The sequence below is a fragment of the Pseudidiomarina salinarum genome, from assembly GCF_000753715.1.
Taxonomy (GTDB): domain Bacteria; phylum Pseudomonadota; class Gammaproteobacteria; order Enterobacterales; family Alteromonadaceae; genus Pseudidiomarina; species Pseudidiomarina salinarum.
The window spans coordinates 229,713-338,858 of sequence record NZ_JPER01000004.1 but is presented as its reverse complement, the minus strand read 5'-3'; the positions used below and the strand labels follow the sequence as shown (position 1 = coordinate 338,858).

The 109,146-nt window shown below is 55.1% G+C and carries 105 protein-coding genes and 1 riboswitch (1 of these 106 cut by a window edge); of the genes, 51 read left to right on the top strand and 54 right to left on the bottom strand.

Going from position 1 to position 109,146, the window contains the following annotated elements; genetic code table 11:
• Positions 1 to 195: 195 nt before the first annotated feature.
• Both IDSA_RS09195 and IDSA_RS11905 read left to right on the top strand, forming a co-directional pair.
• Entirely contained in the window at positions 196 to 2,913 is a 2,718-nt protein-coding gene (locus IDSA_RS09195; RefSeq protein ID WP_232221290.1) for an Ig-like domain-containing protein, read from the top strand.
• 35 nt (positions 2,914 to 2,948) lie between these two features.
• Positions 2,949 to 4,406 carry an OmpA family protein gene (locus IDSA_RS11905; protein WP_051986207.1) on the top strand — a complete coding sequence of 486 codons (1,458 nt, stop codon included), beginning with the start codon at positions 2,949 to 2,951 and terminating at the stop codon, positions 4,404 to 4,406.
• Positions 4,407 to 4,469: 63 nt separating this feature from the next.
• Here the strand turns inward: IDSA_RS11905 and IDSA_RS09185 are convergent, their stop codons facing one another.
• Positions 4,470 to 5,237, bottom strand: a complete 768-nt coding sequence (locus tag IDSA_RS09185) for a Crp/Fnr family transcriptional regulator (protein WP_415752596.1) — start codon at positions 5,235 to 5,237, stop codon at positions 4,470 to 4,472.
• A gap of 203 nt (positions 5,238 to 5,440) precedes the next feature.
• Here IDSA_RS09185 and IDSA_RS09180 point away from each other — a divergent pair, with 203 nt between their 5' ends.
• Complete coding sequence (locus IDSA_RS09180; RefSeq protein WP_034776162.1) at positions 5,441 to 5,983, top strand: cytochrome b; 543 nt, start codon at positions 5,441 to 5,443, stop codon at positions 5,981 to 5,983.
• A gap of 21 nt (positions 5,984 to 6,004) precedes the next feature.
• Positions 6,005 to 6,580, top strand: a complete 576-nt coding sequence (locus IDSA_RS09175; protein ID WP_034776161.1) for a YceI family protein — start codon at positions 6,005 to 6,007, stop codon at positions 6,578 to 6,580.
• Between the two features lie 30 nt (positions 6,581 to 6,610).
• Here IDSA_RS09175 and IDSA_RS09170 read toward each other — a convergent pair whose 3' ends face one another.
• Genes IDSA_RS09170 through cyaY form a run of 5 tightly spaced genes read right to left on the bottom strand, consistent with a single transcriptional unit; the run spans position 6,611 to position 10,958 of the window.
• Positions 6,611 to 7,765 carry a heme biosynthesis HemY N-terminal domain-containing protein gene (locus tag IDSA_RS09170; protein ID WP_034776160.1) on the bottom strand — a complete coding sequence of 385 codons (1,155 nt, stop codon included), beginning with the start codon at positions 7,763 to 7,765 and terminating at the stop codon, positions 6,611 to 6,613.
• The gene (locus IDSA_RS09165) at positions 7,762 to 8,913 is read right to left on the bottom strand and encodes a uroporphyrinogen-III C-methyltransferase (protein WP_034776159.1); all 1,152 of its coding nucleotides are present in this window, start codon (positions 8,911 to 8,913) and stop codon (positions 7,762 to 7,764) included. The genes IDSA_RS09170 and IDSA_RS09165 overlap by 4 nt, the downstream gene beginning before the upstream one ends.
• Positions 8,903 to 9,697: a uroporphyrinogen-III synthase gene (locus IDSA_RS11900; RefSeq protein WP_051986206.1), complete on the bottom strand. Its 795-nt coding sequence runs from the start codon at positions 9,695 to 9,697 to the stop codon at positions 8,903 to 8,905. The genes IDSA_RS09165 and IDSA_RS11900 overlap by 11 nt, the downstream gene beginning before the upstream one ends.
• On the bottom strand, positions 9,694 to 10,635 hold the full coding sequence (hemC, locus tag IDSA_RS09155; RefSeq protein WP_034776158.1) for a hydroxymethylbilane synthase: 942 nt from the start codon (positions 10,633 to 10,635) through the stop codon (positions 9,694 to 9,696). The genes IDSA_RS11900 and hemC overlap by 4 nt, the downstream gene beginning before the upstream one ends.
• Positions 10,632 to 10,958 (bottom strand): iron donor protein CyaY, encoded by a 327-nt coding sequence (cyaY, locus tag IDSA_RS09150; protein ID WP_034776157.1) that lies wholly within the window; start codon positions 10,956 to 10,958, stop codon positions 10,632 to 10,634. The genes hemC and cyaY overlap by 4 nt, the downstream gene beginning before the upstream one ends.
• Positions 10,959 to 11,052: 94 nt before the next feature.
• Here cyaY and lptM point away from each other — a divergent pair, with 94 nt between their 5' ends.
• The 7 genes from lptM to uvrD all read left to right on the top strand — a co-directional run bounded on the left by lptM (position 11,053) and on the right by uvrD (position 17,880).
• Entirely contained in the window at positions 11,053 to 11,211 is a 159-nt protein-coding gene (gene lptM / locus IDSA_RS12105; protein ID WP_156959155.1) for an LPS translocon maturation chaperone LptM, read from the top strand.
• The gene (gene lysA, locus IDSA_RS09145) at positions 11,201 to 12,451 is read left to right on the top strand and encodes a diaminopimelate decarboxylase (protein WP_034776156.1); all 1,251 of its coding nucleotides are present in this window, start codon (positions 11,201 to 11,203) and stop codon (positions 12,449 to 12,451) included. Before lptM ends, lysA begins: the two co-directional genes overlap by 11 nt.
• An 11-nt stretch (positions 12,452 to 12,462) precedes the next feature.
• Positions 12,463 to 13,269, top strand: coding sequence for a diaminopimelate epimerase (dapF, locus tag IDSA_RS09140; protein ID WP_332248931.1), 807 nt, complete (start codon positions 12,463 to 12,465; stop codon positions 13,267 to 13,269).
• On the top strand, positions 13,266 to 13,961 hold the full coding sequence (locus tag IDSA_RS09135) for a DUF484 family protein (RefSeq protein WP_034776154.1): 696 nt from the start codon (positions 13,266 to 13,268) through the stop codon (positions 13,959 to 13,961). Before dapF ends, IDSA_RS09135 begins: the two co-directional genes overlap by 4 nt.
• On the top strand, positions 13,948 to 14,847 hold the full coding sequence (locus IDSA_RS09130; RefSeq protein ID WP_034776153.1) for a tyrosine recombinase XerC: 900 nt from the start codon (positions 13,948 to 13,950) through the stop codon (positions 14,845 to 14,847). Before IDSA_RS09135 ends, IDSA_RS09130 begins: the two co-directional genes overlap by 14 nt.
• A gap of 16 nt (positions 14,848 to 14,863) precedes the next feature.
• Positions 14,864 to 15,589, top strand: coding sequence for an HAD-IA family hydrolase (locus tag IDSA_RS09125; protein ID WP_034776152.1), 726 nt, complete (start codon positions 14,864 to 14,866; stop codon positions 15,587 to 15,589).
• Positions 15,590 to 15,669: 80 nt separating this feature from the next.
• Positions 15,670 to 17,880 (top strand): DNA helicase II, encoded by a 2,211-nt coding sequence (gene uvrD, locus IDSA_RS09120; RefSeq protein WP_034776151.1) that lies wholly within the window; start codon positions 15,670 to 15,672, stop codon positions 17,878 to 17,880.
• Here the strand turns inward: uvrD and rarD are convergent.
• The gene (gene rarD, locus IDSA_RS09115; RefSeq protein ID WP_034776149.1) at positions 17,856 to 18,755 is read right to left on the bottom strand and encodes an EamA family transporter RarD; all 900 of its coding nucleotides are present in this window, start codon (positions 18,753 to 18,755) and stop codon (positions 17,856 to 17,858) included. The two genes, uvrD and rarD, sit on opposite strands and share 25 nt — an antisense overlap.
• 147 nt (positions 18,756 to 18,902) lie before the next feature.
• Between rarD and recQ the strand changes: the two genes are divergently transcribed.
• Positions 18,903 to 20,720, top strand: a complete 1,818-nt coding sequence (gene recQ / locus IDSA_RS09110; protein ID WP_034776147.1) for a DNA helicase RecQ — start codon at positions 18,903 to 18,905, stop codon at positions 20,718 to 20,720.
• A gap of 3 nt (positions 20,721 to 20,723) precedes the next feature.
• Here the strand turns inward: recQ and IDSA_RS09105 are convergent, their stop codons facing one another.
• Positions 20,724 to 21,344, bottom strand: coding sequence for a LysE family translocator (locus IDSA_RS09105; protein ID WP_034776146.1), 621 nt, complete (start codon positions 21,342 to 21,344; stop codon positions 20,724 to 20,726).
• A gap of 77 nt (positions 21,345 to 21,421) precedes the next feature.
• On the opposite strand from IDSA_RS09105, the gene IDSA_RS09100 reads away from it, so the two are divergent.
• The gene (locus tag IDSA_RS09100) at positions 21,422 to 22,537 is read left to right on the top strand and encodes a transporter substrate-binding domain-containing protein (RefSeq protein ID WP_051986204.1); all 1,116 of its coding nucleotides are present in this window, start codon (positions 21,422 to 21,424) and stop codon (positions 22,535 to 22,537) included.
• 11 nt (positions 22,538 to 22,548) lie between these two features.
• Entirely contained in the window at positions 22,549 to 23,514 is a 966-nt protein-coding gene (locus IDSA_RS09095; protein ID WP_034776144.1) for a Vgb family protein, read from the top strand.
• Here the strand turns inward: IDSA_RS09095 and IDSA_RS09090 are convergent.
• From IDSA_RS09090 to IDSA_RS09075, 4 genes are read right to left on the bottom strand one after another with little or no spacing between them, the layout of a single operon-like run.
• Entirely contained in the window at positions 23,511 to 23,894 is a 384-nt protein-coding gene (locus IDSA_RS09090; protein WP_034776142.1) for a diacylglycerol kinase, read from the bottom strand. The genes IDSA_RS09095 and IDSA_RS09090 overlap by 4 nt on opposite strands.
• A complete protein-coding gene (locus IDSA_RS09085) occupies positions 23,891 to 24,949 on the bottom strand; it encodes a malonyl CoA-ACP transacylase (RefSeq protein WP_034776140.1) in 1,059 nt (352 codons plus the stop codon). Before IDSA_RS09085 ends, IDSA_RS09090 begins: the two co-directional genes overlap by 4 nt.
• Positions 24,946 to 27,144 carry a dehydrogenase E1 component subunit alpha/beta gene (locus IDSA_RS09080; protein ID WP_034776138.1) on the bottom strand — a complete coding sequence of 733 codons (2,199 nt, stop codon included), beginning with the start codon at positions 27,142 to 27,144 and terminating at the stop codon, positions 24,946 to 24,948. The genes IDSA_RS09085 and IDSA_RS09080 overlap by 4 nt, the downstream gene beginning before the upstream one ends.
• A gap of 18 nt (positions 27,145 to 27,162) precedes the next feature.
• Positions 27,163 to 28,341: an acyl-CoA dehydrogenase gene (locus IDSA_RS09075; protein ID WP_034776136.1), complete on the bottom strand. Its 1,179-nt coding sequence runs from the start codon at positions 28,339 to 28,341 to the stop codon at positions 27,163 to 27,165.
• A gap of 109 nt (positions 28,342 to 28,450) precedes the next feature.
• On the opposite strand from IDSA_RS09075, the gene IDSA_RS09070 reads away from it, so the two are divergent.
• Positions 28,451 to 29,293 (top strand): LysR family transcriptional regulator, encoded by an 843-nt coding sequence (locus IDSA_RS09070; protein WP_034776135.1) that lies wholly within the window; start codon positions 28,451 to 28,453, stop codon positions 29,291 to 29,293.
• Positions 29,294 to 29,298: 5 nt separating this feature from the next.
• Here the strand turns inward: IDSA_RS09070 and IDSA_RS09065 are convergent, their stop codons facing one another.
• Both IDSA_RS09065 and trhP read right to left on the bottom strand, forming a co-directional pair.
• Entirely contained in the window at positions 29,299 to 29,499 is a 201-nt protein-coding gene (locus tag IDSA_RS09065) for a YfhL family 4Fe-4S dicluster ferredoxin (protein WP_034776133.1), read from the bottom strand.
• Positions 29,499 to 30,812, bottom strand: coding sequence for a prephenate-dependent tRNA uridine(34) hydroxylase TrhP (trhP, locus tag IDSA_RS09060; protein WP_034776132.1), 1,314 nt, complete (start codon positions 30,810 to 30,812; stop codon positions 29,499 to 29,501). The genes IDSA_RS09065 and trhP overlap by 1 nt, the downstream gene beginning before the upstream one ends.
• Positions 30,813 to 30,980: 168 nt before the next feature.
• A riboswitch (molybdenum cofactor riboswitch) is annotated at positions 30,981 to 31,124 on the top strand.
• On the opposite strand from trhP, the gene moaA reads away from it, so the two are divergent.
• The 9 genes from moaA to modC all read left to right on the top strand — a co-directional run bounded on the left by moaA (position 31,114) and on the right by modC (position 36,976).
• Complete coding sequence (moaA, locus tag IDSA_RS09055; protein WP_034776131.1) at positions 31,114 to 32,085, top strand: GTP 3',8-cyclase MoaA; 972 nt, start codon at positions 31,114 to 31,116, stop codon at positions 32,083 to 32,085. It overlaps the preceding riboswitch by 11 nt.
• A 2-nt stretch (positions 32,086 to 32,087) precedes the next feature.
• Complete coding sequence (gene mobA / locus IDSA_RS09050; protein WP_034776130.1) at positions 32,088 to 32,666, top strand: molybdenum cofactor guanylyltransferase; 579 nt, start codon at positions 32,088 to 32,090, stop codon at positions 32,664 to 32,666.
• Positions 32,663 to 33,217, top strand: a complete 555-nt coding sequence (locus IDSA_RS09045) for a molybdenum cofactor synthesis domain-containing protein (protein ID WP_034776129.1) — start codon at positions 32,663 to 32,665, stop codon at positions 33,215 to 33,217. Before mobA ends, IDSA_RS09045 begins: the two co-directional genes overlap by 4 nt.
• Positions 33,214 to 33,717: a cyclic pyranopterin monophosphate synthase MoaC gene (gene moaC / locus IDSA_RS09040; RefSeq protein WP_034776128.1), complete on the top strand. Its 504-nt coding sequence runs from the start codon at positions 33,214 to 33,216 to the stop codon at positions 33,715 to 33,717. The genes IDSA_RS09045 and moaC overlap by 4 nt, the downstream gene beginning before the upstream one ends.
• On the top strand, positions 33,704 to 33,952 hold the full coding sequence (gene moaD, locus IDSA_RS09035) for a molybdopterin converting factor subunit 1 (protein WP_034776127.1): 249 nt from the start codon (positions 33,704 to 33,706) through the stop codon (positions 33,950 to 33,952). Before moaC ends, moaD begins: the two co-directional genes overlap by 14 nt.
• Positions 33,953 to 33,954: 2 nt before the next feature.
• Entirely contained in the window at positions 33,955 to 34,422 is a 468-nt protein-coding gene (gene moaE, locus IDSA_RS09030; RefSeq protein WP_034776126.1) for a molybdopterin synthase catalytic subunit MoaE, read from the top strand.
• Between the two features lie 4 nt (positions 34,423 to 34,426).
• Positions 34,427 to 35,221, top strand: coding sequence for a molybdate ABC transporter substrate-binding protein (modA, locus tag IDSA_RS09025; RefSeq protein WP_051986203.1), 795 nt, complete (start codon positions 34,427 to 34,429; stop codon positions 35,219 to 35,221).
• Positions 35,208 to 35,906 (top strand): molybdate ABC transporter permease subunit, encoded by a 699-nt coding sequence (gene modB, locus IDSA_RS09020; protein WP_034776124.1) that lies wholly within the window; start codon positions 35,208 to 35,210, stop codon positions 35,904 to 35,906. Before modA ends, modB begins: the two co-directional genes overlap by 14 nt.
• A 2-nt stretch (positions 35,907 to 35,908) precedes the next feature.
• On the top strand, positions 35,909 to 36,976 hold the full coding sequence (gene modC / locus IDSA_RS09015) for a molybdenum ABC transporter ATP-binding protein (protein ID WP_051986202.1): 1,068 nt from the start codon (positions 35,909 to 35,911) through the stop codon (positions 36,974 to 36,976).
• Here the strand turns inward: modC and IDSA_RS09010 are convergent.
• The 3 genes from IDSA_RS09010 to narL all read right to left on the bottom strand — a co-directional run bounded on the left by IDSA_RS09010 (position 36,968) and on the right by narL (position 40,561).
• Positions 36,968 to 38,572, bottom strand: a complete 1,605-nt coding sequence (locus IDSA_RS09010) for a thiamine pyrophosphate-binding protein (RefSeq protein ID WP_034776122.1) — start codon at positions 38,570 to 38,572, stop codon at positions 36,968 to 36,970. The genes modC and IDSA_RS09010 overlap by 9 nt on opposite strands.
• A 116-nt stretch (positions 38,573 to 38,688) precedes the next feature.
• On the bottom strand, positions 38,689 to 39,912 hold the full coding sequence (gene moeA / locus IDSA_RS09005; protein WP_034776120.1) for a molybdopterin molybdotransferase MoeA: 1,224 nt from the start codon (positions 39,910 to 39,912) through the stop codon (positions 38,689 to 38,691).
• On the bottom strand, positions 39,905 to 40,561 hold the full coding sequence (narL, locus tag IDSA_RS09000) for a two-component system response regulator NarL (protein WP_034776118.1): 657 nt from the start codon (positions 40,559 to 40,561) through the stop codon (positions 39,905 to 39,907). Before narL ends, moeA begins: the two co-directional genes overlap by 8 nt.
• 263 nt (positions 40,562 to 40,824) lie before the next feature.
• On the opposite strand from narL, the gene IDSA_RS08995 reads away from it, so the two are divergent.
• The gene (locus tag IDSA_RS08995; RefSeq protein ID WP_126760578.1) at positions 40,825 to 42,189 is read left to right on the top strand and encodes an MFS transporter; all 1,365 of its coding nucleotides are present in this window, start codon (positions 40,825 to 40,827) and stop codon (positions 42,187 to 42,189) included.
• Positions 42,190 to 42,198: 9 nt separating this feature from the next.
• On the opposite strand, the gene IDSA_RS08990 is transcribed toward IDSA_RS08995, so the two are convergent.
• Positions 42,199 to 44,010 (bottom strand): ATP-binding protein, encoded by a 1,812-nt coding sequence (locus IDSA_RS08990; RefSeq protein ID WP_034776114.1) that lies wholly within the window; start codon positions 44,008 to 44,010, stop codon positions 42,199 to 42,201.
• Between the two features lie 301 nt (positions 44,011 to 44,311).
• On the opposite strand from IDSA_RS08990, the gene IDSA_RS08985 reads away from it, so the two are divergent.
• Genes IDSA_RS08985 through IDSA_RS08965 form a run of 5 tightly spaced genes read left to right on the top strand, consistent with a single transcriptional unit; the run spans position 44,312 to position 51,806 of the window.
• Complete coding sequence (locus tag IDSA_RS08985) at positions 44,312 to 48,031, top strand: nitrate reductase subunit alpha (RefSeq protein WP_034776112.1); 3,720 nt, start codon at positions 44,312 to 44,314, stop codon at positions 48,029 to 48,031.
• Between the two features lie 21 nt (positions 48,032 to 48,052).
• The gene (gene narH / locus IDSA_RS08980) at positions 48,053 to 49,588 is read left to right on the top strand and encodes a nitrate reductase subunit beta (RefSeq protein WP_034776110.1); all 1,536 of its coding nucleotides are present in this window, start codon (positions 48,053 to 48,055) and stop codon (positions 49,586 to 49,588) included.
• Between the two features lie 4 nt (positions 49,589 to 49,592).
• Positions 49,593 to 50,321: a nitrate reductase molybdenum cofactor assembly chaperone gene (gene narJ, locus IDSA_RS08975; protein ID WP_034776108.1), complete on the top strand. Its 729-nt coding sequence runs from the start codon at positions 49,593 to 49,595 to the stop codon at positions 50,319 to 50,321.
• Positions 50,322 to 50,332: 11 nt separating this feature from the next.
• Complete coding sequence (gene narI, locus IDSA_RS08970) at positions 50,333 to 51,022, top strand: respiratory nitrate reductase subunit gamma (protein WP_034776107.1); 690 nt, start codon at positions 50,333 to 50,335, stop codon at positions 51,020 to 51,022.
• A 16-nt stretch (positions 51,023 to 51,038) separates the two neighbouring features.
• Positions 51,039 to 51,806 (top strand): peptidylprolyl isomerase, encoded by a 768-nt coding sequence (locus IDSA_RS08965; RefSeq protein WP_034776106.1) that lies wholly within the window; start codon positions 51,039 to 51,041, stop codon positions 51,804 to 51,806.
• 33 nt (positions 51,807 to 51,839) lie between these two features.
• Here IDSA_RS08965 and IDSA_RS08960 read toward each other — a convergent pair whose 3' ends face one another.
• On the bottom strand, positions 51,840 to 52,169 hold the full coding sequence (locus tag IDSA_RS08960; protein ID WP_051986201.1) for a hypothetical protein: 330 nt from the start codon (positions 52,167 to 52,169) through the stop codon (positions 51,840 to 51,842).
• 165 nt (positions 52,170 to 52,334) lie between these two features.
• Between IDSA_RS08960 and IDSA_RS08955 the strand changes: the two genes are divergently transcribed.
• From IDSA_RS08955 to IDSA_RS08940, 4 genes are all read left to right on the top strand, one after another.
• Entirely contained in the window at positions 52,335 to 53,531 is a 1,197-nt protein-coding gene (locus IDSA_RS08955; RefSeq protein ID WP_051986200.1) for an alginate export family protein, read from the top strand.
• Positions 53,532 to 53,630: 99 nt separating this feature from the next.
• The gene (nrdG, locus tag IDSA_RS08950; RefSeq protein ID WP_034776105.1) at positions 53,631 to 54,113 is read left to right on the top strand and encodes an anaerobic ribonucleoside-triphosphate reductase activating protein; all 483 of its coding nucleotides are present in this window, start codon (positions 53,631 to 53,633) and stop codon (positions 54,111 to 54,113) included.
• Positions 54,114 to 54,137: 24 nt separating this feature from the next.
• Positions 54,138 to 55,976 carry an anaerobic ribonucleoside-triphosphate reductase gene (nrdD, locus tag IDSA_RS08945; RefSeq protein ID WP_034776103.1) on the top strand — a complete coding sequence of 613 codons (1,839 nt, stop codon included), beginning with the start codon at positions 54,138 to 54,140 and terminating at the stop codon, positions 55,974 to 55,976.
• A gap of 128 nt (positions 55,977 to 56,104) precedes the next feature.
• On the top strand, positions 56,105 to 56,512 hold the full coding sequence (locus IDSA_RS08940; protein ID WP_034776102.1) for a hypothetical protein: 408 nt from the start codon (positions 56,105 to 56,107) through the stop codon (positions 56,510 to 56,512).
• Between the two features lies 1 nt (position 56,513).
• On the opposite strand, the gene hemN is transcribed toward IDSA_RS08940, so the two are convergent.
• Positions 56,514 to 57,881: an oxygen-independent coproporphyrinogen III oxidase gene (gene hemN / locus IDSA_RS08935; RefSeq protein WP_034776101.1), complete on the bottom strand. Its 1,368-nt coding sequence runs from the start codon at positions 57,879 to 57,881 to the stop codon at positions 56,514 to 56,516.
• 82 nt (positions 57,882 to 57,963) lie between these two features.
• Complete coding sequence (ubiT, locus tag IDSA_RS08930) at positions 57,964 to 58,470, bottom strand: ubiquinone anaerobic biosynthesis accessory factor UbiT (protein ID WP_051986199.1); 507 nt, start codon at positions 58,468 to 58,470, stop codon at positions 57,964 to 57,966.
• Between the two features lie 111 nt (positions 58,471 to 58,581).
• Between ubiT and ubiU the strand changes: the two genes are divergently transcribed.
• The 3 genes from ubiU to mog are packed head-to-tail and all read left to right on the top strand — an operon-like array spanning position 58,582 to position 61,010.
• The gene (gene ubiU / locus IDSA_RS08925) at positions 58,582 to 59,577 is read left to right on the top strand and encodes a ubiquinone anaerobic biosynthesis protein UbiU (protein ID WP_034776099.1); all 996 of its coding nucleotides are present in this window, start codon (positions 58,582 to 58,584) and stop codon (positions 59,575 to 59,577) included.
• A 5-nt stretch (positions 59,578 to 59,582) separates the two neighbouring features.
• The gene (locus tag IDSA_RS08920) at positions 59,583 to 60,455 is read left to right on the top strand and encodes a U32 family peptidase (protein ID WP_034776237.1); all 873 of its coding nucleotides are present in this window, start codon (positions 59,583 to 59,585) and stop codon (positions 60,453 to 60,455) included.
• A 15-nt stretch (positions 60,456 to 60,470) separates the two neighbouring features.
• Positions 60,471 to 61,010, top strand: a complete 540-nt coding sequence (gene mog / locus IDSA_RS08915) for a molybdopterin adenylyltransferase (protein WP_034776098.1) — start codon at positions 60,471 to 60,473, stop codon at positions 61,008 to 61,010.
• 9 nt (positions 61,011 to 61,019) lie between these two features.
• On the opposite strand, the gene IDSA_RS08910 is transcribed toward mog, so the two are convergent.
• Positions 61,020 to 62,288: an MFS transporter gene (locus tag IDSA_RS08910; protein ID WP_034776097.1), complete on the bottom strand. Its 1,269-nt coding sequence runs from the start codon at positions 62,286 to 62,288 to the stop codon at positions 61,020 to 61,022.
• Between the two features lie 310 nt (positions 62,289 to 62,598).
• On the opposite strand from IDSA_RS08910, the gene IDSA_RS08905 reads away from it, so the two are divergent.
• Together IDSA_RS08905 and IDSA_RS08900 are read left to right on the top strand one after the other, a co-directional pair.
• On the top strand, positions 62,599 to 64,092 hold the full coding sequence (locus IDSA_RS08905; protein ID WP_051986198.1) for a NarK family nitrate/nitrite MFS transporter: 1,494 nt from the start codon (positions 62,599 to 62,601) through the stop codon (positions 64,090 to 64,092).
• A gap of 35 nt (positions 64,093 to 64,127) precedes the next feature.
• Positions 64,128 to 65,846: a bifunctional protein-serine/threonine kinase/phosphatase gene (locus IDSA_RS08900; protein WP_232221289.1), complete on the top strand. Its 1,719-nt coding sequence runs from the start codon at positions 64,128 to 64,130 to the stop codon at positions 65,844 to 65,846.
• Positions 65,847 to 65,900: 54 nt separating this feature from the next.
• Here IDSA_RS08900 and IDSA_RS08895 read toward each other — a convergent pair whose 3' ends face one another.
• Complete coding sequence (locus IDSA_RS08895; protein ID WP_034776095.1) at positions 65,901 to 67,517, bottom strand: MFS transporter; 1,617 nt, start codon at positions 67,515 to 67,517, stop codon at positions 65,901 to 65,903.
• Between the two features lie 190 nt (positions 67,518 to 67,707).
• Between IDSA_RS08895 and IDSA_RS08890 the strand changes: the two genes are divergently transcribed.
• Positions 67,708 to 68,913 carry an NnrS family protein gene (locus tag IDSA_RS08890; RefSeq protein ID WP_198024057.1) on the top strand — a complete coding sequence of 402 codons (1,206 nt, stop codon included), beginning with the start codon at positions 67,708 to 67,710 and terminating at the stop codon, positions 68,911 to 68,913.
• Here IDSA_RS08890 and IDSA_RS08885 read toward each other — a convergent pair.
• The 3 genes from IDSA_RS08885 to norR are packed head-to-tail and all read right to left on the bottom strand — an operon-like array spanning position 68,910 to position 71,625.
• On the bottom strand, positions 68,910 to 69,662 hold the full coding sequence (locus IDSA_RS08885; protein ID WP_034776094.1) for a HesA/MoeB/ThiF family protein: 753 nt from the start codon (positions 69,660 to 69,662) through the stop codon (positions 68,910 to 68,912). The genes IDSA_RS08890 and IDSA_RS08885 overlap by 4 nt on opposite strands.
• Positions 69,659 to 70,066, bottom strand: coding sequence for a YbaN family protein (locus IDSA_RS08880; RefSeq protein WP_034776093.1), 408 nt, complete (start codon positions 70,064 to 70,066; stop codon positions 69,659 to 69,661). Before IDSA_RS08880 ends, IDSA_RS08885 begins: the two co-directional genes overlap by 4 nt.
• A 17-nt stretch (positions 70,067 to 70,083) precedes the next feature.
• The gene (gene norR / locus IDSA_RS08875; RefSeq protein WP_034776092.1) at positions 70,084 to 71,625 is read right to left on the bottom strand and encodes a nitric oxide reductase transcriptional regulator NorR; all 1,542 of its coding nucleotides are present in this window, start codon (positions 71,623 to 71,625) and stop codon (positions 70,084 to 70,086) included.
• 168 nt (positions 71,626 to 71,793) lie between these two features.
• Between norR and IDSA_RS08870 the strand changes: the two genes are divergently transcribed.
• Positions 71,794 to 72,321: a hemerythrin domain-containing protein gene (locus IDSA_RS08870; RefSeq protein ID WP_034776091.1), complete on the top strand. Its 528-nt coding sequence runs from the start codon at positions 71,794 to 71,796 to the stop codon at positions 72,319 to 72,321.
• Positions 72,322 to 72,384: 63 nt separating this feature from the next.
• Here IDSA_RS08870 and fnr read toward each other — a convergent pair whose 3' ends face one another.
• Positions 72,385 to 73,089, bottom strand: coding sequence for a fumarate/nitrate reduction transcriptional regulator Fnr (gene fnr, locus IDSA_RS08865; protein WP_034776090.1), 705 nt, complete (start codon positions 73,087 to 73,089; stop codon positions 72,385 to 72,387).
• 159 nt (positions 73,090 to 73,248) lie between these two features.
• Between fnr and IDSA_RS08860 the strand changes: the two genes are divergently transcribed.
• Complete coding sequence (locus IDSA_RS08860; protein ID WP_034776089.1) at positions 73,249 to 73,656, top strand: DUF1761 domain-containing protein; 408 nt, start codon at positions 73,249 to 73,251, stop codon at positions 73,654 to 73,656.
• 40 nt (positions 73,657 to 73,696) lie between these two features.
• On the opposite strand, the gene IDSA_RS08855 is transcribed toward IDSA_RS08860, so the two are convergent.
• The 4 genes from IDSA_RS08855 to IDSA_RS08840 all read right to left on the bottom strand — a co-directional run bounded on the left by IDSA_RS08855 (position 73,697) and on the right by IDSA_RS08840 (position 75,605).
• On the bottom strand, positions 73,697 to 74,224 hold the full coding sequence (locus tag IDSA_RS08855; protein ID WP_034776088.1) for a CC0125/CC1285 family lipoprotein: 528 nt from the start codon (positions 74,222 to 74,224) through the stop codon (positions 73,697 to 73,699).
• A gap of 136 nt (positions 74,225 to 74,360) precedes the next feature.
• Complete coding sequence (locus IDSA_RS12040; protein ID WP_034776087.1) at positions 74,361 to 74,537, bottom strand: DUF1328 domain-containing protein; 177 nt, start codon at positions 74,535 to 74,537, stop codon at positions 74,361 to 74,363.
• Between the two features lie 78 nt (positions 74,538 to 74,615).
• A complete protein-coding gene (locus tag IDSA_RS08845; RefSeq protein WP_034776086.1) occupies positions 74,616 to 75,062 on the bottom strand; it encodes a YaiI/YqxD family protein in 447 nt (148 codons plus the stop codon).
• Complete coding sequence (locus tag IDSA_RS08840) at positions 75,063 to 75,605, bottom strand: DUF924 family protein (protein ID WP_034776084.1); 543 nt, start codon at positions 75,603 to 75,605, stop codon at positions 75,063 to 75,065.
• A gap of 82 nt (positions 75,606 to 75,687) precedes the next feature.
• Here IDSA_RS08840 and yjjG point away from each other — a divergent pair, with 82 nt between their 5' ends.
• Both yjjG and IDSA_RS08830 read left to right on the top strand, forming a co-directional pair.
• Positions 75,688 to 76,374 (top strand): pyrimidine 5'-nucleotidase, encoded by a 687-nt coding sequence (gene yjjG, locus IDSA_RS08835; protein ID WP_034776082.1) that lies wholly within the window; start codon positions 75,688 to 75,690, stop codon positions 76,372 to 76,374.
• Positions 76,375 to 77,115, top strand: a complete 741-nt coding sequence (locus IDSA_RS08830) for an SGNH/GDSL hydrolase family protein (RefSeq protein WP_051986196.1) — start codon at positions 76,375 to 76,377, stop codon at positions 77,113 to 77,115.
• On the opposite strand, the gene IDSA_RS08825 is transcribed toward IDSA_RS08830, so the two are convergent.
• The 15 genes from IDSA_RS08825 to pilM all read right to left on the bottom strand — a co-directional run bounded on the left by IDSA_RS08825 (position 77,069) and on the right by pilM (position 90,170).
• On the bottom strand, positions 77,069 to 77,740 hold the full coding sequence (locus tag IDSA_RS08825; protein ID WP_034776080.1) for a gamma-glutamyl-gamma-aminobutyrate hydrolase family protein: 672 nt from the start codon (positions 77,738 to 77,740) through the stop codon (positions 77,069 to 77,071). The genes IDSA_RS08830 and IDSA_RS08825 overlap by 47 nt on opposite strands.
• Positions 77,722 to 78,717, bottom strand: coding sequence for an amidoligase family protein (locus IDSA_RS08820; protein WP_034776078.1), 996 nt, complete (start codon positions 78,715 to 78,717; stop codon positions 77,722 to 77,724). The genes IDSA_RS08825 and IDSA_RS08820 overlap by 19 nt, the downstream gene beginning before the upstream one ends.
• A gap of 120 nt (positions 78,718 to 78,837) precedes the next feature.
• Positions 78,838 to 79,665: a MipA/OmpV family protein gene (locus IDSA_RS08815; RefSeq protein WP_034776076.1), complete on the bottom strand. Its 828-nt coding sequence runs from the start codon at positions 79,663 to 79,665 to the stop codon at positions 78,838 to 78,840.
• A gap of 126 nt (positions 79,666 to 79,791) precedes the next feature.
• Positions 79,792 to 80,973, bottom strand: a complete 1,182-nt coding sequence (locus IDSA_RS08810; protein ID WP_034776075.1) for a BaiN/RdsA family NAD(P)/FAD-dependent oxidoreductase — start codon at positions 80,971 to 80,973, stop codon at positions 79,792 to 79,794.
• Positions 80,970 to 81,455, bottom strand: coding sequence for a peroxiredoxin (locus IDSA_RS08805; protein ID WP_034776073.1), 486 nt, complete (start codon positions 81,453 to 81,455; stop codon positions 80,970 to 80,972). Before IDSA_RS08805 ends, IDSA_RS08810 begins: the two co-directional genes overlap by 4 nt.
• On the bottom strand, positions 81,452 to 82,234 hold the full coding sequence (locus IDSA_RS08800) for a class I SAM-dependent methyltransferase (protein WP_232221288.1): 783 nt from the start codon (positions 82,232 to 82,234) through the stop codon (positions 81,452 to 81,454). The genes IDSA_RS08805 and IDSA_RS08800 overlap by 4 nt, the downstream gene beginning before the upstream one ends.
• On the bottom strand, positions 82,234 to 82,680 hold the full coding sequence (locus IDSA_RS08795) for a GNAT family N-acetyltransferase (protein WP_034776072.1): 447 nt from the start codon (positions 82,678 to 82,680) through the stop codon (positions 82,234 to 82,236). Before IDSA_RS08795 ends, IDSA_RS08800 begins: the two co-directional genes overlap by 1 nt.
• The gene (locus tag IDSA_RS08790) at positions 82,677 to 83,549 is read right to left on the bottom strand and encodes a Dam family site-specific DNA-(adenine-N6)-methyltransferase (protein WP_034776071.1); all 873 of its coding nucleotides are present in this window, start codon (positions 83,547 to 83,549) and stop codon (positions 82,677 to 82,679) included. Before IDSA_RS08790 ends, IDSA_RS08795 begins: the two co-directional genes overlap by 4 nt.
• 15 nt (positions 83,550 to 83,564) lie before the next feature.
• Positions 83,565 to 84,665, bottom strand: coding sequence for a 3-dehydroquinate synthase (gene aroB / locus IDSA_RS08785; protein WP_415752595.1), 1,101 nt, complete (start codon positions 84,663 to 84,665; stop codon positions 83,565 to 83,567).
• Between the two features lie 15 nt (positions 84,666 to 84,680).
• Positions 84,681 to 85,199, bottom strand: a complete 519-nt coding sequence (gene aroK / locus IDSA_RS08780; protein WP_034776069.1) for a shikimate kinase AroK — start codon at positions 85,197 to 85,199, stop codon at positions 84,681 to 84,683.
• Positions 85,200 to 85,323: 124 nt separating this feature from the next.
• Complete coding sequence (locus IDSA_RS08775) at positions 85,324 to 87,381, bottom strand: type IV pilus secretin PilQ (RefSeq protein ID WP_051986195.1); 2,058 nt, start codon at positions 87,379 to 87,381, stop codon at positions 85,324 to 85,326.
• Positions 87,378 to 87,923, bottom strand: coding sequence for a pilus assembly protein PilP (locus IDSA_RS08770; protein ID WP_034776067.1), 546 nt, complete (start codon positions 87,921 to 87,923; stop codon positions 87,378 to 87,380). Before IDSA_RS08770 ends, IDSA_RS08775 begins: the two co-directional genes overlap by 4 nt.
• Positions 87,920 to 88,516: a type IV pilus inner membrane component PilO gene (locus IDSA_RS08765; RefSeq protein WP_034776066.1), complete on the bottom strand. Its 597-nt coding sequence runs from the start codon at positions 88,514 to 88,516 to the stop codon at positions 87,920 to 87,922. Before IDSA_RS08765 ends, IDSA_RS08770 begins: the two co-directional genes overlap by 4 nt.
• Entirely contained in the window at positions 88,513 to 89,088 is a 576-nt protein-coding gene (locus IDSA_RS08760; RefSeq protein WP_034776065.1) for a PilN domain-containing protein, read from the bottom strand. The genes IDSA_RS08765 and IDSA_RS08760 overlap by 4 nt, the downstream gene beginning before the upstream one ends.
• Entirely contained in the window at positions 89,076 to 90,170 is a 1,095-nt protein-coding gene (gene pilM, locus IDSA_RS08755) for a type IV pilus biogenesis protein PilM (RefSeq protein WP_084694093.1), read from the bottom strand. The genes IDSA_RS08760 and pilM overlap by 13 nt, the downstream gene beginning before the upstream one ends.
• Before the next feature lie 166 nt (positions 90,171 to 90,336).
• Here pilM and IDSA_RS08750 point away from each other — a divergent pair, with 166 nt between their 5' ends.
• Positions 90,337 to 92,796 carry a penicillin-binding protein 1A gene (locus tag IDSA_RS08750; protein ID WP_034776063.1) on the top strand — a complete coding sequence of 820 codons (2,460 nt, stop codon included), beginning with the start codon at positions 90,337 to 90,339 and terminating at the stop codon, positions 92,794 to 92,796.
• Between the two features lie 9 nt (positions 92,797 to 92,805).
• On the opposite strand, the gene metL is transcribed toward IDSA_RS08750, so the two are convergent.
• Positions 92,806 to 95,259 (bottom strand): bifunctional aspartate kinase/homoserine dehydrogenase II, encoded by a 2,454-nt coding sequence (metL, locus tag IDSA_RS08745; RefSeq protein WP_034776062.1) that lies wholly within the window; start codon positions 95,257 to 95,259, stop codon positions 92,806 to 92,808.
• Between the two features lie 208 nt (positions 95,260 to 95,467).
• Between metL and metJ the strand changes: the two genes are divergently transcribed.
• Positions 95,468 to 95,794 carry a met regulon transcriptional regulator MetJ gene (metJ, locus tag IDSA_RS08740; protein ID WP_034776060.1) on the top strand — a complete coding sequence of 109 codons (327 nt, stop codon included), beginning with the start codon at positions 95,468 to 95,470 and terminating at the stop codon, positions 95,792 to 95,794.
• A 12-nt stretch (positions 95,795 to 95,806) separates the two neighbouring features.
• On the opposite strand, the gene argH is transcribed toward metJ, so the two are convergent.
• The 7 genes from argH to rpmE all read right to left on the bottom strand — a co-directional run bounded on the left by argH (position 95,807) and on the right by rpmE (position 103,535).
• The gene (gene argH, locus IDSA_RS08735) at positions 95,807 to 97,648 is read right to left on the bottom strand and encodes an argininosuccinate lyase (RefSeq protein WP_034776059.1); all 1,842 of its coding nucleotides are present in this window, start codon (positions 97,646 to 97,648) and stop codon (positions 95,807 to 95,809) included.
• A complete protein-coding gene (locus tag IDSA_RS08730) occupies positions 97,645 to 98,871 on the bottom strand; it encodes an argininosuccinate synthase (protein ID WP_034776057.1) in 1,227 nt (408 codons plus the stop codon). Before IDSA_RS08730 ends, argH begins: the two co-directional genes overlap by 4 nt.
• Complete coding sequence (gene argF / locus IDSA_RS08725; protein ID WP_034776055.1) at positions 98,868 to 99,782, bottom strand: ornithine carbamoyltransferase; 915 nt, start codon at positions 99,780 to 99,782, stop codon at positions 98,868 to 98,870. Before argF ends, IDSA_RS08730 begins: the two co-directional genes overlap by 4 nt.
• 43 nt (positions 99,783 to 99,825) lie before the next feature.
• A complete protein-coding gene (gene argB, locus IDSA_RS08720) occupies positions 99,826 to 100,593 on the bottom strand; it encodes an acetylglutamate kinase (RefSeq protein ID WP_034776052.1) in 768 nt (255 codons plus the stop codon).
• Positions 100,590 to 101,618: an N-acetyl-gamma-glutamyl-phosphate reductase gene (gene argC / locus IDSA_RS08715; protein WP_126760577.1), complete on the bottom strand. Its 1,029-nt coding sequence runs from the start codon at positions 101,616 to 101,618 to the stop codon at positions 100,590 to 100,592. Before argC ends, argB begins: the two co-directional genes overlap by 4 nt.
• 173 nt (positions 101,619 to 101,791) lie before the next feature.
• Complete coding sequence (locus tag IDSA_RS08710; protein WP_034776050.1) at positions 101,792 to 103,036, bottom strand: malic enzyme-like NAD(P)-binding protein; 1,245 nt, start codon at positions 103,034 to 103,036, stop codon at positions 101,792 to 101,794.
• 277 nt (positions 103,037 to 103,313) lie between these two features.
• A complete protein-coding gene (gene rpmE / locus IDSA_RS08705) occupies positions 103,314 to 103,535 on the bottom strand; it encodes a 50S ribosomal protein L31 (RefSeq protein ID WP_034776048.1) in 222 nt (73 codons plus the stop codon).
• A gap of 186 nt (positions 103,536 to 103,721) precedes the next feature.
• Between rpmE and priA the strand changes: the two genes are divergently transcribed.
• The 5 genes from priA to hslU all read left to right on the top strand — a co-directional run.
• Complete coding sequence (gene priA, locus IDSA_RS08700; protein WP_034776046.1) at positions 103,722 to 105,920, top strand: primosomal protein N'; 2,199 nt, start codon at positions 103,722 to 103,724, stop codon at positions 105,918 to 105,920.
• A gap of 103 nt (positions 105,921 to 106,023) precedes the next feature.
• Complete coding sequence (gene argS / locus IDSA_RS08695) at positions 106,024 to 107,766, top strand: arginine--tRNA ligase (RefSeq protein WP_034776044.1); 1,743 nt, start codon at positions 106,024 to 106,026, stop codon at positions 107,764 to 107,766.
• A 3-nt stretch (positions 107,767 to 107,769) separates the two neighbouring features.
• Entirely contained in the window at positions 107,770 to 108,342 is a 573-nt protein-coding gene (locus IDSA_RS08690; RefSeq protein WP_034776043.1) for an SPOR domain-containing protein, read from the top strand.
• A gap of 76 nt (positions 108,343 to 108,418) precedes the next feature.
• Entirely contained in the window at positions 108,419 to 108,955 is a 537-nt protein-coding gene (gene hslV / locus IDSA_RS08685) for an ATP-dependent protease subunit HslV (protein WP_034776041.1), read from the top strand.
• On the top strand, positions 108,948 to 109,146 hold the 5' end (the start) of the coding sequence (gene hslU / locus IDSA_RS08680) for an HslU--HslV peptidase ATPase subunit (protein ID WP_034776039.1). Its footprint extends 1,148 nt past the window's final position; 199 of the gene's 1,347 nt are visible here — the first part of the coding sequence; it begins with the start codon at positions 108,948 to 108,950; its stop codon lies off the right edge, out of view. The genes hslV and hslU overlap by 8 nt, the downstream gene beginning before the upstream one ends.

The window sequence follows — 109,146 nt, the reverse complement described above, 5'->3', positions numbered from 1 at the left end:
TCAGATGACAGGGGCTTTTTTTATGAAAATTTTTTTAGCGTTTTTATCTATTTAAATCCCCTTTCACGCCTATAAGCGCGCTACCGTACAGACACTCCTCCCGAAAAAGCAGACACTCGCAACCTAACCGATCCTACGTACGAATTAACCACGGTCGGAAATGCCTGTAACACTATTACCGAGAGGATTTAACTAATGCGCTCTAAATTAACTAGCTTTTCTGGCGTCCACAAATGGCTGATGCTGGCAGCGTTTACTACTGCCTTAGCCGCTTGTGGCGATGATGGCCGGGATCCCGTCCTCGGTAACGAAGGCAATGTTGCTTTATCTCCTACAGTGACCGCGGTCACTCCGGCGAACGATGCAACTGACGTCACCGTGGTTGATCCTTTGATCACCGCCCAGTTCAGTGAAGCCGTAAGCCCGCTGACCACAAGTAACTTCACCGTTACCTGTGCAAGCCCCTGTACCAGCCCTACCGGCACTGTAACCATGAATGCCGCCAATACCATGGCAACATTTACGGTCACCAGCCCGGCGATGCTGGATCCGTTAACGCTGTATACCGCAACTATTCATAATGCGACCAGCAGCTCTACCGGCCTGTCGCTAGCCCAGCCCTTTGTTTGGGAATTCACGACCGGTCCGACGCCGGATACTACACGGCCCCAGGTAACGGTAACGCAACCTGCGACCAGTGATCCGGGCCCGACTGCTGGAGTAGCGATAAATACCGCTATCTCTGCAGCATTCAGTGAAGCTATGCTGGCGACTACCATTACCAGCAGTAGCTTTACCCTGACTTGCGCATCACCTTGCGTAGCGCCTACCGGCGCAGTGTCTTACGATGCTGCCTCGCGTATTGCAGTATTTGAACCGGCCCAGGATCTCGCCGTGTCGACCACCTACACAGCGACTATCGTAAGCACAGTGACTGATCTTGCCGGCAATGAGCTGGCGGGTAATCAGACCCCACTGAGCGGACCAAGCAACTATGTCTGGGAATTCACCACAGGCGCGGCGGCTGATACAACACGGCCGCAGGTTACAGTGACTGACCCGCTGACAACGTCGCCGGGCCCGACCACGAATGTTCCGGTCAACACCACTGTTTCTGCAGTTTTCAGTGAAGATATGCTAGCCACAACTGTTACTGGTACCACTTTTACGGTTACCTGTGAAACACCTTGTGTATCGCCTGCCGGTGATGTTTCTTATGAACTGGCATCGCGCAGCGCCGTGTTTACCCCGGACCAGAATCTGGATTGGGAAACCACTTATACAGCCACTATTAGCAGCACAGTTACCGACCTTGCTGGTAACGAGTTATCTGGTAACCAGGGTTCAGCTGGCACCGTAAGTGATTACGTATGGGAATTCACCACCGGTATTACGCCAGATACGACTCGTCCGCGGGTTACTCTGACTGAGCCGTTGACTACCGATCCGGGCCCTACTGCCAACGTTCCGATTAACACTGGTATTACTGCTGTGTTCAGCGAAGATATGCTAGCAACCACCGTTACCGGTACCAGCTTTACGCTGACATGTGAAACGCCTTGTGTGTCTCCGACCGGTGATGTTACCTATGTTGTCGCTTCACGTAGCGCAGTATTTACGCCAGACCAAAACCTGGACGAAGGCACAACCTATACCGCGACAATCGAAAGCACCGTCACCGATGTGGCTGCTAACGAACTTGCCGGCAATCAGGGTTCTGTACTCAACGCCAGCGACTATATCTGGATGTTTACTACGGTTGCTGCGGCACCGTCTACAAACATCTCTGTGGCGTCAACAGACCCCATGGACACGGATATGCTGGCGGTTTGTCCGAATGCCAGCGTGAACGCTACCTTCGACATACCATCAGGTACCCGTCTTGACCCGACGACGGTCAATGACATGACCTTCCTGGTATTTGAAGATGCAGATCCGCTAAACACAGTTACTGCTGAATCTATCGAGCTTGATGTGGCAACCGGCACCATCATCACCTTTATTCCGCAAAACCAGCTGGCAGAGAACGTGACTTATCGCGCCACCATAGTAAGCGGCACCAACGGTGTTAAAGATCTTATAGTCCCGGGCAACGAATTAGTTGCTGACTATGAGTGGACCTTTACTACCACAGCGCCAACCCAAAGCTGTCTGCAGCCGGTTGACCTGAATACCGCAGCACCTTTTGGTACCTTTGGCGGCACCGCCGGCGTAACGAACGAAGGCCTGCTCACCATCATTAACGGTGATTTAGGTACCACAGCCGTATCGACTTTAGTGACAGGTTTTGTTTCTGAGCCTGGCTGTGAATATACCATTACTCCGCTGAACGAAGGTAAAGTGAACGGTAAGATCTACACCGCTCCACCACCGCCTACCGTTGCCTGTCCGCAGGATGGCACAGCTGTTACCGAAGCGATTGCTATTCAGGCTCGTCTTGATGCCCAGGCGGCATACCTGGAACTGACCCCGGCGAATATGCCTGGTGGCCAGAATCCTGGTAACGAAAATCTTGGTGGCCTGACGCTGACTCCTGGCATCTACACAGCACAAAGTGGCGCCTTCATGATTCAGGGCAACGATCTGACGCTGGATGGCCAGGGTAACCTCAACGCCGTGTTTGTCTTCCAGATGGCGACAACGCTGACTGTAGGTGGCCCCGGCGCTGACTTCCCGCAAAGCGTGATACTCACTAACGGTGCCCAGGCGAAGAACATCTTCTGGCAAGTCGGTAGTGCAGCAACGATTAACGCTGCTGGTGGTGGCTTTATGAAAGGTACTATTATCGCGCAGGATGGCGTCAGTATCTCCACCTCAGGAAACGTCAATCTCGTGACCTTAGATGGTCGGGCTCTGTCTCTGGGTGCATCGGTTACGGTGGTGAACACCGTGATAAATGTACCGGCAGAGTAATAGACAATATTAATAAGGTTTCAGTGGAGAGTATGATGAAAACAAATAAAATTACCCAAGCGATTGGTGCACTTGCCTTAGTTGGTATAGCTATGCCAGCAGTGGCAACCGACCAGCCCGGATGGTATCTGGGTGCTGGCGGCGGTCCTGCTCGCGCCACCATTGCGAAAGACGAAATTATCGCTGACCTGGCTAACTCAGGTTTCGAAACTAGCGTGTTCCGCTTCGATGACAGAGAATTCGGCTACAAGATCTTCGCCGGTTATAAGTTTAATCAGCATTTCGCATTGGAAGGCGGTTACTTTAACTTAGGTGAGTTTAACTACACCGCAACGACAGTGCCGGCCGGTACCAAAACGGGCGAACTCGATTTTCGCGGGTGGAATCTTGATTTAATTGGCATGTACCCACTTACCGAGCGTTCATCACTGTTCGCCCGGATTGGGGCGCATAATAGTAAGTCGACAGTCGATTTCGTCGGTACCGGCGCAGTGAATGTATTTACGCCGCATTACCAGAAAACCAGCACCCACTATAAAGTCGGTGCAGGTTACCAGTACCAGGTGAACGATTCAGTAGCGCTGCGCTTTGAAGTAGAACGCTATCGTATGGATGACGCGGTCGGTAACCGGGGCGATATCGATCTGTACTCGGTTAATGTACTGTTCCGTTTTGGCGCCACCAGCCATGCACCTGCAAAACAAGTACCGGTTGTTGAGGAACCAGCGACAGCTGCTCCGGCACCAGCACCAGTGGTTGTGGATCAAGTGCGCTATTGCAGCGAGCTGGATATCGAGTTTGAGATTGCCAAGAATGACATCCAGCGCGTCAATCGCGAGCATATGTTGGTTCTTGCGACCTTCCTGGATAAATATCCGGAAACCCGCGCAGTCATTGAAGGCCATACGGATAACGTTGGCAACGATGCGGACAACCTGCGGTTGTCGCAGGAACGTGCGCAAAGTGTGGTTAATTACCTGACGTCAGAGCATGACATCGATGGTGATCGCCTGACTGCTGTAGGCTACGGTGAAACCCGTCCGGTTGCTGACAATGATACCGATGCTGGCAAGCAAGCCAACCGTCGTATCAATGCCATTATCGGTTGTGCTACCGACATTGAAGGCCTGGAGCCGATTCCAGCCCGCATCACCCTGGCAATGGAACTTGAGTTCCCAACCAATGGTTCAACAATTGATCCTAAGTACCACGATCAACTTGGCGACGTTGCGGAATACCTGGAAGCGCATCCTGACCTTACAGTAACCCTGGAAGGCCATACGGATAACGCCAGCCCTGAGATGGCACAGAAAATCTCGCGGGAACGTGCACAAAGTGTTGCCGATTATCTGGTGAAACACTTCACGGTCGACCGTTCGCGGTTGAATGTAGAAGGCTTTGGTGCGACCCGTCGTAATACCTATAACGTCACGGCTTCTGATCGTCAGGATAATCGCCGCGTGAATATCATTCTCGGCTATCCGAATAAGTAATTTGAAGTGAAGATAACCAACGTGCGTCTGGCAGATTCTGTCAGGCGCACGTTTTTTTTTGCGCTACCGGGGATGGTTGTTATCTGGCAGGTAATCCAGCAGGCGATCACATTCGGTTTTCACCACCTGGTAACATTCACAACTTAGCTTTTCGAGTTTTGCGCGATCTAATACCACCATTCTGCCGCGCTGATATTCAATAACGCCGAGTTTTTGCAGTTTCCCCGCAGCCACCGATACACCTTCACGGCGAACCCCCAGCATGTTGGCGATGAGTTCCTGCGTCATGGTCAGCACATTGGAAGGAATGCGATCTAACGACAATAATAACCAGCGGCATAATTGCTGATCGACCGAGTGGTGCCGGTTACAGACCGCGGTCTGGGCCATTTGTGTCATCAGCGACAGGGTATAACGCAGCAACAGCTCATGCAGCTTACTGTGATGTTTAAATTCTTCTCGGAGCACATGCGCCGGTAACTGATAGGCACTGCCTTCACTCTGGACTACCGCCCGGTGCGGTGTACTCCCCCCGCCAAGAAAGATTGCGGTCCCAAGTATGCCGTCATTACCAATAACGGAAATCTCTGCAGAATCGCCGTTTTCCATCACGTAAACTAGTGAAATGATCGAATTAGTGGGAAAAATAACATATTTAAGCTGATCGCCAGATTCATATAAAGATTTCCCCAACGGCAACTTAACCAGCTCAAGATGGGGAGCCAGCCGGGCTTTCACATCATCGGGTAAGGCGCCGAGCAGGTAGTTTTGGTCGCTCGATGATGGTGGTAATTCGCCATTTGGCAATTGTTTTATTGAATTCAAGTGCAGCATCTTCCTTTGATGTTACTCCGTAATTAATTACGCATACTATCTATTATGGGTTTAATTGTAAGCCGGAGGCGCAAAAAAAAATAAAACAGCCGTCTATATTTCGATTTATTAGAACTTATAATGCAACTAATACCACTATTCTTCCCAATTAATTCAGATAAACTGGCGGATGTACATATAGGGGACAGGATTTTTTGATCGTGATCACTGATAACAAACGTAGTTATGGATGGTTGTCCATATTGATCCACTGGATCTCTGCGCTGGTAGTCATAGGCTTGTTTGCGCTTGGCTACTGGATGCTAACTTTAGGCTATTACGATCCATGGTACCGGCTGGGACCCTGGTGGCATAAATCCTTTGGCATGCTGCTGTTGATCCTGACTTTGGTCCGTGTTCTCTGGCGGTTTGCAAACCCAACGCCGACACTCAGCGGCAGTCGTTTTGAGCGCGTTGGCGCCCGGCTGGGTCACTGGCTGTTGTATGCACTGTTACTGCTGACCATGCTAAGTGGTTATCTGATCTCAACCGCTGACGGACGTGGCATTTCGGTATTTGACTGGTTCACCGTGCCGGCTCTTATCACCAGTATCCCGGCGCAGGAAAATTTGGCCGGTGAAGTGCACTGGTATTCGGCATTGGCCTTAGTGATTTTAGCCGGGGGCCACGCCCTGATGGCGTTAAAACATCATTTCTGGGATAAGCATGACACGCTGAAGCGTATGCTTAAACCGCAAAAATAACCCTCTGACAGGAGATAAAAGATGAAGAAATTATTACTAGCATCGTTGGTTTCAGCGGCATTATTAGGCACCACTGCAGCACAGGCTGACGACTATGTGATTGATACTGAAGGTGCGCATGCATTTATCCAGTTCAAGATAAGCCATCTTGGCTATAGCTGGCTGTTAGGACGCTTTAACGATTTTGAAGGCACTTTCAGCTACGATGAAGCGAACCCGGAAGCGGCAAAAGTATCTGTCGTTATTGATGTTGCCAGTATCGATAGTAATCATGCTGAGCGCGACAAACACCTGCGTAGTCAAGATTTCCTGAATGTCAGTGAATTCCCGCGGGCGCAGTTTGAATCAACCAGTTATGTCGCGAACGGTGATGGTACCGGCGTATTGGTCGGTGATTTTACCTTGCATGGCACCACCAAAGAAGTTGCCATTAATGTGAGCGAAATTGGTGCTGGCCCTGATCCATGGGGTGGTTACCGTCGTGGCTTTGAGGGTGCTATTACCTTCGCACCGGCCGACTTTGGTATCAACTATGACCTGGGTCCGGCGGCTGAAACCGTCGAGATCTTTTTATCTATCGAAGGCATCCGTCAGTAAACTGACGACCACTATCAACAGCACTGCGGGTTACTCCCGCAGTGCCTGCTGATAGGCTTTAACGGCATTGACCGGGTCACCCTGGGCGCTGTATGCCTGCGCTAAATCCAGATAAACCCGCCGTGATGGCGCGACATCAGCGGCTTTTCTTAATGCCCGCTGCGCCAGTGAGTAGTCTTTCGTCAGCAGCGATAACTGACCGAGTGCCTGTAGCGCCATGGCGTCATCGGGCTTGCGTTTAAGCGTGTCCTGAATCCATTCCTGCAATTCGGTACCCGGTACTAATAATTCGCCATCAATGAGGTGGGCCAGTTTCAGATCGCCCCGTTTTAAGCCGCGCGCCGCAACCTTGCCGGCCGCTTCAGTGTGTCCGAAATTGATCAGTGCTGCCAGGTAGGCCCGGCGAATCGGGGCAAAGCGCCGCTGCTCACGACTCAGACCACGCCAGTACTGATGCAACTGATCAGAGCCAGAACGTCCCGCTTCCAGCATCAGCTGATGATGAGCGCGCTCGACCAACTGCTGATATTCCGTGGTATTGAACAGCTGTAGCCGCTCGGCGGCCGGCAGTAGCCTGAGCACCTCCTGCCAACGATGCAACCGCACATAAGCGTCAATAGCCAGGCGCAGTAGCTGTGGATGCTGAGGGTATTCTTTGGTTAGTTTTTCCAGCAGTTCGGTGCGTCGCGCAGCCTGTTCCGGCTCGGCCCGCAAGGTCATCAGGGTCTCGGAGAGCTGTAATTTATCGGCCTGCTCAGAGCGAGCCAGCCAGTCGCGGGCCTGGCCAAGTTCGCCAATATGTTGCGCGGCATACCCCGCGAGCATGGCCGTAACGGCATGATGGTCCAGCTGCCAGCTACGGTTAAAAGCGGCTGACGCGGCGCGGTAGTCGCCGTTTAGCAATTGCCGGACGCCATCATCAAATGCCTGCTGCGCTTTGGCCTGGCGGCGCTTGCCAAACCAGCGGACGCCCCAGCGTGTGCTGCGCACCAGGCGCATGATAAGGCCTAGAATAAAGCGCAGCAGGATCACCGCGATCACCAGGAAAATGGCGGCAGCAACCAGACTCGTTTCGATGGTCAGGTGGCCAATAGCGATCAACACATAGCCGGTATTACCCGACCACAGTGGGCCCAGCAGCAGGCCAGCGGCCAGTAACAGAACCAGGATCAATGCTGTTTTCATTCAGCAACCCCCGCAGTGATTTGGTTGGCGAGGCGGTTCAGGAGGGCGGGCGATTTAAGCTCTTCAGGATAGTCAGGCTGCAGCACCAGATCACGAAGTTTGGTTAACTCGTTGCGGGCAAACTGCAGCCCGCCTTGCTCCGGGTCGCCGGTTTCCTCCAGCAGTTCCAGAGCGGTATCGATACTTGCCTCGTAGAGCGCCTGGCGCCCGGTAAGCGCCGCTTGTTGCGCCAGTTGCAACTGTAACAGGGTGCGTTGCTGCACAAGTTCGATATAACTGTCAGAAAGCATAGGTTCGATAGGCTTGTCACGATATTGCACCCGCACCAGTTGATTCATAAGAGTACTGGCCCGTTGCTGCAGGCGTTCGCGCCAGTTACTCGCGGTGGCGTCAGTCGCGCCGTCGGCATCCCGGCCAGCCTGGCGCTGATGCCAGTTGGCGTCCTGCAACTGAGCGTACAAACTGTTTAACTGCATTGCTGCGTCATACTGCTTTGCTTCAGGCAAACTGCGCAGTAGCATGATGTCATCCGCCAGGGCCTGCAGGGCGGACTGATGGGCTGGATTATCCAGTGCTGCCAGATGTGATTCCGCGAGCTTTAGCAGTTCGAGCGCCGCTTTTGGATCCTGATCAATCCATAGCTTGATAGCGGCGCGGTCGGTCAGATTGCGGGCTTCGAGTACCCGCCAGTCGGTTTCCTGAGAAATATCCAGCGCCGCTAACTCGGCTTGTACCGACTGCACGGCTTGCTGGTAGTCGTTCACCCGCTGCTTCTGCTCTTGCAGATAGGAATTCAGCACGCCGGAGAACTGGTCTAATTGCTGGCGCACATGCTGCCGGCTTTGCTCCTGCTGCTTGTCCAGCTTTTCTTCTATCGTTTCCAGCTGATTCTCAAGGTCGGTCTGACGCGCTTCCAGCGTCGCTGTCTGCAGTTGATAGTTTGGCAGCCAGTAGCGGTAGCCATACCAGGCCAAGGCGCTGACTAGTGCGATTACAATAACGAGTAATAACCAGCCCAGATAGCCGCCCCGACGCTGCTGCTTCGCCGGCGCCTTTTTATTGCTCGCGTCGCTGGGTTTAGGGCCCTTGGGCGTAACGGGCTTACTTTGGGGGGCTTTTTCTTTATTTTTTTCTGCATCAGTTGTCATTGTCGGTTTCTTCCTTAAATTTCATGATGGCCTGCTGCCACGCCTCGGCCATAGCAAAAGAAGCAGCACTATCTGCAATAACGGCCCGGGCGCGAATAGCCGAAGGCATCAAGTCGGCCAGCCGCGAACTGGCTACTACCCAATAACACGATGTTAGCCAGCTTAGCGCCTCTTTGGGTACGGCGGCAAGAAAATAGCCAAGCTGTTCAGCACTGCTGACCATAATCCCCCTGATCTCCTGTTGCCAGCGTTCCATGGTGGCTGGCGCAACCGCTTGCGGCTGCCGTTGGTAAACTTCCAGGTAAGTCACTTCTGCGCCGCGGGCACGCAAGGTATCAGCCAGGAGCTCACGACCACCATGGCCGCGCACCAGCAACCAGCGCTGCCCGGCGATCTGCTGCAATTCCGGTAGGGCCAGCAGCGAATCACTGTTATGCCGGCGCCACGGGCAGGTTACGGGCCGACCGACCACAGCTTTGATGGCGCGGGCGCTGGTGGGCCCGACGGCGTACCAGCGCGCGGCGGGCATTGGCAGTTCTGACGCCCACTCCCGCGCTTGTTGCTCAAAGTAAGTAGCGGCATTCACACTGACCATCAGCGCTGCGTCCCAGCTTGCCGATAAGATTTCGGTGAGACTATGATTAGGATCATCATAGCCGCGGATCGCCACCATGCTGGCCGCTTCGGTTTGTAACTGATACTGCTGATCACTGGCACGGTGCTGCAACATCTGCTGAAGTTCAGCAGCCTGGTCAGCCGGGCGCAGGATCAGCACTTTGTTCATGAATGCAGTTCCTGATCCGCGTACACATCAGTGAGGATTTTGCCGGCGCCGCGTGACAGCAGATAGTCCGCCAGTTCAATACCCAGTGCTTCGGCCTGCTCACGTGGGCCGCGGATATCCCCTTGAATAATCTCACTACCATCGGGCCGGCCTACCAGGCCGCGCAAATGAATAGTGTCGCCATGCAGTTCCGCATAGGCCCCAATGGGAACCTGGCAGCCGCCCTGCAACCGGCGATTCATCGAGCGTTCAGCCAGCACGCAACTGCGGGTATCGTTGCAGATTAAGGGCTTGAGCAAAGCTTTGGTCGACTCATCATCAGTGCGGCACTCAATACCCAGCACCCCCTGCCCGTTGGCGGGCAGTGAGATATCTACCGGCAGCCGCTGGCGAATACGCTGACCGAGATCGAGCCGCACCAGCCCGGCGGTCGCCAGAATAATGGCGTCGAATTCGCCGTCATCAAGCTTGCGCAGACGGGTCTGCACATTGCCGCGCAAATCAGCGATCTGTAAATGCGGAAACTGCGCCAGGATCTGGCATTTGCGGCGCAGGCTGCAGGTGCCCACTACCGCATCTTCAGGTAACTCATCCAACGATTTATAGCGGTTGGAGACAAACGCATCGCGAGGGTCTTCACGCTCGCAGATCCCGAATAGCTCCAGCCCCGGCGGAAACTCCACCGGCAAATCTTTCATTGAATGCACGGCTAAATCAGCACGACCCTCGAGCATGGCTACCTCGAGCTCTTTAACGAAGAGGCCCTTACCGCCAATCTTGGCCAGCGGGGTATCGAGAATGACATCGCCGCGGGTACTCATGGGTACCAGGTCGACATGTAAATCTTTGTGCAGCGCTTCCAGCCGCGCTTTAATGTGTTCGGCCTGCCACATGGCCAGCATGCTCTTGCGTGTTGCTATACGTAAAGTCCGGGTCATGCCTGCTCCGGTCGCAAGGTGATGTCGGTGCCTGCCTGCTTACTAGCGGCTTCGCTCAGTAAGGCCCACAGCTCGGCGCCGGTGCGGTTGTCAATCCACACCCCATCGCGGTACTCAAAGTGGTGGCCATTAAATTTGGTCGCTACCCAGAGCTGATGCAAAGGCGGTTGTTTATTGATCACCATCTTAGTGCCGTTCGTGAACGTCAGTTCAAGAATGTCGCCACCGGATTCGCAATCGATATCGACGCCGCACCCCTCTACCGCTTCTTCAATGGCAAGGATGGTCGCTTCGGCCAGTTCATGATATTCCTGCTCTTGCATGTCTACTCCTGATAATGACATTTGTGCGCCGCAATGCGATGATAGGCGCATGGTTTAATTTGCAAATCACTATAGGTACAGTTTACCGATGTTTATGCTGAAAGTAATGCGTCTGATCATTGTAGCAGGTGCGCTTGGATTGGTCGCCTGTGGCCAGAAAGCACCCTTGCAGCAACCTGCTCCGCCAGCAGATAAAAACACCGGCCTGACGGTGGAATTTGCGGTCATCGAATTGGGTCATCATGACGTTTGAATACCGAAATAAACAGCTCCACGCAGAAGACTGCGCGATACGCGATTTAGTGGCCGCCCATGGCACCCCTTTGTATGTCTATTCCCATGCCACCATTGCCGCTAACTGGCAGCGCTTCGCGGACCACTGGCCGGCACCGCACAAACTCTGTTACGCGGTTAAAGCCAATAGTAACCTAGCTATTCTGAACCTACTTGCCAGCCTCGGAGCAGGCTTTGATATTGTCTCGGGCGGCGAGCTGGCGCGGGTACTGGCCGCCGGTGGTAAAGCCGAAGATGTGGTGTTTTCCGGCGTTGGCAAAAGCCGCGCTGAAATGGTGTACGCGCTGGAGCAGAACATCCGCTGCTTCAATGTCGAGTCGGCGGCCGAACTCGAACGGCTCAATGACGTGGCGCTGGAACTAGGTGTGCGCGCGCCGGTTTCGCTGCGGGTTAACCCTGATGTTGACGCGCAAACCCACCCTTATATTGCTACCGGGCTTAAAGCGAATAAGTTCGGTATTGCCATGAAGGATGCGCGGGGCGTGGCAGAGCGAGCAGCTAACCTGCCCGGCATCGTTCTGTGTGGCCTCGATTGTCATATTGGTTCGCAAATCCTTAAAGTCAGCCCCTTCCTGGATGCTGCCGATCGGATGCTGGCGCTGATCAGGGAGTTGCGGGAACAAGGTATTGAAATTGACCACCTGGATATGGGTGGCGGAATTGGCATCCCTTATCAGCAGGAAGACGCAGCCGATGTGAGCGGTTACTTACAGGCGCTGCGCAAACGCGCTGAAGCGGTCGGTGGCCTGACGCTGCTGCTGGAACCGGGGCGGGCCATAGTCGGCAATGCCGGGGTGTTAGTCACTGAGGTTGAGTATTATAAGCCAGGTGTAGATAAAAATTTTCTGCTGGTTGATGCCGGTATGAACGATCTGATCCGCCCGGCGCTGTATCAGGCGTATCATGCGATTCAGCCAGTGAAGCAGAGCGCAGAAGACGCTAACCTGGTCGATGTGGTGGGGCCGGTGTGTGAGACCGGCGACTTTTTCGGCCATGCCCGGCATCTGGCGGCGCAGGAAGGCGACTTGCTGGCTATTATGAACGCGGGCGCTTATGGTTTTACTATGAGTTCGAATTACAACACCCGTCCGCGTGCTGCTGAGATTATGGTTGCTGGCAGCGATGTGCATGTGATCCGGCAGCGCGAGCAGCTCGAAGATTTATGGAAAGGCGAACAGTTGATGGAGAAACTGCGGTGAATTTTGCCAAAATGCACGGGCTCGGCAATGACTTTATGGTGATTGATAACGTCACCCAGAACTTTTACGTCAACCCTGAGCAGATCCGTCAGTGGGCTGATCGTCATCGCGGTATTGGTTTTGATCAACTGCTACTGGTGGAACCGCCCTATGACCCGGATCTGGATTTTCACTATCGGATTTTTAATGCCGATGGCTCTGAAGTGGCCCAGTGCGGCAACGGCGCTCGCTGCTTTGCACTCTTTGTCCGGCTCAAAGGCCTGAGTAATAAAAACCATCTGCGGGTGAGTACCAAAGCCGGTAAAATGGTACTGCACCATGAGCGCGACGGACAGATCACCGTTGAAATGGGTGAGCCCGAATTTGTACCGGCGAATGTACCTTTTAAAGCAAATAAAGAAGAACTGACTTACGTGATCCGCGAGCAGGAAGAGACAGTGCTTTGTGGTGTTATGGGGCTGGGTAATCCGCACTGCGTTATTGAAACGGAAAATATTGCCGAGGCGCCCGTGGCGACGCTGGGCAAGCTGCTGGCCACCCATGAGCGCTTTCCGGAAGGCGTTAATGTGGGGTTTATGCAGGTGTTAGATCGTGACCGGGTTAAGTTACGGGTATATGAACGCGGCGTTGGTGAAACGCAGGCCTGTGGTAGTGGCGCCTGCGCGGCGGCGGTAATTGGGATGCGCCAGGGAAAACTGGCGGAACAGGTGCAGGTGGAGTTACCTGGTGGCAATCTGACGATTCGCTGGCAGCCAGGACAAACCGTGCGGATGACAGGTCCGGCCGAGCACGTTTTTGACGGATACATAAAATTATGACAAATGAAGCTAAAAAGGCCACCACGCCAGTTGTTGACGACAGTCTGATTGCCTCTTATCTGGAAGAGAATCCGGATTTCTTTGAGCGGCACCCGGCGTTGCTGCAGCAAATGAGCCTGCGGCATAGCCAGCGCGGCGCGGTATCCCTGGTTGAGCGGCAGCAACAAGTGCTGCGTGACCGGATCCGCCTGATGGAAGAAGAAATCACCGATCTGATGACCACGGCGCGGCGCAATGAAGAGCTGTTTCGCTATTACAGCGAGCTGTATGTGAAGTTGCTGGGCTGCCGCAGTCTGGATGAAGTCATGGACAGCTTGCAACAGACCTTCGCTGAGCAGCTGAATATGCCGGCCCTGTCGCTGAAATTTTTTGACAGCCCGCTGGATCTGGATGAACAATTCACCTTTGCCGCAGACACGCACAAGCAACTGCTGAGTAAGCGCTTTGCTGATGGTCCCGTCTACCTGGGACGGCTTACCGGCGATGAGCAGCGCCTGCTGTTCCCTGCCGAGTCGATCGCTTCAGTGGCGCTGTTGCTGCTGGGTGATAAGGGCGAACTGGGTATGCTGGCGATTGGCAACCAGGATGCCGGACACTTTGAACCGGCCATGGACACCTTGCTGGTGCGGCAATTACAGGCGCTGCTGAGTATGATTCTGCCGCCCTTGTTAGCACATCATGATACTGCCTGATGCACTGACCCGCTTTATTAACCATCTGGCCGGCGAGCGTGGTCTCGCCGAGCTGACCCTATCAAGTTATTCCCGCTTGCTGAGCGAAGATATTGAAACCCTGCAGCAGGATCGCATAAGCAAACCCGATCAACTGACACTACCCGTACTTGAGCGACTTTTTGTCAGCTGGCGTCGCCGTGGCCTGGGTGATGCCTCGCTGGCATTACGACTGGCCGCGTGGCGGACTTTCTGTGGTTATCTCGTTCGTGAACATGTACTCGCTGACAATCCGGCCAGCCAGCTGAAGGCGCCGCGGGGCGCTAAACGCCTGCCCAAAAATCTTGATGCTGATAGCATTAGCCAGCTACTGCAATTACCCCAGAACGAACCGCTGGCACTGAGGGATGCCGCCATGATGGAGCTGCTCTATGGTAGCGGCCTGCGACTGGCGGAACTGGTGGCGCTGGATGTTGATTCGATCAACCCGCGGCATCGTGAATTACGGGTACTGGGTAAAGGCAGTAAAACCCGCATTGTGCCCTATGGGCGCTTTGCCGCTGCGGCCATTGAGCGCTGGTTGCCGGTGCGCACCAGCTGGCTGCATGGGCAGCTGCAAGAAGTGGCGTTATTTATTACGCAGCGCCAGACCCGGATCAGTCCCCGTGCGGTGCAGCAGCGCCTGAATCACTGGGGCCAGCAGCAGGGCCTTTCCAGCCCCTTGCATCCGCACAAGCTGCGTCACTCGTTTGCGTCACATATGTTAGAATCCAGTGGTGATTTACGCGCCGTGCAGGAGTTACTGGGGCATGCCAACCTCAGCACCACCCAGGTGTATACGCACCTGGATTTCCAGCATCTGGCCAAAGTCTACGACGGAGCCCATCCGCGGGCGCGGAAAAAATAACTGAACAGGATCTGCCATGCAGTTTTTTCGCCGTCTGCACCCGGTGCAGGCGCTTAGTTTTGATTTAGACGACACCCTTTATCCCAACGCCCCCGTTATGCGTGCCGCTGAACAGGCCGTGCATGCTTATCTGTGTGAGCGTCACCCGCAGGTCGCCCACTGGACCGCCGAAGACTGGGCGCGGCGCCGGCTGCATATTATGGGGCGCGATCAGGATCTGGCCAGTGACATGACAGCGCTGCGGCTTGCCACGCTCTGTGAGGGCTTTCGGGAGGCCGGTGTCGGCGAAGCAGAAGCTGCCGCCGAAGCGGCGCTGCAGGAATTTCTGAAACATCGCAATGCTGTTGAGATGGATACGAGCACCCACGACAATCTGGAACGCCTGGCGGCGCATTATCCGTTGTTTGCCTTAAGCAACGGCAATGTCAGCGTCGATGCGATAGGGCTGGCGCCATACTTCACTGGCATTTTGCAGCCTGGTAAAGGGCGCCGCGGTAAGCCGCACCCGGATATGTTCAGTGAAGCCCGGCAACTGCTGCCGGATATTCCGCCTTCGGGCTGGCTGCATATCGGCGACAGCCCGAGCGCCGATGTGTTTGGTGCGCGCCGGGCTGGCTGGCAGACGGCCTGGTACACTGGCGGCCTGGGCCTTAGCGATCAACTGCAGGTACTGCCTACCCTGGCTTTTGACGACCTCGGACGACTGACGGATTTTCTTCTCAAAGACAAACAGCAGCGCTAACGGCGATAACTGGTTGCATATACAGTACTCGCTGATTAAACTGCCTGCAGACACGAGACTCATTACCAATGGATAAGCAGATGGCAACACACCCTTTACTGGCCGAACTGAATGACAAACAGCGCGAAGCTGTGGGTGCCGATGAGCGCCACATGCTGGTGCTGGCTGGCGCGGGCAGCGGCAAAACCCGGGTGCTGGTGCATCGTATTGCCTGGCTGTTGCAAACGCAGCAGGTATCGCCCTACAGCATCATGGCCGTAACCTTTACCAACAAGGCTGCCGCAGAGATGCGCGGCCGGGTGGAGCAGTTGCTGGGCAGCTCGGTGCGGGCCATGTGGATAGGTACTTTCCATGGGCTGGCGCACCGTCTGCTGCGGGCGCATTATATGGATGTAGGGCTGCCACAGAATTTTCAGATCCTCGACAGTGATGATCAGCAGCGGCTGATGAAACGCATCATCCGCAGTATGAACCTGGATGAAAAGCGCTGGCCGGCCAAGCAAGCACAGTGGTACATCAACGGTAAGAAAGACGAAGGGCTGCGACCGCACCATCTGAACAGTTACGATATTAACGAACGCACCTTAAATGAAATCTACGAAGGCTATCAGGTGGCCTGTGACCGGGCCGGCTTAGTGGATTTTGCCGAACTGCTGCTGCGAGCCCATGAGCTGATCCGTGATAACGCCATTATCCGCGACCATTATCAGCGGCGCTTCCGGCATATTCTGGTGGATGAGTTCCAGGATACTAACTCGATTCAGTACGCCTGGATTAAATTGCTGTCCGGGGCGGGCAATGGTTCCGCTGCGCCAAGCTATGTCGCTATTGTCGGTGACGATGATCAATCCATTTATGGCTGGCGCGGCGCCAAGGTCGAGAATATTCAGCAGTTTCTGCGCGACTATCCCGATGTGCTGACGATCCGCCTGGAGCAGAACTATCGCTCAACGAATACCATACTGACCGCCGCGAACGCGGTGATTGCCAATAACCGGGACCGGCTGGGTAAAGAGCTCTGGACCGAAGGCAATAGCGGTGATCCTATTGAACTCTATGCCGCCTTCAACGAAATGGATGAAGCCCGCTATATCGCCGGCCAGATTGAAAGCTGGCATGAAAAGGGCAATGCCCTGCAGGACGTCGCCCTGCTGTACCGCAGTAACGCCCAGTCACGGGTGCTCGAAGAAGCGCTGCTGCATGCGCGTATTCCTTACCGTATCTATGGCGGTCTGCGCTTCTTTGACCGCCAGGAAGTCAAAGACGCTCTGGCCTATTTGCGCCTGCTGGCCAGCCGCAACGACGACGCGGCACTGGAGCGGGTGATTAATACCCCGACCCGCGGTATTGGTAATCGCACTATCGAGATTATTCGTTCGGCCGCCCGCGAGCGCGCCTTACCCTTATGGGAAGCTGCGCGGCAACTGGTGGTTGAGAAAATCCTGACTGGTCGCGCGTCCAATGCGGTGGCAGGCTTTCTGGAACTCATTAACCAGTTAGAAGATGAAACCGACGAATTCAGCCTGGGACGGCAGGTCGATGTGGTGATTAAACGTAGTGGCCTGATGGCGATGTACGAAGCCGAAAAAGGTGAGAAGGCCGAAACCCGCGTTGAAAACTTAAAAGAACTGGTCAACGCCTGCGATAACTTCGACGCCTTCGGCGGCCAGTACAATGAAGAGGAAGACGAAAACCTCACGCCGCTGAATGGCTTCCTGGCACACGCTGCGCTGGAGTCCGGTGAAGAACAGGCGGACGAACATCAGGATGCGGTGCAGTTAATGACCTTACACAGCGCCAAAGGTCTGGAGTTTCCGCTGGTGTTTATGACCGGCGTGGAAGAAGGGCTGTTCCCCTCACAGCAGTCGATGGACGAACCCGGCCGGCTCGAAGAAGAGCGGCGGCTGTGTTACGTGGGCATGACCCGGGCGATGGAAAAACTGGTGCTGACTTATGCTGAGCAGCGCCGCATTTACGGTACTGATCATATGCACCGGGTAAGCCGCTTTGTAGGCGAGATCCCGGCGGAACTGCTGCACCATGTGCGCATGCAAAGCCGCATGGATCCCAGTGCCGGGCGTGAACTGGGGCGCTTTCATAGTGGTGCCAGTCATCAGGCCTTTGAGCAGACCGGTTTTCAGCTGGGCGAGCGCGTGCGGCACAGTAAATTTGGTGAAGGCACCGTCCTTAATTACGAGGGTAGCGGTCCGCAAAGCCGCATCCAGGTTAATTTTGACGAACTTGGCAGCAAATGGCTGGTGGTCGGTTACGCCCGTCTGGACCGGTGCTGATGGACCAGGGTGTCTACGCTATATAAAGCCAGCGCCGCCCAGATAATCCCGAAAGTCACCAGTTTATCCGTGGCCAGCGGTTCACCGTAAACCCATACCGCCAGAATAAACATCATGCTGGGGCCAATGTACTGGAAGAACCCAAGCGTGGAATAGCGGATGCGCTGGGCTGCCGCAGTAAAGCACAGCAGCGGGGCGGTCGTCACGATGCCGGCGGCCACCAGCAGGCTGTTGAGCTGCCAGCTGTTTAAGGTCATATCGGCCGCTGCAGATTCAGCGATAAACGCCAGATAAAACAGCACAATAGGTAGCAAAATCAGGGTTTCCAGCCAGAGGCCGGTAATTGAATCCACCGGCAGCCGCTTACGAATGGCGCCATAGGTGGCGAAGCTAAAGGCCAGGGTCAGCGCTATCCAGGGCACGGATCCGAACGAGATAATCTGAATCATGACGCCGGTGACCGCCAGTCCGATGGCAAGCAGTTGCATCTTGCGCATCCGCTCAGCAAAAAATGCCATGCCGATAGCCACGTTCAGCAGGGGGTTGATGTAATAGCCCAGGCTGGCATCAAGAATGTGATCATTGTTGATGGCCCAGATAAACAGAAACCAGTTTCCCGCCAGCAAGAACGTCGCCAGCGTGAGCTTCAGCATATGCGAACGATTACGCAGGATCGGCATAATACGATCGAGCCGTCGCAACAGCAGAATCAACATCAGCACCAGTACGAACGACCAGAGGATCCGGTGGCTCAGGATCTCCAGCGCCGGCACCGCCTGCAGCAGCTTAAAGTAAATCGGGGCAACGCCCCACATGGTGTAAGCGGCGATAGCAAAAAGTACACCCTGGCGGCCACGAAGGGCAGAATCGGTCATGGCGAAGCGATCTCAATATGCATATGTATGATACCTGCGCAGCCGGTGACGGAATATTACGTAAATAGTCCGGTTACGGTGGTGCTCAGGGCGAGGGATGCATACAATAGAGCCAATCAATGACCGCCGTCAATCGGAGTATCTGTTTTGCCTTCACACCCCCTGTCAAAAGTCCTTGCCGAAGTATTTGGTTACACGGGATTCCGTGAGGGCCAGCAGCAGGTAATAGACGCTGTCGCAGCGGGCCGTGACGCGCTGGTGCTGATGCCTACCGGCGGCGGTAAGTCGCTGTGCTATCAGCTGCCGGCGATCCAAAGCGATGGCCTGACGGTGGTGATCTCACCGCTGATCTCGCTGATGCAGGATCAGGTTGAAGCCTTGCAGGCTATGGGGGTGGCCGCTGCTGCCTTGCACAACGGCATGAGCAGCGAAGAAGCTGCCGCCATCAGCCAGCAATTACAGGAAAACGCCATCCGCTTACTTTATGTGAGCCCGGAACGCGCCCTGCAACCGTATTTTACCCGGCAGCTACAGCAATGGCCGGTACAGCTCATCGCCATTGATGAAGCCCACTGTATTTCGCAGTGGGGACATGACTTCCGGCCTGAATACGGGCAACTCGGTAGTTTGCGCGAGATGCTGCCGCAAGTGCCTTTTATGGCCCTTACCGCAACCGCCGATGCTGCCACCCAGGCCGATATCGCCAGCCGGCTGCATCTGCACGATCCGGTTATTTATAAAGGCTCGTTCGATCGCCCTAATATCCGTTATGTGGTCGAAGACAAATACAAACCCCAGAAACAGGTGCGTGACTATATTGCGCGGCAGCGTGGCGCCTCGGGTATTGTTTATTGCGGCAGCCGCAAGAAAGTTGAAGACCTGGCTGAAAAGCTGCATCAGGATGGTATTAAAGCCGCCGCTTATCACGCTGGCCTGGACCATAAGATCCGCGAACAGGTGCTGCGCGGATTTGTTCGCGATGATATTGATGTGGTGGTGGCTACGGTGGCCTTTGGTATGGGTATTAATAAGCCAAACGTGCGCTTTGTGGTGCATTTTGATGTGCCGCGCAGCGTTGAAGCCTATTACCAGGAAACCGGCCGGGCCGGCCGGGATGGGCTGCCTGCCGAAGCGCTGCTGCTTTATGACCCCTCTGATGCCGCCTGGATCCGCAGCATTATTAATGAGCAGGCCGATGAAGATCGCCGCCGGGTGGAACAGCACAAATTCGCCGCTATGCAGTCACTGGGTGAGGGGCAGACCTGCCGCCGGCTGATGCTGCTGAACTATTTTAATGAATATCGCGATAATGCCTGTGGCAACTGTGATATTTGCCTGGATCCGCCACGCCAGTACGATGGTACCGTCGACGCGCAGAAAGTGCTCTCGTGCATCTATCGGGTGGAACAGCGGTTCGGCATGAACCATGTGATTGATGTGCTGCGCGGTAGCAAATCCCAGCGCCTCACCGAACTGGGCCATCAGCAGCTGTCGACCTATGGTATCGGCGCCGAGCAAAGTCATGAGTACTGGCTGGCGGTGACTCGCCAGCTGATCCATCGTGGTCTGGTAGTTCAGAATATTCAGCAGTACGGCGTATTACAGCTGACTCAGGCGGCGCGCCAGGTACTCAAAGGTGAGGTGGCGCTGCAACTGGCTGAACCCCGTATCAATCTGGTGGTCAGTAAGCCGCGCGTTGCTGATCGGGGCGACTACGATAAGGTGCTGTTCCGGCGCCTGCGGGCGTTGCGCAAAGCCATTGCCGATGCGGAGGAAGTGCCGCCGTTTGTGGTATTTAACGACACCACCCTGGTGGAAATGGCGGTGCATTATCCCACGGATAAAACCGCCCTGCTGGAGATTACCGGCGTGGGCCAGAAGAAACTCGAACGCTATGGTACCGAGTTTCTGTCCGCCATTACCGCCTATCTGGATGCCGACGATGAGCCGCTACTGAGCTTCTGACTGTTAGCCGGCAGCCAGGTAGTACTGCCACAGCTCCAGCAACACAGGAATTAGTGAGGCCACCAGAATCAGTGCCATGGTAATATTGAAAATACGGCGCATGGTGGCGGTTTTCAGCACTTTGCGCAGCAGCGATCCAAATACCAGCCAGACCCCAACACAGGGGAAGGCCATCAGCAGGAAGGCTGCGGTAATGGCCAGTACTTCCATCACCAGATTGCCATCCACCGTAGTAAATGCGGCCACCGCACCGGATGCCATCACCCAGGCCTTCGCATTCACCCACTGAAACAATGCTGCCTGCCAGAAGCTGAACGGCTTACGTTCGGTTTTTATAATTGGCGAGGGTTCGGCGGTGGCAATGCGCCACGCCAGCCAGAACAGATAGATCACGCCCAGAATCTTAATCAGCTGATGCAGATTAGGAAAACGCTCAAACACCACGCCAAACCCAAAGCCAACCAGTAACACCATCAGCGGGAAGCCCAGGCAAATGCCCAAAAAGTGCGGCAAGCTGGCGCGCACCCCATAGTTCATGCCGGATGACATGATCATCACGTTATTCGGACCCGGCGTGATGGTGGTGGAAAAGGCGAAGAAAAGAACGGCAATAAAAATTTCCATGATCTGTTCACTGTATAAGGGTCTATATTGTAGATACTAAAGAGTTCGCAGATGCCAGGCAATACGAAGGAGATATTATGAAGCTATGGACCTCGGCCCCTGGATTAATGGTTGCCCTGTTGATCACGCTTAGCCCCGCTGCCGGTCAGGAGCAGCCTCAGGCAGAATCCCAAGCAAAATACCAGGCACAGCCCAGCGAACCGCTGCAGGTTGCGGTGCGGGTCAGCCCCCCTTTTGTGATAAAAAACGAACAGGGCGAGTACAACGGCCTGACGATTCGCCTGTGGGAGCGCATTGCCGAGCAGAACGGCTATGATTACGAGTACCGGGAAACCGGCCTGACGGAACTGCTCGATGGGGTTGAGCAGCAGCGCTTTGATATCGGCCTGGGTGCTATTTCGGTAACCGCCGATCGCGAAAGCCAAATCGATTTCAGCCAGCCTTTCTATAATGCGGGGCTTGGCATCGCGATACCCGACAAGACCGGAAATTCATGGTGGTACGTGGCGCAACGCTTTATCAGTGTTGAGTTTATGAGTGTGCTGCTGGCGCTGTTTGCCATTCTGTTGCTTGCCGGTTGGGCGCTGTGGCTATTCGAGCGGCGTCACAACCAGGACGAATTCAGTCCTTACGCCAGTCGCGGTGTGGGTGCCGGCTTCTGGTGGGCCGCCGTTACCATGACCACCGTGGGTTATGGCGATAAGTCGCCGCGCACCCTGCCTGGACGCGTGGTCGCTTTTATCTGGATGTTTACTAGCGTGATTATTATTTCGAGCTTTACCGCATCGATAGCGTCATCGCTCACGGTCGGCCAGCTGGCCAGCCAGGTCGAAAGTCAGGATGATCTGGTCAATGTACGTGTCAGCAGCGTACCGGGCTCCTATAGTGCCGCCTGGCTTGAGCGTCGCAACATTGGCTATCAGAAGTATGACAATCTGGAAGCCGCGCTGGCCAGCGTTGACAACGGCGAGGCCGATGCCGCGGTATACGATGCGCCACTGATGAAGTATTTGCTGCGCCAGCAGGATTTCGAACTGACTACGCTCCCCGCCACGTTTGCTCCGCAGGACTACGCGATTGTGCTGCAGCAAGGTGACGCGCGACGTGAGCAGATCAATCTGGCCCTGTTACGCCATACCCGCACCGCCGAGTGGCGCGAACTGGTCAGCGATTATCTGGGAGATTCCCTGTAAGGAGAAAACCAATGATTAGTTTAGCTTTTGCATTGATGTTAAGCGGTGAAGCGGCACCCGCCACTGTTGACATCAACGAGTGGCAAGTTCCCTGGCCCGACAGCCGGCCGCGCGATCCTTATGTGGTAAGCAACGAGGAAGTCTGGTTTGTGGGCCAGAAGGCCGACTACGCGGCTATTCTGAATCCGCAGACCGGCGAGTTTGAGCGCATTGACCTACCCGATGGTGCCGGGCCGCACAATATTATCGTGGATGAGCGCGGTGCCTGGTACGCCGGGAATAAAGCCGCCCACATAGGGAAAATTGACCATGAGGATCACAGCATCACGCAGTACGAACTGCCGGGCGACGGCCGCCGTGATGTGCATACCCAGGCCTTTACCAGCGATGGCGACATCTGGTTCACGGCGCAGGGTGCCAATAAAATTGGTTTTTTTGATGCTGAAACCAAAGAAATTACCTTGCATGACGTGCCCACAAAAAATGCCCGCCCGTACGGCTTAATCGTGGTGGACGACAAGCCTTGGGCTACGCTGTTTAACAGCAACAAGTTGATCACGGTGAACGAGCAGGGCGAGCTGAAAGAAATTGAGCTACCCCGTGAAAACAATAACCGGCCGCGACGCATCGCTACTACCGGCGACAATCTGATCTGGTATGTCGATTACGTAGGCGGCTATCTGGGTCGTTATAATCCGGATACCGGCGCGGTTGATGAATGGCAGATGCCGGGCGGTAGTCAGTCCTATCCTTATGGGATGGCGTCCGACGATAATGGCTATGTCTGGTTTGCCGAAACCGGCCTGCAACCGAATCGCATTGTCGGCTTCAACACGGAAACCGAAACCTTTACCACGCCCGCCGATGTGCCCAGCGGTGGTGGAACCATCCGCCATATGGTGTTCCACGACGATACAGGCAGTATCTGGTTTGGCACTGACGCCAATACCATAGGTCAGGCGGTAATTAGCTATTAGCTGGTAAGTAGTTTGTCGAACCAGGGCCAGAGAATAATCAGCCAGGTGACGGCGATATTAATGAGCGCGAAGGTGACAGCGGCAGAGGCAATATCTTTGGCTTTGCCGCTGAGCTCGTGAAGTTCGGCGCCAATGCGGTCAATGGCCGCTTCAATCGCTGAATTAATCAACTCGACGATGAGCAGCAGGAGCAGGCTGAAAATCATCAATGCCCGTTCAACCGGTGAAACCGGGGCGAGAATAGCCAGCGGCAGCAACACCACCAGCAACAATACATCTTGTCGCACGGCGGCTTCGGACTGCCAGGCGGCGCGCATGCCGCGTGCTGAATTTACCGCAGCACCGACAATCCGCATCAGGCCTTGTTGTTTAGGTTTCATTTATTGTTCTCAGAGCCATGACCAGTCACCAGCGCCCGCTGCTCCGGCAGGCCCATGCTCAGCACATAAGGGTGTGGTCGTTGCTGCCGTGCGCTAAAGCTTTCTTTGCTGTCCAGCCCCTGCCAGTTGCACTGAATCAATGCCTGCGCCACCGCACCACCCAGACCGCTGCCCGGGCCGAGCAGAATAATATGGTCGGGCGCATACTCCTTCACTGCCACCTGAATGGCGCGGGTAAAGTCGTAGGTTTGCGTTACCTGATGTCCCAGCGTGTAGCCATGCAGCGCTTCTGCCGATGCGATATGACCTGACCAGCAGTGGCCGCGGCCATCGACCAGCGGTGTATGCGGCGCTTTAAACAACACCGGCGGCCAGCGCTCCAGCGCCGCCTCCGAGGCCTCACTCATCAACGACGTATGGAAGGCGGCATGACCGGGTAACAGCAGCGGAAAGCGCTCATCAACCATGGGTAATGCGGCAATGGCGGCTTCGCAGGCGGCGGTGGTGCCGGCCAGTACGGCATAGCCCCCATAATTAATCGACATCATCAGGTCGCCCTGATGGGCAGCCAGCTGCTCAGCAACGCGGGCACGGTATTCGGCGCTGGGTTGCCAGTTGCCATCAACCAGCGGATAGATAAATTGCGCGCCTGCGCCGCCGGCGGTCAGTTGCGCCATATTGGTGACCAGGCGGGTACTGGTGTCGACGGACCAACAGCCCGCGCAAGCCATAGCGGTATACCAGCCCATCGAGTTACCGGTAATGGCAACAACGTCGTATTCATCCCGGTTGATCGCCAGAAAGTCGGTGTAGCCGGCCGCATAAATCAGTGCGGCAGCATTGTCGGGGCTTTGATGGACACGACTCTTGTAAAGGTCCATCTGATCAAGTTCAGTTACCGTGGGGCAGTCCAGTTCAGCACGAACAGCGTCGATTTGATGGATAATATCGCGAACTTTTGCCCCATCTTCGGCGATTTTCGACGAAATTGAGCCGAGTTCCGGCTTATTGTAGGTGCCACGCCCCGGGCAGACGACTAATGCGGTTTTTTTCATGAGTGCGCCCCCAGCAGTTGTTCTGCCTGTGCCTGGATCTGATCCACCGACGGCAACACGGCATAAGCCGCTTTGCCAAGCGGAATAAAGCTGTCCTCAGCGTTGAGACGGCTGACCTGATAGTGGCCCGGACGGGTTTCGTGCAGGGCTGTGAATAACTCTTCACTGAGGCTGCCGCGACGCCGGCATTCATCCACAATCAGTACCTTTTTACAGTTGCCCAGCGCCGCGATGATCTTGTCGGTGTGTAGCGGTACCAGACAGCGTAAGTCGAGTACGCGAATCTTATGGCCGGCAGCGGCGAGCTTTGCTTCCGCCTGACGGCTCAGATAATAGCCATTACCATAAGAAATAATAGCCAGCTCATCGCCACTACCGAATACCGCCGGTTCGCCCAGGGCCGGTAAGGGCTGATCCGGATCCGGATAATCACATAGCCAGCCGCCATCGCCTTCTTTGTGCAGGTCACGGGTCATGTACAGCGCAATCGGCTCCAGCATCACCACCACGCGCTGCTCGCGGGCAGCCAGCTCAGTGGCCTGACGCATCAACAAAGCGCCGTCATGGCCGTTAGAGGGGCACAGCAGGATAATCCCGGGGATGTCCCGGAACACCGCAAAGGAGTTGTCGTTGTGGAAGTGGCCACCGAAGCCTTTCTGGTAAGCCAGACCTGCGATGCGGATCACCATCGGGTTGCTGTACTGACCATTGGAGAAAAACGACAGGGTGGCGGCTTCGCCGCGGATCTGATCCTCAGCGTTATGCACATAGGCCAGGAACTGGATCTCCGGCATGGCAATAAAGCCTTGCTGCGCCATCCCTATGGCCAGGCCCAGAATGCTTTGTTCGTCGAGTACCGTATTCAGTACCCGGTTGGGGCCGAAGGCCTCCATCAGATGCTGGGTGACATGATACACGCCACCCTTTTTGGCGATGTCTTCGCCACAGAGCACCAGGCTGCGGTGCTGAGCCATCAGGTCATGTAAGGCCCAGTTGATCAACTTCGCCAGGTGCTGGCGCTTGCCAAGATTATGTTTATCGAAGTTGAACAGGGTACGGCGCTGCTCGGCACCGGGCAGCTCTGGCAAGGGCAGCTGGCGCGTCGGCGGCACTATCGCCTTCATGATAGCTGCAGCGGACTCCAGCTTGGGTTGCTGACTGGCCTGCTGTGCGACGCGGGCGATGCGTTGTTGTTGCTGAACGACATAGTCAGCAAGTTGTTCATGGTCAAATAAACCCCGGCTAATGAGGGCCGCAGCGCTGTGCAGAAGCGGGTCGCGTTCGGCATCACGGGCGATTTCCTGCTTGCTGCGATAGGCGCTTTCGGCATCGGCACCGGCGTGGCCAAATAGCCGCACGGTGCGCAAATGCAGCACCGCCGGCTTACGTTTATGGCGCACGTAATCGGCAGCTTCACGGGCCACCAGATAGGTTTCAGCGAGGTTGCTGCCATCGGCGCGGAAATACTTGAGTGCCGGCCGCTGGCTCAGTTGTTGCTGGATCCAGCCGTTAGGCGTATGGGTTGAGATACCCAGGCCATTGTCTTCACAGACTAGTAGCAGCGGCATAGGAATCTGCTGATAGGCCGCCCAGCTGGCCGAGTTAATGGCCCCCAGCGCGGTGGAATGGTTCGCCGACGCATCGCCGAAGCTACACATGGCGATGGCGTCGCGCGGCCAGCGGCCCTGATGCTCAAGCCGCTGGGACAAGCCAATGGCAAAGGCGGTACCCATGGCTTTGGGAATATGTGAGGCAATGGTGCTGGTTTGCGGCGGCACATTCAGTGCCAGGCTACCGAGCACTTTATGCCGGCCTCCGGAGATCGGGTCATCGCTGGAAGCCGCAAAACTTAGCAGCATGTCATAAAGTGGCGTGGTACCCGGCAGTTGTTTCGCGCGCTGAATGAAGAAAGCGCCGCTGCGGTAGTGCAGGAAGGCCGGGTCGGTTACCCGCAGTGCTTTGGCGACAGCGGCATTGCCTTCGTGGCCGGCGCTGCCGATGGTATAAAAGCTCTGGCCGGCGGCCTGCATCAGTCGCGACTGCAGATCCAGCAGGCGGCTGGCTAACTGCGATTCAAACAGCTCAAAGAGCTCACTATCTGTGAGTACGGCTCCGGCGGCATGGGCCTGTGGCAGATTCTGCTGTTGCAGACGCTGCACAAACTCCGTCAGCCAGGGATGCATGGACGCTGCCATATCGAATTCCTTAGCTGATCAGATGCTGAATGCTTGCAGGCCGGTTTGGGCGCGCCCCAGAATTAACGCGTGCACATCATGTGTTCCCTCATAGGTATTGACCGCCTCGAGGTTCATGACATGACGAATCACGTGGTACTCATCGGCGATACCGTTGCCGCCGTGCATATCGCGGGCGACGCGGGCAATATCGAGCGCCTTGCCACAGGAGTTACGCTTAATAAGTGAAATAGTCTCCGGCGCTAACTCGCCGCTGTCCATCAGGCGTCCGGCCTGCAGGCAACTGAGCAGGCTGATAGTGATCTCGGTCTGCATATCAGCAAGCTTTTTCTGGATCAGCTGGTTGGCGGCCAGCGGGCGGTTGAACTGCTCGCGATCCAGGGTGTACTGGCGCGCCGCGTGCCAACAGAACTCCGCCGCGCCCAGTGAACCCCAGGCAATGCCGTAACGGGCTTTATTGAGACAGCCGAAAGGCCCCTTTAAGCCGCTGACATTCGGCAGTAACGCAGATTCAGGCACTTCGACATTGTCCATGACGATTTCGCCGGTCACCGATGCGCGCAACGAGAATTTGCCTTCAATTTTCGGCGCCGACAGACCTTTCATGCCTTTGTCCAGAATGAAGCCGCGGATCTCGCCATCCAGCTTGCCCCATACTACAAACACATCGGCGATGGGCGAGTTGGTGATCCACATCTTATTGCCTTTAAGCACGTAACCGCCGTCGATTTTGCGCGCGGTGGTGCGCATCGAACCGGGATCCGAGCCAGCGTCGGGCTCAGTCAGGCCAAAGCAGCCAACCCACTCGCCGGTGGCCAGTTTGGGCAGGTACTTCTGCCGTTGCTCTTCGCTGCCATATTCATAGATTGGGTGCATCACCAGCGAGGACTGCACGCTCATGGCGCTGCGATAACCGCTGTCAACGCGCTCGACTTCGCGCGCCACCAGGCCGTAACACACATAATTGACTTCGGCACAGCCGTATTTTTCCGGCAGTGTTGCGCCTAACAGACCAAGCGCACCGAGTTCGGTCATAATTTCCCGGTCAAAGCGCTCTTCACGGTTTGCCATCAGCACCCGCGGCATGAGCTTTTCCTGACAATACTGGTGGGCGGTGTCGCGAATCATCCGCTCTTCTTCGGTAAGCATGTTGCTGAACAGGAATGGGTCTTGCCAGTCAAATGAAGGACGTGCCATGGAAAAGCCTCGTTAGTAATGGTCATTGGTTACTTTATGAGTAGCAGACTACTCTGAAATTGCGTAAAGTTAAATAATATAAAAACTAGATTAGATATAGTTTAAAACTATGGATTTACGTCAACTCACCTATTTTGTCGCTACCTATGAGCAAGGCAGTATCAGCGCCGCCGCGCGTACCTGCGCCGTTGCTCAGCCCAGCCTCTCGAAAGCGCTGCAACAACTCGAAGAAGAGCTGGGCACCACCTTGTTCTTGCGCCAGTCGCGTGGGGTAACGCCCACGGATGACGGTGACCGCTTATACGGTCATGCCGGACGCCTGCTGAGCCAGATGCAGTCATTAAAGGCCTCATTTGGCCAAAGTGTAAAGCGCGTGCAGTTCCGGCTGGGGTTGATCCGGGCCCTCGGCGTCGAACGGATGAGCCAGTTACTGCGTGACTTCAGTACCGGTGTTGAAGGCCTCGAGTTGCATCTGGTTGAACCCGAAGACGCCGCCGATGCCCGTATTATCACGCCGAAATTGCTCAAGGCCGGCGAGCAGTTCCTGCCAATCTGGACGGATAATTTTCAGCTGGCGCTGCCAACTGGCCATCCACTGGCACTCAAAGAACAGATCAGCGTCGCCGACTTTGATCGCCTGGCCCTGATCAAACGCACCCCTTGTGAAGCCTGGAGCCAGTTCTATCCGGAACTCATCCGGCATGGTATTCAGCCTGATATCCGGGCGGATATCCACACCATCGAATACGCGCTGGGGCTGGTATCGGCCGGCGTTGGCTGTGCCCTGGTGCCGGAATTTGAGAGCCTGCGGCAACGTCAGGATGTGCAATTACGCCCCGTTAACGGCTTCAGCCTGCAGCGTACTATCGGGCTGGCCTACCCGCGCAGTCGCGGCGAACATGAACCGCTGACCTGGCTGAAAACCGTCTGCCAGCAAACCGCAGATAGCTAACGGGGTTAGTCTTCAGCAGGTATCATCGTCATACAGTCGATCGGGCAGACCTTGATGCAGGCCGGCTCAGCATAAAAGCCGATACATTCGGTGCAGCGGTCACTGGCGACCTCATAGTGTCCGGCGCCCATGCTAATGGCATCATTGGGGCACTCAGGCACACACATGTCGCAGTTAATGCAGTCGCTGGCAATCACCACGGGCATCAGCTGACGTCCTTAATGGTGATAGCCGGGGCTGGCGCAACATGAATCTTGATCAGCATCGCCAGTGCCGCCTCAGCTTCGCTCAGGGTTTCCGGCAACTCAATAACCACCTGGTGGCCAGAGCCCGGCGCCCGGCCGATGGCCTGGCCATCTTTGTCGGTCAAGTTCTGCAAGGTAAAGTTCAGGTTGCCGGATGGCTTCATCAGCAGTAGCTGATCATGCCGGTTAAAGGCATTTTTTACCTCGATGCGGGCGCGCTTACCCTGTATACCAATCACTTCACCCACCAGTTGCTGATTGCCCTGGCTATGGCTGGTCTGATAGTTCTGCAGATCCGACGGCACATGGCGACGTAAAAACCCTTCGGTAAAGCCGCGGTTGGCCATACCCTCCAGATCAGTCAGTAGCTGGGGATCAAAGGGCCGGCCAGCGGCAGCATCGTCAATAGCCTGTCGGTAGACCTGAGCAGTGCGCGCCACGTAATAAGGCGACTTGGTGCGGCCTTCGATTTTCAGTGAGTGCACACCCATGCTGGTGAGCGCCTCAACATGCTCTATGCCCCGCAGATCCTTTGAATTCATAATGTAGGTGCCATGGATATCTTCGTCCATCAGCATCAACTCGCCGGGTCGCATGGGTTCTTCCAGCAATTTTGGTGTGGGGTGAGGACGGAACTGCCCGACGTCATCTTCTTCGGCATCGTGCACCTGATAAGGCCAGCGACAGGAGTTGGTGCAGGCACCCTGATTCGGATCCCGCTTATTGATGTAGCCGGACAGCAGGCAGCGACCCGAATAAGCCATACAGAGCGCGCCATGCACAAACACTTCGATCTCCATGTCCGGGCATTGGGCCCGGATTTCAGCAATCTCCCGCACTTCCAGCTCGCGCGACAGGATAACCCGCTCGATCCCCTGCTGCTGCCAGAACTGCACAGCGGCCCAGTTCACGGTATTGGCCTGTACCGACAAATGCAGTGGTTGCTGGGGATAGTGCAGGCGCAACAACATGACAATGCCCGGATCCGACACAATAAGCGCATCCGGCTGTAACGCGATGACAGGTTCCATGTCTCTGACGAAGTGGGTGAGCTTGGCATTATGCGGGGCGATATTGACCACCACATAAAACTTTTTGCCGGCGGCGTGCGCTTCGGCGATGCCAATAGCCAGGTTGGCTAAATCGAATTCGTTGTTGCGCACCCGCAGGCTGTAACGGGGCTGGCCGGCGTAGACAGCATCGGCACCGTAGGCGAAGGCCAGCCGCATGGCTTTCAGGCTACCGGCAGGAGAAAGCAGTTCAGGTGTGTTCATGAATTGAGTCAGCAGATCAGAAATGGCTGCTTATTCTATGGATCCGCCGCCGGATAACCCTGATCCAGATCAACAAAAGCTATGCTTGCCGGACCCCGCGCTATTCCTTTGTGGGTAGTCTGTACCCTCCCTTCATGGCAATAACAAAAGCGGGCGGCAGTCAGTAGTATAGCGCCATCACACGCCGAGCCGCTGTGTCTAAATCCGCTTGCCGGACACGACCAGTGTGCCGTGGTCTTACTGACCACCGGGGTTACGCTGGAAACGGCGTTACCTCCCGTTATCTGGAAAGGTGTCGCTTATGCTTATGGACCGTTTTGCCCGCCGCTTTACTTACCTGCGGTTGTCGGTAACAGAAAACTGCAACTTCCGTTGCAACTATTGCCTGCCTGACGGGCCGGACTGCAGTTCACGCACGCCGGAATTGTCGCTACCGGAAATCCGTCGGCTGGTGACAGCCTTCGCTTTGCTCGGCACCACCAAAATCCGTATCACCGGCGGTGAACCCTGTCTGCGTAAAGATCTGCTCGATATTATCGCGACCTGCAAAGCGGTTCCCGGTATTGAGAAGGTCGCGATTACCACCAACGGCTACCGCCTGCAGCGCGATTTGCCCGCCTGGAAAGACGCCGGGCTGGATGCCATTAACGTCAGCGTCGATAGCCTCGACCCGGCCACCTTTCACCTGATCACCGGGCAGAATCGTCTGCCTTATATTCTTGAAGGCATCGATCAGGCGTTAGATCTTGGCATTCCGAGCGTCAAAGTAAATACCGTATTACTGAAAAACTATAACGGCAAAGCACTGCCGGAGTTTCTCGACTATGTGCGTGAACGTAACCTGGCGTTGCGCTTCATTGAGCTGATGCGCACCGGCGACAACGTGCAGTATTACCAACGCAATCACGTCAGCGGCAACGACATTAAGCAGCAGTTGCTGGCAGATGGCTGGGTGCAGCGGGAAAAGCCCCGCAGCGCCGGGCCTGCTCAGGAATTCAGTCACGCTGACTTTGCCGGCCGCATGGGGCTTATTATGCCTTATAGCCCGGATTTTTGTGATGACTGCAACCGCCTGCGGGTATCCAGCCTCGGCCAGTTGTTTTTGTGTTTGTTCACCGAGCACCATCAGGACATGCGGCGCTATCTGCAAAGTGATGATCCCGAGCGGTTGATGCAGGCCCTGCAGGGCTTTGTTAAAACCAAGAAAGCACACCACTTTCTGCACAACGAGCAGAGCGGCTCAACCCGTCATCTGGCGATGATCGGAGGCTGACTATGGCCGTTTTTACTCATTGCACAGGGGTGATTCTGGCTGGTGGCCAGTCCCGCCGCATGGGCCGCGATAAAGCCTTGCTGCCGCTGGCCGGTCGCACCTTACTGGAGCATATGCAGTCGCTGCTCGCACAGGCCGGTGTGTCAGAGATCCTTATCAGTCGCAACCAGCCCGGTTTTATCACCGACAGCTATCCGGGCAAGGGTCCTTTAGCCGGGCTTGCTGCGGTACTGCCTTACTGCACAACGCCACAGTTACTGGTGGTGCCCGTAGATATGCCGTTATTGCAGCCGCGGATGTTGTGTCAGCTGCTCGCCGCCGCTGCAGAATCACCGACGGCCTGGTACTTCGGCGAATCGCCTTTACCCTGTGTACTTCCCAATTCAGCGCAGTTAAAGGACTACCTGACGGCACAACTGGAGTCGGATAAAGGAGACTTTTCAGTGCGGGGCCTTTTGCACTATCTGAACGCCAGCGCGTTACCTGCCAGTGATGCGCTGCAGCTCGTCAACACCAATACCCCGCAGCAGTGGCAGCAGGCGCTGCTGCAGCGGGCTCAGCCAGACAGGTTATCGTCATGACAGTAAAAACCAAACCAGATCGGGCCTTTCAGCCTTTATCCATTGCCGTGGCAACCGTCTCGGATCGCCACACCAGCGCCAGCGACAGCACCGGTGACTGGCTCTGCCAGCAACTGACTGCGGCCGGGCACAAGCTGAGCGAAAGGCGCATCCTGGCAACCAATACCTATACCATCCGCGCGCAGTTATCGGCCTGGATTGCTGACTCAGTCACCCAGGTTGTGCTGTTAAACGGCGGCACCGGATTCGCCGCGAATAATAGTGTTCCCGAGGCTATCAGCCCGCTGTTTGATCGGCCGGTGGAGGGCTTTGGTGAACTGTTCCGGCAACTGAGTCTGGCGGATATCGGGTCTTCCGCAATACAGTCTCGGGCGCTGGCCGGTATTGCCAACGGCACCCTTATTTTCGCCATGCCAGGCTCCGGCGGTGCAGCGGCGCTGGCCTGGAACCAACTGATAAAACCCCAGCTGGATTCACGGCAGGGGCCCTGTAATTTTGTCGCCCATGTGAAAAATGGCGCCGACCTCAGCTGCGGAGAGTCAACATTATGACGGACAGCAAGAGTTTTACCCATGTGGACGCTCAGGGTGCGGCGCATATGGTTGATATCTCCGGCAAAGTGCCGGGCCAGCGACAAGCTATCGCCGTTGCCACAGTGCAGACGCGGTCTGATGTGATTCAGCTGATTGAAGAAAATGGCCTGAAAAAAGGCGATGTGCTGGCGGTAGCGCGGGTGGCGGGAATCATGGCGGCCAAGCGCACCAGCGATCTCATCCCCTTGTGCCATCCGCTGGCGCTGACCAGAGTGTCGGTCAGTTTTCAGCTCGACCGGGAAAATGGACAGATTGAAATCACCGCCAGCTGTGCGGTACAGGGCCAGACCGGCGTGGAAATGGAAGCGCTTACGGCCGCATCGGTGGCGGCGCTGACCATTCACGATATGTGTAAAGCCGTTGACCCGTCGTTACAGATAAATGGCATCCAGTTACAGGAAAAAACCGGTGGCAAACGAGGTCACTGGCAACGGGAGCAGAATCATGCTGACAGTTAAACTATTTGCAGCGCTACGGGAGCGACTGGAGTGCGCCAGCCTGACGGTGGATGCAACCGGCATCAGCCGCGTCAGTGAACTAAAACAGGTACTTGCAGCGCGTTCACCGAAGTGGCAACGCGAACTGTCGCACAACGATGTGCTCTGTGCCGTCAACCAGCAACTTGCCGCAAGCGATATGCCGCTGCAGGCGGGTGATGAAGTGGCGTTTTTTCCGCCGGTAACCGGAGGCTGATGATGCAACCGCGGATCCAGGTGCAAACCACTGATTTCGAACTGAGCGAGGAATACCAGCGCCTGCGGGATAACCCTGCCTGTGGCGCCGTGGTCACCTTTACCGGATTAGTGCGGGAACTGGTGCAGGGAAACCTGACCGGGATGACGCTGGAACATTACCCGGGTATGACCGAAAGCGCACTGACTGACATTTGCCAGCAAGCCGCGCAGCGCTGGGAGCTTGGTTCTATCACCGTCATTCACCGGGTCGGCAGTCTGGGCTTAAACGACCAGATCGTTTTTGTCGGTGTAGCCGCTGCCCACCGGCAGGCAGCTTTTATGGCCGCAGAATTCATTATGGATTATCTGAAAACCCGCGCTCCTTTCTGGAAGCAGGAGCATACTACCGCTGGCAGCTACTGGGTCGACGCCAAAACCAAAGATCAACTGGCCGCCGCCCGCTGGCATACTTCGGAAGCAGAGGGCTGACACCATGTCGAAACGCCCGCTGACACCCTGTTTGTGGATGCTTTGCTGGCTATCAGTTGCCTGGTTTGGTGTGCTATCGGTAAAGGCCGCGCCGCTGACCCTGGCTGCCGCTTCGTCATTGCGCGATAGCATGAACGCGCTGGTGCAGCAGTTCGAGCGGGATCACCCTGAGCATCCTGTGCGCATGGTTTACGGTTCGTCAGGCAAGCTGGCCAGCCAGATCATGCACGGCGCCCCCTATGACATCTTTTTTTCTGCCCATGCTGACTATAGCGACCGGGTCGCTGCCGCCGGGCTGGCAGGCGCGCCGCCGGTGGCATGGGCTGAGGGTCGGCTGGTGTTATGGCATCCGGCGCATCCCGGCCTGAAGCCGGAAGACTTAAGCAGCGCTGCTATCCGGCATATTGCGATTGCTCAGCCCCGCCATGCCCCCTATGGTCAGGCGGCAATGGAGGTGCTCGGCAGGCTGGCAGATGATCAGCTTCAGCAGCGGCTGGTATTCGGTGAAAATGTTGGTCACGCTACCCAGATGGTGCAAAGCGGCGCCGCCGAGGTTGGCCTGATTGCCCTATCCGTAGTGCGCGGCACGGCATTGCGGGGTACCAGTTATACTGAAATTAACCCCGACTGGTATCAGCCGCTTACGCAAACGCTGATGCTGACACGGCAGGGTGCCGATCATCCCAGCGCACAACTTTTTCTGGCTTACCTGCAGCAACGCGAAGCCCGCGATCTCTTTGCCGGGTTTGGCTACCTGCCGTTGACCCAAAGCCTGGAGCCATTCCATGTCGCCGAATGACTGGCAAGCCGTCTGGCTGACCCTGCAACTGGGGCTGGCAACCACAGTGATCCTGCTGGTACTGGCGACCCCACTGGCCTGGTGGCTGGCCTTCAGCCGCAGCCGCTGGCGTACTCCGGTGCAGGCGCTGGTGGCTTTACCGCTGGTGCTGCCGCCTACGGTACTGGGCTTTTACCTGCTACTGTTACTGGGCCCACAAGGCGCTATCGGTGGCACGCTCGAGGCGCTCGGTTTTCGTCATCTCGCCTTCAGTTTTACCGGTATCCTGATTGGCAGTGTGCTCTACTCCCTACCTTTTGCGGTGCAGCCCCTGGCGGAATCGTTTCGCACCATGGGTGTGCGGCCGCTGCAAATCGCCGCCAGCCTGGGGGCCGGAAGCTGGGATCGTTTTCGCTCGGTGGTGCTGCCGCTTTGTAAGGGCGGCTTTATCGTCGCCGCGACCCTGACCTTTGCCCATACTCTGGGCGAGTTTGGCGTCATTCTGATGGTCGGGGGCAGTATTCCCGGAGAAACCCAGGTGCTGTCGGTGCTTATCTATGACCATACCGAAGCGCTGAATTATGGCGCCGCTCAGCGGTTGTCGCTGGGGCTGCTGGTGTTTGCACTGGCAGTACTGCTCGTTGTCTACGGTTTTAATTATCGCGGGCCCGTCCGGCAGCGGCACCACCAGCAGGCGGAGCAGTAACAATGAACCTGCATATCAAAGTAGCGCCGCAGACAGGTTATTTTTCGCTGCAACTCGAGCAGCAGGTTCCGGCCCACGGGATCACCGCGCTCTTCGGCCCTTCAGGCTGTGGCAAAAGCTCACTGCTGTCGATTATTGCCGGCCTGGACCGACGCCGTGCTGCGGACGTCCGGTTTGGCAGGGAAATCTGGCAGGCCGGAAAGCAGTGGCGCCGGCCAGAACAGCGCCGGATCGGGCTGATGCTGCAGCTCCCTAGCCTGCTACCGCACCTCTCGGTTATGGATAACATTCTGTTCGGTTACCGGCGCGTGCCGGCCGCTGAGCGCTATGTTGAACCCGAAGAAGTGATTACGGAACTGGGGCTGGACGCCTTTACGGCTCGCCAGGTCACCGAGTTATCTGGTGGCCAGCAACAGCGGGTGGCGTTGGCCAGGGCGTTGCTCAGCCAGTCGCATCTGTTGCTTCTTGATGAACCGCTGAGCGGTCTGGACCAGCAGGCCCGCGGGCCTTTGCTCCAGTATCTGCGATACTTCGCTGGCCAGTATGGTGTGCCTGTGATCTGGGTTAGCCATGATCTGGATGACGTGGTGCAGATCGCTGATCACCTGCTGCAGCTTGAACAAGGCCGGGTCACCTCTGCTGGCCCGCTTACTGAGCAGCTCAGGCAACCGCCGCTGCTTTTTACCGGCGGCATGAGCGTACTTGAGGGCGTAGCGAAAGCATCATCGGAGCCTCATCATATTGGTGTCGAACTAGGCGCGTACCGGTTATCGGTGCCGGCCCCGGCCGGGCGGGCAGCGAATCAGTCCGAAGCGCGGTTGCGTATGCGTGTGCTGGCGCGTGATGTCAGTCTTAGTAAAGCGCAGCAAGCACATAGTTCAGCGGCGAATCAATTGCCCGCCACTATAGTGGCTCAGCATCCCGCCGCCCACCCGGCGGAGTGCCTGGTGGAGCTTGATGTTGAAGGGCAACACCTGCTGGCGCTTATCACTCATAGTTCATGGAATCGTTTGCACTTAGCACCGGGCGATCGGGTATACGCTGTGGTGAAAGCGGTGGCGCTACACTGAGGCGCTCAGAAAATTATCGGCAAAGCCCTGCAGGCGCTGAGTACGCGGTGAATCCGCCAGCCAGACTTCAATCAGATGAACCTGCGCCGGGTCGGTCCAGGCGGCGGTAAACGCAACCTCCAGCTCAGCAGTGGTGCGCACACGCACCGCTGCCGCGCCCATTCCCCGGGCGAGCTGTTGATAATCCCAGTGAACCAGATCGGTGCAGTTGAGGTCCGGGGCAAAGGCGTTAATCATGTCCCATTTCTGATTATTAAACAGAACAATTACCGGGTTAAAGCCATAGCGCTGGCAGTGCCCGAGCTCCAGCCCGGTCATCAGAAAAGCACCGTCACCAACCAACACTAAAGGCCGCTGCCCGGTCGCCGCCTGCAGGCCGATCGCTGCCGGCACGCTATAGCCCATTGATGCGTAGTAAGAGGGCGCCAGCAACTGGCTTGGCTTCGCGTGCAGTGAGGCAAACAGGCAGTCGCCGATATCACTGATCACCGGCACCAGTTCCGACTGTTGCATTAACAGAGAGTCGATGGTTTCGACCACACTGGTGGCGTTGAAGCCATTACTTTTAGCCGGTGCATGTGGAGCGGCCAGCGGGGGCTGTTGTACTGGCGGTAGATCGTCAGTTAGCAACGCATTCAGCACAGCCGGTAAATCCACTTGGTGAAAATGCTGGCCATCAACACAGCTGTGCTGTTGCTGCAGGTTAATCACTTTGTCGGCGGGGAACAAATCCTGGTGGGCGGCAAAGTTACTGTCGGTATGAATGACGCCGATCTGCAGGATCAAATCAGCGTCAGCAAGCAGCTGCCGGGGGCGGCTGTCACTGCCGTCGAGAAATATCCCGGCATACTGGGGATGTTGCTGGTCAATACAGGCCCGCCCTAAAAATGTGCTGATTAGCGGAATGCCGAGCTTCAGCGACAGATCTTCGACGCTCTGGCGGGCGTTAAAACGCCGTACATCAATGCCGGACAGGATAACGGGGCGCTGGGCTTGTCGCAGCCGGCGGCCAAGCCATTCACAGAGTCCGGTCAGCTCGGCGGCAGGCATGGACGGTGGCGTGTAGCGCGGTAATGGTGCGACCGAAAACTGCACGGCATCGCGGGGAATTTCAATAAGTACCGGGCGCGACTGTTGCACGCACTGACTTAGCGCGCGACGCAAGTCCGCCGGCGCGGTTTGCGGATTATCGAGTCGCACCTGGCAGGCAGTGACTTCCTGATAGACCGCCCGCTGCGAGTCCGGATTGCGCGCCTGGTGGTGGATCTGCAGGCCGCGGCTCAGTTCGTGGGCGGCGGGGAAGCCGGCAATAACAATGAGCGGTACATGCTCCACATAAGCTTGGGCCACAGCGTTCACAGCATTTAATGCGCCGGCGCCATAAGTAAGAATGACAGCGGCAGGGCGATTGGTGATCCGCGCGGCGGCATCGGCGGCAAATGCCGCTGAGGGCTCATGGCTGAGGCAATAAAGCGGTAGCGCATCGCGCTGCTGCAGTTGCTGGAACAAAGGCAAAACGAAGTCGCCGGGGATGCCGAAGAGTTGCTGAACGCCAAACTGCTGCAATTCACTGAGTAACTGGTCGACAAATTTCATAGTGGCTTTTCCTGCCCGGCTGACTGGTTTGCACACCAGTGTGTGCTGTCAGCCGGGCAGAGACATTGACGGCGATCAAGGGCGCCGGAGTTACTGCATGAATAATGGTGTCAGTGCTATTGCAGCAGCCGATCGAAAGGCAGTACGGTAACGATTTCACCAGCTTCGACATTGCCGCGATCCTGCTCTAACAGAATAAAGCAGTTTGCGTTGGCAACCGAACTCAAGACCCCTGAACTTTGCGAACCCACCGGGCTGGCTTCCAGCCGTTCACCGAGTTGTTCCAGCCAGCCGCGCTGAAAGTCGGCCCGGCCAGGTTTTTTACGCATCGGCTTGCTGGCAACAGCACGGTACACGGTCGGTTCAGGCCAGTTCTCACCGGCCAGATAGCGCAGCAATGGCTGTACAATCTGGTTAAGGGTCACCACTGCTGCCACCGGATTACCGGGCAGGCCGCAGAACCAGCAGTTACCGAGCTTGCCAAAAGCGAATGGCTTGCCAGGCTTCATGGCAATCTTCCAGAAATTAATCTCGCCGAGTTGTTCCATGACTTCTTTGGTGTAGTCAGCATCGCCAACGGAAACCCCGGCGCTGGTAATAATCACGTCGGCCTGTTCCATCGCTTTTTTAAAGGTTGCGGCGATGGCATCAGGGTCATCTCTGACGAGTCCCAGGTCAACCACGTCAATGTCCAGGCGCGAGAGCATGGCCTGAATAGTGTAGCGGTTGCTGTCATAAATTTGTCCGCTCTGCAGCGGCTGACCCGGAGGCACCAGCTCATCACCGGTGGAAAATGTGGCCACTGTAAGGGGTTTGTTGACCATTACTTCGGCAATCCCCATCGACGCCAGCAAACCGATATCGACCGGGCGTAGACGCTGCCCGGCATGGATAATGGTTTCACCGGCGGTCAGGTCGCTGCCAGCCAGGCGGATATTGTCGCCTTCGATCAGGGGGGATCCGCAAACAATGCTTTGGCCGCTGCTACTGGTTTGTTCCTGCATGATGACGGCATCAGCGCCAGCAGGGAGCATGGCGCCGGTCATAATACGAACGCAGCTGCCAGCTTTGATCTCGCCAGCAAAAGGATGACCGGCGAGGGCTTCACCAATGATTTCCAGTGTGCTGCCCGTGTTCGCGTCAGCGGCGATTACGGCGTAACCGTCCATCGCTGAGTTATCGTAGCCCGGCACATCCAGCGGCGCCGCGATCTGTTGCGCGGCGACCTTATCCAAGGCGTGTATGAGTGGGACTGTCACCTGATCTGTGTGGGGGGATACGGTCTTTCTAATGGCTTCAAGAGCGTCTGGCAGACTCAGCCAGCGAGCCTGATCAGACATTGCTGCCACCTTGTTTGTTGACCATCCAGACCGCGGCTTCAACCCGTGAACGTAAGCCCAGTTTTTTGAGCAAATGCTTCACGTGAACTTTGACGGTGCCATCTGAGATATCCAGTTCGCGGGCGATGACCTTATTGCTCATTCCTTTGGCAATCAGGCTCAGGATTTCATGCTCACGATTGGTCAGGCTATCGAGCTTGGCCGGCTCCTGGCGGGACGGACGGCGCAACGCAGTAGCCAGCACTTCGGTGATGACTTCGCTCAGTACCATTTTGCCTTCGATTGCCCGCTGAATTTGCTCAAGCAGCAGTTCCGGATCCGTGTCCTTCAGTAAGTAGCCATCAGCACCATTGGTAATCGCTGCCACCACATCTTCATCAGCATCCGATACCGTCAGCATGACGATCCGTGAGGTCACGCCTTCATCGCGCATGCGCTTGAGGGTCTCAAGACCATCCATTCCCTGCATATTGAGATCAAGAATAATTAAATCAGGATCCAGTTCGACCGCTTTACCGATCGCATCTTTGCCGTTACTGCATTCGGCGACCACTTCAAGCCCATCTTCTAACGAGATAAGCTGCTTGAGACCTTTACGCAATAGCGGATGGTCATCGACAAGCATAATGCTGGAAGGTGCATGGGACATAACTGTTCTCCTTTGATTTCTGTGTCCTATTTTTGCACAAAATGTGTGGTCACGCATTTGTGGATCCGCCGGTTACCTGAAGGGGGCGATCAAGCGTAAAAATAAAAGCGCATAATAAACAATCACATAAATAAATTAATACCCATTTGTGGGTAGCCCGGCTGCCACTTAATACCCGCTTTCTTAACTCTTCCGTTGGCTTGCTGTAAAGCCCGTCAGGCGGCAAAGTTCAGCATCAGGATCAGAAGTAAAGTGAACGCACTATGCAGGCTACGACAACGCCGCTCGTACTCGACAAATTAACCACAGCGTCCATCATTACAGGCACCGCCATGTGGATGAGCTGGAGTGTGCTCGTGGTATTGCTGTCAGCCGCTATGCCAGAGTTTACTGTAAGCCAGTTGTTTGGTCTGCTGGCGCTGTCGGGCGTGGCCGCAACCCTGGCCCACCTGCTGTTGTTCGCGCTTGGCGACAAGGCGATGCAGGCCAGCTTCGCGCAAGCCGCGACTGTATTACTATTGATTCCTGCTATCGGCCTCATCTGGTTGTTGCAGGATAGCACTATCAGTTATAGCAGCCTGCTACTGCTGGCGTTTATCTGTGGTCTTGGTGGTGCGCAGTTTATGGCGCTGGGCGATACGCCGCAGCACCAGCGCTCGCAGTTGGGCTGGTGTCTGGGCGTGAATGCCAGCGTGCTTGGTATCGGCATTATTCTTGCTCAGGTGAGTGTGCCGGTACTCACTGCCATGCCCTGGGCGGGTGAACTCAGCGGGATGCCCTGGACCACCCGCGCAGCCACGGGCAATATGCTTGGTAATATTGCAGCGGGGACGCCCATGTGGCTGGCTAACGTGGGCTGGTTCATGGCGTTGGCGTTGCTGGTGATCATTGTCCTGCGGCAAGTTCCGCTATGGTCGTCATCCGCACCAATGTACGTGCCGCGCCGCACCAGATCTTTCGCCCGGTATCTTATTTTCCGCAACAAACATACCTGGTTGATGGCGCTGCTTTACCTCATGGCTTTTGGCTCTTTTATCGGTTTTGCTATCACTTTTCCGCTGAGCCTGCAGTTCCTGTTCGGTTTAAGCCGGGTTTGGGAAGGTGGTGAACTGATTCAGGTGGTCAGCAATGATCATGCACCGAACGCGCTGACTTATGCCTGGATTGGACCATTGCTGGGGGTGTTGGCGCGGCCGCTGGGTGGCTGGCTGGCCGATCAATTCGGTGGCGCGCGCGTAGCCCAATGGTGTGCGCTGGCGCTGGCTGTGGGCTGCAGCATCGCTGCGCTGGTCGCTTATCAGGCGTTTTATAGCCGCACGCCCGAAACCTCGTTTTTATCCTATATTCTGGCTTTTCTGCTGATTTTTATTGCCAGTGGCATCGCCAGCAGCGCAATCTTTAAAGCAATCAGTGAGATCTTTCCGCCGGAACAGCTGGGTACGGTATTGCGTTGGGTAGTCGCGTTGGCCTCCACTGGCGCTATTTATATTCCGCTATTATGGAGCCTGCATAGTGCCACCGCGACCCCAGCCTTTGCCTTGCTGGGATTTGCGGCGTTTTATGTTATCTGTGCGGGAATTATCCACTGGATTTATTTGCGGCGCCATAGTGAATTTTACAACCCTTAGATCCGGCACTCAGGGTTCGATGGCGACGGGGATGCGCTCCTGCATATATTCCGGCGTGAAGCTGAAATAGACCCCGGTGCCACCTTCCGGACGGCGGGTGATCTGCAATTCACCGCCCAGATGGCGGGCTCGCTCAAGCATAATAGCCAGGCCATAATGATTCAGTTTCTCGGCGCTCTCAGGAATACCTATACCGTTATCTTCAACAGCCAGCTCAATTCCCGCTTCCTGGTCTTGCCGCAACCTGACAACGACTTCGTCGCCCTGACTGTGATGGATAGCGTTCTGGCAGGCCTCACGGATGATCTGCAGCAGGTGAATCTCTTCGTGAGGCGCCAGCGGCGCATTCGCCAGTTGGAAATCCAGCCTGACATTCATGCTGGACTGCTCGGAAAATTGCTTCACTGTAGTTTGTAAGGCGTGCAGCAGTCCGGCACCATCCACTTTCAGACGGAAGGTCGTTAATAACTCGCGCAGCTGCCGGTAGGCAGCATTAAGCCCTTCACGTAATTCGCCGGAAACATCGTCAATGATGGCCTGATCGTTTTTGGCGATGCCCTTATCCAGCCGGGTAACCTGAATTTTGAGATAAGACAGGGCTTGCGCCAGTGAATCGTGCAACTCGCGGGCTATGACCGTACGTTCCTGAATCAACGCCAGGCGGCGCACTTGTGCTTCTTCCTGTTTCAGGCTGAGCGCCACCGCCAGTTGATCGGTGACTGACTGCAGTAATTGTAGCTGCCAGTCGTCGAGCCGCTCCGTTGCGGGCTGCCGGGCAACCAGAACACCGTAATAGCGTTGGTCGCGCTCCAGCGGGAAGCGATAAACCCGAAGGCCTTCAATAACGCTGACGCCGCCACCTGCACTCACACACTGGGCGCAGTCGGCACCGACGCACGGGTCGTCAGGGGCATTCTGTGGCTGCACCTGCATATAAGGTTTGTCACCTGTTTCCGTGATCAGGCAGAGCTCCAGATCATCAATGTGCGATGCTTTTTTCAGGCCTTCAACGATCTCCGTAAAGTCGTTGTAGCCGGGCGAATGCTCAATTATGGTGCGTGCTGTGTCGTACAAAAATTGTAGTCGCTGATTACTTTGCTGAATGGCTTTGGTTTGCTCATCCACCCGCTTCTCCAGATTGCCGTACATATAGGCAATGGCATCGCTCATCTTGTTCAGGGTATTTGCCAGTACGCCCAGCTCGTCGGACATCGGGTGGCTCACGCGCGAGGTGAAATCGCCCTGTGCCACCCTGCGGGCGGCTTGAGTCAGAATAGTTAGAGGCTGACGAACCCGGGTTTTAAGCCAGAAGAAAATAATGAAGGCCAGACCGATAGTCGAAAACAGTGACAGCACCTGAATCAGGCGAATAGCACGGATGCGGCGCTCAGCTTCCTGCTGCAGACCGCTGACGAAATCGTTAAGCTGCGCGATACGTGGCTGTAAATAGCGTTCCAGGTTGGCGGAGGTGATCTCACCAGCGGCCAGGCGCTGCTCAAACTCCAGCCAGCTTTGCCGGGCTTCACGGAATTGCTCACCAAGGTCAGACGCCTCTTCGGTAAACCGGTTAAAAACAAAATGCGACCAACGTTCATCAAGGGTTGTTGCCACTTCGGCGGCCGCGGGGCTATTGGGTTGATGGAGCTGAAACCAACTGTAGCGGTAGCTTTGCATGCGCAATGATCCCGCCACGTTGATTGCCATGGCATCTTGATCAGCTTTTTCGGAAAGCCAGTAGGACGCCAGCAGTGTACCTATGGTGAGAGCTACCATGCAGCCCAGGGCCACACCGATTCGGGTAACGATTGAAACTTGCCGCATAATACCTTTACATCTTCTGCAGAGATTAAAAAACAACCGATGCATAGTTTAACTGTAAATCTATCCCTTCGCACTAAGGTTTAGAGTAATACGGGCTACCTCTTTTGTACTCGCCCGGCAGAATCCTCCTACCCCCATTTTTGCGATCACATAAAAAACAATGGTTTAGCGTGATAAGCATCTACCTACTTGTAGGTAAATTACTGTATTACCTATAGTTTTCCGCCAATTGGGGGCGTAGCTTTATATCGCAGACTTGTTCAGAATTAGCCCTGTATCGACATAGACCAGGAGTTTGAGGATGAGTCACCTACTCGACAAATTGCGGTTTTTCAAAATCCGTAAAGAATCATTTGCTGATGGCCATGGCATGACCACTGACCAGGATCGTGCCTGGGAAAAAGGGTATCGCCAGCGCTGGCAGCACGACAAAGTTGTGCGCTCGACGCACGGCGTAAACTGCACCGGCTCCTGTAGCTGGAAGATTTACGTGAAAGATGGTCTGGTGACCTGGGAGACTCAGCAAACTGACTATCCTCGCACCCGGCCCGACCTGCCTAACCATGAACCACGTGGTTGCCCGCGTGGCGCCAGCTATTCATGGTACATCTACAGTGCCAACCGGCTGAAATATCCGAAGATGCGGCAGCAACTGATGAAGCTGTGGCGCGAAGCCAAAGAGCAGCACCCTGACCCGGTGGATGCCTGGGAATCGATTGTCAGCGATCCGGTGAAAGCCAAGAGCTACAAAGAACGCCGTGGCTTAGGCGGCTTCGTGCGCGCCAGCTGGGAAGAAGTAAACGAGCTGATCGCCGCTTCGAACGTATACACCGCAAAAACCTATGGGCCCGACCGGATCAACGGCTTTTCGCCAATCCCGGCAATGTCCATGGTGTCTTACGCCGCTGGCTCTCGTTATCTGTCGCTGATCGGCGGTAACTGCCTGAGCTTCTATGACTGGTATTGTGACCTGCCGCCAGCCTCACCACAGGTTTGGGGCGAGCAAACGGATGTGCCGGAATCAGCTGACTGGTACAACTCAAATTACATTATTGTCTGGGGCTCAAACGTGCCGCAGACCCGTACCCCAGATGCGCACTTCCTGACCGAAGTTCGTTACAAAGGCACCAAAACCTGTGTCATTACCTCAGACTACTCGGAAGCCTCGAAGTTTGGTGATACCTGGTTGTCACCGCGTCAGGGTACTGACTCGGCGTTAGCCATGGCGTTCGGCCACGTGATCCTGAAAGAGTTCTACGTTAACAAGCCAAGCAGCTACTTTAACGACTACGTACGTCGTTATACCGACATGCCGATGCTGGTCATGCTGGAGCCGGGTGAAAAAGTGCTGAACCAGGGCCGCTTCCTGCGCGCCGCGGATCTGGTCGACAATCTGGGCGAAGCAAACAACCCGGACTGGAAAACCATCGCGATCAATGAAGATGATCAACGTCTGACCAGCCCGAACGGTGCCATTGGTTACCGCTGGGGACAAAAAGGCAAATGGAACCTGGAACAGAAAGATGGCAAGGGCGATCTGAAGCTGGCCCTGACCTTAAAAGACAGCCACGATGAAATCGTTGAAGTTGGCTTCCCGTATTTTGGCTCTGCTCCGCATGAGTATGAGTACTTCCAGCATACCCATCATGATGAAGTGCAGATCCGCAAAATTCCGGCTAAGCGCATCGAATTGGCTAACGGTGAAACGACGCTGGTAGCCACTGTATTTGACCTGATGCTGGCTCAATACGGCGTGGATAACGGTATCAACGACGAAAATCGGGCACAGAGTTACGATGATGACGTGCCTTATACGCCGGCCTGGCAGGAGCAAATTACCGGGGTGAAACCGGCTGATGTGATTCGCATCGCTACTGAGTTCGGTCGCAATGCGGACAAGACCAAAGGTCGTTCAATGATTATTGTCGGTGCCGCGATTAACCACTGGTACCACATGGATATGAGCTACCGTGGTCTGATCAACATGCTGATGATGTGTGGTTGTATCGGCCAGAGCGGTGGTGGCTGGGCCCACTACGTCGGCCAGGAAAAACTGCGTCCGCAGACCGGCTGGCAGCCGCTGGCATTCGGTCTGGACTGGCAGCGTCCACCACGCCAGATGAACGGCACCTCATTCTTCTATAACCATTCCAGCCAATGGCGTTATGAGAAGCTGGATATGAGCGAAGTGGTGTCGCCTCTGGCCGATAAAAACAAATGGAAAAGCTCCATTATTGACTACAACACCCGCGCCGAGCGCATGGGCTGGTTGCCGTCTGCGCCGCAGCTGGGCGTAAACCCGCTGACCATTGCCGACAAAGCCAAAGCAGCCGGTAAAGAAGTTAAAGCGTACCTGGTTGAACAGCTGAAAAGTGGCGATGTACCTTTCGCCTGTACTCAGCCTGATAGTCCGCAGAACTTCCCGCGCATTATGTTTGTGTGGCGCTCTAATCTGCTGGGTTCATCAGGTAAAGGCCATGAATACATGCTCAAGCACTTCCTGGGCACCACCCACAAAACCTTTGGTGACAACCTGGGCGAGTTGGGCGGCAAGCTGCCGGAAGATGTCGAATGGGTAGAGAAAGGCGCTGAAGGCAAAGTGGACCTGTGGGTGACGCTGGACTTCCGGATGTCAACAACCTGTCTGTATTCAGACATCGTGCTGCCAACCGCGACCTGGTACGAAAAAGACGACATGAATACTTCGGATATGCATCCGTTTATTCATCCGCTGACTGCGGCCGTGGATCCGGTGTGGGAAGCGCGTAGCGACTGGGAAATCTTTAAAGGCATCACGAAAGAATTCTCAAAGGTCTGTAACGGTCACCTGGGCGTTGAGCAAGACGTCGTGACCACCCCGATCATGCACGACTCGGCCGGTGAAATGGCGCAGCCATACGGCGTTAAAGCCTGGTGGAAAGGTGAGTGTGAGGCTATTCCAGGCGTGACCATGCCAAATATTACCGTGGTGGAACGGGATTACCCGAATACCTACCACCGCTTCACCTCGCTTGGCCCACTTATGGATAAGTTAGGTAACGGTGGCAAGGGCATCAACTGGGACACCCAGGAGGAAGTCGATTTCCTCGGCAAGTTGAACCGGGTTCACCATGAGGAAGGGGCGAATAAAGGCCGGCCGATTATCGACAGTGCCATTGACGCCTGTGAAGTCATCCTGTCGCTGGCGCCGGAGACCAACGGTCACGTGGCGGTGAAAGCCTGGGCCGCGCTGGGTGAGCAGACCGGACGGGATCACACCCATCTGGCGAAGCCAAAAGAAGACGAGAAGATTCGCTTCCGCGACATCGTGGCGCAGCCACGCAAGATCATCTCTTCGCCAACCTGGTCAGGCCTGGAAGATGAGCATGTGTCGTATAACGCGGGTTACACCAACGTGCATGAAATGATTCCATGGCGGACCCTCACCGGCCGGCAGCAGTTCTATCAGGATCATGAATGGATGCGCGATTTCGGTGAAACCTTATGTGCCTATAAGCCGCCGATTAACCTGAAGACAGTGCAACCGGTGCTGAACAAGAACAGCAATGGCAATAAAGAAATCGTACTGAACTGGATCACCCCGCACCAGAAATGGGGTATCCACAGCACCTATTCAGAAAATCTGCTCATGCTGACGCTGTCACGCGGTGGTCCGATTGTCTGGATGAGCGAAATCGATGCCAAGGCAGCCGGCATTGAAGATAACGACTGGATCGAAATCTTCAACGTCAACGGTTCAATCAGTGCCCGGGCGGTTGTTTCTCAGCGGGTTCCGGAAGGTATGAGCATGATGTATCACGCCCAGGAGCGCTTAGTGAACATCCCCGGTTCGGAATTGACCGGAACGCGCGGCGGTATCCACAACTCAGTAACGCGGGCGGTGATGAAGCCGACCCACATGATTGGTGGTTACGCGCAACAAGCCTATGGCTTTAACTATTACGGCACAGTGGGCTGCAACCGCGATGAGTTCGTGGTTATCCGGAAGATGGATAAAGTCGACTGGCTGGATACCGAATAACGTTGGAGTGAGGACAATACGATGAAAGTAAGAGCTCAAATTGGCATGGTGCTGAATTTGGACAAGTGTATTGGTTGTCATACCTGCTCCATCACTTGTAAAAATGTCTGGACCTCACGCGAAGGCGTCGAGTATGCATGGTTCAACAACGTTGAAACCAAACCCGGTATCGGTTTTCCGAAAGAGTGGGAAAACCAGGACAAGTGGAACGGTGGCTGGGTACGCAATAAGAAAGGCAAACTGGAACTGAAAATCGGTACCAAGCGGCGGGTGTTGGCGAATATTTTCGCCAACCCGGATCTGCCGGAAATCGATGATTACTATGAGCCGTTTGATTTTGATTATCAGCATCTGCACACGGCGAAAGACAGCAAACACCAGCCGATCGCCCGGCCACGCTCGCTGATCACCGGTAAGCGTATGGAAAAAATAGAATGGGGCCCGAACTGGGAAGAAATCCTCGGCACCGAGTTCGCTAAACGTAAGAAAGACAAAAACTTCGATGAAGTGGTACAGAAAGACATTTACGGTCAGTTTGAGAAGACCTTCATGATGTATCTGCCACGGCTTTGTGAGCACTGTCTGAACCCGGCCTGTGTGGCAGCCTGCCCGTCAGGCGCTATCTACAAGCGTGAAGAAGACGGCATCGTGCTGATTGACCAGGACAAATGTCGTGGCTGGCGGATGTGTGTATCCGGCTGCCCGTACAAGAAAATCTACTTCAACTGGAAAACCGGTAAGTCTGAGAAATGTACGTTCTGCTATCCGCGCATCGAAGCCGGCCAGCCGACCACCTGCTCAGAAACCTGCGTGGGGCGGATCCGCTACCTCGGCGTGCTGTTTTACGATGCGGACCGCATCGAAGAAGCAGCCAATACGCCGAATGAACAGGATCTCTATCAGGCGCAGCTGGATATCTTCCTGGATCCCCATGATCCAAAAGTGCAGGCTGCTGCCCGCGCTGAAGGTATCGCTGAAAACTGGATTCAGGCAGCCCAGCGGTCGCCGGTTTATATGATGGCGATGGAATGGAAAGTTGCTCTGCCATTGCACCCTGAATACCGCACCTTGCCTATGGTCTGGTACGTGCCGCCACTGTCGCCAATTCAAAGTGCGGTAGAAGCTGGTCACGTGGGCATGAACGGTGAAATACCGGACCTGAAATCGCTGCGGATACCGCTGCGTTACCTGGCCAACATGCTGACCGCTGGTGATGAAGCACCGATAGTGCGGGCGTTGGAGCGAATGATTGCCATGCGCGCCTACAAGCGTTCGGAATATGTCGACGGTGTCGAAGATCTGGACGTACTAAGTCAGGTTGGACTGACCAAGCCACAGGTAGAAGAAATGTACCGCTATATGGCTTTGGCTAACTACGAAGACCGTTTCGTGATTCCGACCAGCCACCGGGCTTACGCTGAAAACGCTTACGACCTGAAAGGCAGTTGCGGCTTCAGTTTCGGCAATGGCTGTAGCGATGGCAATAACGACGTCAATTTGTTCGGCGCGCGTAGCGGCGGCGTTCGCCAGGTCATCCCGGTGACCATGAAGGAGTAATACCATGCACGTTTTACAAGTTATATCGCTGTTACTGGACTACCCGCAAAGCGGCGTAGCTGAAGCCCGGGATGATCTGCAGGAGATCATCCAGGCCTCACCATTAACGGATGCGAACAAGGCGCAGCTAAGCGCATTTCTACAGCGCCGGACCACCGGCGATCTGATGGACTGGCAGTCTGAATATGACGGTTTGTTCGAGCGCGGACGGTCGTTGTCGTTGTTGTTATTCGAACATGTACACGGTGAGTCGAAGGATCGTGGCCAGGCCATGGTTGATCTGATGAATCAGTATCACGAAGCCGGGCTGGACATCGGTATTCGGGAGCTACCGGACTACATTCCACTGTATCTGGAATTTCTCTCTACCCAGGGTGACGAGAACGCGCGGCTGGGTCTGGCTGAGGTCGGGCATATTCTGGCGGTATTAGCGTGCCGTCTGGAGAATCGTAAAAGCGATTACGCAGCACTAGCTTATGCGTTGCTTGATCTGTCAGGAGTCGAGGTGGATCTGAATGACTTGCGTGAGCAGGTGGTAAAAGAAGAGCGGGACGATACACCAAAAGCGCTGGACAAAGTATGGGAGGAAGAGGTTGTGACCTTTACCGGCAGCGATAGTACCGAGGGTTGTCCAACGGCGCAGAGCCGGCCATCAGAGCTGCAACGCCGTGACCAGTTTATTCCGCTGAATACGGATGATTTGAGTAAGCCAGCCAAACCGGTTGGGATCTGAGGAGATAAGTCATGAACAGTTTAAATATGTTGGCTTTTGGGATCTATCCTTACATTGCCCTGACGGTATTTTTTATCGGCTCCTGGATCCGTTATGACCGCGAGCAGTTTACCTGGAAAGCGGCTTCCAGCCAGATACTGGAGAAGAAGCAGTTACGTCGCGGTAGTATCGCCTTTCATGTCGGTATTATCGCTATATTCTTCGGGCATTTCTTTGGTCTGTTAATGCCAAGCGAGCTCTGGTACGCGCTGGGCATTAGCACCCAGACCAAACAGCTGGTGGCGATGGGCGCGGGTGGTTTCTTTGGCATTATCTGCTTTTACGGCCTGACTATTCTGATCAGGCGCCGGCTGTTTAACCCGCGGATCCGCGCAACCAGCAATCCTATGGATATCGTTATCCTGCTGCTACTTTATGTGCAGCTGATTCTGGGTCTGATATCGATTTATGTGTCTATGGGTCACCTGGACGGTGCCGAAATGGTCAAACTAATGGCCTGGGCTCAGAACACCCTTCTTCTGAACGGTGGACAGGCTGCGGCAGCGATGGAAACTGTGCACTGGATCTTTAAGCTGCACGTGTTCTTAGGTATGACGCTGTTCCTGGTTTTCCCGTTTACGCGTCTGGTGCATATGTTCAGCGTTCCGATGCAGTATCTCACCAGGAAACACCAGATCGTTCGCAAGCGCTTTGCCCGCTAAACGACAGGAGGAAACTATGATTAACGTCAATCAGGTGACTATTGCGGAACCAGCGATAATGGAAGAAATGCAATACCACCCTTCAGATTCGCAAGAGCAGGCGATGCAGCGTGCCGCTGAGTCACTGGTTATCGGGGAATTACTGCGGCAGCGCGCCGCAGCACTGAACCTGACAGTAGGTGACGAAAGCGATCAAGCCAGTGACCAGGATTTTCTGGATGCGCTGATAGAACGAGAGGTCAGTGTGCCTGACGCCGACGAAGAAGCCTGCGCAACCTACTTTCAGCAGAATCCGGATCGCTTTACCACATCGCCGTTACTGGAACTCCGGCACATTCTGCTGGCCGCCGCACCGGATGATGAGTTGGATCGGGTAAATGCCAAAACCATGGCCGAGCAGATTATCGCGCAGTTGCAGGGAGGCGAAGATTTCACCCGCCTGGCAAAAGCTCATTCGGCCTGTCCGTCCAGCGCTACCCAGGGTAGCCTGGGGCAAATTAGCAAGGGTCAGACGGTACCCGAGTTTGAACGCCGGGTATTCACTGCCAGCGAAGGCTTATTGCCGCATCCGGTCGAAACCCGTTACGGCTTCCATGTCGTTTCTGTGGACCGAAAAATCGAAGGGAAAGCCCTGCCGTACGAAGCGGTGAAGGGTAAGATTGCGGAGTACCTCAGCGAAAAAGTTCACCGTAAAGCCATGGCGCAGTATATCCATACCCTGATCCAGGATGCGGATATCGAAGGTTATGATTTCTCGGTATCGGATTCGCCGCTGCTTCAATAATTATTTTTTAGTCAAGGTATACGGCGGGCTTGTTCAGAGCCCGCCTTTAATCAGATTATTGCGTTGCAGTACCTTATGGGTGCGGCGCGCCAGCTTTTCGACAAAAGCCAGATCGGCAAGGGTAGGCCTAACCCGCTGGTTGTTCAGATCAACCTCCCACTGACTAATTTCAGTATCGAGCATTTCCAGCATTTTCTTTGAACAACCCCGACAAATCCCCTGGCACATATCGGCTTCTTTCAGACCAAAAGGAATATGTGAGCGAATGGTTCGGATAAGCTCCCGCATGGCCATTTCGGTCGATGGCTTGCGGACATGTGGGACGCTATCGGATAGCGCCGGGATTTGTACATCCGGGACCATAGTCGGACTCCTTTTTTATACCCCCTTTTCTACCCGGGTAAAATTATATAACCCACTGATATAGAGGGATATATACCCTTGGGTATACCCCTTTATTGCCGCCCGAAGGGCGCGGTTAACAGATAATATAGAGGCAGTTCTGGTAGCCACTTTAAGGAAAACCTTATGTCTGTGTTAAACCCGCTATGTGTTGCCCTGATAGTTACTGGCGCTGCGATTGCGGCCCCGGTCAATGCAAATACCTTCAGTACCGATGATATTGATCTTGATTTGTCGTTCCGTTACCGCCTGGAACAGGTGAATACCGATGCACCTCTACAAGATGCTCTGGCGTCGAGCCTGCGCTCTCGCGTGAAACTCACCACTGCCAGTTATAACGGCTTCTCGGCGCTGGCTGAGATTGATAACGTCAGCTACATCGGTGGCGAAACATTTAACAATACGGTCAATGGCAAAACGGACTACGCGGTCATCGCCGATCCCGATGGCACCGATATCAATCAGGTGGCCCTGCGCTATCAGCATGATAAAGCCGGTACCTTCACCCTGGGGCGGCAGCAGATAAACCACCTGAACCAACGGTTTCTGGGTGGCGTGGGCTGGCGCCAGAATGAACAGACCTTTGACGGGTATCGCTGGCAGTTTAAGGCCAGTGAGCAGCTGCAATTGGAGCTGGCGCATCTGGATAACGTCAACCGGATCTTCGGGCCGAACGGCGCCAACGCCGACCAGCGGGGCGACTTTCGCATCGCCCTCGGACAATGGCAGTTTGCTGCCGGACACCGACTGGCGCTATTTGGTTATGACTTTGACTTCCGTGACTGGGATGTCCGGGACAGCCTGACCACAGGCATCGATTACAGCGGCAGTTTCACCGTTGCTCCTGACCACCGGCTTACTGTGCAGCTGGCTGGTGCCCGGCAAACGGACCAATATCAGGCCCCGGTTGATTTCACCCACAATTATCACCGTATCAGTGGTGGCTGGACTTATCAGTCGGTGACCGTCGAACTGGGCCAGGAACGCTTAGCGGGTAATGGTCAGACCGCTTTCCAGACGCCGCTGGCAACCCTGCATGCCTTCCAGGGCTTCACCGATTTGTTTCTGGTTACTCCCGCTGCGGGAATCAGGGATAACTGGCTGAAGCTGAACTATCAGAGCAACTGGGCAAAATTCGCCTTCGGTTACCATGAGTTTGGCGCCGACGCGGGTAACAGCGATTACGGCCAGGAGTTCAATGTCAGTGTCAGTAAGCCCCTGACCAAACAGCTTGCGGGCCTGCTCAAAGCCGCGCGTTATGAAGCGGATAGCTTTGGCAGTGACACCAGTAAGTTGTGGTTCCAACTGGTGTATACCCTGTAATTTAGTTGATCACGATCAAGGTAATCAGTCCCAAAAGGCCTAAGCTAAAACACAATATATAGTTGCTAAAACGAAATCGCACACTAAATATGGGGTTTTATGCTTAGGTCCTCTTCAGTTTCAGACCATCATTTGCGCTATAGCGCAGAGCAGGTGGTATTTCAGGAAGTCCCGGGGCAAGTATCACTTGCCTACACCATTACCGGGTGCCCTGTTGGCTGCAAAGGATGTCACAGCGTCGACAGCTGGCCGGTTGGTAGCGGACAACTGCTGACACCGGATTATTTCGCCGGGCGGCTGCAACAGTACCAGAAGCTTATTTCCTGTGTGTTATTTCTCGGCGGCGAATGGCAGCTCGAAGCGCTTATCGAATTGCTCAGGCTAAGCCGCGAAAAGGGTTTACATACCTGCCTGTATACCGGCTACGACGATGTTTCGCTTGCCATCCGCCAGCAACTGACTTTTTTAAAAACCGGGGCCTGGGTCGAGGCTCTTGGCGGGCTGAACAGCCCCACCACCAATCAGCGGTTTGTCGACCTGCGTAATCAGCAACTGCTGAACAGCCGATTTATCACAGACTAAGAACAACAAAGCGAGGGGATTGCCATGTTACGTTTACAACCAGAACAAATAGACCAGAAAATGGCGTTTATTCAGGACTATCTTAGCGCTGCCAACGCCGCCGATGGTTCGAAGATGGATGCCAATGCCAATGTTACCCAGAAGAATATTGCTACGCTGGAATCCGAACTGATGAAAGACTTCTTCGTACAGGTGAACCGTAAGCAGGTCAGCACCAAGATCGCCGAATTATTTGGTGAGGAGCTGGGTGCCGAGTACATTCGTCAGATTGAAGACCACGAGATTTATGTGCACGATGAAACCAGTCTGAAGCCTTATTGTGTGTCGGTAACCATGTATCCGTTCTTACGCGACGGCCTGACTAAGCTCGGCGGCGAATCGCTGGCGCCGAAACATCTGGAAAGCTTCTGCGGCACTTTTGTTAACTTTGTTTTTGCCGTCAGTTCGCAGTTTGCCGGCGCCGTAGCAACGGTCGAGTTCCTCGCCTATTTCGACTATTTTGCCCGCAAAGATTATGGTGATGATTACCTGCGCACCCATCGGCATCAGATCGAAAACCACCTGCAGCATGTGGTTTACGCACTGAATCAACCGGCCGCTGCGCGCGGCTATCAAAGCGTGTTCTGGAATATTTCGATCTACGATCAGCATTACTTCGACAGCATGTTCGGTGACTTTGTTTTTCCTGATTTCAGCCGCGCCAGCTGGCAGTCAGTCAGCCGGCTACAGGAGTTTTTCCTGAACTGGTTTAACGACGAGCGCAAGAAAACCATCCTCACCTTCCCGGTAGTGACTGTGGCGATGCTGACCGAAGAGGGGCAATGCAAGGATCATAATTTTGCCAGTCAGATTGCCGGTGAACTGGCGCAGGGCAACTCATTTTTTGTTTACCTGTCGGATAACGCAGATTCATTGGCATCCTGCTGCCGTCTGCGCAGTGAGATCAGCGACAATACCTTCTCCTATACCCTGGGGGCAGGCGGTGTCGCCACCGGCTCGATCAACGTGATTACCATTAACATGAACCGGCTGGTACAGGATGGCCGTGACCTGGCCACGGAAATCGACAAGATCCAGAAATATCAGGTGGCGTACCGCCGATTGATGGAGAGCTATCTTGAGGCCGGGTTGCTGACCGTATATGACGCGGGCTTTATCTCGCTGGAGAAGCAGTTCCTGACCATCGGCATTAACGGCATGGTGGAGGCGGCGGAGTCGCAGGGGCTGGTGGCCAGCAATAACCCTGACTATATCGAGTTTGTGCAGCGTCATCTTAAAGTCATATACGACGCCAACAAAGTCGCCAAAAAAACTTACGGCTATATGTTTAATACCGAATTTGTGCCAGCTGAGAACCTGGGTGTGAAGAACGCCAAGTGGGATCGCGAAGACGGTTATTTCGTGCCGCGCGATTGCTATAACTCTTACTTCTATGTGGTGGAAGACGATCAGCAAACCAATTCATTGGATAAGTTTATTCTGCACGGCAGTGAGCTGACAGATTACCTTGACGGTGGCTCGGCGCTGCACCTGAATTTAGACGAAAAGCTGACGCAGGACGGTTACCTGTCAATGCTCAACATCGCCGCCCAAACCGGCTGCAATTACTTTTGCGTGAACGTGAAGATCACCATCTGCAACGCCTGCGAGCACATTGATAAGCGCACCTTAGCCAGCTGCTCAGCCTGCGGCTCGGCGGATATTGACTATGGCACCCGGGTAATCGGCTATCTGAAGCGCGTGTCAGCGTTCAGTGCCGGCCGCCGCAAAGAGCATCAGGCCCGTCATTATCATCGCAAGAAATACGATCAGAGTATTGCCGGAGCGACGGCGCACAGCATGGTATTACGCCGCGCCAGCTAAGCGGTGCTGGGGTTAGCCTGAGGAAACTACTCACAAAGAGGGAGCCTGGCTCCCTGTTTGTGTGTATGGGGCAAAACCCCCCGGTTTGCTATGCTAGGGCTTCTATTTTTCCGGCGGATTTATTGCTCATGATCATTGAAAGTTATAGCGACCTCATCACGGCTGCGGGTCAGCAGCCAGAACCTCAGCGATTGTTATTTGTGCTGGCCCGGGCTGAACTGCCTGAGGACGCCACCCAGAGTCAGAAGAGCCGCTTTGCGGAGCGCAGCGGTGGCGCGCTGGAGCCGGTGCTCTGCGTCGATAAATTGCCGGAAGAAGTGCCGGAATTCGAGGTTTTGCTGGAAGAGTCCAAACGCACCGGGGTTGACTGGGATATCGTCTTTATCGCCAGCATGGAGGGTCGCGCTGGCCACCCGCCCAGCTCCGACGAAGCCGAACAACCGCTGACGCTGATGGTGAATAAGATCAAAGCTGGCAGCATTGCCGACTTTATCACCATCAACCGTGACGGCGATTTAATTCACCTGTTTGCCTGATTCAGACGACTTTGGAGTAGCGTGGCGCTGTCGCCTGATCGCTCAGGTAGGCATCGAAGCAGGCACAGATGCTACGCACCCAAAGGCGGCCTAAGGCGGTAACCTGGATCCGTTCGGCATGAATGTCCACCAGGCCATCCTCTGCAAAAGGCACTAATTTTTGCCGCGCTGCGGCAAAGTAATCCCAGAAATCCGCCAATTCCCACTGCTTGCTGAAAGCCGGAATATCCAGTTCAAAATGACAGATGAGCTGAGATATCAGGGCGGCCCGCAAGCGGTCATCAGCGCTTAGCGCGAAACCTTTCACGACCGGCAAATCGCCCTGCTTTATCGCCCGGTAGTAATCAGGCAAGTCTTTAGCATTTTGCCAGAGTACGCCGTCAATCTGACTGATCGATGAAGCGCCCAGACCCAGCAAGGCATCCTGTCCGGCAGTGGTATAGCCCTGAAAATTACGTTGCAGGCGGCCCTGTTGCTGAGCCATCGCCAGCTCGTCATCGTCTTTAGCGAAATGATCCATGCCGATGAACTGATAGCCAGCCGCAGTGAAACGGGTAATCCCCAGTTGCATGAGTTCGAGCTTAACCGGCGCGCCCGGCAGGCTTTCATCCGGGATCTTCCGTTGCCCGGCAAAGCGCTGCGGTAAGTGAGCATAGCTGAACAATGATATGCGGTCCGGCGCCAGCTCAATAACCTGTTCAATTGACGCCAGGAATGTTTCGGGCCGCTGATAGGGCAGACCGTAAATGAGATCCAGATTAATGGACCCAAAACCGAGTTCACGGCTCAGTTCCAGCTGGTGTTTAATCAGCGCTGTATCCTGCACCCGGTTGATGGCGATCTGAACCTTCTCGTCGAAGTCCTGGATGCCGTAGCTCACCCGGTTGAAGCCCAGTTGCCGCAAATGGCGTAGCTTGTCATCGCTGCAGCTGCGGGGATCAATTTCGATACTGAGTTCAGCGTCTGTAGCAACGGAAAAGTGGCTGTTGATCAGCTCCATCAGCCGCGATAGCTGGATTTCAGTGAGAAAGGTCGGGGTGCCGCCCCCAAGATGCACCTGTTCGACCGCACGGCTACCCAGCAGCTGCTGGTACATCGCCATTTCTTTTGCCAGGGCGTCCAGGTAGATGTCCGCTTTGTGCTGATGCCGGGTGATGACTTTATTGCAGCCGCAGTAATAGCAGAGCTTATGGCAGAACGGCAGATGAATATAAAGACACAAGGGGTTATCGGTATTGGCCAGGGTTGCGGCCACCTGACGAACCGGAAAATCGTCGCGCAGGGCCAGAGCGGTCGGGTACGATGTGTAGCGCGGACCGTTGATATTGTATTTGTCGATTAATGCCTGACTCCAGGTCACTGCACTCATTGGCCTTTCCCGTTAAAACTCGAAATGTTGAGCTGAATTTTACTTGATCGGGATCAGAAAATTGATACTCCTGAAGGGTTACTTAGTTGACCCCGGTCAAGGATTGTTGCGTCAGGATTTGTTCAGCTACTTGATCTGACAGCCGATACAGGAAGCCCGGTAGCCGCTCTTTCAGTTCAATGGTGTCGAGCAGATTTTTGATCTGCAAGCCCAGCTCGGTGTCGCCGGCAATTAGCAGTTTGCGCCGGAAGAACAGCGTATCGGGATCGACTTTGTTGGAGATCATTAGCAGCAGGCTCGGCATTTCGCCGCGCATGGTCACATCCGCCGCCTGCTCGCGTACGCTGACCTGCAGCCGTGGCCTGGCTTCATCGGCCGCCACCGATACATAGAAGCTGAAATCCAGATCCGTTACCTGCACCCGCACCCAACGGTGCTGCAGGAAAGCAAACTCGCCGCGGCGCAATTCATGGCGCAGTATCTGGTTCATGGCAGCGCTCATGCTGGCTGCTATTAATGCGTCCGGCGTGTAGCGCAGGCATGCCTTTGTCACTGCCGGTAACTGTTCTACTACTTTAGGAATAACCATTCTTAACCTCGTATTGGCGCCCCTGAATAAAGATGCAGGGATTATAATAGGCATCGGTTATCTGGGTTCAGGGCACAGGTCAATAAACTCGCTGTTAAGAAGGGATACAACATGGAACTTCTCTGTCCGGCTGGCAGTATGCCTGCCTTAAAAGCTGCTGTAGAGAATGGCGCCGATGCTGTTTATGTCGGCCTTAAGGATGAAACCAACGCCCGTCATTTCGCTGGCTTAAACCTGGACGAAGCGGGGCTGGCCGAAGCCGCGCGGGTGGTTCACCGGCACGGTAAAAAGCTGCATGTGGCCATTAATACCTTCGCCCATGCCGATACCTGGGAAACCTGGCGGCGGGCGGTCGATATGGCAGCCAGAGCGGGCGCCGACGTGCTGATTCTGGCCGACCTGGCGGTGCTTGCTTATGCCGCCGAGCGCTATCCTAAGCTGGAACTGCATTTGTCGGTACAGGCTTCGGCAACCAACGCCGCGGCGATAGAGTTTTACCGGCAGTTCCGCATTCAGCGGGTGGTATTGCCACGGGTGCTTTCCATGAACCAGGTGCGGGCCATCGCGCGCACCACGGATATCGAACTGGAGGTCTTCGCCTTTGGCAGCCTGTGTATTATGGCCGAGGGTCGCTGCTATCTGAGCTCCTACATGACCGGCGAGTCACCTAATACCGCCGGTGCCTGTTCGCCGGCGCGCTTCGTGCGCTGGGATGAGACCGAAGACGGGACGTTGGAGTCACGGCTCAACGACATCTTAATTGATCGCTTCGCACCGGGTGAAACCGCCGGTTACCCGACCTTATGTAAAGGGCGTTTCGAAGTGGGCGGCGAAACCTACCATGCGCTGGAGGAGCCAACCAGCCTGAATACCCTGAGTCTGCTGCCCGAACTTTACCGCGAAGGCATCGCCTCGCTGAAAATCGAAGGCCGGCAACGCAGCCCCGCCTACGTGGCGCAGATTACCCGGGTCTGGCGTCAGGCCATTGATGCGGTGATGGCGGATCCCACGGGTTTTAGCGTCGCGCAGGAATGGGATCGGGTGCTGGCATCGCTATCAGAAGGCAGTCAGACCACCCTTGGCGCTTATCACCGGAAATGGAAGTAATCACCATGAAATTTTCTCTGGGAGCAATTCAGTACTTCTGGCCCAAGCAAGTCGTACAGAACTTTTACCGCCAGGCGGCCGACTCGGCCGTCGACATTGTTTATCTGGGCGAAACCGTTTGCAGCAAACGGCGCGAACTCAAATATGAGGATTATATGGAGCTCGCCCATATGCTGCGCGAAGCGGGCAAGCAGGTGTGCCTGTCGACAATGACCTTACTTGAGGCACCGTCCGAGCTACGCGAGCTCAGAAGATACTGCGACAACGGTGAGTTTCTGGTGGAGGCCAATGATGTCGGCGGCATCAGTCTGTTGCAGGAAAATCAGCTACCTTTTATTGCCGGTCCGGCCATCAACTGCTACAACCATCACAGCGTACGGCGGCTGCTGAATATGGGCATGACGCGCTGGGTGGTGCCGGTAGAGCTATCCCGTGACTGGCTGCAGGATTTGCTGGGCCAGACGCTGATCACCGATGTTCGGGGCTGCTTTGAAACCGAAGTGTTCGCGTTCGGGCATATGCCGCTGGCCTGGTCCGGCCGTTGTTTTACGGCGCGCTCAGAAAACCGGCCAAAGGATCAATGTGAGCTATGCTGTATTCAGTATCCTGAAGGACGTACGGTAACCAGTCAGGATGGCCAGCAGGTGTTTGTACTCAATGGCATTCAGACGCAGTCAGGCACGCGCTACAACCTGGTTAACCAGCTGGGCTCAATGCAGGGGCTGGTGGATGTGGTGCGGCTAAGTCCGCAACTGGATGATACCTTCGACTGGCTGGAGAAATTCCGCGCGAATCAGCATGGCGAAACTCAGGTACCTTTAGCTAAGCTCGACAGTAACGGCTACTGGCTGAACTTGGCTGGTCTGGTGCAAAAATAACAGGAGAGAAGCATTATGGCAGCAACAAGGGTTGCGAAAATCGGCATTGTTACCGTCAGTGACAGGGCGAGCGCCGGAGTCTATGAGGATCTGTCAGGCAAGGCCATTGAGGCTACCCTGAATGATTATCTGATCTCTGAGTGGGAGCCGGTCTACCGGCTCATTCCTGACGAGCAACCGGAAATCGAACTGACGCTGACAGCATTGGCAGATGACGAAGGCTGCTGTTTGATTGTCACCACCGGCGGTACCGGTCCGGCCAAACGCGATGTAACGCCCGAGGCGACGGAAGCAGTTTGTGATCGCATGATGCCCGGCTTTGGCGAGCTGATGCGTACGGAATCATTAAAATATGTGCCTACCGCCATTTTATCCCGACAGACGGCCGGTTTGCGCGGACAGACGTTAATCATTAATCTGCCGGGTAAGCCCAAGGCCATCCGTCAGTGTCTGGATGCGGTGTTCCCCGCAGTCCCCTACTGTATTGACCTGATGGACGGGCCCTACCTTGAATGTGATGAAAACGTCATCAAGCCGTTCCGCCCGAAGCAATAATCCGACCGTTTACTCATCCTCCAGAAAATTATGCGCCTGCGCTTGTTGCAGGCGCTGCTGGTATTGTGCGGCCTGATTGGCAAAGAACATGGTAATCATGCACACGGCCAGTACGCCGTAGAGAATCATAAAGCAGCCCGTCACTATACCCAGTACATCCTGCGCCAGACCGAACAGGATCGGCAGGGTGCAACCACCCAGCGCGCCCATGGCCGCAACAAATCCCCCAGCTGATCCCATGTGCCGCGGATAGTAATCGTGAATGTTCTTGTACACGCTGGCGCGGCCGAATCCCTGGGCGACGCCGATGACAAAAATCAGGCCGGTGAACAACCAGACGTTCATGCTGATTTCCAGTTGCACGTCTTTACCCATACCGTGGATGATCAGGGTGGTAGGTGGGTAACTCAGGAAAAACAGGCACACCAGACAAACCCAGAATACACTCCAGTTAACCGCTCGTGCGCCGTAGCGATCAGCGAACCAGCCGCCCAGTGCCCTGACCATGCTTGAGGTGGCGACAAAAAACAGGGTAAAGGCCATGGCCTGAGTTTCGGTCATGTCGTAAGCCTGCATATAGTATTGTGGCAGCCACAGCAGTAAGGCCAGAAAGCTGCCGAACACAAAATAGTAGTACAGTGAGAAGCGCCAGATGCGCGCATCACGAATAAGCTCCGCCAGCGGCAGCGAGCGACTGGGCAAAGCGGTACTCAGCGTCGCCGCAGACGGCGAGAACAGCCAGAACAACAGAATCATAGCCAGTAACGCACCGGCATAAACCGGGCCCACCCAGTTCCAGCCAAGGGTAAATACTATCAGTGGTACCAGCATAAAAGTAATCGCGACACCGGCGTTACCAACTCCAAATAAGCCCAGTGCCAGCCCTTGCTGTGCCGAGGCGAACCACTCAGATACATAACGCACACCCAGAGTGAAGGATGCGCCACTGATGCCAAGCCACAGACCAATAAGCAGGTAGCTGGTGAAGCTCTCAATCACAGGCAGTAGCAGCAGCGCCGGAATGAGCGACAGCATCAGGGCGATCCATAATTTGCGCGCATCGTAATGGTCGGCCAGCATCCCGAGCGGGATCCGCAAAATGGCGCCGGAAAAAATCGGTGCGGCCAGCAGTAAACCGTATTCAGTCGCGCTCAGCACCAGTTGTTCCCGAACGGTCAGGCCCATTACTGCATAGAGCGTCCAGATCGAAAAGCAACCGGCGAAGGCCAGGGTCGCAAGCACCAGCGAACGCCAGGCCAGCGGGTGGGTAGCATGCATAACGAGTCTCCGGAACAAGTCGTGTTCAATAGCTTAACCGAGTTTGTATTTGTTTCACGAGCATTAAAGCAGTACCTCTCAAATCCTCAGTAACGCCATGGCTATTTTTGTTCTACCACCAAAGAGATAAAGCGCCCTTACAAGGTCGGCTCCGGCGCCCGTGATGAGGCTACCTATATAGTGATATGGCCAACAAATTCAGTTGGTTATAGTCGGTTCTGCAGGCCTTTGTCCGATGGATTACCGGGCGCAAAAACTTATAATTGAGGCAGTTGAATCTCACCCCCTTGATTGCATTTTGGAGGACACCATGTCCGAAACTCATATAGTAGATGACAGCCGCAAACTCCGGCTGCTGAATTTCGCTGATCAGAAGATCAGGATGCTGCATCTGACCTGGTTTGCGTTTTTTCTGACCTTTGTTATCTGGTTTGCCCATGCGCCGCTACTAATCCATATCAAAGAAGCGCTGGATCTCACCACGGCCCAGGTGAAAGCACTGCTGATACTGAACGTCGCCATCACCATACCGGCCCGGATTGTGGTAGGCATGCTGGTTGATCGCTACGGGCCCCGAATCATTTACTCGTCGCTGCTGTTTATCTCGGCACTGCTTTGTATCGGTTTCGCCTTTGCCAATACCTATGAAGCGCTTGCGCTGTTCCGTTTCCTGCTTGGTTTTGTCGGTGCGGGTTTCGTTATCGGTATTCGCATGGTTGGTGAATGGTTCCCGCATCATCAGGTGGGAACGGCGGAAGGCATTTACGGTGGCTGGGGTAACTTTGGCTCCGCTGCCGGCGCGATGTTGTTACCGACCATCGCATTGATGTTCGGTGGCGAAAACGGCTGGCGCTATGCGATTGTCAGCATCGGCGTGGTCAGCGCCATTTACTCGCTGGTGTTCTATAAGTTTGCCCGCAACACACCGAAAGGATCCGTTTACTTTAAGCCGAAGAAAAGTGGTGGCATGGTGGTCACCAGCTGGCGCGCATTCTGGGCGTTGATCCTGATGAATATTCCTATGTACCTGGCGCTGGCAATGCTGGCGTGGCGTTTGTCGCCGGCGGGCGTCAACTTGTTCTCAGACAACATGATGTACCTGATGTGGGTGCTGCTGGCGGTGCTTTTTGTGGTGCAGACGCAGCAAATCTGGCGGGTTAACATTGAACACCTGCGCGCTGGGGTGCCGGAAGTCGATCGCTACAGCTTTAAGCAGGTCGGTATCCTGAATATTGCCTATTTCGCGACTTTTGGCTCCGAGCTGGCGGTGATTTCCATGCTGCCGCTTTATTTCCTCGAAACCTTTGAAGGCTTATCAGCGGTCGAGGCGGGTTTGCTGGCTTCCGGTTTTGCGTTTATGAATCTGGTGTCACGGCCTATGGGCGGCTGGTTCTCAGATACATTCGGGCGCCGTAAAAGTATGCTGTTTCTGATTGCCGGGCTGGCCGTTGGTTATTTCCTGATGGGCCTGATGGACAGCTACTGGTGGATCCCAATGGCGGTGCTGGTCACTATGGCCTGTTCGTTCTTCGTGCAAGCCGGTGAAGGCGCGGTGTTTGCCATAGTGCCGCTAATCAAGCGCAGCATGACCGGGCAAATTGCCGGTATGGCAGGCGCTTATGGTAACGTCGGCGCGGTGGTCTATCTGACCGTGCTGAGTTATGTTGATTACAGCACCTTTTTCTATGTGATTTCGGCTTCCGCTGCAGTAGGCTTAATCGCAGTGGCCTTCCTCAATGACCCTAAAGGACACATCGTGGAAGTAGGCGAAGACGGCACCGTGCATCGGATCGCTGTAGGTTAAACCATGTAAGGAGATAAACAGTGACGGAGTCGGAATTGGAATTAACTTTCGCCAGCCTTTCTGAGGCTGGCATGAAGGCAACCAATGAAGATGCCGTCGCTGTTTACTGGCCGGACTCCGGGCATATCCTCAGACATAAAGGCGCCTGCTTTGTGCTGGCCGACGGTGTCAGTACGGCAGAAGCAGGACAAACCGCCAGCGCTCTGGCCGTCAAAAATTTTATTCAGGATTATCCGCAAACCCCCGACAGCTGGTCGGTCAATCATAGTGCCCAGCAGGTGGTGGCGACCATTAATACCCAGCTTTACCAACTGAGCCATCAGTTTCAGCACGAGCAAAAAGGCTATTTATGCACCTTTACCGCGCTCGTTCTGAAGTCACAGTCCGCTTATTTTTTTCATGCCGGTGACAGCCGTGTTTACCACTGGCGTGATGGCTTGCTTAGCCAGCTATCCCAGGATCACACCACCATTATCTCTGAACAGCGCCAGTTTCTGGGCCGCGCCCTTGGCATGGACTCAAAGGTGGAGCTGCAGAACGGGTCGGTGGCGATTAAGCCTGGCGATCGCTTCCTGCTAAGTAGCGACGGTATCCATGATTTCATTGAAGATACCCGGCTGCAGCAGTTCTTATCGCAAGAGGCCGACCCTGAATACATCTGCGCAGAACTTAAAGCCGAAGCCCTGGCGAATGGCAGCGAGGATAACCTTAGCGCCATCCTGGTGGTGGTGCAGGCAGTGCCTGAACAGAGTCTGGATGACTACAGCCAGCAACTAGTTCGGTTGCCGTTTCCGCCAGCCCTAAGCGCAGGGATGAAAATTGACGGCTGGCGGGTAATCCGGGAAATCTTTGCCAGTAGCCGCAGCCACCTTTATTTAGTGGAAGATGAAGCCACTGGCCAGCAACTTATTCTTAAGTGCCCGTCAATTAACTATGAAGACGATGCGCTGTATATCGATCGTTTTATCCGCGAAGAGTGGATTGGCCTGCGAATTCGTTCACCGCATGTGGTGCGCGTATTTCGCCAGCAGCGGACCCGGCACTACCTCTATTACCTGATGGAATATATCGATGGCGAGACCCTGGAGCATTGGTTTGCGCGGCAGCCCAAGCCGCTGAAGCCGTCAGTGGCTATCGGCCTGGTAAAGCAAATTGCCGCCGGCGTCGGGGCATTCCACCGGCAAGGGGCGGTGCATCAGGATCTCAAGCCCGGTAATATCATGATGGATAAGGAGGGTACCCTGAAGATTGTTGATTTCGGGTCGGTCTACGTCGCCGGGCTGGCGGAAATATACAGCCCCTTGCAGCATGAGGTTGCGCTGGGGACTATAGACTATTCAGACCCGAATTATATTCTCGGACATAACTCCGGCGAGCAGGGCGATATCTATTCCGTAGCAACTATAGCTTATGAACTCTTTACCGGGCACTTGCCTTATGGTGAGGCCATTGAAAACTGTACTACTGCCCGTGATTTTGACAAGTTACGCTACCGTAGTGCCAGCCATTATAATGGCGTGATCCCGGCCTGGTTCGACCGGGCGCTGCGGCGCGGTGTCAGTCTGAATCTTAATGAACGCTACCAGAGCCTGCAGCAGCTGCTCAAAGACCTGCAGCGACCCAATCCGGACTTTCTGCATGATGAAGTGAAGCAGGAGCGCAAAACCAGTTCGCTATTGTTCTGGCAGTTGCTGTCGGGGTTCTGGTTTATCACCCTTATCCTGGTTATCTGGTTGTTCCTGCTGCGGCGGTAATGGGCTCGCTGGCAATAAAAAAGGCGCCGTAGCGCCTTTTTTTGTTGCTCCCGCTTACGGGTTATAGAACTCACCGTTTTTACGCAGGTAGAAGAACCAGTTAATAACCAGGCAGAGCGCGTAGAACGCCGCAAAGCCAATCATCGCTACTTCGGGAGTTGCTGCCTTTATTTGCTCGCCAAACACCTGTGGGATATAGAAAGCACCGTAGGCGGCTACTGCTGACGTCCAGCCAAGTACCGGGCCGGCCTGTTCTTTGGGGAACACCACGGCGATGGTTTTAAAGGTAGAACCATTACCGATACCGCTGGCAGCAAACAGACCCAGGAAAATAAGGAAGAAGGGTAAGAAGTACTGTTCCGGACTTTCGGACTGATAAGCCAACTGCATGTAGTAAGCAGCGCCCAGGGCGCAGGCGACCATGGCGGCAGAACAAATCTGGGTAACTAACGCGCCACCCCATTTATCGGACAACCAGCCACCCACCGGACGAATCAGGGCGCCGATGAAAGGCGCAATCCAGGCGTAGGTCAGGGCGCTTGGCGCATTCGGATTGGGCGTAGTGTGAGTCATCACGCCATCAACCATGACATGGCTGTAGCCGAAGATAACCTGAATCGATAGCGGGAAAGCCGCAGCGAAGCCAATGAATGAGCCGAAGGTCATGATGTAAAGTACGCTCATAACCCAGGTATGTTTATTACCAAAGATCTGATACTGACGATTCAGGCTGGTTCGAATTTTTCCCGGCAGTGCTTTGAGCAGGAATACCGTTAGCACCAGTACCAGCACGATAATCAGCTCTTTCGGGATGCCTAACCCGGCGCCATTAGCCGCTTCCGGAAGTAACAACCAGAGGCCAAAAATTGACGTGACAAAACCAATGCCATACATCGCCAGAATAATGGCGAAGGATTTACCCGCACTCGGCAGTGCCGGAGTAACTTCTTCGGTATGGATATTGTTCATACCGAACCAGATAGCAAAGGCTAAAGGTACGAGGAATAAGGCCCACAAGAATCCAGCGTTCTGAATCCAGGTTTCTGAACCGGCCGGAATGCTACCAATTAAGGTGCCGCTGGATTTTTCCAGGATCATTGGCTCGCCACCGCCAACCAGACTGAAGGCGCCGAACGTCATAAACAGCGGCACCAGGACTTGCATGGTAGTGACACCAAAGTTACCCAGACCAGCGTTCAGACCAAGTGCCAGGCCTTGTTGTTTCTTCGGAAAGAAGAAGCTGATGTTGGACATCGAAGCAGCAAAGTTACCGCCGCCGATACCCGACAACAGAGCCATCAGCTGGAACACCCATAATGGCGTGTTTTTGTCCTGCAGGGCGATGCCGGTTCCGATGGCCGGAATTAACAACAAGGTCGTGGTAAGGAAAATGGTATAGCGACCGCCGCACAGCCGGACGAAGAAGCTTGCCGGAATCCGCAGGGTAGCGCCGGTTAAGCCAGCAATCGCTGACAGCGTGAATAATTCACTGGCGGAATAAGGGAAGCCCAGATTGAGCATCTGGACAGTGATGATGCTCCAGAACATCCAGACGGCAAAACCGCACAATAGACTGGGGATCGAAATCCACAGGTTCCTGTTGGCAATTTTCTTGCCTTTCTGTTCCCAGAATTTTTTATCTTCCGGGTTCCATTGCTTCAGATCCGACATGGTAGAACTCCTTGAATGGTATGCTAGATTTTAAGCAAACTATGGGCGAAGCGGATGGTTGGTACAATTCACCTTGAGGGTTATAGAAATGGTGCTGGCGGCCCATTTAGGAGTACCTCTTTTTTGCCCGGCCAACCCTTAAGGGTTCTTGTATGATGGCCTTCACGCTAAACAGGATGACTGGTGCGCTATGATTCAGATTACTGATCTTCAGGTTGAACAAAAAATGTGGCCGCTGCTGCGGCAGGCATTTCGCCCTATGTTTCTGCTGGGGGCATTGTTCAGCGCCCTCGCCATGTTGCTGTGGATGCTGGTATTAGCCGGGTATATTCAGTTGCCGGTTTATGGGCAGGTGCTGTTCTGGCATAGCCATGAGATGTTATTTGGTTTTGTAGCAGCGATTGTGGTCGGTTTTTTACTCACTGCGGTGCAGAACTGGACCGGTTTACGGGCCACCCACGGCAATACACTGATGATTCTGACGCTGGTATGGCTGGCCGGGCGACTGGCATTGCTATTTGGCAGTTATCTGCCGGTGTGGCTGGTGGTGAGCGTGGATCTGTTATTCCTGCCCCTGGCGGCAGTACTGCTTGCCATCCCGCTACTGGCGGTGAAGCAGCAGCGTAATTTATTTTTCGTCCCGGTACTGCTGTTACTGACCTTGTGTAACGGACTGATGCATTACGGTTTGCTCTCGGGCCATTTTGAAATCCAGCAGATTGGCAGCCAAAGCGCGGTCTGGCTGATCACCTTGCTGATGGCCATAGTCGCCGGCCGGGTGCTGCCTATGTTTACCGCCAACGGCACCATGACTGAAAAGGTACAGCCGATCGCCTGGCTGGACCGCATCGCGCTGGGCGGCCTCTGGCTGATTTTCCTGGTACAGATTACCAACTCAGATCGCTTTATTCCGACGACCGGCATGGCAGCGATCTTCGCTATTACCGCAATCGCCCTGGCGATTCGCTGTGGCCGGTGGAAGATCTGGATCACCTGGCGGGTACCCTTGCTTTGGTCACTGCATATCGCCTACTGGTTTATTCCGATCGGGCTGGCGCTGTTTGCACTGCGTTATCTGGGCTTGCCGATCAGCAACAGCCTGGCGCTGCACGCGTTAACCGCGGGTGCTATGGGCGGAATGATTCTGAGTATGATGGCACGGGTGTCGTTAGGACACAGCGGACGGACCCTGAAGCCCAAAGCCATTATGTCGGTCGCTTTCCTGCTGGTCATTACCGCGGCCGTATTAAGAACCCTGGCTGCGGCGCTCTGGCCTGAATTTATTATGAATTGGTATTTATTCAGTGCTGCGACCTGGGTTCTGGCTTACCTGATTTATGTGGCTGTGTACCTGCCGGTACTCACTACCCCGCGCGCTGATGGCCGACCGGGCTAATTACAGTCGCGACAAGCAGGATGACGTGGCAGGCTGAATTGCTGCCACTCACCCTGCAGGGCATCGTATAAATGAATGCGGCCGTACAGGGGCGACCCGACGCCGGCCAGTATTTTCAGTGCTTCGACAGCCTGAGCGCAGCCAATCACACCGACAACCGGCGACAGCACACCCGATTCCATACAACTGAGTTGTTGCTCACCAAAGAGCGCGCTCAGGCAGCCATAGCAAGGCCCGGCGCCATTGTTAGCGAAACATGCCAGTTGTCCTTCAAAGCGAATAGCGGCACCGGAAACCAGCGGCACGCGATGACGTACGCAGGCCGCGTTGACCGCGTTGCGGGTCGCCAGGTTGTCACAGCAGTCAATCACCACCTGTTTGTTGCGTATCAAGGCATCGATGGTTTCACCTTCGACATGCTCCGCGACAGTGTGCACAACAACTTCGGGGTTGATGGCCCGCAAGCGGCCGGCAGCTGCTTCAACTTTAAGCTCGCCCACCTGCTGATCAGTAAATAATGTCTGCCGCTGCAAATTGTGGCGGTCAATGGTATCAGCATCCACCAGCGTAAGCTGTCCCACACCGCTGGCAGCCAGATAAGGGGCAACGGCGCACCCGAGACCACCTACCCCGATGATCAGCGCGTGACTGGCCAGCAGCGCCTCCTGGCCTTGTATATCAAAGGACGGCAACATCACATGGCGACTGTAACGCAACAACTGGTCGCGGGTTAATTCAGGATTGCTCATGATTTCTCTTCCTGTGCAGGCGGCTTGGTCGCCGGCGCCTGTTCAGGCCGCAGACAAAGCCAGAGTGCGACGGTTGCCATTATGCCGATAACAACCAGTTTGATGGTCAGCATGACCGGCGATAACACCAGCATGACCGAACTGCCCGTCATCATGGCCACGGCAATAACTTTAGTGCGGCGACTGACCACGCGGTGCTCGCGCCAGACGATAATCTGCGGGCCATAGGTAGGATGGGCAAGTAACTTCTGTTCGAGCACCGGCCAGCCTTTACCGCCGGCCCAGGCGGTGACCAGTAAAAACGGCACCGTAGGCATAATCGGCAGCGCAATACCGATAATCGCCAGCAGCAAAAACAAAACCGCGATGGTGCGCCAGATAAGCAGGCGAAAAAATACTGTCATGCAATAGCCACCACGTGTTACTTCACTCCCAATTTGTGCGCCAGTTTATGCAGGTTACTTGGATCAAGGTCTAGTATACGCGCGGCCTGTGCCCATTTATAGTCGCTCTGCTTAAGCGCCTGTTCAATGAGCTGGCGCTGCACCTGCTGTAAGGTTGCTTTCATATCAATGTGCTTGCCAGCGGGTAGCTCAAAGGACTGCGCGCTGATGGCCGGAGCCTCTGGCGCCATGGGTAGATCCAGCAGGCTGGCATCAATACTGACAATATCATTGCGCTGCGCGCCCTGGCTGAGTGCCTTGATGGCAGCCCGGCTAATGGTATGTTCCAGTTCGCGCACATTGCCCGGCCAGTCATAATGGGTGAGCATGGTTTCGGCCTCGGTCGACAGGCGCAGTGAGCGTAGTCCCAGCCGCGCCCGGTTCAGCTCCAGAAAGTGCCCCGCCAGTAGCGAGATGTCGCCCCGGCGCTCACGCAGCGGCGGAATCGGCAAGGGGTATACTGAAAGCCGGTGGTACAGGTCAGCGCGAAAGTCGCCGTTCTTTATTTGTTGCTTGAGGTCGCGGTTGGTGGCGGCAACTATCCGTACGTTAACTACATGGGAGCGGTCACTGCCAAGGCGCTGGATCTCGCCATTCTGCAGTACCCGCAACAGTTTCGCCTGTACAGAGGCGGGCAGCTCACCCACTTCATCCAGAAAGATGGTGCCATTATGGGCGCTGTCGAAGCGGCCACCGCGCTCAGCAGTAGCGCCGGAAAAGGCGCCGCGGGTGTGTCCGAATAGTTCGCTTTCCGCCAGGCTCTCCGGCAGTGCCGCACAGTTGACATACACCAGCGGTTGTTCTGCGCGCGCCGAGCGGCGATGCAACTGCCGGGCAAATAATTCTTTACCAACGCCGGTTTCACCCAGTAACAGCACCGGCAGATCGGATCCGGCAACCACATCCAGTTCCTGTAGCACGCTGTGCAGCGCCGGGCTATTGCCAATGATTTCAATACCGGTATCCGGACTATGGGCAAGCGCATATTCATTGTCACGGCGGCTGTTGCGCAGCGCGCGAATATTCTGTTCCATCTGGCCGATGCGAATGGCCGCCTCCACCAGCAAACTGGCACGCTGTAGCGCCTGTTTGGCTTGTTCGTCGAAGGTTCCGGGCTGCAGCGCGTCAAGGGTCAGGACGCCCCAGCACTGGCCTTCAATATAGAGTGAAATCCCCATGCAGTCGTGTACCGCCAGATGGCCGTCAGGGCTGGCTTCGATGAGCCCGTCGTAGGGATCAGGCAGGGTACTGTCAGGCTCAAAACGAACGGAATCACGGGCCGCTAAAATGGTCGCCAGCCGCGGGTGCTGGGCGATGATGAAACGCCGGCCCAGGGCTTCACGAACCAAGCCGGTGGCGGCCAGCGGCTTGAGGATATCCTGCTCCTGCTTTAACAGCACCACGGCACCGCAGGCAAAGTGCTGCCGCAGCGTGGACACCACCTTTTGCAGCCGCACGACCGCTGGCAAGTCGGTCACCAGGTCAGCCACCAGGGTCGATAACAGGCTCTCATCATGCATGGTATAAATTACCCTTTAATGGTTTTTTTAACCCGAAAAATCAGGGTGTAATTTACCACTTGGCCGCAAAAGCCGATATAAATCAAAGTGGGTAGATCTGGCATCAAAGTTGCAATGTTCTGTAAGGACGAACAGGCAAAATTACTTTTTTCAAACGAGGTAAACCTTATGAACACAGCAAGCTTGCAGCACTGGCGTGAACAACCCGTCCGGGATCTAATTGAACATATTCTGGAAAATTATCATCAGAAGCACCGTCAGCAGTTGCCGGATTTAATTAACCTGTCACGTAAAGTGGAATCGGTTCACGGTGATCACCCGCTGGCTCCTGCAGGCCTGGCCGATCATCTGAGCGAAATGTTTCAGGAGCTTGAAAGCCATATGATGAAAGAGGAACAGATTTTGTTCCCGATGCTGGCTGGCGGCATCTACCCTTCCGGACCCATTAACGTAATGGAAGAAGAGCATGAGCAACACGAAGCCATGCTGGAGCAGCTTATGGTGCTGGCGCATCAGTGCAAAACACCGGCTGGTGCTTGCGGAAGCTGGACCGCTCTGTATGCGGGAGTCATGGAACTGATTACCGATCTGCGTGACCATATCGAGCTTGAGAACACGGTGCTGTTCGTGCAACCGGCACCGGCGATGCGCGTGGCTGCTCACGGTGAGGGCACTTGCTGCGGCTCGTGCCAGTAATGCTGATTACAGGGTTGTTGCCACGGACGGCGATAGCCCTGTTCCTTTCACGATAACGCCAGGTTACCCCGCAAGCCGTTCTAAACGATCCATTGCCAGTATCTCCACCAGTTTGTTTTCCACTAGCAGAACGTTTTCGTGTTGCAGGCGTGACAAGATCCGGCTGATGGTTTCAACAGATAAGCCGATGTAATTACCAATATCGGCACGGGTCATGGATAACCGGAAGGACTTTCCTGACAAACCGCGATCGGCGAAGCGCTGTGACAGGCCGAGGAGAAAGTGCGCAAGGCGCGCATCAGCGGCGCGGTTATTCAGGCTGCCGAGTAACTGTTTGCTGGTATAGAGCTCACTGCTCATCATGCTCATTAGTTCGCGCCGTAATACCGGCATTTCAGCGGACAAGTCATCCAGCGAGTTGAGTGGTATCTCACAGAGCATGGTGGTTTCAAGGGCCTGGGTAAAGCTGCGGTGACGGCCTGTCGCCAGGGCATCAAAACCGACCAGGTCGCCCGGCAGATGAAAGTCAATAATCTGCTCAACCCCATGGTCGTCCAGAGTATAACTTTTCAGCGACCCGCTGCGTACCGCATAGAGGTACCGAAGCGGTGCATCAGCGGTAACCAACAGATCCTTTTTATGTAAGGGTTTATGGCGCTGAATAATGGTATCCAGTCTGGCCATATCGCCTTCACTCAGGTTCTTCGGCAGACAAAGCGGTGCCATACTGCAATTCTGACAATGTATGTGCGAGATCGTATTAACCATTAATTTTTCCTGATTTAGATCAAGGACAGCTAAAGTAATTGCATTATACCCGGATTGCCGTTAATTAAATCTTATACAGAAGGACTACCTATTTATTTCCAGCGTTGGGTACGTTTATAGGTTATAACTAGAGAAGTTCACATAATAAGGACAATAATAATGCATTGGACAGATATTAATCTATGGGCGGTTTTGGTCGCAGCCCTGCTGAATTTAGTTATTGGCGGCATCTGGTATTCACCAGTTTTATTCGCGAAGCAATGGCAAAGCGCAGCCGGGCTTTCTGATGAGCAGCTTAAATCGTTCAACCCTCTGAAAGTCTTTGGCTTAACCTTTATTTTTTCGTGGATAATCAGTCTGAATCTGGCTTTCTTTCTGGCATCGCCCGGAACTGACTGGCAGTGGGGCTTAACTGCGGGAATACTTGCCGGACTAGGCTGGGCTACCATGATTTTTGCGGTGATTGCGCTGTTTGAGCAGCGTAGCTGGCGCTATATTTTAATTCATGGCGGTTATATCACGGTTTACTTCGCTGCGATTGGCGCGCTATTAGGTGGCTGGAAATAAAAAACGCCGGCGGTAAGCCGGCGTTTCACTTCTTAAAGAGTTATTCCTCTTCGGTTTTCGGTCGTAAATTTTTCACGACTTCTTCAGCGTTAAAGCTGTAATCAGTATCCGGGATCGGACCGGCACCCATTTTAATCTCCAGCACTACTTCAATATCACTGTCGACGCGACCACCAAGGTGGATACCAGCAGAAAATGCGGTGCGGGGATAACTGCGCACGAAGCAGCCGGCCGCGCTGCAATAAGTCACCATGTCGTGCGATGTCAGGTAGTTTGGATAGGGGTTCGGTACGCGCTCACGGTCGATCAGGGTATCGCGGTGAACAACCAGGAACCAGTCATAATCTTCCTGCAACGTGACTTCAGCTGCGCGCAACATGGCATAGTTCATAGCTTGTGATTTATCGGTGCCGCGCGCTTTAAAGCTGACCCGGTACTGGGTATCGGTCAGCTTAGTTTCACTGTAGCCATAGCCGCCATCTCTGGCAGCACGATAGTCTGGTTGGGATGAACAAGCTGCCAAAGTAAAGGTTAACGCCAGAAGTGCTAAGTGAGTTACGTATTTCATCTGTGCCTCCTCGTTCTCTGATAGCTTCAGTATAGCAGTGGCCAGGGATTTCGCTTGGCTAGCAGGAGTGCAAAAAAAAGTGCCTGGCATGCAGGCACTTTTTTTTGGTTAGTTCAACTGAACTATGGAGCGATTGCTACATTCGCGGACCGCGGCCCCGTAAGGCTCCGGCAAGCAAAGAAATAACCAGTAGAACAAGAAAGATAAAGAAGATTATTTTGGCAATATCAGCTGCAGCTCCGGCAATACCACCGAAACCCAGCACCGCCGCAATAAGTGCGACAACCAGAAAAATCAATGCCCAACGTAACATAGTATGCTCCTTGTTTTGTTGCGTCTTCATAAGGAAATACTATATCCGGATTTTTTGCAACTTTATTAACGAGGGCAGCTACCTGGCGCGGGCCAGAATCCGATCTAAATGGTTGGCAAAAGCCATGCGATCGCGCTGGCTTAAAGGCGCCGGACCGCCGCTCTGGATGCCACTGCTGCGCATGGTATCCATAAAATCGCGGATGTTCAGGCGACCACGGATATTCTCGCTGGTAAATAATTCGCCGCGCGGGCTCAGCGCCTGGCCACCTTTCTCGATCACCTCAGCGGCTAGCGGAATGTCGCTGGTGATAACCAGATCGCCCGGTTCGATGCGCTTAACGATTTCATCGTCGGCCACGTCGAAGCCGGAGCTGACCTGCAGGGTACTGATGACTTTTGACGGCGGTACCCGCAGTGGCTGATTGGCCACCAGGACCAGGGGAATAGCTTTGCGCTCTGCAGCGCGGTACAAAATTTCTTTAACGACACCAGGACAAGCGTCGGCATCCACCCATATTTTCATCTAAAACCCTGAATCTGGTTGCTTGAGGAACTCGAGTTCCGCTGGTGTCGAGCGCCGCCCAAGAATGTCATTGCGATGCGGATAGCGCCCGAAGCGCTCAATTATAGCCTGATGTTTGAGCGCGAACTGGTAATTTTCATCAATGCCGTTTTCGCGGTACAACTCAATCGCCTGCTGCTGGATAAGTCGCGATTCGCTGTGCATATAAGGCAGGTAAAGAAAACTGCGCTGGACCGGATTCAGGAGTAAGTGTGCGCCAACACGAATGGCTTCCTGTGCCAGTACCAGGGCCACGGTGTCCTGGGCGAAGGATTCGGGTTTGCCGCGGTGAATGTTACGCGAGAACTGATCGAGCACGATGATTTCTGCCAGCCGGCCTTCGGGCTCATCGCGCCAGTGCGCAAGTTCCCCGGCGGCCGCCTGGTCCAGATAGAGCGCAAAACGATCGCTGATGTGCTGATCGAGCTTGTCGTCTTTGGCCCACCACTGGTCGGGCTGTAATTCGTTAAACCAGAACGCGAGTACTTCGGCTGGGGCTGGCATCTGAAGTTTCCCTTGTTGCATTTTGTTGATAGTGAACCTGATAGTTAATAAGCTAGCGGAATAACTCCTGGCGGGCAAAAAAATGATTGGTAATTACGACTGGCTGCTGTTTGACGCAGATGACACCTTATTTCACTTCGATGCATTCGCCGGATTACAGCGCATGTTCCGCGGCTATAACGTTGACTTCGCTGAAGCTGATTATGATGCTTATCAGTCAGTTAACAAGCCGCTGTGGGTGGACTATCAGGACGGGCTGATTAACGCCCAACAACTGCAGGAACGACGCTTTACCTCGTGGGGCGAGCGTCTCAATATCACCCCTGGGGAACTCAACAGTGCGTTTCTGGCAGCCATGGCGGAAATCTGCGAGCCGCTGCCGGGCGCCCACGAGTTGCTGAGCGATCTGCGCGGGCAGGTGCAGCTGGGCATTATTACCAACGGTTTTACCGAACTACAGGAAATCCGGCTGAAACGCACCGGGCTGCATGCGCATTTTGACCTGCTGGTGATTTCCGATGAAGTCGGTGTGGCCAAGCCTGATATCGCCATTTTTGAGCACGCGTTCGCGCAGATGACCAACCCCGAGCGCAACCGGATACTGATGGTTGGGGATAATCCACAATCGGATATTCAGGGCGGGCTCAATGCCGGCATTCATACCTGCTGGTTGAATCATCATGGCGTCCCTGCTCCCGAGGGCATTGAGCCACACTACGAGGTGGCGTCGTTAAGCGAATTACATCGTGTGTTGATGGGTGCCGGATAAATGCTGCGGAGTCTGCTCGCTACGCTGGTAGTTATTCCGCTCGCGCCCTGGCTTATCCGCCAGGGGCGACGGGTACGGCGCGAAACCCCAAGGCTAGCCGAGCCTGCCGGCGAGCGGCAGGGCCAGGCTGGCTCCGGACCGCCATTACGGCTGCTGATTACCGGTGACTCGGCGGCGGCCGGGGTCGGTGTGGATGACGCTAACGAAGCGTTCACCGGCCAGCTGCTACGCTGCCTGGAGGATAACTTTTCCGTGCAGTGGCAACGGCTGGCCCAGTCGGGGCTGAACTGTGCTGAACTGCTTGTCTGGTTGCACCTGCAACAGCCGCAGCGCTTTGATACGGCGGTGGTTTCAATCGGGGTAAATGATGTGACCGGCAATACCGGTCGTGGTCGCTGGCAGCGCAATCTGGTTGCCCTCTGCCGGCTATTGGAACAGCGCTATGGTGTCAGCTACATTATCCTGACCGCAGTACCACCGATGGATAAGTTTCCGGCGCTACCGCAACCCTTAAGATGGTTCCTGGGCGGCAAGGCGCGCGAGCTAAACGCTGTCATGGCGCAAGTGGCTAAGCGCAACCCGGTGGTCCGGCTGTTGCAGTTCGACATGCCGTTTGCGGAAGACTATATGGCCGCCGACGGTTTTCACCCTTCAGCTGCGGCATGCAGCCTGTGGGCAGGCGCCGCTGCAAAGGTTATTTCGGACAGTTTTTCGGGCGAATCAGCCAGCGAAAAAGTCTGAGTTGCGCGGGGATATAGAACAGATATTCCGGATGCCATTGCACCCCGATCACCCGTGGGTGTTCGAGTCGTTCGACCGCCTGGGTAATATCATCAAGGTCATGGGCCACCACCCGGATACCCTTGCCGGCATCTTTAATTGCCTGATGATGGAGACTGTTGACCCGCAGCTTGGTCTTTTTACAAACCTCAGCCAGCCACGAGTCTGACTCGATGAAAACCTGTTTGGTAGGCATTATGCCAGGGCGGTTGTAGGTCTTTTTGCGTAAGAACCGGATGTCATTATGCAGGTTACCGCCCAGCACCGCATTAATCAGCTGCGCGCCCCGGCAAATCCCAAGTAACGGAATTTCTTTATCAAACGCATACTGGATCCATTCCATTTCCAGCGCATCGCGGGCCGGGTCCGTTTTAACCTTGGCTTCAACATCGCCGCCATAGTGCTCCGGGCCGATGTCGCTACCGCCGCCGATGATAATTGCCTCTAGCGGCTTGCCGGAGGCCTCATGCCGCACACTGATACGCTCGGCTTTGGCACCGACCAGCCATAACGCAATACGCGTACACCACCAACTTGGCGACCAGCGTCGGCCGTCCCCGGTAACCCCTACTCTTGGTCTAGCCATGTAGTAATTTCTTCCACCCAACGGTTGCGGCTTACGCCAATTAGCGGACGCTTCGCACTGATGAATTTTTCGCACAGTTCGGTGCGCTTGTCGTGGTCGTAGGCCAGTTTCTCAACCTGCCACCAGATATTCCACTCACGGGCCAGCGACCAGTCCGGATCACCGATGCGACAATCGGGCAAGCGGTAATGAAAGGTCGGCCGCGACTTGATCTTCTTGTCATCAACTACCGAGCGGACGCGATCTTCGTCGATCTCGCACAGTAACGGTAACATATCTAACGCCCGGTTCCGGCTCGGATTAAACTCCAGATAATCATCCAGCAGTTGATCCATATCCGGATTATCCTGCTTCAGAATTTCAATAACGTATTCTTCCGGATAGAGATCAATAAAGGGGCTTAGTTTGCGGGTATTGTTGACATGATGGGCTTCCACCAACCACCACTGCAACAGGCTGTATGCCTGCAGGTAGGCATGCAGGGTGGGGGCATCAAGCTTGGGGATCTCCGGATTGATATGGGTGCCATAGGCCGCAATCATAGACTCGGAAGTACCCTTGGCATCGCTTTGCTGCAACGCCCGGATGAGCGGATCCAGTTGTTGCAGATGACGGAACTCAATTGGCGGGCAGACAATCTCGACCGGCACCAACCAGGCAGCGGCCTTGCTCAGGTGCTTTACCCAACTGTCGTCAGGCAAGCCATCGGCGTCCTCGCCTTCTTCTTTGGCTTTACGTTTCAGGTAGTCCCAGTCGAGCTCAACCTTAAACTCACCAAGGCTGGTTTTTATAGTGCGCGCCGCCGCCGTTTCCTCCACGGTTTCGCCGTCCAGAACCTCCAGTACTAACTGCTCGGTATCGGCCAGTGAAATACCGGAGAATTCGAGTTCGATCCCTATAGTTCTTGGTTTACCCTCAGCGTTATCCACTACCGGAGGCTGCTTGTATTCAGTCTCAGCTCGCTGGTTTTGCGCCACACCTGCTCCTTATCAGTATCTGAATTACTGAGTACGACAATGTTTTGCAGTACTTACAATACCTTAAGCTTAGGCCAGAACAACTCACTTTGCCTAATACAGGGGGAAAGGTCAGGCGGTCTAGAATATATAAATGAATCCGACGCCGACTTCGGCCTCGTAGTTACTACGAGCGATTGGGCTATCCCGAACCTCACTACTGTAATATTCGAAAAGTGCTTCGCCATAAATCTGCCAATTCTCATTGATGTAATGGCGATAATTGTAATCGATGCCGATTGAGCGTAATCCACCACTCAGCGTGGTTTCATCTAAGCCGGATGCAGCCGCTTGGGCTGCGTCTATGCCGAAACCTGTGTTGGCGTATTCGCTGTCGTGAAAAACCGCAACGAGATTAACTTCGGAACCGGTGCCGTCGATTTGGTTACCGAAGCGGTGGCCCACTCCAAACAGACCAAGGGTTCCGTCACCACCGGTGACAACACGACCAACCAGCCAATTGCGCCAGTCGGCAGCGAAAGCGCGACGCCCTTGCAGCACAAGTTCAACGCTCTCATCCTGGTCGCCGAGGCCATCCAAATGACCGTCATCGGAATCACTTTCTTCACGCCCCTCATCAAAGGCTACGGCGGCCTCTAATAGCCAGGTATCGGAGCGAAGACCACGCCACCCAAGCGCTTCACCGGCAAAGAAGAAAACGTCATCACCGCTGCGCCATTGTACTGCACCAGCAGGCTGGAGTTCGAAGCCGAACTCATCAGACCCTTCATAGGCCGTTTCGTATTCAATACCCAGGCCCAGCCCGAAGCTCCAGCCATCTTTACCCTTCGAGAAGTCCTGGACTGAGGGTAAAGGCACCAGAGCTGTTTTTTCGTCCTGTGCTAATGCTGTTTGAAAGGAGAGAGCAGTTATTAACACCGGAAACAGTAAACCCGCAAATTTTATCATTTAAATTCCTCTCTGATATCTATTGGTATAGAACAACTTATCAGCATATACGTGAGGCTTTGGTGAACAGATCACGCTCTAAGTCGAGCTGTCTTAGTATAGAGTGGCCGTTACAATTTTGCTTAATCAGGCGTCCTGGCCGGCGGCGTAGGCGGAGCTCCAGGCCCACTGGAAGTTGTAGCCGCCGAGCCAGCCGGTCACATCCAGCACTTCGCCGATAAAATAGAGGCCGGGCTGCAGCTTGCTTTGCATGGTCTTGGAGCTGACTTCGTCGGTGTCGACGCCGCCCAGGGTAACCTCGGCGGTGCGGTAGCCCTCGGTGCCATTGGGCCGGATGGTCCAGTTGTTGATAGTGGAGGCGACTTGCTGCAGCAGGGCGTTACTGCAGTCGGCCAGGTTATGATCCGGCCACTGATACTGGTCGCTGAAGGCCTGCACCAGACGTTTTGGCAACCATTGCTGCAACACGGTACGCAGTAGCGATCGCGGGCGCTGCTGGCGCAGTGTGGTAAGTTCAGCGAAAAGGTCCGTGCCCGGCAGCAGGTCCATTTGTACCGGTTCGCCTGGCAGCCAGTAGGACGAAATCTGCAGTACTGAGGGCCCGCTCAGGCCGCGGTGGGTAAACAGCATAGCTTCTTTGAAGCTGGCTCGCTGATTACTTGCGACACTGTCTACCGCCAGCCCGGACAGCTCCGCATAGCGCTCTTTATCGGCGTCATGCAGGGTAAATGGCACCAGGCCAGCCCGCACTGGCAGCACGCGGTGGCCAAATTGTTCTGCCAACTGATAGCCCAGCGGCGTGGCACCGAGCTTGGGCATGGACAAGCCGCCGCAGGCCACCACTAATTTTTCGGCGCTGATATCGCCCTGATCGGTTTCGATCTTATAACCTGTGGCTACCGAACTGATGCCCGTTACCGAAGTACGCAACTGCACCCGCGCGCCGTACTTTGAACACTCGTTCATCAGCATCGCGACGATATCTTTAGCCGACTCATTGCAGAATAGCTGGCCCAGAGTTTTTTCATGGTAGGCAATGCCATGGCGCTCAACCAGGGCAATAAAATCCCATTGGGTATAACGACTCAAAGCGGATTTACAGAAATGCGGATTGGCCGAGATGAAATTCTCGGGGCTGGTATACATGTTGGTAAAGTTGCAGCGCCCGCCGCCGGAGATCAGGATCTTTTTGCCCGCCTGTTTGGCGTGATCCAGCACCAGCACCGAACGGCCGCGAGCCGCCGCTGTTGCTGCGCAATGCAGGCCGGCGGCGCCGGCACCAATCACTACTACATCGTACTGCGTCACTTCTTCTGTATCACCTCAAGTACGTGGTCAGCGCGGCTGACACCAAAGGTCTGGTCTTCTTCAACAAAGAGGTCGGTGACGCAGCCGTTATGAATGATCATGGCGTAGCGCTTGGCGCGCTTGCCGCCAAAACTGCCGGTGTCTTTAATCAGGCCGATTTTCTCGTGAAAAGAGCCGTCGCCGTCAGCAAGCATGCGTAATTTGTCGCCAACCTTGTTATCTTTGGCCCAGGCATCCATCACAAAGCAGTCATTTACCGAAACGCAGACAATGCTTTCGACACCAGCGTCGCGGAAGTCGGATGATTTCTCAATGAATTCCGGCAGATGCTTTTCTGAACAGGTGGGGGTAAAGGCTCCGGGCACACCAAACAGTACATGCGTGCCTTCACTGAAAATCAGTTCTGGATCATATTTATCAATACCGGCTTCGCCACGTTGTGTCAGCACGGCAGAAGGAATCGAATCGTTTTTCTCAATCATGAGGATACTCCGGAATAATCGGTAAAATAGATGTCAAACCGGTGCTTCTTACCGGTAATCTGACTCTCGGGTTTGCGACCGGCGAGGAAATCAGCGTGCTGGGGCCGTTTTACCACCACCCGTTTACGGGCAATTGCCAGCGCAGGTTCCAGTAACGCATCGGCATCGTCATCAGCACCCACCAGCTGTTGGAAAATCTGCATATCTTTTTTAACTGCCGCACGTTGTTTTCTGTCGCCTTTCGGATACATAGGATCAAGATAGACCACATCGACGGGATCGGCGAGCCATTGCCGTGGCTGCAGGCTGTCGGTACCGGCAAAATACAGCCGCGCGCCGAGTTCAGGCGCCACTTGTGCCAGGCGCTGCAGCGCGTCGGTCAGCAAGGCAGCGACCACCGGATTGCGCTCATTCAGTGCCACCCGGGCGCCAAGCTGCGCTAACACCAGCGCGTCGCGGCCCAGACCCGCGGTAGCATCAAGGATGTGCGGGTTTGCGTTGCGGGCGAAGCCGCAGGCGCGCGCAATGGCTTCGTGCTTACGCGAAGCCTGGGCGGCGCGGAACGCGGTTTTGCCTTCAATAAAGTCGATGCGTAATGGCAGCATCTTCGGATACGCGGTCCAGCGCAGGGCAAGACCGTCGGCATCGAGTTCTAACACAAAAGGAGTGGTGGCAGCATCTGGTGGTTGTTCCAGCCAGTCCAGTTGCCAGCGCCCGGCAATGTCGCGGGCGGCTTGCTGTAGTGCCGGATCAGCGGCAGTGACAGGCACCGATTGCACTAGGGCCGCCGCTCCATATCAATATGCGGAATGCCATCCTCCAGGTACTCGGCGCTAATCTCGGTAAAACCTAAGCTTTCGTAAAATTCCCGCAGATAAACCTGGGCGCCCAGCTGAATCGGGCCATCAGGTGCTTCGCGCTGGCACCACTTGATGGCCTCTGCCATCAAATCGCGGCCCAGGCCTTTGCGGCGCACGCTACGGGCAGTGACGACCCGGCCAATGCGGCTCCAGGGGCTGGTATCATCGGGTTTAAACAGGCGCGCGGCAGCGACCAGCTGGTCACTATCGTTGTAGGTAAAGATATGCCATGCCTGCGGATCTTTGCCGTCAGCGTCCAGATACGGACAATCCTGCTCGACCACAAAAACGTCCTGCCGCAACTGCAGCAGATCATAGAGTTCGGTAATGGTTAATTCGGAAAAGTGTTTTATCTGCCAGGTCATAGGCCAACCTTCCGTAATTGGTGTTTGAGGTTTATCACATTGGCCCCCTCAGCAAGGGGACTGTACAAGGCCAGCAGTTCAGCCACTTTGCCGCGCTTAGCGCCATTCTGACTGATAAAACGCGCAACCTGCAGGCTTTGCAGCGAGGCATCCTGATACAACAGGCGGGTCAGATCAGTGTCATGGTTGCTGATGAGCACCGGAATACCGCGTTTCTGGGCGGCATGGGCGGCGCGACGAGCCAGCTCGTGCTGATGTTCAAGGGTAAAGCCGCCCGTTGCGTAACTGGTGAAGCTGGCGGTGGTGGTCAGCGGTGCATAGGGGGGATCGCAATAGACCACGTCACCCTGGCGGGCCCGTCGGAATACCTTCTCAAAGCTCAGACAGGTAAAGGTCGCGCGCCGCGCTTTGTGAGCGAAGAACTCAATCTCCGCTTCGGGGAAATAGGGGCGCAGATAGCGGCCAAAGGGCACGTTGAACTGGCCTGAACTGTTATAACGACACAAGCCGTTGTAGCCATGGCGGTTAAGATACAAAAACAACAGCGCGCGCTCGTATATATCACTGCTCTGATTAAACTGCCGGCGCATCGCATAATAGGCGGCTGATGAATTATAGGCCGGCGTGAACAGTTTCTTAGCGTCACTGATGAAACGCTGGGGACGCTTTTTTACGGTCTTGAACAGGTTGATCAGATCCGGGTTCACATCGTTGAGCAGATAGGATTCATAGTCAGTATTGAGAAATACCGAACCGGCACCGACAAAAGGCTCAATCAGCTTGTTACCGGCTGGCAATAAGGCGGTAATTGGCTCGATCAGATTGTATTTTCCGCCCGCCCATTTAAGAAAGGCCCGGTTTTTTTGCATGGTGTTGTTATCCGGTCAGTCGTGTTCGTTGCAGGCACTGTTGCAGGCACTAATGGCACTGGCAACGCGATCCCAGTCGGTGACCGTGCGCAAGCAGGCGGCCCCGATAGCAGTCGGCAGTACCAGTCGCAGTTGCCCGGCTTTGACCTTTTTATCACGTTGCATGTAGTCCTGCCACTGGCTTAACGGCATACTCGGCGCCACCACGGGTAGGTTGCAGGCTTGCAATAGGCGTCTGATGCGTTCGGCATCCTGGTCGCTCAACTCGTCTTGCTGGCGCATAAACTCTGCGGCAATAGCGGTGCCAGCGGCAACAGCCTCACCATGATGCCAGCTGTCGTAATGGCTGGCTTCAATGGCGTGACCGAATGTATGCCCCAGATTGAGCAGGGCGCGCTGATTCTGTTCGCGCTCATCGGCCGCCACAATTTCTGCTTTGATTTCACAACTGCGGCGTACGGCATAGGCGACTGCCTGCGGCTCACGCTGAATCAGGTCCTGGCTGTGTGCTTCCAGCCATTCGAAAAATTGTGCGTCGTGGATGATGCCGTACTTAATAACTTCGGCCAGACCGCAGGCGTAATCACGGTCAGTTAACGTAGCGAGGCAGTCGGTATCTATGATCACCGCTCGCGGCTGATAAAAAGCGCCAATCAGGTTCTTGCCGCCGGGGTGGTTCACTGCGGTTTTGCCGCCCACGGATGAATCCACCTGCGCGAGCAAGGTCGTGGGGATTTGATAGAAGTCGACGCCGCGCTGATAAGTGGCGGCGACGAAGCCTGCCAGATCGCCGACTACGCCGCCGCCGAGCGCGATAACTGCACAGTCGCGGTTGAAGCTGTGAGCAATCAGGGTATCCATGATGTGCTGGTAATTGTGCAGGCTTTTTTCGCCTTCGCCATCACCGATGATGTGCGTAACTAGCTGGCCATCGCCCAACGCCTGTTGCACTTGTTCGAGATACAGCGGCGCCACGATCTGATTAGTTACAATCAGGATCTGATTTGGGAGTTGCGGGAGCAAACGGGAGAGTTGGGCAAAGAGATCGCGCCCGATATAAATCGGATAGCTGCGCTCATCCAGGCCGACGGTAATGCATTGCATAGGTGTCTGCATGAGCGCCTCCGAAAGTTACAAGCCGACTTTCTCGATAATTTGGTCGATTACAATCTTAGCACTTTGATCGTCGGTACGGACAATCACGTCGGCGATTTCTTCGTACAACGCGTTGCGCGAATCAGCGAGGCTTTCGAGCACTTCACGCGGGTTTTCAGCTTCAGATATCAATGGCCGGCGCTTATCGCGCTGAGTGCGGGCCAGCTGCTTATCAATGGTGGTTTGCAGATAAACAACAATTCCGCGCGCTGACAAACGGTTACGGCTTTCTTTGCTCAGGATAGAGCCGCCGCCAGTGGCCAGCACTATACCGGTATTCTCAGTCAGTTCTTCGATAACTTTTTCTTCCCGCGCACGGAAGCCCTCTTCGCCTTCGAGCTCGAAAACCCACGCAATATCAGCGCCGGTGCGGCGTTCAATTTCTGCGTCAGAGTCGAAGAATTCAAGATGGAGTTGTCGGGCTAACTGTCGCCCTATTGTGCTTTTACCGGCCCCCATAGGGCCAACCAGGAAAATATTACGTTTTTCAGCCATATTGTTGCTTTACATCACTCATTAACTAGCTGTGACTCACGGAATCCGGAGTGTCTCGAGACCATCCTTAACCCAATTCAAAAAGAGGGCGGATTATCGCAAGTAACAGCTATTTAAGCAAGGTTTAAGGCAGATCAGTGACAATTCTCGGCGTTACAAAAATCAGTAATTCACGCTTTTCATGGATCTGACTTTCATTGCGGAAGAGCACGCCCACATAGGGAATATCGCCCAGCAACGGCACCTTGGTAATGTCATTCAGGATCTGTTGCTGATAAATACCACCTAATACAATGGTTTCGCCGTTTTCAACCAGAACCTGAGTGCCGATTTCCTGGGTGTCTATGGATACCGCAGGGCCAGTTGGTGTGCTCACCGTATCGCCGCGGGTGTTCTGGGTAATTACCAGATCCAGGATAACGCGATTATCAGGCGTGATTTGTGGTGTCACCCGCAGGCCGAGAACAGCTTTTTTGAACTGCACAGAAGTCGCACCGGATGAGGCACTTTCCACATAGGGGATTTCAGTACCTTGTTCGATGTAGGCCGCCTTCTGATTGGCCGTTGTGATGCGCGGACTGGCGATGATTTCACCCTTATTCTCACGCTCCAGTGCGGAAAGTTCTAAATCCAGAATACGGCCATCGGCCATTTTGGCGATCTGCATCCCGAAGGTTGCCGCCGGATTAGAAACCGGCAGATTCACATTGAAGTCACCGGCAACATCAGTATCTGAACCGAAGAGATCGGGCTCGGACAGGTTCGGATCAGAAAGCCCCCACTGGATGCCTAATTCATCGCTGATGTTATCTCGGACTGTGACCATACGGGCCTCGATGATCACTTGCTTGACCGGAACATCAAGCACTTCCACCATGGCTTTGACGTTAGCGATTTGCTCACCGGTGTCGCGCACCAGCAAGGTGTTGGTACGATCATCCACAGTGACCGCGCCGCGGGACGACAGCAGGTCAGAACTTTCGGTGCGCAGGATCGAGGCGATTTCGCCAGCCTTGGCATAGTTTATCTGAATATAAGAGCTACTCAGCGGTGCCAGTTCGGACATCCGTTGCGAGGCTTCCAGCTCTTGCTGCTCGCGCTGAGCAAGCTCCTCGGCCGGCGCGACAATCAGAATGTTCCCGTCAATACGCTTGGCGAGGCCTTTCACCCGCAGGATAGTTTCTAACGCACGCTCCCAGGGTACATTTTCCAGACGCAAGGTAATATTGCCTGTTACCGACTCGCTCGCTACCAGGTTCAGGCCGTTTTCTTCCGCGAGAATCTGTAATAGCTGGCGTACCGGCACGTCCTGGAAGTTCAGGGATATAGGTTGCTGACTGCCATCGGCAACCGCAGCGCTGCGATCGTCGTCAATATCAAATAGCTTCAGATTGAGTCTGTTATCTAGGCGTTCCAGCTGGTGGCGGAAGGCTTCTTTGCCCGTTACCGTGATCAGGGTATTACCATTTTCACGGAAGGTTTCGATATGCGCGACCGGCGAGGCGAACTGGCTCACGTCGAGCACATACAGCAGGTCTTCCGGTAGAGCAGTGTCAAATAACGTCAGTTCCAGCCGGTTACCGATGGTACGAACTTCGTGTTCGGCATTTTCCGTATTCAGTGACAAACGCAGTAAGCCAACATCATCCGGCAGGCGGGTGAAATCAATATCCGTAACGGCTGCACCGGAAGGTGAGCTGTCGGTGGTGGTGGTTAGCCGGGCCTGTTGCTGAGGGCTGGTTCTCTGGGGAGCGGCCTCGCTGCGCTGTTCACTAACCACAGGCGCCTGACGCGCGTCAGGGATGCTTGCCGCGGCGATAAAGACCAGCACCATCACATCATTGGAACGGCTCATCAGGTGCTCAAGCGGTTTGGTGGTGGTTACCCGCAGCAGTAAATCTTCACGCTGGGTTACCAGTTCGACTGACTCCAGTAGCGGATGGTTGGCCACGCCAAGGGGGCCATCGGTGTAATCGGATTCAGTGCCAAGTAACAAGAATTCATGAACTAGCGGATCTGTGCTGCGCCGGACGATAGGGGAGTCGACACGACCGGCGAAATGCGCTTCCAGATTGAAGCGATCTTTGGCCAGCGGGATCTGCTCTACCCGCACCAGCTCATTAGCGGCCACAGACAGCGGCATCATGAGCAACAGCAAAAGGATACGGAATAAGTGCTTCATGAATCAGAACTCCTTTGTGAACCGGCCAGCGTCAGGGTGGTATCGCGCTGTTGCCAGCAACCGTCCCCCGTCGGCAGCCATTCGCGGATAGCTATTTGTTGTGAGGTGACTGCAACCACTTTGCCATGATTGAGTCCGATATAATCGCCTTCTTCGACCCGGTAGAGTCGTCCCTGATTCGATATGACCAGCGCGGTATAACCGGTGCCGCCTTTACTTAAAGTACCTGTCAGCGACAACTGGTCAAGCGCAACCGTCTCGAGTTCGCCGCGCTGGCGCTGTAAATTGGGCTGTGGACAGTTGGCACCGCTGGCCACCGACGCTGCAGCTTGCATCGGCGTGGCGGTAAAGGGGTTGCGGTAATCATCGCCGGTATAAGCGATGCGTTGCAACTCGGGTAATGGCTCAATGGGTTGAATACCAGGCACGGCTTCACTACGAACCTGCGCCGTAAAGGCTTCAAGATCCTGATGGCTGGCTTGTCCGCAACCAGACAATACGGCGGCCAGGGCTGCGATTAAAGCAACTTGGCGTGCGTTCATGGTTGCGTCCTCAACGTTTGCTGGCGATAGGTCTCGGCCTGTACGGACAACCGCAGGCCTTCGTCCATGTCGCGCCGCTGCAAAGTGAAGTCCTTCACACTAATGATCCGATGCAGCCCGGCTAACTGGCCGACAAAATCGCCAATCTGATGGTAACTTCCCACCAGTTCCATGCGCATGGGCAAGGCAGTGTAAAACTCGCGGGAGGCAGGCGCTAACCATTCAATACGATCAAACTTCAGGCCGCTACGGGTACCTACCAGCGTAATATCATCCAGTAATTTTGGGGTTTCATCATCGTTGGGTAGCATCGCCAGCAACACTTCCAGATCCGCATTCAGCTGTTTAAGCTGTTCCCGGTACGCTGGTAAATTGACGGCAGTCTGGTACTTGCTCCGGTAATCAATTTTGAGCTGCGCTTCTTTACTTTGCTCACGTTTGTAACTGGCCCACTCATCGGCCAGTAAAAAGTGATAGCCCAGCCCCAGTGCGATTAGCGCCAGGATCACCAGCACCCCAATACGGAATGGCCGCGGCCACCAGGGCAGTTCATTAATATCCAGTTCGCGCAGGCTATCCATGTCTATTTTCATGGGTTCACCTCTTCAGTTTCCGCAGGCGGGGTAATGGAGACAACCAGAGAAAAAGCACTGAGCTGTTCGCCACGGTTGGTTGGCACCCGATCCGCAACCACTTCACGCAGTTCCGGCTGGCTGAATATCTCGGAGTTTTTCAGTTCGCGCAGGAACTCGGCTACCCGGTTGTTAGAAACCGTGCGGCCGTTAATCGACAATTGCATACCTTTCTTTTCAGCTGTCAGCAGGTGTACGCCTTCAGGGGTCCGGCGGGCCAGTTCGTTGAAGATTAATATAGCGGTATTACGGTCCTGATGCAGCGACTGAATCAGTTTCATGCGGCTGACAATTTCGTCTTTCTGTTCATTGATATCCTGAATTTCAGCGATCTGCGCATCAAGTACCTGGATCTGGCCCTGCAGGAACTGATTACGGCGCTGCTGTTGTTCCTGATAGCTCCCAATAATGGTATAGGCGACGAACAGGATAAAGGCAGCCAGGCCAATCGCGAGTCCGGCATGAATAGCGAATAAGGTTTTCGCGCGCTGGCGGGCTGTTTCACGCCAGGGGAGGAGGTTTACGTGTGCCATGGGGTAAAGCTCCGTAACGCCAGGCCAAGCACTTCCACAAAGCGCGGGCCGTGGGCGCGCAAATGGGAGTAGCTGTCTGCTAATTCAAAATGGTCAAAGGGGTTCAGTGACAGTACCGGCTCATCAATCTGTTGATCAATATAATCGCTTAACATGGGCAGCATCGCGCCGGTGTTCACCAGTATCACGCCGGCAAAACCTTTTTTCGGCGCATTACTCTGATAAATCTGGATACCGCGGCTTACCTGCGACCACAGGTTAGTCAGTGAATCCTGAATAATGAGGCTGGAGTCCGATCCGGTTTCACCCGCGCGCAGGCGGGCCAGAATTTCGCGATACTCGCCGTTACCATTGTCATCCAGAGCTTTTAACAGAGGTTGTAATCCGCCGGTCTGAAACCGGGTAAAAGTCACCTCGCCCTGAGCGATAACTATAGTCTGTACGGCGGTGATGCTGATATCCAGCACCAACACCGGCAACGGGCTTGCAACAATTTCAGGCGCCAGGTGCGGCAGCAGATAGTTGCAGCTGCGCAAAATAGCCTGGCTGTCGACGTCCATGATTTTTACTTTGAAGCCGGCCTGTTCCAGGGCTTCTACCCGGCTATCAACACTTACTGTGCGGGTGGCGGTCACTAATATACGCTGCTGGCCTGGTAGCGTCGGATGCTCTCCAAGGCTCTCGAAATCGTAGCGCACTTCAGCGATGGGGAAGGGAATCAGCGCTTCGGCTTCTGATTCAATTTTTTCGGCAATGGCTTCATCATCCAGTTCGTTGCCCACGGCGATTTGTTTGGAGATAGCCTGACTGCCCGATACCGCAGCGACAACCTCTTTGACGGTGCTACCGGACTTTTTGCGTAATTGCTGGAGCGTCTTGCTCAGCTGCTCAATATCGGTAATTTCGTCATCTGTAATTAGGTTTTTCGGCAACGGCAATTCGGCCACGCGGGTGATCTGGTATGAATCCCCTTGCGGTAACAGTTCAAGCGCCTTAACGGCATCCGTGTTAATATCAATGCCAAGACCGGGTGTTTTACCCAGACCAAACAGCCCCATAATACGGTTCTCCCGACTCGACATGCGGATTGTATTTTATTATTAAAATTCTTATATGCCGATACTCATAGTACGCGCAAAAGTAAGTATAGTGCAAAAAATCCTCATGTTATTTCAATAACTATTATGATTCTTCAATTATCTTTCTATAATATGCAGCCCTGGATAGCAACCAGCAAAGGAATCTTGAGTGAAATTTGTAAAGTGGTCCCTATATAGCTTACTCGGTCTTGCGGTCGTGGGTGTGCTGGTGGTTGGCTCACTGTACTTATACTTACGGGCTGATCTGCCCAGTGTAGCTGAACTCAAAGAAGTTCGCCTGCAAACCCCGATGCAGGTTTACTCATCGGACGGTGAACTGATCGCGCAATTTGGCGAGATACGGCGAATTCCTCTGAAACTTGAAGAAATCCCGCAGCCGCTAATCAATGCATTTCTGGCCACTGAAGATCAGCGCTTTTATGAGCACTTCGGCATTGACCCGATCGGTGTGGGCCGGGCGTTCTTCCAGTTGGTTACCAGCGGCGAGATTCAAAGTGGTGGCAGTACCATCACCCAGCAGTTGGCGCGAAACTTCTATCTGAGCTTTGAACAAACCTGGTCGCGTAAGGTGCGTGAAGCCTTTATTGCGCTGCATATTGAGAGCCAGTTAACCAAAGATGAGATTCTTGAGCTGTATCTGAACAAAATTACCTTTGGCCATCGGGCGCATGGGGTTGGCGCTGCGGCCCAGGTGTATTACGGCAAAGACATAAAAGACCTGACGCTCGCCGAGATGGCCATGATTGCCGGCTTACCGAAAGCACCTTCAACGATGAACCCGATTTCCAACCCCGAGCGCGCCAGAGACCGCCGTTCGGTGGTTCTGGGCCGGCTGTTGGCTGAGCGTATGATTACGCTGCCGGAATACCGCGCAGCCTTAGCTGAACCTGTCGAAGCCCGGCTGCACGCACCGGAAGTGACGATGACCGCGCCCTACCTGGCGGAAATGGTGCGGGCTGAAATCGTCAGCCGCTATGGCGAAGATGACGCCTATAACCTGGGACTTAAAGTGTATACCACCGCCAGCGCCAAACAGCAGCGGGCGGCACAGCGCGCCGTGCAGTCAAACCTGCACGCTTATGATGAGCGCCATGGTTACCGGGGCGCGGAAGCTGAGTTGTTCGACGCTGACAGTCCCTGGCCTACGGAGCAGGTTACTACTTATTTACGTAGCGTTGAACAAATTGGCCTGACGTATCCGGCTGTGGTGATGGAAGTGAGCGAGCGCTCAGCCCGGGTTATCGCCCAGGTAGGGTCTGCGATTGAACTCGACTGGGATGGCCTGTCGTGGGCACGTCCCTATATGAATGCTGAACGCCAGGGCCCGGCGCCTAAGCAGGCAAGTGACATCCTGAAAGTTGGCGACCAGGTGCGGATCCGGCTTACTGATAAGGGCTGGCGGCTGGCGCAGGTTCCTGAGCCGGGTGCGGCGATAATTGCCCTACGCCCTCATGATGGCGGTATCGCCGCCGCGGTCGGCGGTTATAGCTTCCGGTTAAGCCAATACAACCGTGCCATTCAGGCCGAGCGTCAGGTTGGCTCTAACATTAAACCCTTTATCTATTCCGCCGCGCTGGAAAACGGCTTTACCCTGGCGACGTTGGTCAACGATGCGCCTATCAACCAGTGGAATCCGGGTAGCGGTGTTGCCTGGCGGCCGCGCAACTCGCCCGATGTTTATGAAGGGCCGATTCCCCTGCGTGAAGCGCTGGCAAAATCGAAAAACGTGGTGTCGGTACGGCTGTTACGCGCTATGGGTATCAGCACCGTGGTGGATTACCTGACGCGCTTTGGCTTTGACTTTGATGAACTGCCCCGCAACGAATCGCTGTCACTGGGTTCAGCGTCGATGACGCCACTGGAAGTAGCGCGTGGCTATGCGGTATTTGCCAACGGCGGCTATCTGATTACCCCCTATTTTATTGAGCGCATTACTACCGCTACCGATGAAGTGATTTTTGCGGCCCGGCCAGCGGTTGCCTGTGTGCTATGCGAAATCGGTGAGCGGGAGGTCCTGCAAGCGCCGCAGGTGATTACCGAGCAGAATGCTTTTCTGGTTACGCAGGGAATGAATTCGGCGGTATGGGGTGGCGGCAGTTGGGCCCATAAAACGGGCTGGAACGGCACCGCCTGGCGTATTCAGCGCTCAAGCAAGCTGGTTGACACAGTCGGTCGTAATATCGTCGGCAAAACCGGTACCACCAACGATGTGAAAGACACCTGGTTCTCGGGTTTTGTCAGCGGTCTGGTGACGACCAGTTGGGTCGGGTTTGATAATACCGAACGGCCGCTTGGCGCTACCAGCATGAATGCCAACCTGAGCAGCGATGAGCAGGAAGTCAGTGGCGCTGAAGGTGGTGCTAAGACGGCCTTGCCGATGTGGATTGATTTTATGGAAACCGCAGTGGAAGACGTTGCTGCTGAGTCCTTTGATGTGCCGCCCGGAATCGTTTCCGCGCGCATTGATCTGGAAACCGGAAAGCTGAGTCGCGAGAGCGATTACACCACACGTTTTGAGTACTTTTTGCCGGGTACGGCACCTGCTGAATTTACCGAAGGGAAGTCGTCACCAAACGTGTTTGATGACGACGACGATTCCATCTTTTAAGCAGGCTTATTAATTAAGCCCTTTTTTGCTGAGGCGGCTAAGCAGCTGGTTTAAATCAGACTGTACGCCGCCGGCAGTCACTTCTTTACCGGCCCCCGGGCCACTGATAACCAGTGGCATTTCGTGGTACCAGTCGGTATAAATCACGAAAATATTCTCACCCGGGATCAGGTTCGCCAGCATATCGCCTTCAGGGATGTATTCGATGCCCACCCGGGCACGTACGCTGTCATCTTCCTGTACAGCGAAGCTGGCCAGCAGACGCGGTACCTTGCCAGTCTTCTGGGCATCGGCATAAAGCGCATGCATCTCGTCATCGAGCTCCGGCAACCGGTCCATAAATTCGCTCAGCGAGATGTCGGCGAGTTGCTCAGGCAACAGGCTTTCCACGTCGATGTCCTGCCAGTCGAGCCGTAAGCCGATTTCGCGGGCCAGGATCAGCAGTTTACGGACGATATCCTGACAGGACAAATCTTCCCGCGGATCAGGTTCACTCAGGCCGCGCTCTTTGGCTTCGCGCACCAGATCGCTGAATTTCACCTCGGTGTTAAAGTTCTCAAACAACCACGACATGGTTCCCGAGAAAATCCCGGAAATACTGCGGATGGCATCGCCCGAGTTACGCAAATCGTTCAGGGCATAATTCAACGGCAAGCCTGCACCCACGGTAGTGTTGTAATACCACTCACGCTCATACTCATGTTGAATGGTACGGATCTCGTTGTACTGAGATTCGTTCGAGGCTCCGGCCCGCTTATTGGCGCTGATAATGTGCACACCGTTGGCGAAAAAGCTCGGATAAAGCTGCGCTACCGACACCGCATCGGTTAAATCCAGCATCACCAGTTCATCGTAGGGCGCGTTCGGTAATTCCGGGATCAGCTGACTGAGATCATAAGGCCGCGCCATTTGGTCAAAGCTGGCTTCCCAGTCGTTCAAATCAACGCCGTTGTAGTCCAGCCACATGCGGGTGGAGTTCAGGATGCCGATAATCCGCACATCCATCTGTTCGTTGATGCGCTCGCGCAAGCGCCGGTATAACGCCAGCCAGGCACTGCCGATGTTACCACGGCCCACCACCAGTACCCCGAGGCTACGGCGGTAGTTAAACAGCTGGCTGTGTAAGCGGTTAAGCAGGCGGTTATCCATTTTTTGTTCAAGGATAGCCACCACGGCGTTATTGTCCGGAGTGAAGCTCAGCCGCTTAAGGCTCTGCTCACTGAGTTCCTGCTTAAAGGTTTTGTATTGTTCGGTTTCCTGAATGCGGTTACCAACCAGGGCGATCATCGAATAGCCCTGCATCTGCACCACCTGGTTGCTGACGTCGATTTCTTCCAGCCAGCCTTCCATAAAATACAGATGATTCTGATGGTAAGCGTAGTAGGCATGCTGGGTGTCGAGGTCATTCCAGCTAATCAGCGGAGTTAGCTCCAGTTCTTCAAATTGCTCCACCAGCCTGGCGTCGCGCAGACTGACGCGAAACAGCACCACTTCAGCCAGCGCCGTCAGCACTTTGCCGCGCGGCTCGGTATCTTCATACTGGCCAATACGGGTCTGCTGGTTCTCGACTTTCAGGCTGGAGCGCACCGCAATAACCATGCGGTCACGGTTAACCGGCTGGAAGGTGCGCGGATGCAATACCGGGCTACCCAGACGCGCCAGTTCCTCGGCTTCCTGCCAGTCAAGAATCGGTAGGCTGACCACCCGCTCTACTTTCCGCGGGTCGGCTGAGTAAACACCGGCAACGTCTTTCCAGATAGTAACTTGTTTCGAATCAATCAGGCTGCCGACCAGGGTGGCTGAATAATCACTGCCATTACGGCCTAAAATGAGCGAGTTTCCGTCGGGGTCGGCGCAGATAAAGCCAGTAACAATAAAGCGGGTGCCTGGATGCGGGGCGATGCGGTTAAGCAAGCCAGCGCGGGAAGGCTCTACGCGGATGAGTGGCTCAGGCGCATCATCAGCGACCAGAAAGGTGCGGGCGTCAATCCAGTCGGCTTTGCCGCCCTGTTGCTGCAATAAGGTAGCGAGCAGTCGGGCTGACCAGAGTTCGCCATAGGAAAGCAACTCAGCACGATTATCGATGGTCTCTTCGTTGTTGAGCCAGCCGTACCAGCGTTTAAAGTCTTTACGCGACAGGTCCATCATGCGGGCTTTATGGTCCGCACTGAGCAGATCGCCAATCAGCCCCTGCTGATATTTTTCCAACTGCTTCAGCAGCACTTCGGCCACGCCTTCGTCGGCGTTTTGCTTGGCATCAATAATCGCCAGAATTCGGTTGGTGGTATCGCCGGCAGCGGATACCACCACCAGGTCACTGGCGCCAGCGTATTCGGTAACAATACGGGCCACACGGCGGTAACAATACGCATCAGCCAGGCTGCTGCCCCCGAATTTATGTACCTGTACCTGCTCGGCTACAGTGTCTATTTGCTGCGAACTAACGTCGACCTCAACCACCATGATGCGTGTGCGTTCCCCTGTTGAAAAATAAGCACAAAAAGCCGATTATACGGCGCTATTGCAGTGCATTAAAGCAACATAACCCAGGCTTGGCAAATAAAGCCGTATAGACAGCTATGCGTATAAAGTTGACTGCGTCGCGCACCTCGGTACAATTCACCTGAATCAATTCACTACAGACGTCAGGGTTTTTCTCAGAGGGTGCAGTATGGAATGGGATGGCAACTATATATATCCGTATGTTGAGCACGGGCAAAAGAGCGAACACGTAAAAAAGATTACGGTTTCGATCCCCACCCGCGTACTCAAAGTACTGACTGACGAACGTACCCGCAGGCAGTGTAAGAACCTGCGTCACGCCACCAACAGCGAGCTGCTGTGTGAAGCGTTTCTGCATGCTTTTACCGGCCAGCCACTGCCTACTGACGATGACTTGCGCAAAGACAATCCGCATAAGGTGCCGGCAGAGGTGCGCGCTGAACTTGCCCGCCGTGGTCTGCCGATTCCTGAGGACACTCCGGACGACAATAGTTGACGATCAGCTAGCCTACAGCCAGTATTCCAGCGCGATTTCGTCGCAGTTATCTTTGCGCGGGCAGATATCGCAATCCTTCATGACTTTTTCAGGCAGCTTTTCTTTAACCGTCAGCCGGAAATTCAGCTTACCGAAGAACTCAGGCACCCGGGTCAGCACTATGGTCCGGCTAATTCCCAGCTCACGGGCTTTCCACAGCAGCCAGGCGACCAGTTCGGCACCCAGCCCTTTACCTTGCGCCTGCGGAAATAACCCCAGCGACCGGATCTCAGCCAGGCCGGTGCTATACACGTAGAGCGCGGCACAACCGACGACTTCATCGTTAATTTCCGCCACCGCAAAGCCATGGATCGCCTGCATGATATCCGCTTTATTGCGCGGCAGGTTCTCGCCCTGATCGGCCCAGTAAGCGATCAGTTCGCAAATCTTATCTACATCACTTAAGCGTGCCTGACGTACGTGCTTGCTGGCGGCTTCGGCGGCATGCAGCCAGTCCTGCGCATGTTTAAGGCCAAGCTGCACAGCCTTAGGAGCTGTGCCCCCGAGCGCGCTACGCTTATTTAATCCGTAGTTAATTTCGAGGAACGGGTAGACATCCTCTTCGATCAGGTCGCTTACGGACTTAAACTGTGCCAACGACAGCTGGTCCAGGGAAAGCCCCTGCTGCTGCGCCATCAGTACGATTTCGCCGGTAATATGGTGGGCATCGCGAAACGGCAGGCTTTTACTGACCAGGTAGTCCGCCAGCTCAGTGGCATTGCTGTAGCCAAGCGCCGCCTGTGTTGCGGCATGCTGCTGGTTAACGGATATCTCAGGCATGGCAAAGGCCAGCATCTGCAGGCACTGCTGATAGGTCAGCAGGGCGTCGAACAGGCCGGATTTATCTTCCTGCATATCTTTGTTGTAGGCCATCGGCAGGCCTTTCAGGGTAACCTGCAGGGCATGCTGATGGCCCATTACGCGACCGGTTTTGCCGCGCAGCAACTCAAACAAATCAGGATTTTTCTTTTGCGGCATCAACGATGATCCGCTACTGATACGGTCGCTCATGGCAAAACAACCCGACTCACCTGAACAGTAAAAAATAACATCTTCGGCCAGCCGCGACAGATGCAGCATGCCATTGCTGGCAGCGTTGAGCAGGTCCAGCGCAAAGTCGCGATCCGATACCGCATCCAGGCTGTTTTCACTGGCTAGCCGGAAGCCCAGATCGTGGGCCAGTGACTCGCGATCGAGCGGCGCGGTAGTACCCGCTAATGCCCCACTGCCCAGCGGGCATACGTCCATGCGCTTTACCGCATCACGCAGCCGGCTGACGTCCCGCTGCAGCATTTGTACATAGGCCAGCGCCCAGTGGCCTGCCACAATGGGCTGGGCGCGCTGCAGGTGGGTATACCCCGGCAGCAGCGCATCTCGGTAGCTTTCAGCGAACCCCAGCAGGGCATTGATTGCCGCCAGATTGGCCGTGATCAGCTGCTGCGCCAGCTGCTTGCAGAACAGCCGCAGATCAGTCGCGACCAGGTCATTACGGCTGCGCCCGGTATGCAGTTTTTTCGCGGTAGCGCCGATTTTGTCAATCAGCTGGGATTCAACCCAGCTATGGATATCTTCATCGTCAGCCCGCAGTGGCAATTTCGGATCCGCTGCTACTGCACGCGCCAATTCGCTCAGCGCTTGCTGCAGTTGCTGGTTCTCTTCAGCCGTGAGTAGTTGTGCCTGATGCAGTGCCGCGGCCCAGGCCTGAGAGGCCTGGATATCAAAAGGCGCAAGCACATAGTCAAAGCTCAGCGAATCATTAAATTCTTTAAATTCAGCAGCGCTTGGCGTACTGAAACGTCCACCCCAGAGACTCATTTTGATTCCCCTTGATGCAAGGCCCGGATCCGGCTGGCCAGACTATAAAGCCGGATGAAGCCTTCAGCATGCTTCTGGTTATACACTTCATCTTCATCAAAAGTCGCGAAGGCGCTTGAGTACAGGCTGTTAGGCGAGCGCCGTTGAACAACGGTCGCCTGGCCCTTATAAAGTTTGACCACCACTTCACCGGTAAGTGGCTCGGCAATGGTTGCCGCAGCGGCCAGCATGGCGTCACGCAGCGGGGTAAACCAGCGGCCGTCGTACATCAGCTGAGCGAATTCGTTACCGATGCGAATGCGGTAATCCAGCGCGCTGCGGTCCAGCACCAGACTTTCGAGGCCTTGCAGGGCCGCGTACAAAATAGTGCCAGCGGGCGTTTCATAACAGCCGCGGGATTTCATTCCCACTAAGCGGTTCTCCACCATATCCAGCCGGCCGACACCGTGGTCGCCACCCAGCACATTAAGCTTCTGAATGGCTTCAACCGGGGCGACGGATACTTGATCCAGGTGGGTCAGTTCGCCCCGCTCGAAGCGCAGTTCCAGGTACTGGGGCTTATCGGGCGCCTGTTCCGGTGAGCGGGTCCAGGTCCAGACCTGCTCAGATGGCTCACACCAGGGGTCCTCTAATTCGCCGCCTTCAGTGGAGATGTGCCAGAGGTTGGCATCGCGGCTGTAAATCTTGGTGGCTGAAGCACTGCACGGAATATTGCGCTCCGCCAGGTAAGCCAGCAACTGCGGCCGTGACCGCATGCTCCACTCACGCCAGGGCGCAATAACCGTCAACTCAGGCGCTAATGCAGCGAAGGCCGACTCAAAGCGCACCTGATCGTTGCCCTTGCCGGTGCAGCCATGGGCCAGCGCATCAGCGCCGGTTTCCCGTGCCACCATAACCTGGGCTTCAGCGATAATAGGACGGGCGAGAGCGGTTCCCAGCAGATACTGCCCTTCATAGATAGCACCGGTTTTCAGGGTCGGATAAATCACCTCGCGGGCAAACTTATCTTTCAGATCCACCACCCGGCAACTGCTGGCACCTGAGGCGATGGCTTTGGCTTCGACACCCTCAAGCTCTTCATCGCCCTGACCGACATCGGCCACAAAAGCGATGACGTCACAGTCATAGTTCTCCTTCAGCCATGGCACGATGGCTGAGGTATCCAGACCACCGGAATAGGCTAAAACCACCTTCTTTACTGACTTATTCACTGATGTATTCATGCGCCAACTCCGTTCAATAAACTAACTAAAATAGCGTTCTGTGCGTGCATGCGGTTTTCTGCCTGCTGCAATATCAATGACTGCGGCCCGTCGACGACTTCGGCAGTTACCTCGCGGCCGCGGTAGGCTGGTAGGCAATGCATAAAGTACCGGGCCTGCAGCCGGGCCATTAAATCGCTGTTGACCTGATAGGGCGCGAAGTCACGTAACACCTGGTCGGCATCGCGCTGCTGGCCCATTGATAGCCAGGTATCAGTATAGATAGCATCGGTAGCCTGTAACTGGCTTAAATGATGTTCCACAGTGATGCTACCGCCGCTGGCTTTGGCAAAGCCCTGCGCCTCAGCGAGCAGATCCGCGTCTGGCGCATAGCCCTCAGGCGTGACCACCTGGAAGTGCATGCCGCTCAGGCCGGCGCCTGCCATTAACGCGTGACAGACATTATTGCCATCGCCCAGCCAGGTCAGATGCACTTTACTCAAGTCGCCCAGGCGTTCCTGCAACGTCAGCAGATCCGCCATCGCCTGGCACGGGTGGCAGCGATCGCTAAGGGCATTTATCACCGGCTTGTCGGAAGCTGCGGCTAGTTCAATCAGGGTGTTCTGTTCAAATACCCGCGCCACAATGGCTTCATGCCAGAGCGCCAGGTTCGCGCCAACATCGCGGGCTGGTTCGCGTACACCCATCAAATTGGCCGCATCCAGAAAGATGCTATGCCCGCCCAGTCGGTTAATTCCAGCGGCGAAGCTGGCCCGGGTACGCAGCGACGGTTTTTCAAACAGCAGCGCAATGCTTTTGCCCTGCAGCGCATTTGACCATTGTCCGGGCCGCTGCTTAATGGTGTGACTGAGTTCCAGCAACCCAGCAATCTGTTGCGGGCTGTGATCCCGCAGCATAAGAAAATCCTGCATTAGTTATGATTCCGTATAGCTGATTTTTGAAAATAGAGGCAAATTACAGACGAATGCGGGTACCGGCGGCTTCACCCTTTGCCAGACGGGTGAGCGCTGTGGCGTCCTGCCAGCCAGCCACCGCGATACTTCGTCGCGAAGCACGGGCAGCCTGCACGGCAGCGTTGAGTTTCACCAGCATGCCATCGCGGACAGTGCCGTCGGCAATCAACTGGTCGGCCTGGTCGGCCTGGATCAGTTCGATGAGTGCGCCCCGGGCATCAAGGATGCCAGGCACATCGGTGAGCAAAATCAGGTCGGCATGAAGAAGCTGGGCGACGGCACCAGCGGCCAGATCGGCATTGACGTTAAGCCGCTCGCCGCTGGCGCTGATGCCAATTGATGACAACACCGGAATAAAGCCACGATCAATAAGCAATTCGAGTAACTGTGGATTACCTGGCGCAGGCACGCCAACGGCGCCTCGGGCTGCGTCGGGCGAACAGCGAATACTATCGCCGGCAAACAGGGTCAGCCCGACGGGGTTAAGCTGATGCTGTTGGGCCAGTGCACAAAGCTGGGAATTTAAATCGCCTGCCAGCACCCCCGCCACAATAGGAATATGTTCGGCGGGGGTGATTCGCTGGCCGGCGGTTTTAACGCTGGTGAAGCCAAGCTGCTGCAGCTGTAGCTGAACCTGATCGCCGCCGCCATGCACCAGCACCAGCGCCCGTAACTTCGCCAGGCGCGCAATGGTTGGCAGCAACTGTGCCAGCGCATCGGTATCAACCAGCACCCGGCCACCGAGCTTGATTACCAGCGGAGTGGTCATATTACACCGCCAATGGTGTTCAGCCCGGCCGTGTCGGGTAAACCATAATACTGGTTGGCCAGTTGCACCGCTTGCGCTGCGGCACCTTTGAGCAGGTTATCAATAGCCACACAAAGCACCAGTTGGCGGCCGTGCCGCTGCCAGTGGATGTCGCAGAATGGCGTACCGGCAACATCGCTGATTGCCGGCGGGCAGGCCCGCATTCGTATTAATGGCCGGTGGGCATAAGCATCGGTAAAGGCTGTATTTATTTGCTCCGCCGTGACGTCATCGTTAAGTTCGACATAGATGGTTTCAAGAATACCCCGCTTAAAGTTTCCGAGGTGCGGCACAAATAGCACTGGTCGGCCAAGTACCTGGGCAATTTCCGGCTGATGCCTGTGTGTGCCCACCCCATAAGCCTGCAGGCTCACCTCGCAAAAACTGGTATGGACAGCCGCTTTACGCCCGGCACCCGAAACCCCGCTGACTGCATTAATCACCGGCGTGCAGGTCGAGCTGATAAAAGGGAGTACCGGCAATAGCGCCAGCGCTGCGGCGGTCGGATAACAACCGGGCACAGCAATCAGCGCCTCAGTACCGCTCAATTCGGTCCACTCGGCAAGACCATAAGCGATGCTTTCATCCGGTAAAGGAAGCGCAAAACCGTAAGCCGATTGGTGGATGCTGGCATCGCGCAGCCGAAAGGCGCCCGATAAGTCAAATACGGTCAGGCCGGCGGCAGTTAGCTGCGGCGCCAGCTCGGCGCTGATTTCATGAGGAAGCGCTAAAAAACACACCTGGACCTGCCCGGCGAGTTCGCTGAGCAGGTCCGGGTGCCAAGGTTGCAGAATTAAATCAAGCCGATCCGTTAATTGCGGATACAACTGGCTGACAGGTTCTGCCGTACGTGCGCTTGAGGAAAAACTGTAACGAACGTCAAAGTCAGGGTGGTTGTGTAGCAGCCAGATCAGTTCAACACCGCTATAGCCGCTGGCGCCAAATACTGCGCACGGGATGGTTGAAGATGTTGTTCTTGCTTGCACTGAATCACACTCGCCTTAACAGTCAGGTCTGGTTGAAGCACCAGGTTTCAGGCAGTATAGTGAATAAAAAACCATAAAACAAGCATAAGTATTTATAAGTTTGCAGCAGTTTATATTGGCACGGCTCAAAGAGCGTACCGCAGGATGAGCTTTCAGGGGGGCAGTGGCGGAGTCTACTCCGCCATATAATCCTTTGGTAACTCAATACGCGCAGAACCTGAGGCGACCGCCGCTTCAGCTACCGCCCGCGAAACCCGGGTGCGCAGACGCGGATCCAGCGGTTTGGGGATGATATAGTCCGGGCCAAATTCAAGCGCATCGACGCCGGCTGCTGTTAATACGTCCTTTGGTACCGGCTCTTTGGCCAGCTGGCGGATAGCTTCAACTGCAGCCAGTTTCATCTCATCGTTGATCATCCGCGCCCGCACATCTAACGCACCGCGGAACATGAACGGGAAGCACAGCACATTGTTCACCTGGTTCGGGTAGTCTGAGCGACCGGTGGCCATGATCAGGTCTTTACGTACCGCCAGAGCCAGTTCGGGTTTGATTTCCGGGTCGGGGTTCGAGCAGGCGAACACGATGGGCTTGTCGGCCATCAGTTTCAGCGCGTCAGCGGGTAACAGGTTAGGGCCTGACACCCCGACAAACACGTCCGCCTCGGTAATAACTTCTTCCAGGGTGCGTTTGTCGGTATTGTTGGCAAACAGCGCTTTATATTCATTCAGATCTTCGCGGCGGGTATGAATAACCCCTTTTGAGTCGAGCATATAAATATGTTCGCGCTGGGCTCCGCATTTAATCAGTAACTCCATGCAGGCAATGGCGGCGGCGCCGGCACCCAGACACACGATCTGCACCTTGGCCAGCTGTTTGCCCTGAATCTCCAGCGCATTGAGCAGGCCGGCGGCCGTCACGATGGCGGTGCCGTGCTGGTCATCATGAAATACCGGTACGTCGCAGCGCTCAATCAGCGCCTGCTCAATTTCAAAACACTCCGGTGCTTTAATATCTTCCAGGTTCACGCCGCCAAAGGTGTCAGCAATGTTGGCCACGGTATTAATAAAGTCCTGGGTGGTGCGGTGAGTCACTTCGATGTCGATGGCATCCAGCCCGGCGAAGCGCTTAAACAGCAGTGCCTTGCCTTCCATCACCGGCTTGGAAGCCATAGGGCCCAGATTACCTAAACCCAGAATGGCGGTGCCGTTGGAAATAACCGCCACCAGGTTGCCTTTGGCGGTATAGCGGTACACATCTTCAGGATTTTCGGCGATAGCGCGAACCGGCTCGGCCACGCCCGGGCTATAGGCCAGTGCCAGATCTTTACTGGTTTCCGCTGATTTGGTCAGCTCAATACTGATTTTCCCGGGAGTAGGGAAAGCATGGTAATCAAGCGCTTGCTGGCGGAAATCGGTCATGATGCGGCATACCTTTATAGTAACGTTGATGGTCAGATTATAGTCAGACAATAGAGCTAAATGCAGATGTGAGCCATTGTAGATGGTTCTGGAGGAATAACAAATCATACCTGATGGGGACACTGTGGGGGCTAACTCAGCACCATGACAATGATTTTTCAGTTGTACGAATCGCAACCAGTAGCAATTCCCCAGCGGTGCGGGCTGGCGGGAGATCGGAAATAAAAAAAGGTGCCTTTTGGCACCTTTTCTCAAATTCTTTACAGAAGCGTCTGTTTTACGACGGCTTCTTACCGCCCAACACGCTGAAACGCTTGTTGAACTTGTCAATACGTCCACCGGTATCCATGATGCGCTGCTTACCAGTGTAGAACGGGTGACACTCAGAACATACGTCCAGGTGCAGGTCGCCGCCACGGGTAGAACGGGTGGTGAATTTGTGACCACAAGAGCAGGTCACGTTCATTTCTTTGTAATCTGGGTGAATACTGTCTTTCATAAGGGTTACCTCAATTGGGCCGCATCGCCATCCGATCTTATGCCGAATACCACACGTGGTTAATAGTTAATCGATTCGTTTAACAAGGGCGCGAATTCTACCCTAACGGGTGTCGCTGATCAAGTACCCTGAAGCGGTGCTTTTGGCGCTTGCGGATTGCCACCGTCGCCCGCACAATAACCGGCTATGACAGCGTTAGCCGATTCACCAACAGTCTATGTGATTCAGGTGGCACTGCCGGTTCCTTTACAGCGGGTTTTTGACTACGACTGTGAACAACTTCCGGCGGTGGGCGCCCGCGTACGCGTGCCCTTTGGCCGCCGCGAACTGATTGGGATCTGCACCGGTGAGGCGCGCCAGCCCGATCCCAGTATGGCTCGCAAAAGCATACTGGCAGTACTGGATGACACTCCGGTGTGGCCGGCGGCTTTGTGGCAGTTGCTACACTGGGCCGCTGATTATTACCAGCATCCGCTGGGCGAAGTACTGCATCACGCCTTGCCCGGGCTGTTGCGCCAGGGCGAAGCGCAGGATTATCAGGCCACCGAGCGCTATGAGCTGACGGCCGACGGCAAAGCGGTGGAACTGGACAGCCTCAAACGGGCACCGCAGCAACAGCGGCTGATTGCCGCGCTGCGCCGTCAGCCTTTGCTCAGCCGTGATATCCGCACCGAAGAATTCTCGCCCTCCGCGTTGAAGAATCTGCAGGAAAAGGGCCTGGTGGAACGCGTCCGGCACGTACCGGCGCAGCAGGCTGACTGGGCCTTTGGCCTGGACGCTGAGCCCCTGCAACTGAATCTGGAGCAGGCACAGGCAGTGGCTACCCTGGCAGCGGCGGGTACGCCCCAGACCTATCTGCTGGAAGGGGTGACCGGCAGCGGCAAAACCGAAGTCTATTTGCAGGCCATGGCCGAAGTGCTGCGCCGGGGGCAGCAGGTACTGGTGCTGGTCCCGGAAATCGGCCTGACCCCGCAGACGCTACGCCGCTTCCGGCAGCGCTTTACGGTGCCGGTGGTGATGCTGCATTCAGCTTTGACTGACCGCGAGCGGCTGGATGCCTGGCTGGATGCCCGCAACGGTGCCGCCGCCATTATTATCGGTACCCGGTCGGCCATTTTTACGCCCTGTGCCCGGCTGGGCATGATTATTGTTGATGAAGAGCACGACAACTCATTAAAGCAGCAGGAAGGTTTTCGTTATCACGCCCGGGATCTGGCGGTGATGCGCGGCCATGAAGAGCGGGTACCAGTGATCCTTGGCTCGGCCACGCCCGCGCTGGAAACCCTCAATAACGCCCTGCAGAAACGCTACGGTTTGCTGCGGCTGACCAAGCGCGCCGGCGCTGCCAAGCCGGCCCGGCATGTGGTGCTGGACATTAAAAATCTGCCGCTGAAGTCAGGACTCTCCTCGCCGCTTATTAAACTCATGGAGCAGGAACTCAAAAGTGGCCAGCAGGTGCTGCTGTTCCTGAACCGTCGCGGTTTTGCTCCGGCGTTGCTTTGTCACGAATGTGGCTGGCTGGCGCAGTGTCAGCGCTGCGACGCCTATTTTACCGTGCATCAGCACAGTAGGATGTTGCAATGTCACCATTGCGGTACCCAGCAGCGCATCCCCCACCAGTGCCATGATTGCGGCTCAACGCAGCTGGTCGGGCGCGGAACCGGTACGGAACAGCTCGAGCAAACCCTCACGGAGTTATTTCCTGACTATCCGGTGCTGCGCATCGACCGCGACAGTACCCGGCGCAAGGGCAGTCTGCAGCAGCATTTAAGTGATGCCCGGGATAACAAGTTTCCGATTCTGGTGGGCACCCAGATGCTGGCCAAAGGGCACCATTTTCCCGAAGTTACCCTGGTGGCGCTGCTGGATGTTGACGGTGCCCTTTATAGCGCGGATTTTCGTGCCGCCGAGCGACTGGGGCAGTTGTACACCCAGGTGGCCGGTCGAGCGGGGCGCGCCAGTAAACCCGGCACCGTGGTGCTACAGACCCACCATCCTGAACATGAACTGGTGCAGGATCTGGTCAACAATGGTTACCATCACTTTGCCCGTACGGCCCTGCATGAGCGCGAGCTGACCATGTTGCCGCCCTATACCCAACTGACCTTATTCCGCGCTGATGCCAATGATGCTGAGCTGGCGCTGGGCGCGCTCGAACGCATTGCCAGCTTCTTTCCTGAGCTGGAAGGCGTCACGGTGCTGGGGCCGATGCCGGCGGTGATGGAACGCCGGGCCGGACGCTATCGTTACCAGTTGCTGCTGCAATGCGCCAACCGTGGTCTGCGCGCCCAGTTACTCCGCCATGTGCTGCCGCAACTGGAAGCCTGCAGTGAGTTACGCCGGGTGCGCTGGTCGGTGGATGTCGACCCCCAGGATTTTAGCTGACCCAGCCGTGCAGATAGCGGTTTTTTTTCCCGCCCCAAAGCAGTAAACTAGCGGCCTTACTCGTTGGTTGTCCCACTTAAGGTTTTGCGATGAAGGTTGTGCAATGAAGGAACAGTTGGAACAAATACTGGCCACTGCCGTGGCTACTCTGCAGCAACAAGGTACTTTGCCGGCTGATGTACAACCGCGTCTGCAGCTTGATCGCCCGCGCGATAAAAGCCATGGCGACTTTGCAACCAACCTGGCGCTGATGCTGGCCAAGCCTGCTGGTATGAACCCGCGGGCGCTGGCCGAAGCCCTGATTGCCGCCTTACCCGAGAACGACCTGATCGCTGAGGCCTCAATTGCCGGCCCGGGCTTTATTAATTTCAAAGTAAGCCAGCAGCAGTTGCTGCAGCAACTGGAGTACGCCTATCAGCATCCGCATGCGGGTATTGAACCGGTCGCTCAGCCGAAAACCGTGGTTATCGATTACTCATCGCCTAACCTGGCCAAAGAGATGCACGTGGGCCACCTGCGCTCAGCCATCATCGGCGATGCGGTGGTGCGGGTACTTGGTGTGCTGGGTCACAAGGTTGTCCGTCAGAATCATGTGGGCGACTGGGGTACCCAGTTCGGCATGCTGCTGGCGCACATGGAAGAGCTCGACGCCGATGATATCGCCATGGAGCTGAGCAATCTGGAAACCTTTTATAAGGCATCCAAGAACCGTTTTGATGAAAGCCCCGAATTTGCCAATCGTGCCCGCGAACTGGTGGTCGCCCTGCAATCTGGCGACGAGCGTTGTCTTAAGCTCTGGAAGCTGTTTATTGATGTGTCCTTAAGCCATTGTCAGGAAGTCTATGACCGCCTGGGAGTGCTGCTGCGCCGCGCCGATGTGATGGCCGAAAGTTCCTATAACGATGATCTGCCGCAAGTGGTTGCAGAACTTCGCGAGCAGGGCCTGCTGGTTGAAGACCAGGGCGCGCAGTGCGTATTCCTGGATGAGTTCCGTAATAAAGAAGGCGAAGCGCTGCCGGTTATCGTGCAGAAGTCCGGCGGCGGTTATCTTTATGCCACCACGGATCTGGCCGCCGTTCGTTACCGCCAGAACGTACTCAAAGGCGATCACCTGATCTATTTTGTCGATCAGCGCCAGGGCCTGCACTTTCAGCAAATCTTTACCCTGGCCCGCAAAGCTGGCTTCGCCCGCCCGGATCTGGAAATGGATCACTACGGTTTTGGTACCGTGATGGGTAAAGATGGCCGGCCCTATAAGAGCCGCGAAGGTGGCGTAACCAAGCTGGCTGATCTGCTGGACGAAGCCGAACGCCGTGCGCTGGAGCTGTTGCAGGCCAAAGGTTCGCAGCTGACGGGTAAGGAACAGGAGCACATTGCCAAAGTCGTCGGCATCAGCTCAGTGAAGTATGCGGATTTATCGAAAAACCGCATGAGTGATTATATTTTTGACTGGGATTCGATGCTCAGCTTTGAGGGCAATACCGCGCCTTACCTGCTGTACGCTTACACCCGGGTGACCAGCGTATTCGCCAAAGCCGGCATTGAGCCGCACGCTATAGTTGGTGATTTTGTGCTGCGTGACGAGAAAGAACTGGCGCTGGCGAATATCCTGGTACGTTTTAACGAAGTGGTGCATGCTGTCGCCGATAAAGCGCTGCCGCATTACCTGTGCGGCTACCTGTTTGACGTAGCCGGTGCCTTCTCCAGCTTCTATGAGGCCTGTCCGATTCTGCAGGAGCCTGATGAAGCGGTGCGTACCAGCCGCCTGAAACTGGCCGCGCTGACGGCCAAAACGCTGCAGCAGGGCCTTGATCTGCTGGGTATTGAAACCCTGGAAAAAATGTAAGTTATGGATTACGCCAATCGCAAGCGGCCGCCCCGTAAGCCGGCAAAGAAAGCCTCCGGCAAAGCCAGTCGCAAGCCAGCGAAAGCCGGGGTATCCGTACCCTGGAGTCTGGTCGCCCTGGCTGCCGTGCTGGTGGTTGGTCTGATTTGGTTTTTAAGCTCCATATCAGGTTCAGCGGATAAATCCGGGGCTGCTCCCCAGGCTCAGGACGTGCCACCGGCCAATACCTCAGAAGTTGTAGCTGAACCCATCCCTGAAAAACCCGGTGACCGCTGGCAGTATATTGACGAGCTGGAAAATCTCGAAGTTGAGGTGGATGTTCCTGAGCGTGAAATCGGTCCGCCAAAGCTGATGCAATGTGGTTCATTCCGCAACGAATCCGATGCCCAAACCTTGCGGGCACGTATCGCCATGACCGGGCTGGAGTCCCAGGTGCGTTCGAGTACCGGTAGCAACGGCCTCTGGTACCGGGTCATCCTGGGCCCCTACGAAACTAAGCGCGATGCCGAGCGCGACCGCCATAAATTGCAGCGGGCGCAGGTATTCGGTTGCCAGATCTGGAACTGGAACCTCTAGTTCAACCAAGGCGGCCCATTGAATTCACAGATTTCGCCCTCATAACTGCAGCATAGCAACTTAAGAGGATAAAACTGTGACTACGATAGTATCCGTTCGCCGTGGCGACAAAGTCGTCATTGGCGGTGATGGCCAGGTTTCACTGGGCAACACCGTGATGAAGGGCAATGCCCGCAAAGTACGCCGCTTATACAATGATGAAGTACTGGCCGGTTTCGCCGGCGGTACCGCTGACGCCTTTACCCTGTTTGAGCGTTTTGAATCCAAACTGGAGCAGTACCAGGGCAACCTGATGCGCGCCGCCGTTGAATTGGCCAAAGACTGGCGCACCGACCGCGCCCTGCGCCGGCTTGAAGCCCTCTTAGCCGTGGCCGATAAACATACCTCACTAATCATTACCGGTAACGGCGACGTGGTGCAGCCCGAGAATGATCTTATTGCCATCGGCTCCGGCGGACCTTTCGCCCAGGCAGCCGCCACGGCCCTGTTGGAAAACACCGACCTGAGCGCACGTGAAATTGTGCAAAAAGCCCTGACCATAGCGGGTGATATCTGTGTGTATACCAACACCCATCAAACCATTGAAGAACAGGAGTCGGTATCCGATGTCTGATATGACCCCCAGAGAAATCGTTGACGAACTGAACCGCCATATCATTGGCCAGGACAACGCCAAGAAAGCCGTGGCTGTGGCCCTGCGTAACCGCTGGCGCCGGATGCAGCTGGATGATGACCTGCGCCAGGAAGTGACGCCCAAGAACATTCTGATGATCGGCCCCACGGGTGTGGGTAAAACCGAAATCG

Coding starts and splice junctions, on each gene's coding strand:
- IDSA_RS09195 (WP_232221290.1), top strand. CDS start 196: ATGCGCTCTAAATTAACTAGCTTTTCTGGCGTCCACAAATGGCTGATG.
- IDSA_RS11905 (WP_051986207.1), top strand. CDS start 2,949: ATGAAAACAAATAAAATTACCCAAGCGATTGGTGCACTTGCCTTAGTT.
- IDSA_RS09175 (WP_034776161.1), top strand. CDS start 6,005: ATGAAGAAATTATTACTAGCATCGTTGGTTTCAGCGGCATTATTAGGC.
- IDSA_RS09170 (WP_034776160.1), bottom strand. CDS start 7,765: ATGAAAACAGCATTGATCCTGGTTCTGTTACTGGCCGCTGGCCTGCTG.
- IDSA_RS09165 (WP_034776159.1), bottom strand. CDS start 8,913: ATGACAACTGATGCAGAAAAAAATAAAGAAAAAGCCCCCCAAAGTAAG.
- IDSA_RS11900 (WP_051986206.1), bottom strand. CDS start 9,697: ATGAACAAAGTGCTGATCCTGCGCCCGGCTGACCAGGCTGCTGAACTT.
- hemC (WP_034776158.1), bottom strand. CDS start 10,635: ATGACCCGGACTTTACGTATAGCAACACGCAAGAGCATGCTGGCCATG.
- cyaY (WP_034776157.1), bottom strand. CDS start 10,958: ATGCAAGAGCAGGAATATCATGAACTGGCCGAAGCGACCATCCTTGCC.
- lptM (WP_156959155.1), top strand. CDS start 11,053: ATGCTGAAAGTAATGCGTCTGATCATTGTAGCAGGTGCGCTTGGATTG.
- lysA (WP_034776156.1), top strand. CDS start 11,201: ATGACGTTTGAATACCGAAATAAACAGCTCCACGCAGAAGACTGCGCG.
- dapF (WP_332248931.1), top strand. CDS start 12,463: ATGCACGGGCTCGGCAATGACTTTATGGTGATTGATAACGTCACCCAG.
- IDSA_RS09135 (WP_034776154.1), top strand. CDS start 13,266: ATGACAAATGAAGCTAAAAAGGCCACCACGCCAGTTGTTGACGACAGT.
- IDSA_RS09130 (WP_034776153.1), top strand. CDS start 13,948: ATGATACTGCCTGATGCACTGACCCGCTTTATTAACCATCTGGCCGGC.
- IDSA_RS09125 (WP_034776152.1), top strand. CDS start 14,864: ATGCAGTTTTTTCGCCGTCTGCACCCGGTGCAGGCGCTTAGTTTTGAT.
- uvrD (WP_034776151.1), top strand. CDS start 15,670: ATGGCAACACACCCTTTACTGGCCGAACTGAATGACAAACAGCGCGAA.
- rarD (WP_034776149.1), bottom strand. CDS start 18,755: ATGACCGATTCTGCCCTTCGTGGCCGCCAGGGTGTACTTTTTGCTATC.
- IDSA_RS09105 (WP_034776146.1), bottom strand. CDS start 21,344: ATGGAAATTTTTATTGCCGTTCTTTTCTTCGCCTTTTCCACCACCATC.
- IDSA_RS09100 (WP_051986204.1), top strand. CDS start 21,422: ATGAAGCTATGGACCTCGGCCCCTGGATTAATGGTTGCCCTGTTGATC.
- IDSA_RS09095 (WP_034776144.1), top strand. CDS start 22,549: ATGATTAGTTTAGCTTTTGCATTGATGTTAAGCGGTGAAGCGGCACCC.
- IDSA_RS09090 (WP_034776142.1), bottom strand. CDS start 23,894: ATGAAACCTAAACAACAAGGCCTGATGCGGATTGTCGGTGCTGCGGTA.
- IDSA_RS09085 (WP_034776140.1), bottom strand. CDS start 24,949: ATGAAAAAAACCGCATTAGTCGTCTGCCCGGGGCGTGGCACCTACAAT.
- IDSA_RS09080 (WP_034776138.1), bottom strand. CDS start 27,144: ATGGCAGCGTCCATGCATCCCTGGCTGACGGAGTTTGTGCAGCGTCTG.
- IDSA_RS09075 (WP_034776136.1), bottom strand. CDS start 28,341: ATGGCACGTCCTTCATTTGACTGGCAAGACCCATTCCTGTTCAGCAAC.
- IDSA_RS09070 (WP_034776135.1), top strand. CDS start 28,451: ATGGATTTACGTCAACTCACCTATTTTGTCGCTACCTATGAGCAAGGC.
- IDSA_RS09065 (WP_034776133.1), bottom strand. CDS start 29,499: ATGCCCGTGGTGATTGCCAGCGACTGCATTAACTGCGACATGTGTGTG.
- trhP (WP_034776132.1), bottom strand. CDS start 30,812: ATGAACACACCTGAACTGCTTTCTCCTGCCGGTAGCCTGAAAGCCATG.
- moaA (WP_034776131.1), top strand. CDS start 31,114: ATGCTTATGGACCGTTTTGCCCGCCGCTTTACTTACCTGCGGTTGTCG.
- mobA (WP_034776130.1), top strand. CDS start 32,088: ATGGCCGTTTTTACTCATTGCACAGGGGTGATTCTGGCTGGTGGCCAG.
- IDSA_RS09045 (WP_034776129.1), top strand. CDS start 32,663: ATGACAGTAAAAACCAAACCAGATCGGGCCTTTCAGCCTTTATCCATT.
- moaC (WP_034776128.1), top strand. CDS start 33,214: ATGACGGACAGCAAGAGTTTTACCCATGTGGACGCTCAGGGTGCGGCG.
- moaD (WP_034776127.1), top strand. CDS start 33,704: ATGCTGACAGTTAAACTATTTGCAGCGCTACGGGAGCGACTGGAGTGC.
- moaE (WP_034776126.1), top strand. CDS start 33,955: ATGCAACCGCGGATCCAGGTGCAAACCACTGATTTCGAACTGAGCGAG.
- modA (WP_051986203.1), top strand. CDS start 34,427: ATGTCGAAACGCCCGCTGACACCCTGTTTGTGGATGCTTTGCTGGCTA.
- modB (WP_034776124.1), top strand. CDS start 35,208: ATGTCGCCGAATGACTGGCAAGCCGTCTGGCTGACCCTGCAACTGGGG.
- modC (WP_051986202.1), top strand. CDS start 35,909: ATGAACCTGCATATCAAAGTAGCGCCGCAGACAGGTTATTTTTCGCTG.
- IDSA_RS09010 (WP_034776122.1), bottom strand. CDS start 38,572: ATGAAATTTGTCGACCAGTTACTCAGTGAATTGCAGCAGTTTGGCGTT.
- moeA (WP_034776120.1), bottom strand. CDS start 39,912: ATGTCTGATCAGGCTCGCTGGCTGAGTCTGCCAGACGCTCTTGAAGCC.
- narL (WP_034776118.1), bottom strand. CDS start 40,561: ATGTCCCATGCACCTTCCAGCATTATGCTTGTCGATGACCATCCGCTA.
- IDSA_RS08995 (WP_126760578.1), top strand. CDS start 40,825: ATGCAGGCTACGACAACGCCGCTCGTACTCGACAAATTAACCACAGCG.
- IDSA_RS08990 (WP_034776114.1), bottom strand. CDS start 44,010: ATGCGGCAAGTTTCAATCGTTACCCGAATCGGTGTGGCCCTGGGCTGC.
- IDSA_RS08985 (WP_034776112.1), top strand. CDS start 44,312: ATGAGTCACCTACTCGACAAATTGCGGTTTTTCAAAATCCGTAAAGAA.
- narH (WP_034776110.1), top strand. CDS start 48,053: ATGAAAGTAAGAGCTCAAATTGGCATGGTGCTGAATTTGGACAAGTGT.
- narJ (WP_034776108.1), top strand. CDS start 49,593: ATGCACGTTTTACAAGTTATATCGCTGTTACTGGACTACCCGCAAAGC.
- narI (WP_034776107.1), top strand. CDS start 50,333: ATGAACAGTTTAAATATGTTGGCTTTTGGGATCTATCCTTACATTGCC.
- IDSA_RS08965 (WP_034776106.1), top strand. CDS start 51,039: ATGATTAACGTCAATCAGGTGACTATTGCGGAACCAGCGATAATGGAA.
- IDSA_RS08960 (WP_051986201.1), bottom strand. CDS start 52,169: ATGGTCCCGGATGTACAAATCCCGGCGCTATCCGATAGCGTCCCACAT.
- IDSA_RS08955 (WP_051986200.1), top strand. CDS start 52,335: ATGTCTGTGTTAAACCCGCTATGTGTTGCCCTGATAGTTACTGGCGCT.
- nrdG (WP_034776105.1), top strand. CDS start 53,631: ATGCTTAGGTCCTCTTCAGTTTCAGACCATCATTTGCGCTATAGCGCA.
- nrdD (WP_034776103.1), top strand. CDS start 54,138: ATGTTACGTTTACAACCAGAACAAATAGACCAGAAAATGGCGTTTATT.
- IDSA_RS08940 (WP_034776102.1), top strand. CDS start 56,105: ATGATCATTGAAAGTTATAGCGACCTCATCACGGCTGCGGGTCAGCAG.
- hemN (WP_034776101.1), bottom strand. CDS start 57,881: ATGAGTGCAGTGACCTGGAGTCAGGCATTAATCGACAAATACAATATC.
- ubiT (WP_051986199.1), bottom strand. CDS start 58,470: ATGGTTATTCCTAAAGTAGTAGAACAGTTACCGGCAGTGACAAAGGCA.
- ubiU (WP_034776099.1), top strand. CDS start 58,582: ATGGAACTTCTCTGTCCGGCTGGCAGTATGCCTGCCTTAAAAGCTGCT.
- IDSA_RS08920 (WP_034776237.1), top strand. CDS start 59,583: ATGAAATTTTCTCTGGGAGCAATTCAGTACTTCTGGCCCAAGCAAGTC.
- mog (WP_034776098.1), top strand. CDS start 60,471: ATGGCAGCAACAAGGGTTGCGAAAATCGGCATTGTTACCGTCAGTGAC.
- IDSA_RS08910 (WP_034776097.1), bottom strand. CDS start 62,288: ATGCATGCTACCCACCCGCTGGCCTGGCGTTCGCTGGTGCTTGCGACC.
- IDSA_RS08905 (WP_051986198.1), top strand. CDS start 62,599: ATGTCCGAAACTCATATAGTAGATGACAGCCGCAAACTCCGGCTGCTG.
- IDSA_RS08895 (WP_034776095.1), bottom strand. CDS start 67,517: ATGTCGGATCTGAAGCAATGGAACCCGGAAGATAAAAAATTCTGGGAA.
- IDSA_RS08890 (WP_198024057.1), top strand. CDS start 67,708: ATGATTCAGATTACTGATCTTCAGGTTGAACAAAAAATGTGGCCGCTG.
- IDSA_RS08885 (WP_034776094.1), bottom strand. CDS start 69,662: ATGAGCAATCCTGAATTAACCCGCGACCAGTTGTTGCGTTACAGTCGC.
- IDSA_RS08880 (WP_034776093.1), bottom strand. CDS start 70,066: ATGACAGTATTTTTTCGCCTGCTTATCTGGCGCACCATCGCGGTTTTG.
- norR (WP_034776092.1), bottom strand. CDS start 71,625: ATGCATGATGAGAGCCTGTTATCGACCCTGGTGGCTGACCTGGTGACC.
- IDSA_RS08870 (WP_034776091.1), top strand. CDS start 71,794: ATGAACACAGCAAGCTTGCAGCACTGGCGTGAACAACCCGTCCGGGAT.
- fnr (WP_034776090.1), bottom strand. CDS start 73,089: ATGGTTAATACGATCTCGCACATACATTGTCAGAATTGCAGTATGGCA.
- IDSA_RS08860 (WP_034776089.1), top strand. CDS start 73,249: ATGCATTGGACAGATATTAATCTATGGGCGGTTTTGGTCGCAGCCCTG.
- IDSA_RS08855 (WP_034776088.1), bottom strand. CDS start 74,224: ATGAAATACGTAACTCACTTAGCACTTCTGGCGTTAACCTTTACTTTG.
- IDSA_RS12040 (WP_034776087.1), bottom strand. CDS start 74,537: ATGTTACGTTGGGCATTGATTTTTCTGGTTGTCGCACTTATTGCGGCG.
- IDSA_RS08845 (WP_034776086.1), bottom strand. CDS start 75,062: ATGAAAATATGGGTGGATGCCGACGCTTGTCCTGGTGTCGTTAAAGAA.
- IDSA_RS08840 (WP_034776084.1), bottom strand. CDS start 75,605: ATGCCAGCCCCAGCCGAAGTACTCGCGTTCTGGTTTAACGAATTACAG.
- yjjG (WP_034776082.1), top strand. CDS start 75,688: ATGATTGGTAATTACGACTGGCTGCTGTTTGACGCAGATGACACCTTA.
- IDSA_RS08830 (WP_051986196.1), top strand. CDS start 76,375: ATGCTGCGGAGTCTGCTCGCTACGCTGGTAGTTATTCCGCTCGCGCCC.
- IDSA_RS08825 (WP_034776080.1), bottom strand. CDS start 77,740: ATGGCTAGACCAAGAGTAGGGGTTACCGGGGACGGCCGACGCTGGTCG.
- IDSA_RS08815 (WP_034776076.1), bottom strand. CDS start 79,665: ATGATAAAATTTGCGGGTTTACTGTTTCCGGTGTTAATAACTGCTCTC.
- IDSA_RS08805 (WP_034776073.1), bottom strand. CDS start 81,455: ATGATTGAGAAAAACGATTCGATTCCTTCTGCCGTGCTGACACAACGT.
- IDSA_RS08795 (WP_034776072.1), bottom strand. CDS start 82,680: ATGACCTGGCAGATAAAACACTTTTCCGAATTAACCATTACCGAACTC.
- IDSA_RS08790 (WP_034776071.1), bottom strand. CDS start 83,549: ATGCAAAAAAACCGGGCCTTTCTTAAATGGGCGGGCGGAAAATACAAT.
- aroB (WP_415752595.1), bottom strand. CDS start 84,665: ATGCAGACACCTATGCAATGCATTACCGTCGGCCTGGATGAGCGCAGC.
- aroK (WP_034776069.1), bottom strand. CDS start 85,199: ATGGCTGAAAAACGTAATATTTTCCTGGTTGGCCCTATGGGGGCCGGT.
- IDSA_RS08775 (WP_051986195.1), bottom strand. CDS start 87,381: ATGAAGCACTTATTCCGTATCCTTTTGCTGTTGCTCATGATGCCGCTG.
- IDSA_RS08770 (WP_034776067.1), bottom strand. CDS start 87,923: ATGAACGCACGCCAAGTTGCTTTAATCGCAGCCCTGGCCGCCGTATTG.
- IDSA_RS08765 (WP_034776066.1), bottom strand. CDS start 88,516: ATGAAAATAGACATGGATAGCCTGCGCGAACTGGATATTAATGAACTG.
- IDSA_RS08760 (WP_034776065.1), bottom strand. CDS start 89,088: ATGGCACACGTAAACCTCCTCCCCTGGCGTGAAACAGCCCGCCAGCGC.
- pilM (WP_084694093.1), bottom strand. CDS start 90,170: ATGTCGAGTCGGGAGAACCGTATTATGGGGCTGTTTGGTCTGGGTAAA.
- metL (WP_034776062.1), bottom strand. CDS start 95,259: ATGGTGGTTGAGGTCGACGTTAGTTCGCAGCAAATAGACACTGTAGCC.
- metJ (WP_034776060.1), top strand. CDS start 95,468: ATGGAATGGGATGGCAACTATATATATCCGTATGTTGAGCACGGGCAA.
- argH (WP_034776059.1), bottom strand. CDS start 97,648: ATGAGTCTCTGGGGTGGACGTTTCAGTACGCCAAGCGCTGCTGAATTT.
- IDSA_RS08730 (WP_034776057.1), bottom strand. CDS start 98,871: ATGAATACATCAGTGAATAAGTCAGTAAAGAAGGTGGTTTTAGCCTAT.
- argF (WP_034776055.1), bottom strand. CDS start 99,782: ATGCAGGATTTTCTTATGCTGCGGGATCACAGCCCGCAACAGATTGCT.
- argB (WP_034776052.1), bottom strand. CDS start 100,593: ATGACCACTCCGCTGGTAATCAAGCTCGGTGGCCGGGTGCTGGTTGAT.
- IDSA_RS08710 (WP_034776050.1), bottom strand. CDS start 103,036: ATGACCGATTTCCGCCAGCAAGCGCTTGATTACCATGCTTTCCCTACT.
- rpmE (WP_034776048.1), bottom strand. CDS start 103,535: ATGAAAGACAGTATTCACCCAGATTACAAAGAAATGAACGTGACCTGC.
- priA (WP_034776046.1), top strand. CDS start 103,722: ATGACAGCGTTAGCCGATTCACCAACAGTCTATGTGATTCAGGTGGCA.
- argS (WP_034776044.1), top strand. CDS start 106,024: ATGAAGGAACAGTTGGAACAAATACTGGCCACTGCCGTGGCTACTCTG.
- IDSA_RS08690 (WP_034776043.1), top strand. CDS start 107,770: ATGGATTACGCCAATCGCAAGCGGCCGCCCCGTAAGCCGGCAAAGAAA.